At 52.2% G+C, this 98,708-nt stretch carries 93 protein-coding genes and 9 pseudogenes (1 of these 102 only partly in view); 29 read left to right on the forward strand and 73 right to left on the reverse strand.

What is annotated here, in order from left to right:
* Together D3H35_RS26525 and D3H35_RS26530 are read left to right on the forward strand one after the other, a co-directional pair.
* Window positions 1-238, forward strand: a pseudogene (locus D3H35_RS26525) (DUF1385 domain-containing protein) (it extends 706 nt beyond the left edge of the window).
* A gap of 17 nt (window positions 239-255) precedes the next feature.
* Window positions 256-570 (forward strand): hypothetical protein, encoded by a 315-nt coding sequence (locus tag D3H35_RS26530; protein WP_119152141.1) that lies wholly within the window; start codon window positions 256-258, stop codon window positions 568-570.
* A 46-nt stretch (window positions 571-616) separates the two neighbouring features.
* On the opposite strand, the gene D3H35_RS26535 is transcribed toward D3H35_RS26530, so the two are convergent.
* From D3H35_RS26535 to D3H35_RS26580, 10 genes are all read right to left on the reverse strand, one after another.
* On the reverse strand, window positions 617-1,576 hold the full coding sequence (locus D3H35_RS26535; RefSeq protein ID WP_119152142.1) for a patatin-like phospholipase family protein: 960 nt from the start codon (window positions 1,574-1,576) through the stop codon (window positions 617-619).
* A 158-nt stretch (window positions 1,577-1,734) separates the two neighbouring features.
* Window positions 1,735-2,157 (reverse strand): transcriptional regulator MntR, encoded by a 423-nt coding sequence (mntR, locus tag D3H35_RS26540; protein WP_119152232.1) that lies wholly within the window; start codon window positions 2,155-2,157, stop codon window positions 1,735-1,737.
* A 406-nt stretch (window positions 2,158-2,563) separates the two neighbouring features.
* Entirely contained in the window at window positions 2,564-3,274 is a 711-nt protein-coding gene (locus tag D3H35_RS26545) for a cytochrome c biogenesis CcdA family protein (RefSeq protein ID WP_119152143.1), read from the reverse strand.
* A 31-nt stretch (window positions 3,275-3,305) separates the two neighbouring features.
* Window positions 3,306-4,106: a metal ABC transporter permease gene (locus tag D3H35_RS26550; RefSeq protein WP_119152144.1), complete on the reverse strand. Its 801-nt coding sequence runs from the start codon at window positions 4,104-4,106 to the stop codon at window positions 3,306-3,308.
* A 2-nt stretch (window positions 4,107-4,108) separates the two neighbouring features.
* Entirely contained in the window at window positions 4,109-4,891 is a 783-nt protein-coding gene (locus D3H35_RS26555; protein ID WP_119152145.1) for a metal ABC transporter ATP-binding protein, read from the reverse strand.
* Between the two features lie 53 nt (window positions 4,892-4,944).
* Complete coding sequence (locus D3H35_RS26560; RefSeq protein WP_233568178.1) at window positions 4,945-5,907, reverse strand: metal ABC transporter solute-binding protein, Zn/Mn family; 963 nt, start codon at window positions 5,905-5,907, stop codon at window positions 4,945-4,947.
* Between the two features lie 533 nt (window positions 5,908-6,440).
* Window positions 6,441-8,450 carry a methionine--tRNA ligase gene (gene metG / locus D3H35_RS26565; protein ID WP_119152147.1) on the reverse strand — a complete coding sequence of 670 codons (2,010 nt, stop codon included), beginning with the start codon at window positions 8,448-8,450 and terminating at the stop codon, window positions 6,441-6,443.
* Between the two features lie 343 nt (window positions 8,451-8,793).
* Window positions 8,794-9,045: a membrane protein insertion efficiency factor YidD gene (gene yidD, locus D3H35_RS26570; RefSeq protein ID WP_119152148.1), complete on the reverse strand. Its 252-nt coding sequence runs from the start codon at window positions 9,043-9,045 to the stop codon at window positions 8,794-8,796.
* Window positions 9,046-9,194: 149 nt separating this feature from the next.
* Window positions 9,195-9,398, reverse strand: a complete 204-nt coding sequence (locus D3H35_RS26575; RefSeq protein ID WP_119152149.1) for a hypothetical protein — start codon at window positions 9,396-9,398, stop codon at window positions 9,195-9,197.
* A gap of 54 nt (window positions 9,399-9,452) precedes the next feature.
* Complete coding sequence (locus D3H35_RS26580; protein WP_119152150.1) at window positions 9,453-9,911, reverse strand: hypothetical protein; 459 nt, start codon at window positions 9,909-9,911, stop codon at window positions 9,453-9,455.
* 164 nt (window positions 9,912-10,075) lie between these two features.
* Between D3H35_RS26580 and D3H35_RS26585 the strand changes: the two genes are divergently transcribed.
* From D3H35_RS26585 to yjcZ, 6 genes are all read left to right on the forward strand, one after another.
* Entirely contained in the window at window positions 10,076-10,306 is a 231-nt protein-coding gene (locus D3H35_RS26585) for a spore germination protein (RefSeq protein ID WP_119152233.1), read from the forward strand.
* A 2-nt stretch (window positions 10,307-10,308) separates the two neighbouring features.
* A complete protein-coding gene (locus tag D3H35_RS26590) occupies window positions 10,309-10,524 on the forward strand; it encodes a spore germination protein GerPB (protein WP_119152151.1) in 216 nt (71 codons plus the stop codon).
* Between the two features lie 33 nt (window positions 10,525-10,557).
* A complete protein-coding gene (gerPC, locus tag D3H35_RS26595) occupies window positions 10,558-11,199 on the forward strand; it encodes a spore germination protein GerPC (protein ID WP_119152152.1) in 642 nt (213 codons plus the stop codon).
* Window positions 11,196-11,450: a spore gernimation protein GerPD gene (locus D3H35_RS26600; protein WP_119152153.1), complete on the forward strand. Its 255-nt coding sequence runs from the start codon at window positions 11,196-11,198 to the stop codon at window positions 11,448-11,450. Before gerPC ends, D3H35_RS26600 begins: the two co-directional genes overlap by 4 nt.
* A complete protein-coding gene (locus tag D3H35_RS26605) occupies window positions 11,447-11,833 on the forward strand; it encodes a spore germination protein GerPE (protein WP_119152154.1) in 387 nt (128 codons plus the stop codon). Before D3H35_RS26600 ends, D3H35_RS26605 begins: the two co-directional genes overlap by 4 nt.
* Before the next feature lie 112 nt (window positions 11,834-11,945).
* Window positions 11,946-12,062: a sporulation protein YjcZ gene (gene yjcZ / locus D3H35_RS26610; RefSeq protein WP_119152155.1), complete on the forward strand. Its 117-nt coding sequence runs from the start codon at window positions 11,946-11,948 to the stop codon at window positions 12,060-12,062.
* Window positions 12,063-12,288: 226 nt separating this feature from the next.
* Here yjcZ and D3H35_RS26615 read toward each other — a convergent pair whose 3' ends face one another.
* The 3 genes from D3H35_RS26615 to D3H35_RS26625 all read right to left on the reverse strand — a co-directional run bounded on the left by D3H35_RS26615 (window position 12,289) and on the right by D3H35_RS26625 (window position 15,804).
* Window positions 12,289-13,974, reverse strand: a complete 1,686-nt coding sequence (locus D3H35_RS26615; protein ID WP_119152156.1) for a PucR family transcriptional regulator — start codon at window positions 13,972-13,974, stop codon at window positions 12,289-12,291.
* 312 nt (window positions 13,975-14,286) lie between these two features.
* A complete protein-coding gene (locus D3H35_RS26620) occupies window positions 14,287-14,838 on the reverse strand; it encodes a double zinc ribbon domain-containing protein (protein WP_119152157.1) in 552 nt (183 codons plus the stop codon).
* Window positions 14,839-14,961: 123 nt separating this feature from the next.
* Window positions 14,962-15,804 (reverse strand): AraC family transcriptional regulator, encoded by an 843-nt coding sequence (locus D3H35_RS26625; protein WP_119152158.1) that lies wholly within the window; start codon window positions 15,802-15,804, stop codon window positions 14,962-14,964.
* 136 nt (window positions 15,805-15,940) lie between these two features.
* On the opposite strand from D3H35_RS26625, the gene melA reads away from it, so the two are divergent.
* The gene (gene melA / locus D3H35_RS26630; protein ID WP_119152159.1) at window positions 15,941-17,239 is read left to right on the forward strand and encodes an alpha-glucosidase/alpha-galactosidase; all 1,299 of its coding nucleotides are present in this window, start codon (window positions 15,941-15,943) and stop codon (window positions 17,237-17,239) included.
* Window positions 17,240-17,326: 87 nt separating this feature from the next.
* Here melA and D3H35_RS26635 read toward each other — a convergent pair whose 3' ends face one another.
* Entirely contained in the window at window positions 17,327-19,372 is a 2,046-nt protein-coding gene (locus tag D3H35_RS26635; RefSeq protein WP_119152160.1) for a beta-galactosidase, read from the reverse strand.
* A gap of 116 nt (window positions 19,373-19,488) precedes the next feature.
* Between D3H35_RS26635 and D3H35_RS26640 the strand changes: the two genes are divergently transcribed.
* Window positions 19,489-20,343 (forward strand): AraC family transcriptional regulator, encoded by an 855-nt coding sequence (locus tag D3H35_RS26640; RefSeq protein ID WP_119152161.1) that lies wholly within the window; start codon window positions 19,489-19,491, stop codon window positions 20,341-20,343.
* Here the strand turns inward: D3H35_RS26640 and D3H35_RS26645 are convergent.
* From D3H35_RS26645 to D3H35_RS26655, 3 genes are read right to left on the reverse strand one after another with little or no spacing between them, the layout of a single operon-like run.
* A complete protein-coding gene (locus tag D3H35_RS26645; RefSeq protein WP_119152162.1) occupies window positions 20,340-21,044 on the reverse strand; it encodes a DUF1361 domain-containing protein in 705 nt (234 codons plus the stop codon). The two genes, D3H35_RS26640 and D3H35_RS26645, sit on opposite strands and share 4 nt — an antisense overlap.
* Window positions 21,045-21,084: 40 nt before the next feature.
* A complete protein-coding gene (locus tag D3H35_RS26650; protein WP_119152163.1) occupies window positions 21,085-22,044 on the reverse strand; it encodes a hypothetical protein in 960 nt (319 codons plus the stop codon).
* 15 nt (window positions 22,045-22,059) lie between these two features.
* Entirely contained in the window at window positions 22,060-22,431 is a 372-nt protein-coding gene (locus D3H35_RS26655) for a hypothetical protein (RefSeq protein ID WP_119152164.1), read from the reverse strand.
* Between the two features lie 503 nt (window positions 22,432-22,934).
* Between D3H35_RS26655 and D3H35_RS26660 the strand changes: the two genes are divergently transcribed.
* Window positions 22,935-23,300: a hypothetical protein gene (locus tag D3H35_RS26660; RefSeq protein WP_119152165.1), complete on the forward strand. Its 366-nt coding sequence runs from the start codon at window positions 22,935-22,937 to the stop codon at window positions 23,298-23,300.
* Between the two features lie 126 nt (window positions 23,301-23,426).
* Here the strand turns inward: D3H35_RS26660 and D3H35_RS26665 are convergent, their stop codons facing one another.
* On the reverse strand, window positions 23,427-23,642 hold the full coding sequence (locus D3H35_RS26665) for a hypothetical protein (RefSeq protein WP_119152166.1): 216 nt from the start codon (window positions 23,640-23,642) through the stop codon (window positions 23,427-23,429).
* Between the two features lie 451 nt (window positions 23,643-24,093).
* Between D3H35_RS26665 and D3H35_RS26670 the strand changes: the two genes are divergently transcribed.
* Window positions 24,094-25,452: a hypothetical protein gene (locus D3H35_RS26670; RefSeq protein ID WP_119152167.1), complete on the forward strand. Its 1,359-nt coding sequence runs from the start codon at window positions 24,094-24,096 to the stop codon at window positions 25,450-25,452.
* A gap of 112 nt (window positions 25,453-25,564) precedes the next feature.
* Here the strand turns inward: D3H35_RS26670 and D3H35_RS26675 are convergent, their stop codons facing one another.
* A complete protein-coding gene (locus tag D3H35_RS26675) occupies window positions 25,565-25,897 on the reverse strand; it encodes a MerR family transcriptional regulator (RefSeq protein ID WP_119152168.1) in 333 nt (110 codons plus the stop codon).
* 162 nt (window positions 25,898-26,059) lie between these two features.
* Here D3H35_RS26675 and D3H35_RS26680 point away from each other — a divergent pair, with 162 nt between their 5' ends.
* Window positions 26,060-26,290, forward strand: a complete 231-nt coding sequence (locus tag D3H35_RS26680) for a tautomerase family protein (protein ID WP_158594291.1) — start codon at window positions 26,060-26,062, stop codon at window positions 26,288-26,290.
* Between the two features lie 82 nt (window positions 26,291-26,372).
* On the opposite strand, the gene D3H35_RS26685 is transcribed toward D3H35_RS26680, so the two are convergent.
* The 6 genes and pseudogenes from D3H35_RS26685 to glgB all read right to left on the reverse strand — a co-directional run bounded on the left by D3H35_RS26685 (window position 26,373) and on the right by glgB (window position 34,867).
* On the reverse strand, window positions 26,373-27,107 hold the full coding sequence (locus D3H35_RS26685; protein ID WP_119152170.1) for a peptide arginase family protein: 735 nt from the start codon (window positions 27,105-27,107) through the stop codon (window positions 26,373-26,375).
* A 99-nt stretch (window positions 27,108-27,206) separates the two neighbouring features.
* Window positions 27,207-29,210: a glycoside hydrolase family 15 protein gene (locus tag D3H35_RS26690; protein WP_119152171.1), complete on the reverse strand. Its 2,004-nt coding sequence runs from the start codon at window positions 29,208-29,210 to the stop codon at window positions 27,207-27,209.
* A gap of 16 nt (window positions 29,211-29,226) precedes the next feature.
* Window positions 29,227-30,653: pseudogene (gene glgA, locus D3H35_RS26695) on the reverse strand (glycogen synthase GlgA).
* Between the two features lie 26 nt (window positions 30,654-30,679).
* Window positions 30,680-31,792, reverse strand: a complete 1,113-nt coding sequence (gene glgD / locus D3H35_RS26700) for a glucose-1-phosphate adenylyltransferase subunit GlgD (RefSeq protein ID WP_119152172.1) — start codon at window positions 31,790-31,792, stop codon at window positions 30,680-30,682.
* On the reverse strand, window positions 31,789-32,955 hold the full coding sequence (locus D3H35_RS26705; protein ID WP_119152173.1) for a glucose-1-phosphate adenylyltransferase: 1,167 nt from the start codon (window positions 32,953-32,955) through the stop codon (window positions 31,789-31,791). Before D3H35_RS26705 ends, glgD begins: the two co-directional genes overlap by 4 nt.
* A gap of 13 nt (window positions 32,956-32,968) precedes the next feature.
* Window positions 32,969-34,867, reverse strand: a complete 1,899-nt coding sequence (gene glgB, locus D3H35_RS26710) for a 1,4-alpha-glucan branching protein GlgB (RefSeq protein ID WP_119152174.1) — start codon at window positions 34,865-34,867, stop codon at window positions 32,969-32,971.
* Between the two features lie 620 nt (window positions 34,868-35,487).
* Between glgB and D3H35_RS26715 the strand changes: the two genes are divergently transcribed.
* Window positions 35,488-36,078: a transposase gene (locus D3H35_RS26715; protein WP_119152175.1), complete on the forward strand. Its 591-nt coding sequence runs from the start codon at window positions 35,488-35,490 to the stop codon at window positions 36,076-36,078.
* 83 nt (window positions 36,079-36,161) lie between these two features.
* Here D3H35_RS26715 and D3H35_RS26720 read toward each other — a convergent pair whose 3' ends face one another.
* The 3 genes from D3H35_RS26720 to D3H35_RS26730 all read right to left on the reverse strand — a co-directional run bounded on the left by D3H35_RS26720 (window position 36,162) and on the right by D3H35_RS26730 (window position 37,814).
* The gene (locus tag D3H35_RS26720) at window positions 36,162-36,404 is read right to left on the reverse strand and encodes a DUF3892 domain-containing protein (protein ID WP_119152176.1); all 243 of its coding nucleotides are present in this window, start codon (window positions 36,402-36,404) and stop codon (window positions 36,162-36,164) included.
* Window positions 36,405-36,476: 72 nt separating this feature from the next.
* Window positions 36,477-37,421, reverse strand: a complete 945-nt coding sequence (locus D3H35_RS26725; protein ID WP_147355956.1) for an RluA family pseudouridine synthase — start codon at window positions 37,419-37,421, stop codon at window positions 36,477-36,479.
* A 90-nt stretch (window positions 37,422-37,511) separates the two neighbouring features.
* Entirely contained in the window at window positions 37,512-37,814 is a 303-nt protein-coding gene (locus D3H35_RS26730) for an ArsR/SmtB family transcription factor (RefSeq protein WP_119152234.1), read from the reverse strand.
* A 220-nt stretch (window positions 37,815-38,034) separates the two neighbouring features.
* On the opposite strand from D3H35_RS26730, the gene D3H35_RS26735 reads away from it, so the two are divergent.
* A complete protein-coding gene (locus D3H35_RS26735) occupies window positions 38,035-38,370 on the forward strand; it encodes a LytTR family DNA-binding domain-containing protein (protein ID WP_119152178.1) in 336 nt (111 codons plus the stop codon).
* 65 nt (window positions 38,371-38,435) lie between these two features.
* On the opposite strand, the gene D3H35_RS26740 is transcribed toward D3H35_RS26735, so the two are convergent.
* The gene (locus D3H35_RS26740; RefSeq protein ID WP_119152179.1) at window positions 38,436-39,230 is read right to left on the reverse strand and encodes a pyruvate, water dikinase regulatory protein; all 795 of its coding nucleotides are present in this window, start codon (window positions 39,228-39,230) and stop codon (window positions 38,436-38,438) included.
* Between the two features lie 40 nt (window positions 39,231-39,270).
* The gene (locus D3H35_RS26745) at window positions 39,271-39,918 is read right to left on the reverse strand and encodes a helix-turn-helix transcriptional regulator (protein WP_119152180.1); all 648 of its coding nucleotides are present in this window, start codon (window positions 39,916-39,918) and stop codon (window positions 39,271-39,273) included.
* Window positions 39,919-40,443: 525 nt separating this feature from the next.
* Between D3H35_RS26745 and add the strand changes: the two genes are divergently transcribed.
* Window positions 40,444-41,466: an adenosine deaminase gene (gene add, locus D3H35_RS26750; RefSeq protein WP_119152181.1), complete on the forward strand. Its 1,023-nt coding sequence runs from the start codon at window positions 40,444-40,446 to the stop codon at window positions 41,464-41,466.
* A 61-nt stretch (window positions 41,467-41,527) separates the two neighbouring features.
* Here add and D3H35_RS26755 read toward each other — a convergent pair whose 3' ends face one another.
* From D3H35_RS26755 to D3H35_RS26820, 15 genes and pseudogenes are all read right to left on the reverse strand, one after another.
* Window positions 41,528-42,175 carry a bifunctional 4-hydroxy-2-oxoglutarate aldolase/2-dehydro-3-deoxy-phosphogluconate aldolase gene (locus tag D3H35_RS26755; RefSeq protein ID WP_119152182.1) on the reverse strand — a complete coding sequence of 216 codons (648 nt, stop codon included), beginning with the start codon at window positions 42,173-42,175 and terminating at the stop codon, window positions 41,528-41,530.
* A gap of 67 nt (window positions 42,176-42,242) precedes the next feature.
* On the reverse strand, window positions 42,243-43,208 hold the full coding sequence (glpX, locus tag D3H35_RS26760) for a class II fructose-bisphosphatase (RefSeq protein WP_119152183.1): 966 nt from the start codon (window positions 43,206-43,208) through the stop codon (window positions 42,243-42,245).
* Between the two features lie 169 nt (window positions 43,209-43,377).
* Window positions 43,378-44,997, reverse strand: a complete 1,620-nt coding sequence (locus D3H35_RS26765; RefSeq protein WP_119152184.1) for a DUF2339 domain-containing protein — start codon at window positions 44,995-44,997, stop codon at window positions 43,378-43,380.
* On the reverse strand, window positions 44,994-45,710 hold the full coding sequence (locus D3H35_RS26770) for a YwaF family protein (protein ID WP_119152185.1): 717 nt from the start codon (window positions 45,708-45,710) through the stop codon (window positions 44,994-44,996). Before D3H35_RS26770 ends, D3H35_RS26765 begins: the two co-directional genes overlap by 4 nt.
* 204 nt (window positions 45,711-45,914) lie before the next feature.
* The gene (locus D3H35_RS26775) at window positions 45,915-46,619 is read right to left on the reverse strand and encodes a response regulator transcription factor (RefSeq protein ID WP_119152186.1); all 705 of its coding nucleotides are present in this window, start codon (window positions 46,617-46,619) and stop codon (window positions 45,915-45,917) included.
* Window positions 46,612-46,860: an ATP-binding protein gene (locus D3H35_RS26780; protein WP_233568180.1), complete on the reverse strand. Its 249-nt coding sequence runs from the start codon at window positions 46,858-46,860 to the stop codon at window positions 46,612-46,614. The genes D3H35_RS26775 and D3H35_RS26780 overlap by 8 nt, the downstream gene beginning before the upstream one ends.
* Window positions 46,861-46,868: 8 nt before the next feature.
* Window positions 46,869-48,002, reverse strand: coding sequence for an ATP-binding protein (locus D3H35_RS33055; protein ID WP_233568181.1), 1,134 nt, complete (start codon window positions 48,000-48,002; stop codon window positions 46,869-46,871).
* 121 nt (window positions 48,003-48,123) lie between these two features.
* Window positions 48,124-48,831, reverse strand: coding sequence for a FadR/GntR family transcriptional regulator (locus D3H35_RS26785; protein WP_119152188.1), 708 nt, complete (start codon window positions 48,829-48,831; stop codon window positions 48,124-48,126).
* Between the two features lie 477 nt (window positions 48,832-49,308).
* A complete protein-coding gene (locus D3H35_RS26790; RefSeq protein WP_119152189.1) occupies window positions 49,309-50,043 on the reverse strand; it encodes a LutC/YkgG family protein in 735 nt (244 codons plus the stop codon).
* Window positions 50,033-51,556, reverse strand: coding sequence for a LutB/LldF family L-lactate oxidation iron-sulfur protein (locus D3H35_RS26795; RefSeq protein WP_119152190.1), 1,524 nt, complete (start codon window positions 51,554-51,556; stop codon window positions 50,033-50,035). Before D3H35_RS26795 ends, D3H35_RS26790 begins: the two co-directional genes overlap by 11 nt.
* The gene (locus D3H35_RS26800; RefSeq protein ID WP_119147767.1) at window positions 51,553-52,281 is read right to left on the reverse strand and encodes a (Fe-S)-binding protein; all 729 of its coding nucleotides are present in this window, start codon (window positions 52,279-52,281) and stop codon (window positions 51,553-51,555) included. Before D3H35_RS26800 ends, D3H35_RS26795 begins: the two co-directional genes overlap by 4 nt.
* A 436-nt stretch (window positions 52,282-52,717) precedes the next feature.
* Entirely contained in the window at window positions 52,718-53,482 is a 765-nt protein-coding gene (locus D3H35_RS26805) for a DeoR/GlpR family DNA-binding transcription regulator (RefSeq protein WP_119147768.1), read from the reverse strand.
* Window positions 53,483-53,516: 34 nt separating this feature from the next.
* A pseudogene (locus D3H35_RS26810) lies at window positions 53,517-55,055 on the reverse strand (rhamnulokinase).
* A 27-nt stretch (window positions 55,056-55,082) separates the two neighbouring features.
* The gene (rhaA, locus tag D3H35_RS26815; protein ID WP_119152191.1) at window positions 55,083-56,348 is read right to left on the reverse strand and encodes an L-rhamnose isomerase; all 1,266 of its coding nucleotides are present in this window, start codon (window positions 56,346-56,348) and stop codon (window positions 55,083-55,085) included.
* Window positions 56,349-56,395: 47 nt separating this feature from the next.
* Entirely contained in the window at window positions 56,396-58,465 is a 2,070-nt protein-coding gene (locus D3H35_RS26820) for a bifunctional aldolase/short-chain dehydrogenase (RefSeq protein WP_119152192.1), read from the reverse strand.
* A 190-nt stretch (window positions 58,466-58,655) separates the two neighbouring features.
* Here D3H35_RS26820 and D3H35_RS26825 point away from each other — a divergent pair, with 190 nt between their 5' ends.
* The 3 genes from D3H35_RS26825 to D3H35_RS26835 all read left to right on the forward strand — a co-directional run bounded on the left by D3H35_RS26825 (window position 58,656) and on the right by D3H35_RS26835 (window position 60,281).
* A complete protein-coding gene (locus tag D3H35_RS26825; RefSeq protein ID WP_119152193.1) occupies window positions 58,656-59,648 on the forward strand; it encodes a lipoate--protein ligase in 993 nt (330 codons plus the stop codon).
* 280 nt (window positions 59,649-59,928) lie between these two features.
* Window positions 59,929-60,024, forward strand: coding sequence for a LacI family DNA-binding transcriptional regulator (locus tag D3H35_RS26830; protein WP_119152194.1), 96 nt, complete (start codon window positions 59,929-59,931; stop codon window positions 60,022-60,024).
* Window positions 60,025-60,026: 2 nt separating this feature from the next.
* Window positions 60,027-60,281 carry a YkgJ family cysteine cluster protein gene (locus tag D3H35_RS26835; protein WP_119152195.1) on the forward strand — a complete coding sequence of 85 codons (255 nt, stop codon included), beginning with the start codon at window positions 60,027-60,029 and terminating at the stop codon, window positions 60,279-60,281.
* 6 nt (window positions 60,282-60,287) lie between these two features.
* On the opposite strand, the gene D3H35_RS26840 is transcribed toward D3H35_RS26835, so the two are convergent.
* Window positions 60,288-61,214: an AEC family transporter gene (locus D3H35_RS26840; RefSeq protein WP_119152196.1), complete on the reverse strand. Its 927-nt coding sequence runs from the start codon at window positions 61,212-61,214 to the stop codon at window positions 60,288-60,290.
* A gap of 73 nt (window positions 61,215-61,287) precedes the next feature.
* Here D3H35_RS26840 and D3H35_RS26845 point away from each other — a divergent pair, with 73 nt between their 5' ends.
* Both D3H35_RS26845 and D3H35_RS26850 read left to right on the forward strand, forming a co-directional pair.
* Entirely contained in the window at window positions 61,288-61,989 is a 702-nt protein-coding gene (locus D3H35_RS26845) for a GDSL-type esterase/lipase family protein (protein WP_233568182.1), read from the forward strand.
* A 16-nt stretch (window positions 61,990-62,005) separates the two neighbouring features.
* Window positions 62,006-63,013 (forward strand): alpha/beta hydrolase, encoded by a 1,008-nt coding sequence (locus D3H35_RS26850; protein WP_119152197.1) that lies wholly within the window; start codon window positions 62,006-62,008, stop codon window positions 63,011-63,013.
* Between the two features lie 590 nt (window positions 63,014-63,603).
* Here the strand turns inward: D3H35_RS26850 and D3H35_RS26855 are convergent.
* The 6 genes and pseudogenes from D3H35_RS26855 to D3H35_RS26880 all read right to left on the reverse strand — a co-directional run bounded on the left by D3H35_RS26855 (window position 63,604) and on the right by D3H35_RS26880 (window position 71,268).
* Window positions 63,604-65,510: pseudogene (locus D3H35_RS26855) on the reverse strand (ABC transporter ATP-binding protein).
* The gene (locus D3H35_RS26860) at window positions 65,507-67,240 is read right to left on the reverse strand and encodes an ABC transporter ATP-binding protein (RefSeq protein WP_119152198.1); all 1,734 of its coding nucleotides are present in this window, start codon (window positions 67,238-67,240) and stop codon (window positions 65,507-65,509) included. The pseudogene D3H35_RS26855 and the gene D3H35_RS26860 overlap by 4 nt, the downstream one beginning before the upstream one ends.
* A gap of 232 nt (window positions 67,241-67,472) precedes the next feature.
* Window positions 67,473-68,252, reverse strand: coding sequence for an ATP-binding cassette domain-containing protein (locus D3H35_RS26865; RefSeq protein ID WP_119152199.1), 780 nt, complete (start codon window positions 68,250-68,252; stop codon window positions 67,473-67,475).
* An 8-nt stretch (window positions 68,253-68,260) separates the two neighbouring features.
* Window positions 68,261-69,040 (reverse strand): aliphatic sulfonate ABC transporter permease SsuC, encoded by a 780-nt coding sequence (ssuC, locus tag D3H35_RS26870; RefSeq protein ID WP_119152200.1) that lies wholly within the window; start codon window positions 69,038-69,040, stop codon window positions 68,261-68,263.
* Window positions 69,012-70,202: an FMNH2-dependent alkanesulfonate monooxygenase gene (gene ssuD, locus D3H35_RS26875; RefSeq protein WP_119152201.1), complete on the reverse strand. Its 1,191-nt coding sequence runs from the start codon at window positions 70,200-70,202 to the stop codon at window positions 69,012-69,014. The genes ssuC and ssuD overlap by 29 nt, the downstream gene beginning before the upstream one ends.
* Window positions 70,203-70,248: 46 nt before the next feature.
* Window positions 70,249-71,268: a sulfonate ABC transporter substrate-binding protein gene (locus tag D3H35_RS26880; RefSeq protein WP_119152202.1), complete on the reverse strand. Its 1,020-nt coding sequence runs from the start codon at window positions 71,266-71,268 to the stop codon at window positions 70,249-70,251.
* A 301-nt stretch (window positions 71,269-71,569) separates the two neighbouring features.
* Between D3H35_RS26880 and D3H35_RS26885 the strand changes: the two genes are divergently transcribed.
* Window positions 71,570-72,775 (forward strand): helix-turn-helix domain-containing protein, encoded by a 1,206-nt coding sequence (locus D3H35_RS26885; RefSeq protein ID WP_158594293.1) that lies wholly within the window; start codon window positions 71,570-71,572, stop codon window positions 72,773-72,775.
* Between the two features lie 65 nt (window positions 72,776-72,840).
* Here the strand turns inward: D3H35_RS26885 and D3H35_RS26890 are convergent, their stop codons facing one another.
* Window positions 72,841-73,434, reverse strand: a complete 594-nt coding sequence (locus tag D3H35_RS26890) for a thymidine kinase (protein WP_119152204.1) — start codon at window positions 73,432-73,434, stop codon at window positions 72,841-72,843.
* 319 nt (window positions 73,435-73,753) lie between these two features.
* Between D3H35_RS26890 and D3H35_RS26895 the strand changes: the two genes are divergently transcribed.
* Window positions 73,754-74,638, forward strand: coding sequence for a DMT family transporter (locus tag D3H35_RS26895; protein ID WP_119152205.1), 885 nt, complete (start codon window positions 73,754-73,756; stop codon window positions 74,636-74,638).
* Window positions 74,639-74,814: 176 nt separating this feature from the next.
* Here the strand turns inward: D3H35_RS26895 and D3H35_RS26900 are convergent.
* Window positions 74,815-75,782: pseudogene (locus tag D3H35_RS26900) on the reverse strand (aldo/keto reductase).
* 148 nt (window positions 75,783-75,930) lie between these two features.
* Here D3H35_RS26900 and D3H35_RS26905 point away from each other — a divergent pair.
* Entirely contained in the window at window positions 75,931-76,611 is a 681-nt protein-coding gene (locus D3H35_RS26905) for a TetR/AcrR family transcriptional regulator (protein ID WP_233568184.1), read from the forward strand.
* Window positions 76,612-76,977: 366 nt separating this feature from the next.
* Here D3H35_RS26905 and D3H35_RS26910 read toward each other — a convergent pair whose 3' ends face one another.
* The 3 genes from D3H35_RS26910 to D3H35_RS26920 form a co-directional block, all read right to left on the reverse strand.
* Entirely contained in the window at window positions 76,978-77,778 is an 801-nt protein-coding gene (locus D3H35_RS26910; protein WP_158594294.1) for an aminoacyl--tRNA ligase-related protein, read from the reverse strand.
* A gap of 361 nt (window positions 77,779-78,139) precedes the next feature.
* Window positions 78,140-79,081, reverse strand: a complete 942-nt coding sequence (locus tag D3H35_RS26915) for a DUF6005 family protein (protein WP_119152207.1) — start codon at window positions 79,079-79,081, stop codon at window positions 78,140-78,142.
* 3 nt (window positions 79,082-79,084) lie between these two features.
* A complete protein-coding gene (locus tag D3H35_RS26920; protein WP_119152208.1) occupies window positions 79,085-79,366 on the reverse strand; it encodes an acyl carrier protein in 282 nt (93 codons plus the stop codon).
* Between the two features lie 140 nt (window positions 79,367-79,506).
* On the opposite strand from D3H35_RS26920, the gene D3H35_RS26925 reads away from it, so the two are divergent.
* On the forward strand, window positions 79,507-79,911 hold the full coding sequence (locus tag D3H35_RS26925; RefSeq protein ID WP_119152209.1) for a helix-turn-helix domain-containing protein: 405 nt from the start codon (window positions 79,507-79,509) through the stop codon (window positions 79,909-79,911).
* Here D3H35_RS26925 and D3H35_RS26930 read toward each other — a convergent pair.
* The 16 genes and pseudogenes from D3H35_RS26930 to D3H35_RS31010 all read right to left on the reverse strand — a co-directional run bounded on the left by D3H35_RS26930 (window position 79,908) and on the right by D3H35_RS31010 (window position 93,675).
* Window positions 79,908-80,606, reverse strand: a complete 699-nt coding sequence (locus tag D3H35_RS26930) for a thioesterase II family protein (RefSeq protein ID WP_119152210.1) — start codon at window positions 80,604-80,606, stop codon at window positions 79,908-79,910. The genes D3H35_RS26925 and D3H35_RS26930 overlap by 4 nt on opposite strands.
* Complete coding sequence (gene ilvE, locus D3H35_RS26935; protein WP_267901459.1) at window positions 80,603-81,484, reverse strand: branched-chain-amino-acid transaminase; 882 nt, start codon at window positions 81,482-81,484, stop codon at window positions 80,603-80,605. The genes D3H35_RS26930 and ilvE overlap by 4 nt, the downstream gene beginning before the upstream one ends.
* Window positions 81,485-81,507: 23 nt before the next feature.
* Window positions 81,508-82,625, reverse strand: a pseudogene (gene hppD, locus D3H35_RS26940) (4-hydroxyphenylpyruvate dioxygenase).
* Window positions 82,626-82,642: 17 nt separating this feature from the next.
* A complete protein-coding gene (locus D3H35_RS34330; RefSeq protein ID WP_325050167.1) occupies window positions 82,643-83,245 on the reverse strand; it encodes an FAD-binding oxidoreductase in 603 nt (200 codons plus the stop codon).
* Window positions 83,158-84,014, reverse strand: a pseudogene (locus D3H35_RS35145) (FAD-binding oxidoreductase). Before D3H35_RS35145 ends, D3H35_RS34330 begins: the two are co-directional and overlap by 88 nt.
* Entirely contained in the window at window positions 84,011-85,240 is a 1,230-nt protein-coding gene (locus D3H35_RS26950) for a macrolide family glycosyltransferase (RefSeq protein WP_119152211.1), read from the reverse strand. Before D3H35_RS26950 ends, D3H35_RS35145 begins: the two are co-directional and overlap by 4 nt.
* A 3-nt stretch (window positions 85,241-85,243) precedes the next feature.
* The gene (locus D3H35_RS26955; RefSeq protein ID WP_147355958.1) at window positions 85,244-86,212 is read right to left on the reverse strand and encodes a hypothetical protein; all 969 of its coding nucleotides are present in this window, start codon (window positions 86,210-86,212) and stop codon (window positions 85,244-85,246) included.
* Between the two features lie 33 nt (window positions 86,213-86,245).
* A complete protein-coding gene (locus tag D3H35_RS26960; RefSeq protein WP_158594295.1) occupies window positions 86,246-87,367 on the reverse strand; it encodes a DegT/DnrJ/EryC1/StrS family aminotransferase in 1,122 nt (373 codons plus the stop codon).
* Window positions 87,330-88,364 (reverse strand): Gfo/Idh/MocA family protein, encoded by a 1,035-nt coding sequence (locus tag D3H35_RS26965; RefSeq protein WP_119152214.1) that lies wholly within the window; start codon window positions 88,362-88,364, stop codon window positions 87,330-87,332. The genes D3H35_RS26960 and D3H35_RS26965 overlap by 38 nt, the downstream gene beginning before the upstream one ends.
* A gap of 1 nt (window position 88,365) precedes the next feature.
* Entirely contained in the window at window positions 88,366-88,638 is a 273-nt protein-coding gene (locus D3H35_RS26970; RefSeq protein ID WP_119152215.1) for a phosphopantetheine-binding protein, read from the reverse strand.
* Between the two features lie 48 nt (window positions 88,639-88,686).
* Window positions 88,687-89,400 carry a carbamoyltransferase C-terminal domain-containing protein gene (locus D3H35_RS34345; RefSeq protein ID WP_325050170.1) on the reverse strand — a complete coding sequence of 238 codons (714 nt, stop codon included), beginning with the start codon at window positions 89,398-89,400 and terminating at the stop codon, window positions 88,687-88,689.
* A 39-nt stretch (window positions 89,401-89,439) separates the two neighbouring features.
* A pseudogene (locus tag D3H35_RS34350) lies at window positions 89,440-90,205 on the reverse strand (carbamoyltransferase N-terminal domain-containing protein); the annotation flags it as partial.
* Window positions 90,206-90,357: 152 nt separating this feature from the next.
* A complete protein-coding gene (locus D3H35_RS26980; protein WP_119152216.1) occupies window positions 90,358-91,596 on the reverse strand; it encodes an AMP-binding protein in 1,239 nt (412 codons plus the stop codon).
* A 25-nt stretch (window positions 91,597-91,621) separates the two neighbouring features.
* Window positions 91,622-93,176: pseudogene (locus D3H35_RS35150) on the reverse strand (condensation domain-containing protein).
* On the reverse strand, window positions 93,155-93,559 hold the full coding sequence (locus D3H35_RS27000) for an AMP-binding enzyme (protein ID WP_158594299.1): 405 nt from the start codon (window positions 93,557-93,559) through the stop codon (window positions 93,155-93,157). The pseudogene D3H35_RS35150 and the gene D3H35_RS27000 overlap by 22 nt, the downstream one beginning before the upstream one ends.
* Complete coding sequence (locus D3H35_RS31010) at window positions 93,535-93,675, reverse strand: hypothetical protein (protein ID WP_158594300.1); 141 nt, start codon at window positions 93,673-93,675, stop codon at window positions 93,535-93,537. The genes D3H35_RS27000 and D3H35_RS31010 overlap by 25 nt, the downstream gene beginning before the upstream one ends.
* A gap of 647 nt (window positions 93,676-94,322) precedes the next feature.
* Between D3H35_RS31010 and D3H35_RS27015 the strand changes: the two genes are divergently transcribed.
* The 4 genes from D3H35_RS27015 (at window position 94,323) to D3H35_RS27035 (ending at window position 98,222) form a co-directional block, all read left to right on the forward strand.
* Window positions 94,323-95,012 (forward strand): AMP-binding enzyme, encoded by a 690-nt coding sequence (locus D3H35_RS27015; RefSeq protein WP_119152222.1) that lies wholly within the window; start codon window positions 94,323-94,325, stop codon window positions 95,010-95,012.
* The gene (locus tag D3H35_RS27020; protein WP_158594301.1) at window positions 94,991-96,322 is read left to right on the forward strand and encodes a condensation domain-containing protein; all 1,332 of its coding nucleotides are present in this window, start codon (window positions 94,991-94,993) and stop codon (window positions 96,320-96,322) included. Before D3H35_RS27015 ends, D3H35_RS27020 begins: the two co-directional genes overlap by 22 nt.
* Window positions 96,323-96,842: 520 nt before the next feature.
* Window positions 96,843-97,808: an AMP-binding protein gene (locus tag D3H35_RS27030; protein ID WP_233568187.1), complete on the forward strand. Its 966-nt coding sequence runs from the start codon at window positions 96,843-96,845 to the stop codon at window positions 97,806-97,808.
* Window positions 97,809-97,829: 21 nt separating this feature from the next.
* A complete protein-coding gene (locus D3H35_RS27035) occupies window positions 97,830-98,222 on the forward strand; it encodes a hypothetical protein (protein WP_119152226.1) in 393 nt (130 codons plus the stop codon).
* Window positions 98,223-98,708: the final 486 nt, after the last annotated feature.

The raw sequence follows: 98,708 nt of genomic DNA on the forward strand, positions 1-98,708 counted from the left end.
CATGGGAGAGCGAATTCTGCAGCGCATCGTTCTTCTTCCTTTCGTTCTCGGCATCTCGTACGAGGTGCTCCGTTGGACCAACGCGCTTCGGGACATTCCAGTGCTGCGTTGGCTCGGCTATCCGGGGCTGTGGCTGCAATTGCTCACGACCAAAGAGCCGACCGACGATCAAGTTGCCGTATCCATCGCTTCCTTCAATCGAATGAGGGAGCTGGATCGGGAGGTTCAACCGACCTAACAAGGAGGAATCGCCGTATGCAAAGCCGTTTCCATCCGATGTTTTACGTTCTGATTCCGTTGGCGGCGCTGGGAATCGCCCAATCCTTCGAATCGCTCTTGAGCGCCATGTTTATTCCGATTGCCATTCTGCTTGTGCTTTACGTCGTCTATCTGCTTTCTCCGCAAGGACGCGCGCGCAAGCCGAGATACCGCGGACCTTCGTACCCGTCCGGACCGTCGCGTTTCCGGCAGCCGGATCGAGCGAAGCCGAAGCAAAAGCGCTCGCCTTCCCCTTTTCGGGTAATCGAAGGAAAAAAAGACAAAGACGACGATACGCCGCGCTATCATTGACCGAACGGCAAAACGCCTCCCGCACAGCAATGCGGGAGGCGTTTTTTTATTCGATTTTCCCCGTATCGCGATTCCACTGCTTGAAAAACTTTTCCCCCGCCGCCAGTCCCGACAGATAGAGCTGTTCGCTCTTTTCCTTGGACAATCCAAAATCGGTCGTCGATACTCCTAGCGTCGGTATTTTTATCGCCCGCGCTCGATTGTGATCCTCGATATATCGCTCGTCGTGGGCGCTGAGCATCGTTTCGAACATCGCCTTAAGCATCGTAACGGGACCTCGGATGGCGTTCGGATGGCTGTCGTTTTTACCGACCATCTGAAAGCCGATTACCGGAATCCGCCGCTCGGCCAAGTCGGTATCGTCGTCATCGTCGAACACCCATAACGGAAAATTGCTCAGCAGCCCTCCATCGACAACGTAAGTCAAATTGAGCTTGGGCTTGATTTTTTCATGAGCTTTAGCCGCAGCGATAGGCGTGCGCAAGATGACCGGATCGAAAAAGAAAGGAATGCTCGCGCTCATTCGAATCGCTCTGGCGACGGAAAACCGCTCGGGATCTATTCCGTACAGAGCGATGTCGTCAGGCAGAACGAGCAGCTTGCCGTTCGTAATGTCCGAAGCGACTATTCTGAGCGCGCCTTTCGGCAAGTCTCCGAATCGAACGACGCCCTTGGCGGCTAGAAGCTTCCCGATCCACAGCTCGAGCGCGTCCCCGGAGTACAAGCCATTGCGCAAAAAAAGCCGGATAGCCGGACCGATCACCTTGAGTCGAAAAATCGGCGATTGCTTCAAAAAGGAGCGGAAAGGAGTCGACTCGATTATGCTCTTCATCTCCGAGGCGCTGTGACCGGTCGCAAGCAGAGAAGCTACGATGCTGCCGGAAGAAGTTCCGGCAACGCGATGAAAGCATATGCCGGCTTGCTCCGCCGCCTTGACGGCTCCCGTAAGCGAAATCCCTTTTACGCCCCCGCCCTCGAATACCGCGTTAACTCGCGTCGCCGCCATGAGTCATCCCCCGCTCTTCGCAACGGAACTCTAACGGTGAATTGTATGCGGCGCCAGGCCTCGTTTATGACCGAAAATCTGCGTGTACAGGCTTGCGAAGCAAAAAAAGCCTTCCGGAGCAAGCGATTGCAGAATCGCTGCCGAAAGGCTTTTCCCGGTTATTCGGTTTCCAATTCCGTCCTTACATTGCGAAGCTCTTCGACACGGGAAGGATCTCGCTCGAAATATTCGATCAGCGTCTCGATGCAAGTGATCGAATCCCAGCTCAGATGATGCTCGATGCCTTCGACGTCGCGATAAATATTTTCTTCCTGCACTCCGATCAACTTAAGGAACGATTCGAGAAGATGATGACGGTCGACGAGTCGCTTACCCACCTTTTTCCCTTTGTTCGTAAGCACGAGCCCTCTATATTTCTCGTATATCAAGTAGTTGTCCTTGTCCAGCTTTTGGATCATCTTGGTCACCGAGGAAGGATGAACCTCGAGCCCTTCGGCAATGTCGGAGACGCGGGCGTACCCTTTCTCGTCGATCAGCCGGTAAATCCGTTCCAAATAATCTTCCATGCTCGGGGTCGGCACGGCGAATTCCCCTTTCACATCGCTCGGATTGCTCATCTTAATATCATACACCGCTTCAAGGGGCAGGGGCAAGCCCGGAGCCGTCGGAAGCATAAAAACGAACGTCGTCGCATACCTGCGAACAACGTTTGTCGGCCTGCCTAAGCCGTGTGAATTGGTTCTACTACGGAATCGCTCACAAGCCGAATCGGCGATAAAACGATTTTTCGTCTTATTTGCCCCGCGCGAAGCTAGCTTGAAGGAAATAAGACGATTTTTTCACTTTATTTCTTCGAAAACAACCGTATCTAAGGTATTTGGCACGCGGTAAGACGATTCTTTCGTCTTATTCGCCCCCGCAGAGGTAGCGTCAAAAAATATAAAACGATTTTTTCACTTTATTCCTACACCAGCGAGCCTCGCCATCCTAAAATTTCAACCATTCCGGCGTTATGCTTTGCAAATAAATCGTAATGTCGATCATCCGGTCGGTGAACAGCAGAATGCCCATGACGATCATGAGCGCGCCGCCGATTTTCATCATCAGATTGGAATATTTCAAAATCCAACGGGTGGAGCTAAGAAAAAACGCGAGCACGAAAAAAGGAATGGCGAACCCGACCGAATAGGCGGTCGTCAGCCCTGCCCATGTCCCGGGATTGCTGGCGGCGAGCCCGATAATGGCCGATAGAATCGGCCCGACGCAAGGCGACCAGCCAGCGGAGAAGCCAACCCCGAAAATGAACGAATTCACGTAGCCCGCCGGCCGGATTTTCATTTTCATTTTCCGTTCCTTCATAAGCGTCTGCGGTTGAAAAATGCCCATCAGAAACAATCCCATCAGCATGATGAGTATCGCCGAAACCATTCGGATCGTGTCCTGATAATCCCGGAACCACTCCGCGAACGCATTGGCCGCATACGCAAGAGAAAAGAACACGCTCGAAAATCCGAGAATGAAAAAAAACGTATGGCTCATCGTCTTGAGCCGCACTTGCGCGCTCGTATCCGTCTTGATCTGGCTTACCGATATGCCGGTTATGTACGAAAGATACGAAGGATACAGCGGCAAGCAGCAGGGTGATATGAACGATGCGAAACCGGCTGCGAATGCGATGCCTACGTTCAAGTCGGCCATTGGAGCACCTTCCTTCCTCGCGAGGATTGAATTACACTCGGGTTCTCCGCATCGTGAGCGAGAGGATGAGAATGCCGATCAGGAGAAGCACAATCGTACCGCCCGGCGCCAAATTCCAAATTCCGGCGATCCAGAGGCCGCTGAGAACGGCGATTTCCCCGACGATCACGACGATAATAATCGATTGCTTAAAGCTGCGCGACAGCGCGAGGCTGATGGCGGCCGGAAGCGTGAGCAGCGCAGACACGAGCAGCGCCCCGACGATTTTGATTGCGGCGCTAATAACGAGCGCGGTCAGAATGCTGATCATGATGTTGAAGTAACGCACGGGCAGCCCGCTTACGGCAGCGGCGTCTTCATCGAACGTGAGCAGGAACATCTCTTTTTTATGGATGAGTACTACGGCGAGCACGACGACCGTCACGGCGGCGATGACGAGCAAATCCGTCCCGTCGAGCGTATAGATGCTTCCGAACAAATACGAATTGACGTTCAGGTTAAAGCCCATGCCCAGCGTAAAAAACACAGATGCCAGCGCGATGCCGCCCGACATAATAATCGCGATGGACAGCTCCGCATACGTCTTGTACGATTTGCGCAGCCATTCGATTCCGAACGATGCGACGACGGCGAATACGAGGCCCATAGCCACCGGATAAACGCCGAGCAAAAAACCGAGCGCCACGCCCGCAATGCTGACGTGAGCCAGCGTGTCCCCTATCATGGCGAGACGTCTTAGCACAAGAAACAGCCCCATGAGAGGAGCTGTTACCGCGATCAAAGCACCGCCGATAAGCGCGCGCTGAAAAAATTCGGCCGACAAAATATCCAAAGCTACCTCTGACCTTCTTTCCTCAGGGTGTGAAGCAGGTCCGTCTCCACGCAATCCTCAAGATCGTGGGAATGACGAACGTAGAACCCCAGCTTCCCATACCTCATCTTCGGCTCTTCGCCTAAATACGAGCGAACCATGTCCATGTCGTGGGAGACCATCAGAAACGTGATGTTGTGCTTTTGATGCATATGCCGGATCAGATGAAAAAAGTTTTGCTGCGTTTCCGTATCGATGCCGGTCAGCGGCTCGTCCAGAATGAGCAGCTTCGGATTATTGATCAGCGCTCTTGCCAAAAACACCCGCTGCTGCTGGCCTCCGGACAATGCGCCGATTCGCTTGTCCGCCAGATCCTCGATATGCAGCGTGCGAAGCGCATCCTCGGATCGGGTAATGTCCGAACGGCTTATCCGCTTGAACAGCTTGCGCCGGCCGTACAGGCCGGACAGCACCACTTCCCGGACGGTAGCCGGGAACAACGGGTTGAAGTGGTTCCGCTGCGGGACATAGCCGATCCACTGCCAGTCCTTGAACCGTTCCGCAGCCGTTCCGAACAACGATACCTTGCCGGACGTAGGCTTAAGCAGCCCTACGATCGTCCGAAGCAACGTCGTCTTGCCAGCGCCGTTAGAGCCGATCAAACCGACGAAGTCCCGCTCCCGAATCGTGAACGACAAGTCGCTGAGAACCTGCTGCGGTCCGAACGCGAACGACAGCTGGTCGAGGCAGATGATTTCGCGGTGACAGACAGCCTGCTCCGCGGCGGCGTTAGATAAGAGGGTCACGGCTTGTATCTCCTTTGCGCGGTAGTCGCTCTCTTCGATTGTTGCTTGCTTCCTTATTGTAATGCCTGCCGGAGGTTTTGCAAATTCCGTTCCATAATCGTAATAAAATCGTCACCGGCTTTTTCCTGCTGCGGCGTCAGCCCTTCGAGAGGATTAAGCACCATCGTCTCCACTTTCGCTTCCGACGCTAACGTCTTCGCAAGCCGGTCGGACACCAGCTCCTCGAAGAAAATGACCTTCACCTTGTGCTCCTTGACGAATTCCACCACTTTCAGCAAATCCTGCGAGCGCGGCTCCGCTTCCGGCGAAAGTCCCATGATCGCCACTTGGTTTAATCCGTAATCCCGTGCCAAATAGCCGAAAGCTTGATGCGAGACGACAATGTTCTTGTTCGGCAGCGCCGAAAGCCCCGTCTCGAATTGATCATCGAGCTTGGCGAGCTTGGCTTCGAGAGAAGCGTACCGTTCTTCATAACCCGATCGGTGAACGGCATCCGCTTGAATGAAGGCATCCAGAACGTTTTTGGCCATCACAAGCGCCGATTTCGGGCTTACCCATGTATGGGGGTCGACGTCCGAGTCACCGTGAGCCTCGTGCTCTTCCTCGTGATTCTCTTCTTCTGGATTTCCTTGGATAAGAGCAATGCCTTTGCTGGCTTCGACCGTCAGCGTCTTGCCAGAGGAATCGAGACCGTGCAGGAAATCATCCAACCAGCCTTCAAGACCCGCTCCGTTATAGAGAAATAGCTGGGCGTCGCCGACGGTAATCAGATCGCGGCTTTTGGGCGTCCAATCGTGTGGCTCCACGCCGGCGGGAATAAGATTGACAACGTGAGCGTCCTCGCCGCCGATTTCGTTCGCCAAAAAGTAGAGCGGGTAAAAGGACGTAACGACGTTCACTTTTCCTGTGACGGCGCCGTTGGACGATTTGCCGCAAGCGGACAGAAGCGAAATTGCCGCCGCCAACATGGCGATCATGAAAGCGCGAACGATTGCGCCGGATGTTTTCGTATTCATTTTCATACATGCTCCTCGCTAATAATCGTAATTTTTATTATTAACACGGTTCATTATAGTTAGCGGATCGGACGCTGTCAACAACGAACGGCCGATCGTCGTCCCCGAACTCGCTTCGATCTGCATTTTTACTCTCTTCCGCTACTGTCTGCTCGGCAGTCAATTAACTGTAATAGATACAACTATCCACCCTGTAGAGCCGCACCGTTGGGATTGAACTGCAAAAGGTACCGCTATTTTTTGTCGTTTCGGAGCTTGCCGCTAAAAGCGCCCTAAATACATGTGCCTTTTGCAGATAATAGCGTTAGAGTACCGATCTTTCATAAAATAAAGGTAGGTTCTACAGTTGAACGTCGGGCTAGGCTGGGCGCGTATAGTCAGACAGTCTGCGTTAATCCGGTTCGGTGCGGGTGCGTTTAGACGCCATCTCCCCGCGTTGGTCACTGCTCGAGAATCGAGCCAAGCGCAAAAAAAAGCCCGCCCGTTCGACCGGGCAGGCCTCTTCATTTGCGTTGCAAGGAGATCGCATTCCTTTATTTCACGATAGCTCCGTTCGGCATGCTGTCCGGAACGGTAGCGAGCGTCAGGCTGTCGCCCTCCGAAGCGGCGAGAATCATCCCTTGCGACGTTTCGCCGCGCAGCTTGACCGGCTTCAGGTTCGTCACGCAAATCACTTTGCGTCCCACGAGCTCCTCCGGCTTGTAATGCTTCGCGATTCCGGATACGACCTGGCGCTGCTCGAAGCCGAGATCGAGCTGCAGCTTGAGCAGCTTGTCGGCTTTTGGAACCGGCTCGCAAGCGACAACCTGCGCTACGCGAAGCTCGACCTTGGCGAAATCGTCGATGTTGATTTCGTCTTTACGCTCGATTTCCTCCGCTTGGCCGGAAGCACCCTCTGGAGCGGCTGCTTTCTCGGACGGCTCTTGCGCCTTCGCCTGCGGCTCGGAAGCGGCCGTCCCTCCTGTCATAGCCTGCGCAATCCAGGCGACCTCCTCGGCCATATCGAGGCGCGGGAATATCGGATCGCCCTTGCTCACCTTCGTGCGAGCCGGGAACCCTCCGAACGCGCCGATGCTTTCCCAGGAAGTCGCCTCTCCTTCGGCAATTCCGAGCTGCGCCCAAATTCGGGCCGGCGTCTGCGTGAGGAACGGCCGAATCAGCACGGAGACAATGCGGAGCGATTCGGCCAAGTGGCCCATAACCGACCCAAGCGTATTTATATTCGCTTCGGAGCGGGCGAGCGCCCAAGGCTGCGTCTCGTCGATATATTTGTTCGTTCTCGATACGAGCGTCCAGATGGCGGTCAGGGCGACGGAGAACTCCATATTTTCCAGCGCCGTCTCCACTTTGTCGACCGCCTGGGCCGCCGTCTCCGCCAGCGCATCGTCGAACGCCGTCGAGCCCGGAACGATTGCCGGCACCTCGCCGCCGAAATATTTGTCGATCATCGCCACGGTCCGATTCAGCAGGTTGCCGAGGTCGTTGGCCAAATCGTAGTTGATCCGCTCGACGAAGCTGTCCGGCGTGAACGTTCCGTCCGCTCCGAACGGCACTTCCCTCATCAAATAGTATCGGAGAGCATCCAAGCCGTATCGGTCGATCAGCGTCACCGGGTCGACGACGTTTCCTTTCGACTTGGACATTTTGCCGTCCTTCATGAGCAGCCAGCCGTGCGCGAACACTTTTTTCGGCAGCGGCAATTCGAGCGCCATCAGCATGATCGGCCAATAGATCGTATGAAAACGTACGATTTCCTTGCTCATCAGATGCACGTCGGCCGGCCAATATTGTCGGAACAGCGAATCGTCATCCGATGCGTAGCCCAGAGCGGTAATATAGTTGGACAGCGCGTCGATCCACACATAGATGACGTGCTTCGGATCGCCGGGAACCGGTATGCCCCAATCGAAGGTCGTCCGCGACACGGCCAAATCCTCAAGCCCCGGCTTGATGAAATTGTTGATCATTTCCGTCTTGCGGGATTCCGGTTGAATGAAATCCGGATGCTCCTCGTAATAAGCGAGGAGACGATCCGCATACTTGCTCATGCGGAAGAAATAGCTTTCCTCCTGAACCCATTCCACTGAAGCGCCGCAATCGGGACATTTGCCGTCAACGAGCTGCCGCTCGAGGAAGAACGATTCGTCCGACGTGCAATACCAGCCTTCGTACGAGCCTTTATAAATATCGTCCTGCTGGACGAGCCGAGTGAATATTTTTTCTACCGATTGCTTATGCCGCGCTTCCGTCGTACGGATGAAATCGTCGTTCGAAATGTCGAGCTTTTTCCATAAATCCTTGATGCCTACTACGATGTCGTCCACGAACTGCTGCGGCGTCTTGCCCGCTTCCAACGCTTTTCGCTCGATTTTCTGCCCATGCTCGTCCGTTCCGGTCAAATAACGCACATCGTATCCCCGAAGCCGCTTATAGCGGGCCATTGCGTCGCCGGCCACCGTCGAATAAGCGTGACCGATGTGCAGCTTGGCGCTTGGGTAGTAAATGGGGGTCGTCAAATAAAACGATTTTTTCGATTCGCTCATGGATAACCATCCTTTTTTCGCCCTATTTTTAAACAAAAAGCTCCCGTCCGTATGGGACGAGAGCTGTCGCTCGCGCGGTACCACCCAAATTCCTGGCTTCCCGGCGGGAAGCAGGCACCTCGTGTAAGACGTCCCTTAACGCGGACGAAGCGTGTCCCCCTTACCGTTCGCAAACGGCTCGAAGGGCAATTCCTCCCGGACCATGTTCCGAAGCTATCCTATGCCGGTTCGCAGCTGCCCCGGCTCTCTGGTATAGGCCTCATCTTCGTACTTATCCGTTCATGGGAATAAAATGTCTTATGAATCCTGTTGGGCAAAATATACCTCAGTGCCGCAGCCGCTGTCAAGCCAGACGGCCGCCCCGGTCCTTTCCGCTCTTCGGAGGCACGTGATCGACTCCGCCGGGATGAAACGGGTGGCACTTGCAAATTCGAACGGCCGCCAAGTAGGAGCCCTTCAACGCTCCGTGAACCTCCAACGCTTCCATGGCGTACTCCGAGCAAGTCGGATAAAAACGGCAAGTCGGCGGCTTTAGCGGAGAGACGAACCTGCGGTAGAATCGGACGGGGATCTGCAAAGCTCTCCGGACCTTCATTCGCTTGCGGCGCCTCCCCGATCTTGAATAGTTGCGGTACCCCTATTGTATTACTTAGGAACAACCAAATCAAAAAACCGTTCCTTCGGCGCCTGCAAAGGCATATCCGAAAAAACGGCATTGCGGAAAGCCGCGCTCAATCCGGCAGCTTACTCGATAAACCAAGTATCGATAACCCCTACGAATACGGCGAAAGAGACGATCGCCAGGACGAACATAACGATGCCGGGCTTCTTCTTCTGCTGGAACATGCGCAGCACTCCCAAGCTCAGCAAACTTCCAATCAACATGATGAACAGCGCGCCCGTCACGAACAAGGCAGGCGAAACGTTCGATACGTCTACCAAATCCACTGAAACAATTCCCCTTTTTTCCGCTTTTGAAGCTCTCTCTAGCATTATAACGATTTACTCGAGGATAAACAATTCCACTTCGTTCTTCTCGGCAGGCTTTCGGCGGAATTTAACGACGAGCCGATTTCCCTTCAGCGTCGCTTTTCCCGTACGGGCATGCACCATGCACGGAAGTCTGAGCAGCTGCCTGCGCTCTCCCGGGAGGCCCGAAATTTTTAATCGGTCGGCAGAAGCGTGCAGACGAAGGTCCCGGCTCATGGCGCCCGGAGGCAGATCCAGCGTTACCGTAACGCGCTTCGCGTCCTTGGTCACCTTTGAAGCCAATGCCTTATGGCTCTCGACCGAATGCTGCTGGCTTGCGCGGCTTACCATTTCTTTGACGAACTGATCCAGCCAGCCGGCATTATCCGCCTTGTCGTACTGCTCCACCAGCTTCCATGGCATATCCTTGCCCAGCAAATCCCGAAGCTCCTTCCAAGCCGGCAAAGGGCCGCTATCGAAAAAACCTGCCATTTTCCATCCCTCCGGTATCGTTCGCTTACCGTCAGCATATGCCTAACGAGATCGGCGGTGAGGAATTAGCCTTCGCGACGTCCGCGATTCGGCGGGAAAAAGAACCTCTGGGCGTTCGCCTTCATACAATGCAACATGATCTCTGAAAAGGAGTCGGTATGCCTATGCCGTGCATTATCGGCGCCGTCAAAATATTGAGCGTAGCCGGCATCGTCCAATTCGGGGATGCTATCCAGATTTCACCCTCCAGCACTTCCAAAACATACGCGGGCGCAGGCTCATTCATTACGGGCGATTTGTCGCGCAGCAATAACGCGGTAAGCTCGACCAACACGAACGATCCGGACGTCGTCGATTCGAGCGAGTCAACGGTAGGCAACGGCGGGGTGGCTTGACGATGATATGGAATGTTTATCAGACGATAACGATCGGACAGCTGAAGGTAAACGGAGTAACGAATTCATCCGTCCTTCAAATCGGCAGCGCCGGAAATATTCAATCGCTGTCCCAGCTCTATAACACCGGAGGGTTCACCGGACCGGCTCCGCAAATAGGAGAAGTGGCGGAAACGAGCCAAGAGCTGTCATTCGTTCCGCTGCCGAATCCTTCGTAATTTTCTATTCCATAACGACGGGAGGCATTTCCTTTGTCGAACGCATGGAATTGGTCCCCTTATACGCAGGAGTGGGCCGACCTGCTCCTTCGTTTGCAGCAAAGCGAACAGCTCGTGCAGCAGCTCGGCGACCAGTTGAAGCAGCTTCAGAAAGAGCTCTCCGACCTGAAAGCCAAGCCTCCCCTTCATATCGAATACCATTTTGACCAATTAAAAGTAAACAGGCTGGAAGGAACGTTAAACGTCGGGCTGTCGCCGCAAGGGATCGGAGGCATTGATTCGTTCGACACTCCGGCGACAGGCTGCTGGAACGTCGTCCAGGAAAGCAAGCCCGCTTCCGATGACGCTCAAATCGAGGCCATCCAGGGAGAAATGGCGCGATACATGGACGAAACAGCCTTCGGCGCGCTGCAAGGCTTGGAGCAATCGCTAGGAATACCGCTCGACGCCGCTCATCGGCAAAAAGTCGTCGAAGACGTCAAAGGACAGTTGAACGATCGAGTTCGCTATTATGCAAAAACCGCGGCCTACCCCGCGGAAGGAACGGACGAAGCGCGGCAAAAATGGAGAAGCGATATCGAGCAAAAAACGTACCGCGATATCCAGTCCGCCTTTTCCGCTTATTTGACGAAACTAAAACAGACCCGTTCGCAAAGGAGCGATTCAGCAAGATGAGCCTATGTTCGGTAGTATTGAACGTCAATAACGGCCCCCTCAACGTGGGTGATATTCGCATCATCGGCATATCCAGCTCCTCCGCCCTGCTGGTCGGGGATACCGATTCGTTCGCGCTGTATTCCTTCTTCGATACGCCGCCGGAATCGCTCGTCGTCGGCCCTCTCGCCCCACTTCCCGGCATCCCCGGCACGGATGTTAGCATCGAAGGGGAAGTGGAGGCCGCCGAAGGGGAATCGGGCGAAGGATGAGCGTAGAATCGAGGTGCTCCCGAGCCGATTGCATACTTATCAACTCCGTCTCGCTTGCATCGGTCGTCCAATTCGGCGACAACTGCAAAACCGAGCTTAGGTCGCGGGCGTTGGCGGTTCAAAGAGCGGTAACCGACTTTGAGCAGGACGAGGCGCGGTTCGCTTCCTACGGGGTATTCTTTCGGCCCGAGCTGCGGCTCTCCGGCTGCACGGATGTCCGGTTCCACAGCCGCTCGGACGGATCGAGCATTTGCGTCCGTTCGCTCTACACGCTGGCCGTATCCGCTTCATCGCTAATCCGGTTCGGCTCCGGGGAGTCGCATCGAGCGGTCGCCCGAATCAAACATATTCGCCAATTCAACGACAACCGGGACATTCGCTGATTTCGCCGAGCGAGCTTCGGAACTGTGGCATTAGCACAGGAAACCCCTCGCCCCCGCCATATGCTGACATTGTGATACGCCATCACAAACCATGATTTGGGAGGAATTCGATATGGGTTATCCGGTTGCTGGAGCAGGTTGCGGTCCGGCTTATGGCGGCATGAATGCGGCTGCTTTCGTTCTCGTACTTTTCATTCTGCTTGTAATCATTCTCAAATCCTTCTATTAATTCATGCTCGGCGGACGAATGAGAGCCGTCCCAAAGCGAGCAGCTTCGCCTGTGTGAGGGCTCTTTTTCAAAAATGAAAAATGGCGGTCGGGAGAGAAGCTCCCGCACCGCCATTTTTGTTTGCTTACTCTCTTCTCCCTGCAAAGCACAGGGAGGAGAACCAACACTTTCGACGATTGCGCCGGTTAGTTCCGCTTCGGTAGGAGGAGTCCCCCCTCTGTAGCGGTCAGCCGATAGAATGAGGGGTAATTTGCCCCAGCTTAAGAGCCAAATGAAGCTGCAGCCGATCCTCCGGATCGTCGAGCGTTACGCCCAGAATCGACTCTATCTTCTCCAATCGATAGACAATCGTATTGTAGTGGGCATACAGCCTCTCGCTTGTCAGCTTGATGTTCCCGTTGCATCGGAAAAACATTTCAAGAGTCTCGACAAGCCGTCCGCCTCCTTTGCGGTCGGCTTGCTGCAGAGGAAAAGCGAAGCGCCGAAGAAATTGCTCCCTCTCCTCTCCCATCGGGATGAGGTAGAGCAGCGAATAAACCCCAAGCCGGTCGTAAGTGACCGTGTCGCCGGACAAGCCGCATACTTCAGCCACCTGGCGCGTCCTCTTCGCTTGCATCCAGCTCATATGGAGCCCCTCGGAGCGATTGGTCGTTCGTCCCGCGAACAGTCGAAGCTCCCTGTCGCCGAGCAAATGACGAAGCTCGCTGAGCAGCCGTCCGAGCAGGCTGTCGGAGGACGACCCGGCATCCGCTGCGAAATCCGTTCCCGGAGCGAGCGGAAGAACGAGCGCCAGGTCGTCGCCGATCGGAGCAGCCAGAATGCCGTCAATGCTGCGGAGTCTTTCCGAACGGAGCCTCCGCGCCATTTCGCGTCGTTTGTCCGGCGTCGAGTCCGGTTGATTCCATCCGACCAGCACGGCGCACAGAGGGGTTCCTTCCGGGATGGCGCAGCCGCACACGTCGGCGCGAAGCTTCCAATCCGCATCGGATACGATTTTGCCGGTCAACCAATCCTGCAGAAATTGATCCAAGTATTTCCCTTCCACCTCTCGAACCGCCTCAACGTTAGCCAGCTCTAACCCTGCGAGAGCGGCGAGCCTGTCGACGCTGAGAGCGTCCAAGGGAGATATGTCGCGATTCTTCTCTACGAGAACGAGGCAAGCCTGCTTCATTCGTCGGGTCGGAATCGTGCTTACGTAAGTACGGTACGTATTCTGCAGCACCATGAAGCCGTTGTTGGCGCCGCGCCCGATTTGCCGGAAAGACAGAGACTGCAGCAGCGGCCACACCTCCGTCGGCTCGGCGCTGCGCAGACTTTGCGACAGCCACGGCTTATCCTGCTCGCGAATGACGGCGACGGGATTGTCAAGCATCTCTTCCATCGCATCCAAAAACGCATAAAGACCGCTTCCGTCCAGCAGCAAGCGGGTCATGCTCTGGATTCGGTTTTGCAGATCGGCCAACTGAGACGATTCTTGCGACAGAACTCTCTCCATAACGATCCGGACGACATCGGAAAATACGGTGTCCGGCGCCATCTCGATCAGAGGCAGCCCGTGCTTCTCCGCTTCTTCCGCCACTTCCGCAGGCACTTCCTCGACGAACCGTTTCGTCTTGATGCCCAGAGCGGCGACCCCCCTCTTCGCGAGCTCCGGCACGAGCTGTCGAAACCGCTGAGGCTCTTCCTTCAAAGCATAGCCCGTCGTCAGAAGAAATTCGCCGGGTCTCACCCACGGGATAATGTCGGGCACCTCCATGACATTAACTCGGGTCACAACTCGGCCCGTCCCCGTATCTCCCGCGATTAACCGGGCATCCGACAGAAGCGGAAGCCCTAACAGCTCTTTGACCGAAAAAGACGCTTCCTTAACCGACGAAACCGGAATCGGTTCCTTACGCGGAATCATTGCCATGACGCAACCTCCTTTGTCCGCTCAAGCTATTCGCCTACTCGAAGGCGTAATTTATTCTCACAGAAATAACAAACGGAATTTTATATTTATTGTTCATGTTATATTTTATAACACATTAAGACGAATGTCTTTAGGGAGTCTTACCAAAAATGTTTAAATTACAACGTTGTTTTTTGATAACAACGATTATTGGCACTCCGTGAGCGTTAGTTTATATTACACATAAAAAAGCGCTATTTCCCAAAAACGGCATTTGCCGCTTCCAGAAATAGCGCTTTTCGCTCTTCAATTCTTATCAACTATTCGTTACGATTACGAGAATCGATCGGCCGGATGGCCGCAAGCGGGACAGAACCTCGCATCCGCCTCCACGCTTAAGCCGCAGCTGAAGCAGATGACCGGCTCAGCCTCTTCCTTCGCTTCTTCGGCAGCGACGACGGCAGGCAATTCCTCGCCTTCCTCCGCTTCGGGCTCGCTAGCCGCGACGGGCGGCGCAGGCGGCTCGGGAAAGCGATGACCGCACGACGGGCAAAACTTGGTATCGTACGGCACGCGGCGCGCGCAGACGCAATCCTTCTCGTTGCGAAGCTCCTTCATTCGATCGTCCAATGCGTCAATCTCTCCTCGGAGAGCGGCGATATCTTTGCAAATCGAATCCACTCTCGCATCGGACGAAGCTCCGCCATCCTCTTCGTAAGCCTCGTACACCAGCTCTCCGATTGCTGCGTACAATTTGTCGATTTCTTTTCGTTTGCCGGATATTTGCGTGTATAGGCGGGTGATCTCGACCGTCTGCTGCGCTTTTTCGGTCGCGGAAGACACCCCTTTGCTGACGCTTTCCGTTATCTTCTTGAACAGGCTCATGTCTACCGACTCCTTCCATCCTTATTATCTCATACGACAGCCATAAAGTCCGGGTTCCAAAAGTCTCGGTTGCAAATTTCAATAAGTCCCGGTTTTTGAGGTTCTTCGGTCTCGGAGTCCCCGTCAGCGCTGGCTTTGCCGATACTCCGTCGGGGTGCAGCCGACCCATCTCTTGAACGACTTGGAAAAATAAAGCGGGTCTCCGTAGCCGGTAGCGGCAGCGACCTCCTCGACCGTAAGAGGCTCTTTCAGCAGCAGCTTCGCCCTCCCCATTCGCTGCTGCTGCAAATAGCGAACCGGCGACATCCCTCGTTCCCGGCTGAACAGCTTCGTCAAATATGTGCGATGATAACCGAGCTCCTTGGCCATCTGGGCAATGGATACCGGGTTGGCGAGCTGCGCTTGAAGCCAGCGGGCCGCACGGTCCGCTTCGATGGAAGCGACGCTGCGGCCGCTCTCCGACGGCGGGGGTCCTTTCGGCCGATTCGTCCGGGCCCACGCCGCGAACGCGAGCCGCAGCCACCCCTCCGCCTCCCAATCCGCCGTCCAATCTCCGATCCGAAACAGCTTCTCGATCGCCGATGCCGCCCGAAGCGGCACATCTTCTCCGCCTCTTACGAGGGGACGATCCGGCGTAATGCCCGCCATAAGAAGCCAGCGATCGGCTTCCGGCCCCCGAAAGGCAATCCAGCGATACCTCCATGGCTGCTCCCCGTCAGCTTGATATGTGTGCAGCTCGCCCGGAAAAATAAAGAACGAATCGCCCGCTCCAAGCTCATAGTCGCTATCGCGGCAACGATAAGTCCCTTTGCCGTCGATGACCGTATGAACGAGAATGGAGTCCAGCTTTTGCGGACCCATCCTGTGGAGCGGCTCCGTCTGCGAGTGGCCGGCAAACAAGACGGCCAGCGGCTGACCCTCCCGCGGGCGGGGGTGAACGGACGTCGTGGATACCGGCTTGCGCATCGCTCATCTCCTTCGCTTGAATAAACTACAAATATCCATATGCAGCTTAAATTATTCCATGGCGATTACAGCGCTTTTTTTCTATTCTAAGACGCATGGAGCCTTTATTCAACTATCCTTAAGGAGGAATTTTCAAATGTCCAAAATAACGTTCCTCGGAGCCGGAAGCACCGTCTTTGCTAAAAATGTACTAGGCGATAGCATGCAGGTCCCTTCGCTGCAAGGCTTCGAAATCGCTCTGTTCGACATCAACGCCGAACGACTGCGCGATTCGGAGAACATGCTGAACAACATTCGCACAACAAGCGGCAGCAAATGCCGGATCAAAGCGTACACCGATCGCAAGGAAGCGCTGCGCGGAGCCAAGTACGTCGTGAACGCCATTCAGGTTGGCGGGTACGACCCGTGCACAATCACCGACTTCGAAATACCGAAAAAATACGGCCTGCGCCAAACGATCGCCGACACTCTCGGCATAGGCGGCATTTTCCGCAACCTTCGCACGATTCCCGTCATGCTGGACTTCGCCAGCGACATCCGGGAGGTTTGTCCGGACGCCTGGTTCCTGAACTACACGAATCCGATGGCCGTCCTTACCAACGTCATGAACGCGTACGGCGGCGTAAAGACAGTCGGACTGTGCCATAGCGTCCAAGTGTGTATGCCGCATTTATTCGAGCACCTCGGCATGGACAAGGAAGGCGTCCAGACGAAAATCGCGGGAATCAACCATATGGCCTGGCTTCTCGAAGCGAAGAAGGACGGCGTCGATCTTTACCCGGAAATTAGACGGCGCGCGGCGGAGAAACAGAAGGAGAAGCACCACGACATGGTCCGTTTCGAGCTGCTGCACCGATTCGGCTACTACGTGACGGAATCCTCCGAGCACAATGCGGAATATCATCCTTACTTCATTAAACGCAGCTATCCCGAACTAATCGAGAGGTTCAACATTCCGCTGGACGAATATCCTCGCCGCTGCGTGAACCAGATCGCGGACTGGACGAAAATGAGGGATTCGCTGGTCGGCAACGCCAATTTGACGCATGAGCGCTCGCACGAATACGCCTCTTACATTTTCGATGCCATGGAGACGAACGTTCCGTTCAAAATCGGCGGCAACGTCATGAACAACGGCCTTATTACGAATCTCCCGCGCGAAGCGTGCGTCGAGGTGCCTTGTATGGTCGACTCGTTCGGCGTCACGCCGACCTATGTCGGCGACCTGCCGCCCCAGCTTGCGGCGCTGAACCGAACGAACATCAATACGCAATTGCTGACGATCGAAGCGGCGATGACAGGCAAGAAGGATCATATTTACCACGCCGCCCTTCTCGATCCGCACACCTCCGCCGAGCTGTCGATCGACGATATCGTCTCGCTATGCGACGACCTGATCGAAGCTCACGGCGATTGGCTTCCCGAGTATCGCTAGGCATCAGCTATAAATAAAGAGGGCGACCCCTAAGGATCATTGCCGATCCCGGGAAACGCCCTCTCTTTCATGTTGCTTGGATGAAGCTTATTTCAACCGAACGATCAGCACGTCCCGGCCGGCAAGCTCCGCCATACCGCCCGGAAGCTCGCGGCCCGTCAGCAAATCGGCGCCGACGCGGTTGCCCAGATCGAACGAAGCCGCTTGCGCATTATGGTTAAGAACGAACAGGTACTCCTTGCCGTCCTTGACCCGGAGCGTCGTCTCTACCCCTTCCGAAGCGGAAGCGACGAGAGGCTCGATGCCGCGCTCTGCACACAGCTTCGGCAGCCACTCCTGCAAGAACGAAGGTTCCGGGCTCGTCGCCACGTACCAAGCTTCGCCGTCGCCGAACTTATTCACCGTAAGCGCGGGCATCCCGGCATAGAAATCGTCGCCGTAGACGGCTTTCACTTCCGCTCCTTCGGTATGGATCAGATCGCAAATCATCGAGCATTCGTATTCCGGCTTCAAGCCGAAAGCGCCGTCCTTGACGACAATACGGTTGCGCTGCTCCGGGAGCAGCGCATCGATCTCCTCCGCCCAAATGCCGAGCAAGCTGCGAAGCTCGCCCGGATAGCCGCCGAGCGTGACGAGATCGTTCTCGTCGACGATGCCGCTGAAGTAAGTAGTAACGAACGTTCCGCCTGCTCTTGTATATTGCTCAAGCTTGGCTGCCACTCCTCGCTTCGTCATATACATGACCGGAGCGATGACCAGATCGTAGGCGTCAAGATCGGCTTCCGCGCTTACGACGTCCGCCGCAATACCGGCGCGGTACAGCGCATCGTAAAACTTGTGAGCCTCGTCCACGTAACGGAGAGCGATCGTCGGACCGCTGGACATTTCGAGCGCCCACCAGTTCTCCCAATCGAACAGGATAGCGACCTTCGCCTTCACGGCCGAATCGATCAGAGCGTCGCCGAGCTTTCCAAGCTCCTCCCCTAACGCAGCGCATTCGCGGAACACACGCGTATTCTCGTGGCCGACATGCTCGATAACGGCGCCATGGTACTTCTCGCAAGCGCCGACCGAACGGCGAAGCTGGAAGAACATGACCGTATCCGCGCCTCGGGCGACCGCCTGATAGCTCCACAGACGCATGACGCCGGGGCGCTTGAGCGAGTTGTAAGGCTGCCAGTTTTGCTGGCTCGGCGTTTGCTCCATCAGCATGAACGGCTGGCCGCCCTTCAATCCGCGCATCAGATCGTGCATCATGGCCGTGTAGCTGGGAGGAGTGTCGAGAGCGGGGTAGTTATCCCACGATACGACGTCCATGTGCTTCGCCCATTTGTAATAATCGAGATCCTTGAACGCGCCCATCAAATTCGTCGTTACCGGCAAATCGGGCGTATAGGTTTTGACCGCATCGCATTCCAGCTTGTAGCATTCGAGCAGGCTGTCCGACTGGAAGCGGCGGTAGTCGAGCGATATGCCCTGAAACGTCGTCTCCGTTCGGCCGTTCGCCCCGTACCATTCCTCGCTCAGCGAGCTTGGAGAGACGATATCTTCCCAATCGTGGAACGTGTGGCCCCAGAACGCAGCGTTCCAGACGCGGTTTACTTCGTCCAGCGTGCCGTAGCGCGCCTTCACCCAATCGCGGAAAGCCGCTTCGCAATTGTCGCAGTAGCAGTAGCCGCCGTATTCGTTCGAGATGTGCCAGACGAGCAGCGCGGGATGATCCTTGTATCTCTCCGCCAGCTTTTCGGCCATCCGAGTCGAATATTTGCGATATGCCGGGCTGTTCGGGCACGAATTGTGGCGTCCGCCGAATTTCCGTTTGCGGCCGTTGAAGTCAACGCGCAGAACGTCCGGGTATTTGCGAGCCATCCACGCCGGATGAGCCGCCGTGCTCGTCGCCAGGCAGACGCCGACGCCTTCCGCGTGAAGCTTGTCCATCATTTCGTCCAACCAACCGAAATCGTACGTTTCTTCGTCGGGTTGATTTTTCGCCCAAGCGAACACGTTCAGCGTCGCGACGTCGATTCCCGCCAGCTTGAACATTCGCATATCTTCATCCCATACCGGCTTTTCCCACTGATCGGGGTTATAATCGCCGCCGTACCAAATTTTAGGTTTGCTTGCGTTAATCATGCCTCGCACCTCGATGCATATGATAAAATCGCAGTTTCACCTTTATTTTATGACTTATCAATTCTTTATCCTATATAATATTACTGATCACACATATAAAAATACGGAGGTTCTATATGATACGCCGCGTCGTTCCCGCCACACCTGCGGAACCGTTGCCATTGCAGTTGGAAACGATCGGGCTGAATCCCGATCAGGAAAATCTCGAACGACCCAAAGGATATCCATGCTTCCATTGGCTTCAGACGCTTGAGGGCGAAGGCGAGCTTAGAGCCAAAGGGCAAGTCTGGAAAATGACGGAGCGCTCCGGCGTTCTTCTCGCGCCCGGAACTCCGCATCGCTATGAAGCGAAGAGCGCCCGGTGGCGTACCGGTTATGTAACGTTCCAAGGAACGCTTGCCCCCGCGCTCGTGCAAGCTCTCGGATGGAGCGATGCCGACCGACTTCAATGGACGTCCGGCCACGATCGCGTCGCCGAAAGGCTGGAACGGATGCTGGAGCTTGCCGAAGCCGGAAACGATCCTTCCGGGTGGCAAGCGTCTGCCGAATTGTACCGGTTTCTGACGCTGCTCCGAACCGATGCCCGGACGGACAACCGCCCGTCCATGTCGAATCGGCTTGAGAGGATGCAGACGCTGCTCGAATGGCTGGACAAACAATTCGCCAACCCGGGGCTTGGGTTGGCGGAGATGGCCGCGAAGCTCGGTATCGGCGAAAGGCAGCTCAACGAAAGATTTCGCGAGCTGTTCGGCCAGACGGCTTACGCTTATTTGATTCAATTGCGCCTTCGCAAAGCGAAGGAATGGCTGCCCGCGCGTCCGGATTGGACCGTCCGCCGCATCGGCGAGGCTGTCGGCTTCCGAGATTCGAGCCACTTCGTCGCCACTTTCCGCCAGAAGGAAGGCATGACGCCGGATGCGTATCGCAAGCTATACGGCTCCGGATCGATGGCGGACCGACCGGAGATTTAGCTGCCGGACCTGTCGCGCTGCAAGGCATACAGCGAGACATAGATACCGAATATGAAAAAGCCGAACATAAACGTGAAGACAGCCGCATCGGGAGTAAGGCCTTCAATGACTCCTTCGATCAACCGGAACGGACTGAATACCGCGTCCCAGCTATTGAGTCGAACGACCCTTCCGAGATAGACGCCGAATCCGCCCAGGAAGGACGCTGCAATGACGAACGCCCAACCGACCGCAAGACTCGAATAACGCTGCACGATCGCTTGAAAATGCCGCATCGACAAATAGCCGAGAAGCAAGCCGCACCATGCAAACAAAAAATAAACGATCAAATCGAACCAGAACAGCAGCCCGATGGAATTGAAGCTGGTGAACAACCGGCCGCCAAACAGCAGATGAATGAAATCCGTCGTCAAGTAAGGCGCGTTCGGAAACAAGAGCAGCCAGGCTATGCCCAGAATGACGAGCCCCGGCGTCAACAAACGTTTCGGAGCCAATCGCGAATAAAGGATCGCCGCTATCGATACGACAAGCGGCAGCCATGCCAAAAACAAATTCCAAAGCAAAAAACCGTATTCGTCCCGCTCAACCCGGAACGCTCTCAAGACAACCAAACAAAAGCATACGGCGGTTAACGCCAGAAGCACCGTCACCATAGGCGTCACGACCGGATTGTACTTATGCGCGCTGCGAGAATCTGTCAACGATAATTCCCCTTTCTTATGCAAGCAAGCTGCGGCGCCGCTATTTGCCGCGGACGTAGTTTTCCACTGTTTCCCGATGGCGCTCCTCCAGCTCGACCGACTCGGCTCCCAACCGCCGCTCTTCCTGCTTCAAACGATCCAGAAGCCGTTCCACATCCCCGAGCTGGGAGTCGACCGATTCAAGCGAATTTTTAATTTTCCCTTGCACCATCCAGTCGACAAGTAGGCCGTCAAAGAAAAAATCCGCGAACGTAAGCAGACCGTCCATACGTGCCGTATCCGAGTCCAGATTCCAGTTCAAATCGGCCAGCTCCTTCCGGAAAATCCGGAGGTCGTTCTGAGCGGCATGGATATACTTGCGGGCATCGTCGATTTTGCCATGCTTAACGGCGCTAGCAATGACGCCGCCGCCGACCATATCGTAAGTTCCCCAGCTTTTGGCCGACGAAAGCATTTTGCGGGCTCCTTCCAGCGAACCCAACACCTTGCTTCCCGCGCGTACCGCCTCGGCCAGCTCGACCAGCATCGCTTTCATTTTGCCGGATTTCTCCGACAGCCGCTCCAGCGACTCGGCGGTTTGCGTGTCGTGCGCTTGAATCCACCGCTCTTTTTCCGCGATCAGAGTCCGATAGTCCGCCTCAGCTTCTCCCACCTCGGCGAGCTGCCGGAGCAGCTCCGTCCGCTCCCGCTCCATTCCTTGAAGAGCCTCGTGCGAGGCGTCGTACTTCAGCTTTGCTTCCGCGGCTTCCTTCTCCTCCTTGGACAGCTTCTCTTCCAGCCGGCCAAACAGTCCGAGAAAAAACTGCGAAAAGCTCGAACTCGTCAGTCGCTCCACGTCCTCTTGCTCTTCGGCCAACCGCCTGAGATTTGCATCTACCGCCCGTTGCTGCCGCGCAATCTCCGCATTCAAATTTTCCAGCCTGCGGTTCCACTTCGCGCCGAGCTCCATATCTCTGCGAGCCGCCTGCAATCGTTCGTTCCAAGTTTCAATCGAATTCACGGGCGTCCCCCTCGTTTAGATCAAATTTTCATCTTTATAATAGCCGTACCCCTTGGCTGTCAGCGCCTTAAGCTCCAGCAGCAGCTCCTCGTCAACCTTCGTGAAGTTGAAGCACGATTTGCCCTGCATCCTCTTCTTCAATGGAGCCGAAATCTCATCCAATAGTTTCGGGCACGCATACACAGGCATAAAATAGTAGCTGACATAGTTTTTTCGGATCGAAACGCAAGCGAAAAATACAGCCTTTTTGTTGATCGGGTTGATTTTGAACGAGTCCAAATAATATTCTCGCTCCGTATCGTTCTTAACGTCCAACTGCGCTTCATATTCCGTCAATATCTCTTTAAGCCTGCTGAAAACAGTGTTGAAATCGGCCTTTTCCGGCATTATCATCGATCTCCTCTCGTCGGTAAGGGGGCATGCTCTTGCCGAATCCGCAATAGGTTATACGTATCCGCGCAAGCTTTGGATCCAATTCATGACATTCTACGATTCATTCGCCGCAAATGTTGCCCATTACGGACAATTCGCTATTATTCGACTTCTCATCATTGGATTTAAGAATTATATAAATGTATTACTTACAGGTAAGTTATCTTTGAAGCCGTTAACGATAGATACTAACAGTATAACCTGCAGCTAATTTTTGCTAATGCGCCTAGTGCGGGATGTAGGCAGCCCACATAACTGTACGAAGTGCATATATTAGTCAACATACAGAAGCTTAAGCAAAAATAACGGTATGTTGTGCAGTTATCCTATTCCGCAATGCTTTTTCGGCGGTCGTTGAAAATTGTAATGAGAATTTTCTTGTCGGCACTTGCTATTCTTATAATTCCGAGTATAATACTCGGTAAAGCCATTTCGAAATAGGTCAGGAGTTGTTGAGGATGTCACTTACAGCTAAACAAATCGCCGGCAATTGGGTTAACGATCAACTGGATCTGTACAATTTTGCCGTTCAATTGGGCGATGCCGAATGGCAGCGGCAAATCCTCGACCGTCTGCAGGATAGAGAGCGCCTAATCCGTCTGGAAGCCGAGCATCTGGCTCGCTTGCAGCTATGGCAGCGGTTCGACGAGATCAATCGCAAAATATTGCATATCTACGATGAGCTTCGCATGAACGCCAGCGCCGAAGTCCAACAGAAGCTGCGCGAAAAAGCGTGGGAGTTAAAAATGGAGCGGACTCTGATCGGCAAGAAAATCCAGGTCAGCAGCTCGCCGCTTGGAGAAATGCGGGGAATTTCTTTTTAAAATAAAAAAAGACTCCGTTTGTGCGGTAGTCTTCATTCTTCTATCCTATTGTAAAAGAGTGAAGATGCGGCATGCAGCGGTCCGCTCTGCCAGCCATCGGAATGGTCCAGATTCCTTTTGGCGGTATTACATCGACATTTGTTTCATATCGCGCATCATGCTCATCATCATCGTTGTCATTTCGTCGCATTCTTGCATTTTAGCCATCATCATGTCCATATCCATGCTGTCCATCATTTTCATTTCCATCATTTGATCCATCATCATCTTCATGCATTTCATCTTGCACATCATTTCTTCCATGCACATGCTCATCATCATGTTCATAGCCATCTTTTCCATCGCGTTTTCACCTCCGTTTCACTATCTCCTTATTCAAAATACTATAACTCCCAACTATAATCAAGAACTTTTTGTTGATTCGCCCAAAAATATATGATATAAATTAAGATTACCCTTTTTATCCTGACAAATCCGGTTGGAATTAGTTTGTTGGTAGGAATTGAAAATATATAAAATAAGTGTTGTCATTCTTATAATTCCGAGTATAATAGTAAACATAAGAACCGCAACGAAAGCAATATCCCGCTCATGGAATGGCCAGATTCCGGATCGGATGAACATCGACATTTGTTTCATGTTTCGCATATTCTCATAAAAAGAGCTGCCGAGGGTAACCTCGGCAGCTCTTTTTATGTTGCGGATTGACAGAACGATATGGGGATGCTACTATTTCCTTCATATTCCGATATATCCACTTTGATTAATTGGTATTATACGAGGAGGAATTCGCATGACAACAAAAACAACTATTTACGGTAAATGGCTGTTGGCCGGAGTCTTGACCGCGCTTCCTTTCACCATTGCCGCTAACGTCTATGCCGCACCGCCGCAAGCCGTATCGAAGGAAGCTCCCACCAAGGAATATGAGCTGTTTCTGAAAGAAAAGCTTGGAATCACATTGCCTCCCGCTCCCAAGAAGGGCGATTTCCTCTCCGCCCTGGCTGACGCGCTTAAGCTCGAACCGACAGCCGATTCTGTTATTTTCAAGGATCTGGCTTTATCCAGCCCTTACTATGCCGATGCTAAAGCTCTTTATCAGCAGGGATTCATTACGGCCGACAGCGTACATGCTGCCGATCGCCTCAGCGCCTTGAACGCCGTGCAAATCGCCGTAAAGGCAGCAGGTCTGCAGGAACTGGCCGATACGTATCCGAAAGCAAAGGTGGAGAAGGCTTTCGCCAAGCTCAAGCTGAATACGGCCGATTTCGCGGCTCGATCCGCGCAAGTCGTAGCGGCCGCCGTCGACACCGGCCTGCTTCCCGAAGCTTTCTACCCGGAATTGAAACCGAAGGCGGCAGCTTCCGAGCCTCTCTCTGCGACATTGATAGGCAAAGTTCTGACTGTCCGCGGACAATATAAGCACTACATAGGCTACGTCGGCGATCCGGATATTTTCGGCAAGCTTTCCGATGCGTACCGTTCGTCGGACATCATTCAATCCGACGAGCTGCAAAAAATCGTGGACACCGCGTTGGAGCAAAATATCGTAACCGGCTATAACTTGAAAGACGCAAGGTATGATGCCAATTTCGTCAATTCCCTCTCGCTCACGTACGGGCATTCCGATTTGAAGCACGCGCTGCAGCTCATCGGACTGCTGCGGAGCGAAGGAATCGACGCCAAGGTCCAATTCGAACCGAAGACGTCCGCTTTCGTTTACTTGAAGGAATGGGGAGACCCCGGCGAATCCGACCTGTACGAAGTGAAGCAAATTGCTAACGGCAATTACATCGAATACGCCAAAGAATACGACATCGCTTTCGAATTCGATACGGCGGCCGATAAGGAACGCTTTGATCAAATCGTCCTCGCTTACGCGAAGAAGAACGCCGACGAACAAGCCGGCTTGATCGCCGGCTCCTGGTGGCAGCCGCTTTACTACTCCTTAACCGAGCTGAAAGGCTATAAGAAAATAACTAACAACAAGATAACGGCAGGCCATTATTACGCCCAGTCGTTCTCCCTCAAAGAACAATCGGCTTCCGTAACCGCAGGGTTCAAAAAAGCGGACCCGTCCGTAAAGGTCGAAAACTACGATTTTTGGACCGACGTCCCCTTCTTCAACTATTTGAACGGCGAAAGCAAATAACCAAGCAAAACGCCTTCGGCGTCCCCTTGATGTACATTCTAATATTCGAAAAAGAGGCGTTGCGCGAGGGAGTTCAACTCCATTCGCGCAACGCCTTTTTCCATCCTCCCGACTATTCGGTGCTGCCCTTTCGATCGGCGAGCTTCTTAAAGGCTTCGTCGACAAGCTTCAATCGATCCTCGATTTTTCTCGCGGCCGCATCAAGCGTGTACCCGTCGTCAAGCAGCTCCTTGACAAGCAATATTTTTTTGATGTTCATATAATCGTATTTTCTTGTCGTGCCTTCCCCATCCTTGATTGTCCGGATAATCCCCTTGTCTTCCCAATATCGGATTTGCCTCTGCGGAACTCCCGTAATGTCGGACACTTCCCCGATCCCGACGACTAATTTGCTTAGCAAATCGAAATCCAGCAAGGCATGTACCGTCGACTCGTCGAACTCCATTCGCCCACCGCCTCTTTCCATTCTCTTGCAACCAGTTTACGTTACAGGTTTTCTAATTACAATAGTTAGTTGTTTATTGACATCAATTGTAGATATGTTACAATTAAGGCGCAAATACTTCAATTCATGGTTTTCCAATCTTAAGTATGGGAGATGTTAGAAATGCCAATCATTCAAGTCGATTGCTGGGAAGGCTTCACCGAAGATCAGAAGAAAGCGTGGGCGCAAGAGCTGACGGCCGTAACGGTTAATCGGTTCTCCATCCCTGCCGACAAGGTGCTGGTCATCCTGCGCGAGTCGCCGCTCGCGAATTGGACTCAGGGCGGGGTCGTGGCGAACGATCCGGATTTTCTGGATAAAAGCCGCAGCGCAACCCTTCAGTCGGCGACCTAAAGCTCCAATACAAAAAAAAAAGCTCGGATCCTCATTGGACCCGAGCTTTTTTTGCCCAAACATCCGAAGCGCCCGAACCCCTTCACCAGGTCTCGGCCTCCGACAGCTCCAGTCCGAACGTCTCAAGAAACATCCTAAGCAGAAATTCGCCGTTCGTATCGCCTCCGCAAAACGAAGGCGAAATCGCAACGGTCACCATGTCGTATTCATGGGAATCTCTCAGAAATCGAAGCTCTTCCTTGATTTGATGCACGGGCGTTAATTCCCCATCTTCCGGCAGCTCGGGACGAAGCTTGAATACGTCGAGATCCAAATCCAAAATAACGGGTCTCTCAAGATCGGACGACAGCGGGATACCGCCTATTTTCTCGCATTCCCCTTTGAAAGCTGCGATGGATTCGAACCGTCGACCCCGATATTCCTTGCGAGCCAGAAGCTCCTTTACGGGCTTAAGCTGCTCACCTTCGAGATTCCAGGACGACAAATCAAAAGGATCGGAATCGTCAATTCCTTTGGGGCACACGTATACGATATGATCGATAGTTCCCGCGGCGAAGCCCGCCCAGATGAAATTGTCGATCTCCAGCCTGCCGGCTACCTTCATAATGTCATCCGAATCCTTCATCTCGTGCAAACCTTCCGCGATAACTCCATCCCAAGTATCGTCGAGATGGGCGTCTACGTGCAGCAGCGTCGCACCGCCGTTTAGAGCGCCGGATCGAGCGCCCAATTGCCACGCAGCGAATGCCCACTGGTGATTTCTGGATATGAAGATGTTGCGTTTCGGAAAACAAATCCTGTAATCGTTGTCGAACATCGACTTTCTTCCCTTCGTTCTTTCAATCCAGCTTAGTGCGGGGAAAGAAAAAAACGGCCGCCAGAAAGCGGCCGTTCCGGTCTCTCTCGATCATGAAGATCAAGGAACGCTTTTCTCCAAATTGGAGGAGGCGGCAGAGGAAGCCTCAAGCAATTGCTTCTTCTTGTGAGAGTATTTGCATACCGTCTGAACGTAAGTCGCGTGCGACCAGGTAAGCGGCGCGACGGACAACGGCGAGCCGTCAAGAGGATGCAGCTGCTCCGGCAAATTGCCGCCCGGCAATGCGGCCGCAGCCACCTTCTCGAGCGTGCGCCGCGGCTCGTCCAAATCTTCAACCCTTTTGGCTGTCTCGATCTGGAAGTTCGCTATCCACAGCGTACAGATAATCCAAGGGTTGCCCGGAACCTTATCGATCTCATCCGATATCCGGAAGTAGTAATCGTTCGTGTAGCGGGCGATTCCGCCGATATCGGTCTTGATTAAGAGCCCTTGCGCGATTGCGTTCATGGTGCGCGAGACGCGGTCGTCTTCCGCCGGAAGGACGCCGAACTCGAACAAGCCGAACACGCTGCTCTCAAGCGTCATATCCTTGACCCATTGCCCTTCTTGCCATACGAGTCCCCGTGCGAAGCGGCCTGTCTGCTCATCCCACAGATGCGTCAGAATGCCTTGCTTGATTCTTTCGGCCGTTAGCCGGTACTGGTCGCCGCGATCGTAGTCGCCGAACAAATCGGCGAAGTAAGCCGACGCCATCAGTCCGCCGTAAACGGAAGCCGACGTGTACGTCCATATGCCGTAGCGCTCTTCCCACAAATCGTAGCTCGGGCGCGGAAGACCGAGCGTCGGCTCCATATAATCGCACAAGAACGATGCCGCTTTGCGGACGAGGGTGCTGTAGAGCGACTGCGGCAGCTCGATCTCTCCGTGACGGGCGTAATCCTTCCACAGCGCGTAGAGAACGAGCGCCGTTTCGTCTTCTTGAATCGGAAGACGGGGTACGCCGTTCACGACATAAGGATGCCAGCTTGAGCCTACCGTGCCGTCCGGATTGTATTTGTGATACAAATACCCTTCCGGCGACAGGTTGCGCGCGCAAAAATGGAAGAACGACGCAACCGTACCGTGAAAGCCGGCCAGCGACATCGCGTCGGCGATCAAGGCGCCGTCCCGAGGCCACATGTAGCTGTAATGATCCCGGTTGTATTGAAGAATTTCGGAATCGTTGGCGGCAAGAATCGCTCCGCGCTCGTCGATCTGAGTCCGAACGATCAGCAGGCTGTGCTTGAATTGGCGAACGACCTCGGGAGGCAAATCTCCTTGCCGCCCTCCGGCCCGGGACAGCCAATGGTTCCAGTAGATGACGATGCGGCTAAGCAGCTTTTCCGGATGGCTCTCGTGAACGTACTGATCGAGCCTCTTCACTTCCTCCAAATCCGAACCTACGGACATCCAATAGTAGATTGTCTTTTCGTTGCCCGGAGAAACGATCGTGCGAAAGCTGATCGTGCTGTCGACCGACCCTTGCGCGATCGCATTCCCCGCCAGCTCGCCGTCCTCGGCGTCGCGCCACGTTCCTTCGGCGGAGTGAAATCTTTTGATCCCCGTCGAAAACTGATAGATGCCGCCCAAATCCGAACGGCCGTTGAACATGAAATACGAAGACTTTTTGTAGTGAAACACAGTACGGTTCGCTGGATAAAATGCGGCGGTATCCCCGACTTCGTTACCATCGATCATCAGATCCTGGTGAAAAAAGAGACGTACGTCCTTCGGCGTATCGCCGAGATTGCGAACGACGACCCGCTTCATGTAGATGCAATCTCGCTGATGGATGCCGTCGTTAAGGAACAGCTCCACTCCCAGCCTCTCATTGCGCGCCGTTACGTTCGTGACGAGGGAGTCCTCGATATACCCGAGATGAAATTGCCATTCGGGGTCGTCGAGCCAAGCGAATTTCCCTTCGGCCCAGACTCCCAGTCTGCATTTGTGCCCTCCGACATGGTTGTCCTGCCCCACGTACGGATAGTAAACGTCGCGAATGCTAGCGGTGTTGTCCAAGTTGATAAGCATCTTCCCATTGCCGATAACCAAATGTCGGGCCATGATACCGTCTCCTCTCCTACCTGACGAGCTTTCTATATAGTTGGTGATATTCCTTGGCGGAGGCTCCCCAGCCGTAATCCTTGCGGGACGCGTTGTTCAGGATCGCCTTCCAGGCGTCCGGGACATGGTAGAAATGGAGAGCGCGCCTGATTGTGTACATCATATCGTGGGCGTTGGCCGGGCCGAACGTAAATCCGGTGCCCGTCCCCGTAAATTCGTTGTACGGCTCGACGGTATCGCGCAATCCGCCCGTCTCCCGCACAATCGGTACGGTGCGATAGCGGAGCGCGATCAATTGACTGAGGCCGCAAGGCTCGAATCTCGATGGCATTAAGTACATATCGGAAGCGGCATAAATCCGTCTGGCCAGCCCTTCGTTAAAGCCGAACCAGATAGCTATCTTGTCCGGGTATTTCCTTTGCGCATCTCTAAGCGACGCTTCGACGGCCGATTCCCCGGCTCCGAGAATGACGAGTTGAACGTCCTCCTTCATTAGCTCGGACATCGATTCGCCGATCAGATCGAACCCTTTTTGCCCGACGAGCCGGGATACGATTCCTATCACCGGAACATCCTCGTTCACCGGCAAACCGAGCTCCTGCTGCAAAGCCGTTTTGTTGCGCTTCTTCTTCGCAATGGAATTGCGGTACGGCGAAACCAGATGAGTATCGGTCATCGGATCGTACACTTCCGTGTCGATTCCGTTTACGATCCCGAGCAAGTCGCCCGCCCTTTGCTGCAGAACGCCGTCCAGCCTTTCTCCGTACGCCTTGGTCTGAATTTCTTGCGCGTAAGTCGGACTGACCGTCGTCAGCTTGTCCGCAAACCGAAGGCCCGCCTTCATACAACTGGCCGCTCCGAAAAATTCGAGACCGTCCTGCGAGAACAAATCGTCTCCGGCGGAGAGCAGATCCTGAAGCAGCTCCCGAGAAAACACACCCTGATACTGCAAGTTGTGAATCGTGAATACGGTGCGGATATCCCGGTAGCCGGGCCGATTCGAGTAACGGGTTTTGAGCAGAAAAGGAATGAGACCCGTCTGCCAATCGTGGCAATGAATAAGGTCAGGCAGCCAGTCCAGCTTGCTTATCGCTTCCAGGACGGCAAAGCAAAAAAAGACATATCTCTCCGCTTCGTCTCCGTATCCGTACAAGTAGCCGCGATTAAAATAATATTCGTTGTCGACGAGCAGGAACGTAATCCCGTCGACGACGATACGATGAAGCCCGCAATATTGGCTGCGCCAGCCGAGCTGCACCTGCATAACCGCGACCGACTCCGCATTCTCGGTATACCTCGCCGGAATTTCCCCGTATTTGGGGAGAATGACCGTGACGTCGTCCCCCGCTTCGCGAGCTCCTTCGGAAGGGCGCCGACGACGTCGGCGAGCCCTCCGGTCTTCACGAGCGGCATCGCTTCGGACGCAGCGAACAACACTTTCAATTCGATAACGCCCCCTTTCCGTAAATTTAGATCACCTTGCGTTTGACCGCCATGAATGGCATGTCTTCCGCCCCCCGCAATTGCTGCAAAGGCCGGATTTCCACTTCTTTATCGAGAATGCAGTTTTCAAGCGAACCGTTTTCGCCGATCACGCCGTTCTGCATAACGATGCTGTTACGAACAACCGCACCTTTGTGTACTTTTACCCCGCGGAACAAAATGCTGTTATGGACGGTTCCTTCGATTTCGCAGCCGTTGGCGATAAGGGAGTGCGTCACATCCGACCCGCTGCGGTAGCGCGTAGGCGGTTCGTCCTTCACCTTCGTGAAGATCGGACCCGGACGGAAGAAGAGCTCGTTCCAAATATCCGGCTTCAGCAAATCCATCGTATGCCGGTAATAGGCGGCAATGTTGTTGACGACGCCCAGTACGCCTTCATGCATATAAGCGTGAATTTTCAGCTCGTTCAGCCGGGATAGAATCGCGTGCCGGACGAAATGATCGCGTCCTTGCGCCAACGACGTCTCTACCAGATCGAGAAGCAGATCCTTCGAAAGCAAGTACATTTCCATCGAGACGATGTCGCTGTTTAGCCGTCCGAAATGATCTTGCATTTCGACAATGCGGCCCGTTTCGTCTACGCGCGCTTTACGGGCCAGCCCCGGCGTCCCGCCCAAGCCGTCCTTGCAGACGACCGTAATATCCGCCCCGGTCAAACGATGCTGCAGCAGCACGGGACCGAAGTCGATGTTGCAAACCATATGGCTTCGCGAAATGACGACATATTCAAGCGGACTCCGAGCGAAATAATCGCGGTTCCGATAGAAGTGATAAAGGTCCCCTTTGCCGAAATCGGTCTGGTCTTCCATGGAAGGCGGCAGAACGAACAAGCCGCTTCCTTTGCGATGCAAATCCCAGTTGCTGCCCGAACCGAGATGGTCCATGAGCGAGCGGAATTTCGTATGGGCGAACACCGCAACCTTCGGAATGCCGGAATTCACCATGGATGAGAGAACAAAATCGATCAGCCGGTAACGGCCGCCGAACGGAACGGTTGCGAGACAGCGATTGGCCGTCAAGCTCCCCATTTCGTCCGCTTCGTGTATCAAGTTGATTACGCCCATAATCGGCAGCGTCATACCGGCTCCACCTCCTGTAGTTCAGCCTCGTTCGAAATCGTCTCGCCGCTTCCGACGACTGCGATTTCATCGGAATCGATGCTTCCGACCTGACAGCCTTCACCGACGACGGCGTTCTCGCCGACGATGGCCCGGATGATGCGGGCGCCCTTGCCGATTACCGCCCCGGGCATCAGCACCGAGTCCTCGACGAAGCTGCCTTCACCGATCCGAACCCCTTGGAACAATACGGATCGATTCACGTCCCCTTCGACGAAGCAGCCTTCGTTGACTAGCGAGCTGCGAACCTTCGCTTGCGGCGATACATACTGAGCGGGTCTATTCGGACCGGCCGCGTAAATACGCCAAGCGCGATCGTTCAATTGCAGCGCGGGTTCGTCTTCCAGCAGATCCATGTTTGCTTCCCATAAGCTTTCAATCGTTCCGACATCCTTCCAATAGCCGTCGAAGCGGTGCGAGTACAATTTCTTGCCTTCGGCGAGAAGAGTCGGAATGATGTCTTTGCCGAAATCGTTTGTTGAGCCGCGCTCGGCTTCATCGCGCAAGAGAGCGTCGCGGAGGACAGGCCACGAGAACATGTAGACGCCCATCGAAGCGAGATTGCTGTTCGGCTTTTTGGGCTTTTCCGCGAATTCGACGATTCTGTCTTCCTCGTCCACGCTCAATATGCCGAACCGGCTCGCATCCGCCCACGGCACGGAAATAACCGCGATCGTCGCGTCCGCCTCCGTCTTCTTGTGCGCGTCGAGAAGCTTGTCGTAATCCATTTTATAAATGTGATCGCCGGAAATAATGAGAACGTATTCCGGTTCGTAACGTTCGATAAATCCGATATTCTGATAAATGGCGTTCGCCGTCCCTTTGTACCAGACGCCGCCTTTTTGGCGGACGTATGGGGGAAGCACGTGCATGCCGCCTTCCCGACGGTCGAGACCCCATGCGCTTCCGATGCCGAGGTATTGATTCAGCACTAGAGGTTGGTATTGCGTAAGCACGCCGACGGTTTCGATGCCGGAATGCACGCAGTTGCTGAGAGTGAAATCGATAATCCGATATTTCCCGCCGAAATGCACGGCCGGTTTAGCCAAATCTTTAGTTAGAACGCCTAGTCTGCGGCCTTCTCCGCCTGCGAGAAGCATGGCAATGCACTCATTACGGCGCATGGACTTCACTCCTTCATCCTATTTTCTCCCATAGACCGAACGACAGTGCGGGCACGGGAACATCGATGCTGCACGGTTGGCCGTGCATGGGAACCGATTCGGCACTCACCTCCTTTGGGATGGAAATGCCGGAGCCGCCGTAATCGGCTTCGTCGCTGTTCAAAAGATGGCGATAACGGCCCGGTGACGGCACGCCGATCCGGTACCTGGGGTAAGATTGATTCGAAAAATTGCAGACCGACAACGCGAAGGACTGTTCTTTTTTTCCGATTCGCAGAAACGACAAGATGCACTGCGCCGCGTTATTGACATCGATCCACTGAAATCCCTCCGGGTTATGATCCAGCTCCCACAGGGAAGGAGTATCGAGGTAAACGCGATTCAGATGGCGGACATAGCGGTGCATGCTGTCATGAAGCGGGTATTGGAGCAGCTCCCAGTCGAGACCGGCGAAATCCTTCCATTCGTCGTACTGACCGAATTCGCCGCCCATGAACAGCAGCTTTTTGCCCGGATGCGTCATCCAATAACCGTAGAACAAACGAAGATTAGCGAACTTCTCCTCGTAGGAGCCAGGCATCTTGTGAAGCATCGAGCGCTTGCCGTGCACGACTTCGTCGTGAGACAAGGGCAGAACGTAATTTTCGGAAAAGGCATACATAAGCGAAAACGTGATGAGAGAGTGGTGAGACGAACGCTGGTCGGGGTGTGTTTCCATGTAGCGTAGCATGTCGTTCATCCAGCCCATATTCCATTTATAATTGAATCCAAGGCCCCCTAGATAAGTAGGGGACGTAACAGCCGGATACGATGATGAATCCTCCGCTATCATTAAGGCTTCTGGAAAATGGCGAAAAACGGTCTCGTTCAGCTTGCGTAGAAAATCGAGTGCTTCGAGGTGTTCGGAAGTACCGTATTTATTATTCGTCTTGAGCTCATCCGGCTTGTCGAAATGCAAATCGATCATGCTGGCGATCGCATCGACCCTCAAGCCGTCAAAATGGTAAATATCCAGCCAGAAGACCGCATCGGATATGAGAAAACTTTGCACTTCGGGCTTGCCGAAGTCGAAGGCGAGCGTTCCCCAGAGCGGCTTTTCCGCGCGTCTGTAATCCTCGTCCTCGTAAAGCGCCGTGCCGTCGAACAGCCTAAGCCCGTGATCGTCTTTGCAAAAATGACCCGGTACCCAGTCCAGCAGTACGCCGATGCCTCCTTGATGGCACTTGTCAATGAGTACCTTCAAGCCATCGGGAGGCCCGTAACGGCTTGTAGCGGAATAATAGCCCGTTGTCTGATACCCCCATGAGCGATCCAGCGGATGCTCCATAATGGGCAGCAATTCGATGTGAGTGTATCCCATCGTCTGCGCATACTCCACGAGTTCGATCGACAGCTGTTCGTACGTGCGGAAATGCTCGGGAGCGTCCATCCTCCACGAAGCGAGATGAACTTCATAGATGAGCATCGGACCGTCGTACGGCGGATTTCGCTTCTTCCGCTCCATCCAGTCGCGGTCATGCCATTCGTAGCCGTCGATCCGGTTGACGATTGACGCCGTATTCGGCCTCAGCTCGCTTTGAAGAGCGAAGGGATCGGCCTTCAAGCGGTTGGCGCCCGACGAATCGACGATTGCGTATTTGTACCGACTCCCAACGTCCGCTTCGGCGATGAACCCGGTCCATACGCCTGTCGTCCCGAATCGGACCAGCGAATGACCGACCTCGCTCCAACCGTTAAAATCGCCTGTAACACCTACGCTTTGAGCGTGCGGCGCCCACACGGCGAACCGGACTCCCTTCTGCCCGTCGAGTTCGATCGGATGAGCGCCCAACGTGCGGTAAGCTTGGAATAGCTGGCCCACGTTGAACAAATAAAGTTCGTCCTTGGATAAGAGTGCATCCTGCGACTGCACGTGGCTTCACCTCCGTCTCAAGAAGAATAGGAGCATGATGGGGACAAGCCGTTAATATTGCGTTAATTATTTGTGAATAATCCTAACAAATAACACGAAACTTACACTCATTATAGCGAAATTATTGAAAAAATTCACCCCATTTTCAGAAAACTCAGCAAAAAATTTGTCGCCCCCATTAACTAACAAAACCCGTAGCTCCCAGCCTCATTCCGGCCGAGATACATCCTTCATTCTACCTCCTTTTACTTATGAGAATATTGTCGAAAAAAAGAGCACCCGGGCTGCTGACAGCCGGCGCTCCGTCTTCTATTAGATGATACATGGTATTAGCGATGCTGCAAGCCGTTTGGTTCCAACGCAGCTTGTTTCGGAATTCGACAGGCATACCACGAGCAAGTGAGAACCGCGCACTAGCTCATTGCCCCTGTAACCCCAAGCCGTATGTCTTCACCACAAACACATCCCATTATCCCATTCGATCAGAAAAAGCTGTATTTTTTAAATCCGAAACAAAATCCAAAACAGCTGCAATTCATCCAAAAAAAATCTTGAAAATAGAACATACGTTCGATATAATTAAAACAGAAATTATGAACGTTTAGTCGGGAGGATCGCCGATGATGACGGAATTACCCGCTTTCGAGTCTTTTTGTCACCAGTACAGCTCCGAACAAGCTTGCGCCGAAGCGTTGTTTCATGCCCGATGGCCGGACGGCTTTCGGTGCCCGACTTGCCGTCACTCTCACTACTATTTGACCCGCACACGCAGGATGCCTCTCTACGAGTGCCGCTCTTGTCGCGTGCAGACATCCGTTATCGCCGGTACGATTATGGAAGGCAGCTCGACTCCTTTAACCCGTTGGTTTCAGGCTCTTTTTCTCATTGCCAGCCCTTCCGGCATCAGCTCGTCCAAATTATCGAAAATCATTCAAGTTACCTATAAAACCGCCTGGCTAATCGCAAGAAAAATCCGTCATGTCATGCAAAGGGCCGATCAGTACGATCCTTTGTCCGGTCTTGTGAGAGTCAATCATATGAAATACGGCTACAGCTATTACCAGGATGCCCAGCAGCCTCTTCTAATAGGCGGCGCTTTCACGGCATCGGCGCAAAACATACCTTCCACCGATTTAATAGGATCGATGAGCAGTACCAAAACAGAAGAATCACGGCCTCAACTAAATAATCGCATACCTACTCAGGCTTGAGCCGCGGAGACTCAACGCAAAAAGCTCCGCGACCGTTCGTTCGGATCGCGGAGTTGTTATCGCAGGCTTATCGTAATTATCGGTCAAAAAGTCGGCATGTTATCCAAGTTATTATCCTCCCGGCCATCGGGATCCGATCTCAGATGCTCGTCTCCGTCTCTGCCGCGAAACACGTTCAATCCGGCGATCTGCTCGGCTTTGACCATTTGCTGGGCTGTTTTGTAGTCCACCGCGCGGCCGGAAGACAGCTTCAGCTCGACGATATCTCCGTCACCGTTTTTACGTACGGCGACGACCTGCTCCTTGCCGCTCGAGTTCAATTCCATCCTCGCACCCCCTCTCTACACCTAGGATGGTTAAAAGAGGGACTTCCTATGCAAGGGAACGGGATGGCGGCTTTACGGAAGCGACACTCCCAGCTTGTCCATCATATCGCGGAAAAGCTGAGGGAGCGGCGCCTTAAACTCCTTGCCGTCAGGCAACGTTATCCTCCATGCATGCAGCAGTTGATGATTGACGCCGGCAAAAGGCTTTCCTCCATATTTGACATCCCCGAGCAGAGAGTGGCCGATGCTCTGAAAATGGGTGCGGATTTGATGAGTTCGGCCGCTAATAAGCTCGACCTCGACCAACGTGTAGCCTCCTCCGCTCGCTAGTGCCCGGTACCTCGTCGTTGCTTCCTTTTCCTGTCCCGACGCCTTCTCGCCAGACTTCTCTCCGACGACTAGAGTTCGATTGCTTCCCTCTTCGCGAACGAGTGCACCAGCTATTTCTCCTTCGCCGGAAAGCCGCCCTTGAACGAGCGTTACGTAAAACTTCTCCATTTCTCTTTTTTGAATCGATTGGTTCAATCGATGAAGCGATCCGGCGGTCTTGCCGACCAACACAAGCCCGCTCGTGTTTCGGTCAAGCCTGTTCGCAGAAGCGGGCATGAAGAGTCCGCTGTCCAGAAGTCCTTTGCGGTATAAATAAGCATGTACCCGGTTAATGAGAGTGTCCTTCTGATCGGTTTGATCCGGATGGGTGAGCATGCCGGCCGGCTTATTCACGACGAGCAATTCGTCGTCTTCGTATACGACATCGATATTCGCGTTTACGCCGATATACTTCGTCTTTTTTTGGCCGACGCTCGCTTCTTCATACTTCGCTTCTTCCATGTAGATCGACAGCTCGTCCCCGGCTGCGAGCTCGTAGTTTTGATTTTTCCGTTTTCCGTTCACTTTTACTTTCCCTTGATCGATCATTTTATAAATTTGTCCCAACGGCAGATTGGGCATTAACCCTCGCAGCAATCTATGAAGCTTCTTGCCGCTCTCCGAAGCGGTAATTTTACGATTCATCATTCGCTTAAGCACTCCCTGTTTTTCTATCGGAATAATCTTTCTCAACCGCAAACCTAAGCATCCAACCCATCGCTCGTTCGTGCCGGCGCCTCAGATGATATTTCCATCGGAAGAACCCGGGCTTGGCAACTGAATTTCGACGGCACTTTCCTTCAGCATGCACATCTTGTGAGTGCCGCCTTCCTTGCGAACCATTTTCGTCTCGATCAATTCCGCAGCCTCGAGCTTGCGAATATGCATTGTTAAAATCGCCGCACTTAAGTTCAAGCGCTGGGCCAGCACCTTCACATTCATCGGCTTCTCCGCCAGCAATTCCAGCACGCTCAAGCGTACCCCGCTGGCAAGCGCTTCGTATAACGGCAGCCATTTGCGATCGGTATTCGCTCTAATCACGGGCGACTCCGCCTTCCAATGCATTATCCATTTCTTTTGATTAATATAAATGTAAATCCTAAATTAATCAAACCTATTGCAGATGGAAGATGCGATCAACGGATGGTCGGTTTTTGTAAGAAGTCCTAATTTTTTTTAGAATTGCCTCTTCCCAATAAGGTGAAATGTGATATAATGAAAGCGCTACCAAGCACATCACTCTAAAGGGGGACGTTTTGGAATGATGAATGTAGCGCTGGAGGAGAAGAACGTCTACGAAGACTTCGAGCCGCGCTCCGATACGTTGTTTTTCAAGGTCGGTTCACACGGCCTTATCAGCTTCCACGGACGGAACTACAATATCAAGAAGAAATTGTCCGCCGAGGAACGGAATCGTTTGCTTTCTGACTCCAATTTCTATCGCGTCGCCTCTGACTGCTACGTCAACGTCGGGAAAATATCGCATATCGAAGAGGACGGCCTTCACTTTGGCAATTGTACGAAGTCGGTTTCCTGCTCCAAGCGGGTGCAGCACTACGTTATGCAAATGATGCAAGGCTCGCCTCGCGTCGGTTAACGAACGGACGCCAAAAGACCGAAAGCTTCGGCTATACGCCAAATCTTCCGGTCTTTTTCTTTTCTCTATAAATAGGACATAATAATGCCCGCCGTCTCCTCGATCGCACGCTCCGTCACGTCGATAACCGGACAGCTCAACCGTCCCATGATTTCGTCCGCGAAGCGAATTTCCTTCTCGATTCTCTCTAGCGATGCGTAATGGGCCTGGCTTGGAAGCCCCAGCGCCTTCAACCGCTCCAGTCGAATTTTCAGCAGCCTTTCCGGCTGCATAGTCAGTCCGATGACGAGCCGATCCTTCAGCTTGAAAAGCTCCTCAGGCGGCTTCACTTCGATCGTAATCGGGTAATTGGCGGTTTTGATGCCTTTATGCGCGAGAAACACGCTTAACGGAGTTTTCGAAGTCCGCGATACTCCGACGAGAACGACCTGCGCCTGCAGCAAGCCTCGGGCGTCTTTTCCGTCGTCGTATTTAACGGCGAACTCAATCGCCTCGATTTTGCGAAAATACGACTCATCCATTTCGTGAAGCAAGCCCGGCTTGTATTTCGGGGAGTCGTTGAACGTATCGATAAAAGCTTGCATCATCGGCCCCATCACATCGACCGCTCGAACGCCAAGCCGGACCGTCTCTTCGCGCATCGTATCCCGGAGCTCCGGCTGCACGAGCGTGTAGGCGATAAATCCGCCGTTGTCAGACGCTTCCCTTACGATCGCTTTCACTTCATCCTCATGCTTAATATTGCCGTACCGCTTGACTTTCACCTGCTCGGTGGCGAATTGGCGCAGCGTTGCTTTGGCGACCGCTTCCGCCGTCTCGCCGATTGCATCCGAGCAAACAAAAATCGTTTTGTCTCTCATTTCCGGCATCCCTTCTCCCCCTGCCCGCTCCGCCATGCCGCTACAAGTCCGACGTCAATTCGACCAGAGCCTGCGTCATGGTCGTCTTGGATATCCGTCCAACGACTTCCAGCCGACTCCGTCTATCCGTTCCGCCGTTTCCGCTGCTTTTGACGACCGGCATACCGCCTATTTGATGGTCGAGCAGCTTTTTGGCCGCTTCCCATACCGTATCTTCCGGTGTAACCGTCATAACGCGCGGAAGCCTCGTCATCACCATGCTGATCGGGATCGATGCCGCGTTCGGATTTCCCAGCGTCACTTTCAGCAAGTCCTTGAGCGATACCAGTCCGGCCAGCCCTCCGTCCGAATCCGTTACGGCAAGAATGCCGGTATTTTCCACAAAAAGGCTAATGACGGCATCGTTCACGGTCGCTTGCTCGGGAATAACGACAGGTCTTCCCATTACATCCTTCACCTTAAGGCGCATCAGCTTTTCTTTAACCTTGCCGTCCGTGGACAACTGCTTGCCCAGAAAATAGCCTACCTTCGGCTTCGCGTCAATATAACCGAGCATGACGAGAACGGACAAGTCGGACCGGATGGTCGGACGGCTGATCCCGAGCGATTCCGCGATTTGCTCTCCGGTTATCGGAGCATGCCCTTTCACTCGTTCGATAATTTCCAGTTGCCTTGGAGTAAGTTCGATGCTCGCTCCCTCCTTTGGTTACGGCTTCGGTACTTTCTCCCAGTCCTTCAAAAACCGTTCGATTCCGGAAAACTTCATACGAGTATCGTCCCTTCATTAGAGAAGTTGTCCGTAAAAGTTAACGGATGCTTGTTTTATTATTGTATATCATAAACATAATTATGACACAATATATAACAGCTCACGTTTAAATACGATGTATATTTATTTTTTGTGCCATTATCCCCTTCGATCAGTTTGCGCAGTCAACAATTTGCTCTGAACTTCGTCTAGTTTCGTTTCACAGGCAATGTTGAGGCTTAACGCTTTTTCTGATCCGAAGGGATAATGGGACGGTTTGCCAAATGACGCGACGGGATAGCGGCACGATATTCGCATGCGCCGATCGGCATCGAAATCTTCCCGAAAATTATTGCCTTTTCCACTATGTTACCATATCCATCAGGCTTTCTTTTATGTTATGTTATATGACATATATTCTGCCAACCCTAAATGAAAAGCCATTTTTTTAAGGAGGAACTTGACATGGTGCGTGATGATTCTCTTCGTTTTTTACCGAAAGTCGATCTTCACCTTCATCTTGACGGCTGCGTAAGCCCGGATACACTCGCGGAGCTGGCCGCTCAAGAAAATGTCCCTCTCCCGGCGAAAGATCGCGCGGGACTACTCCCCTATATGCAGGTGAAAGACGATTGCGTAAGCTTGAAGGATTATTTGACCAAGTTCGACTTCGTCCTGCCGCTTCTCCAGACGGGGGAAGCGTTGGAGCGTGTTGCCTATGAAACGGTCGAGCAGGCGGCGCGCCAACGAACGATGTATCTCGAAGTCAGATTTGCGCCTCAGCTTCACCGTCTGCGCGGAATGTCAGCCGAAGAGACAATCGGGCACGTTATCGGCGGGCTTCGGCGAGGCGAGAAGGATTTCGGCGTCAAATCGCGCGTCATTGCCATCTGTATGAGACATCATCCCGAACGGTTGAACCTGGAAGTTATCGAAGCGGCTTCCGCCTATCTGGGCAAAGGGCTCGGCGCCGTCGATCTGGCCGGAGACGAAGCGTCGTTTCCGGCGCACCGCTTTCGCAGCGTATTCACCCTTGCGAATCGCAAAAGCATCCCCGTTACGATTCACGCCGGCGAAGCGGCCGGTCCCGCCAACATTCGCGAAGCGGTGAATCGGCTTGGAGCGGCGCGAATTGGCCACGGAGTCAGACTGCGCGAGGACCCCGATCTCCGCAGTGCGATTAGAAACAGCCGCATTCCGCTAGAGCTTTGTCCGACGAGCAACCTTCAGACGAAAGCCGTCTCTCGTTGGGACGATTATCCGATCAGGGATTATTTCGAGGACGGCATTCTCGTCACCGTCAATACGGACAATCCGACCGTATCGGGCACCGATATGACGACGGAGTACCGAATATTGCGCGAACGGTTCGGTTTTACGCTTCGGGAGCTAGGCCAGCTTACACTGAACGGTGTTGAGGCCGCTTTTTTGGAGCCAAATGAAAAGAAATTATTGAAAAAGGAAATAGAGCAGGCTTTGCCGCTATGAAATCAAAAAACCCTCTTGCCGATGAAGCAAGAGGGTTTTTTGATTCTATTGGAACGTTTCGTTAGTGCGTCCCATTTGTCGCTTTTGCCGCCGCTACAAAAGAGCGCGCATGCTTCGTTAACGCTTCGTAGTCGCCCGATCGGATCATCCCTCTGTCGAGCAGGCCGTTGCCCAAGCCGACGGCGACCGCTCCCGCATCGAGTACCGACCGAATGTTTTGCGGGTTAACGCCTCCCGTAGCGATAATCGGGATTTGATCGAGCGGGGCGCGGATTTCCTTCAAGTAGCCAATGCCGAGCGAAGCGAACGGAAACAGCTTCACGGCCGATGCGCCGGCTTGGTACGCCCGGACAATTTCCGTAGGCGTCATCGCTCCCGGCCAGACGTCTACCCCTTGCTCAACTCCATACGCGACGATACTTTCATCCAAATGGGGAGAAATTAAATATTGCGCCCCGGCGGCGATCGCTTCCTTGGCCTGGCCCAAATCGAGAACCGTGCCCGCCCCGATGTGCAGCCGATCTCCCGTATTCGCTCTCAACAGGGAGATCATCTCCAAAGCGCCATCCGTATTAAGCGTCACCTCCAGCAGACGAATCCCTCCGTCTGCCAAGGCGTTCGCAACCGGCTCGATCCGATCGGCGCCGATTCCTCTGGCGATAGCCACCATTTGATGTTCGATCAGTTGTTGCAGCAATAAGCTTGGCATGTTCGGCTCCTTTGACGCGGCTTTTCCAACCAGTGTACACCCTTGGAATGGAAAAGGAAACCGCCGCTCAGCTCTCTAGCAGCGTCTTGCTCGGCAAATAATGAAGCGAACGGATGAAGCGGATCGTCCGCGTCTTGGCGCGCATAACGATGGAATGGGTTTCCGCCCTCTGGTCCGGCAAATACCGCACTCCTCCCAAAAACTCCCCTGGCGTCACGCCCGTCGCGGCGAAAATAACGTCCCCATCGCCGATCATATCTTCCATCGTCAACACCTTATAAGGATCCTCGATGCCCATTTGAATGCAGCGATCGTACTCTTTGCCGTCGGATGGCATTAGCCTTCCCTGCAGCTCTCCGCCCAAGCATTTGAGCGCAGCGGCGGCGAGAACGCCTTCCGGGGCGCCTCCGGAGCCTACGTACAGGTCGATTCCCGCTTCGGGAAAAGCGGGAGCCATCGCTCCGGCCACATCCCCGTCGGATAGAAATTTAATCCTTACTCCCACTTTGCGAAGCGTCTTGATGAGCGAATCGTGGCGGGCACGATCCAATATCATAACCGTCAGCTCGCGCACCGGCTTTTGCAGCGCCTCGGCCGCTTTTCGCAGCGTCACTTCGATCGGATCCGTAATGCTCACTTTGCCGACGAGCTGCGGACCTACGGCCAGCTTCTCCATATACATATCCGGCGCATGCAGCAGGTTGCCTTTATCCGCAACGGCGATAACGGACATCGCGTTGTTCAACCCTTTGGCGACGATCTCCGTTCCCTCCAGCGGATCGACCGCGACGTCAACCTCAGGTCCGTTCAGGCTTCCAACTCGCTCGCCGATATAAAGCATCGGGGCCTCGTCCATTTCCCCTTCGCCGATGACGACCGTGCCTTTGACCGAAATGGAATCGAACATCGCCCGCATAGCCGAAGTAGCCGCTCCGTCCGCATGGTGCTTATTTCCTCTGCCCATCCACGGCGCGGATGCCAACGCCGCAAGCTCCGTCACGCGCACGATTTCCAATGCTAGCTCTCTTTCCATTCCTTACTCCCCCGTCCCCTTTTCGAATCACATTTATTATATATCATATAAATATATATGACACAATATATAAAGAGTTTTCTCATTAATATGACGTATTTAAAAGCCCATATGATTTTTACGACAAATAAGACGCCCTCGAAAGGGCGCCTGTCGGCAGACGGCTCATTTATGGAGAAACTCCCGTATCCGAATCGTTGGAGCTCAAGGGCGTTTCGCTTGCCGTCTGTTTACCGCCCCATTTTCCGTTGACCCAAGAGATCAGGAACGAAAGCAGACCAAGCAGCAGCATTGCGAGAACCTTGTACAGCGTCTCTTCTCCGCTTAGGTCGAAGAAAATCGCTTTGACGGCTACGATAACGAGGACGACGGATCCAAACCAGACGAAAAGCTTCTGCTTATTATACGATCCCCACAGGAATAGCAGGACGGCGTACACTCCCCATGCGACCGAGAGTGAAATCTGTAGCAGCGAAGCGCCGGACGGGTTGATGACATATTCTTCGAATACATTCTCGATCTGAACGGTCAGCAAACCGCCGATGATAATGTGCGAGAGCAGCGCATACAGGTTGGCCAGCACTTTCTCGTCCTGAACGCTTGCAAATTTGCCAACCGGATTTTTTGCCAAATAAAAACCGATCGCAGCGAGAACAATCCAGGAGATCGCGCCCCAGTTCAGGAATGGAATATAGACGCCGAACCATTCGCCCCGAGGCGTATCCCATGTCACCGCGAACCAATAGCAGCATACGACGACCCAAATCGGAATAGCGATCCATTGCAAAATCGGCAGTCGTCTGTTCCGGCCGATACCGATCAGCGCTACGACGACCGCGCTCCACAAATACACGTTGATCAGCGGCTTCGACTCAAGGCCCGCCCCCGTCTGAGCAGCGGCTATCAGCAGCAGAAGCGCTCCTCCAAAGCCGTGGCTAAGCGAATACAGGGCGGCTTTTCCGGTCATTTTGTATACGAATGCTCCGGCAATCAAGTAGATCGCGCCGATCATGGCAACCGTTGCTGCCGCCGGTACGTCTCCATTCCAGATGTACAGCGCCCAACAGCCGAACAGCACCCCGTTCGTCAGACTCAAATACAAATTCCAGCCGTCGAAGCAGCGATTGTTCCCCCATGAGGCATAGAGGAAGCCGGCGATGTATAAAACGAATGCGGCAAAAGCGTAGCGGATCGGCATGCTCCAGAGCCCTTCCATAAGAGGCTGGAACTTCACGAAATAGATCGCGTAAAGCACCCATGTTCCCCCAAAGGCGGCGATTCGAAGCTCGCTCCATCTTTTGGCGACGCTTAGAAAGAAGTAAGCCGCGTTAAGCACGAGCAGGAACAGGAACAACGTGAACACCTGATCCGTCTCCGGCTGCATGAGCATTGGGGATACGAGTCCGCCGGCCAAAGCGATGTTCATGAGCAGCCTCGAATCGAAGCGAAACGCGTAAGCCGAGACGAGCGCCGTAACCGTGCCCATCGCGATCAGAACGGTAATCGACGGCCACATGTCGTAGAAAATGCCTGCGAACGAGAACGTCGCGAACAATATGCATGCCCCCGTTCCGATGACGATTTCAGAGACGACCGATTGTCTGGAGCGAACGGTCGCCGACAAGCCGCCGAGTGCGAGGCCTACCCCGACGACGAGTCCGGCTCCGATTTTCATCGCGTCCGACACCCAGCCTTGATCGATCGAGTAGCGAAAAAACGTCACGAACGCGGCGACGACGAACAACACTCCTACCAAAGACGTCCAATGCTTCCGAATGTTCGAATTCAAGTTCGTTCAACCTCCTTGGAATGAGCCTTTGCCTTCATGACGCGGTCCGTCAGCCGGACGATTGCTAGCAAGAGCAGGCAAAGAGCGATAGCGACCAGTTCCAGTTCGAGCAAATACCACGGCCATGGAGCGAGCAGATCCAGCAGCGAAGCGGTGGACGGCTTGCGCGCCAGAAACATGAAGTTGGTGCCGACCGCCGCATTCGTTATTGCCGCAGGTATGGCTAGCAGATGCAGCCAGCCGAGCGCCCGCAGCGCCGAACGGAAATTCGGCCTGTAGCCGTCGACAGCGGTCAGCAGCACCGGTACGGCGACGATAGCGATATGCCCGGCAAAAAAATGAAAGTAACGAAATTGAGGAAACGTCTCGTCGAGATTCGGAGTAAGCAGCGCCTGCAGAGCGCCCAGAATCCCGAGAAAAAATACAATTTCGTATAGAACCCGGTTTCTCCAAAAGCACAAAACGGCGGAAAGCCAAACCATGATGCTGCATAGCTGGAACGGAAGCGCCTCGTACCCCCATTCGCCCGCCATTGCGTACGAGGCTTGCAAGGCGGCTTCGCAGCCGGCCAGCGTAGCCGCAAGCCCGATGCGAACGGCTCGATTCGCCCGCGGGCTTCGCAGCCTGTTCCGTCCAAGGACAATCGCCGCCACGACAACCGCAGCGACGGCCAGGGCGGCCCAATGAGCCGGCGAGAATGCCTCGAATCCCATCTTGCTTCCTCCTTCAATCGTTTGCGCTGTCGTTATCAAGCTTCCACATCTCCATCATAAAAAAACGGCATAAAAAGAATAGTACCAACTTTACTTGGTACCTACTCTTTTATGCCGTTGCGAATTGCCTTATACTTCTTGCTGCGTGCCGCGTGTTTCTTACCGCTTTCCGCTTGTCGCACGCCTCTCCTTACCTAATTGCCGCTAGCCCTTCTTCTCGCCGTTCCCGCTGCCGAACAGTCCCATTTCCTTCGCCTGCCGAGCCGCATCCTTGGAGCCGCCGAGCCGCAGCTTCTTCAAAATGCTGTTGATGTGGTTTTTGACCGTTCGGATCGACACGACCAGCCTGTCTGCGATTTGGGATTGAGAGTAGCCCTGATCAATCAGCTCCAGCAATTGCAGCTCGGACGGCGTAATTAGCTCGCGCATTTTGTGCGCTTCGAACTCCCTCTCGAGCCGTCTCAGCCTGCGGAATTCCTCCCGCATTCGCTCGGCCGCCGCTGCGCTGATCGGCGCCTCCCGTCTGGCGGCTTGCCGGATCGCTTCCGGCAGTGTTTCGTAATTCGATTTGATCTGATAGTCGATCGCACCGGCCTGAAACGAACGGAAAATAAACTCCTTCTCCTCCATCGACGTCAGCATGATAACCCGCGCTCCCGTTGCCGAAGCCGTTTCCTCCGCCAGTGCGATACCTTCCGGAACGTCGTTCAGCATAATATCCATCAGCACGACGTCGGGAGCGCTGCGACCGTCCTCCGATTCGAGTCTGTGACGTACCTCCTCGGGACTGTCGGAAGCAAATTCGACGGAGATTCCGTTCTGGCCGCCAAGATAAGCTTTCAATCCGCGAAGCCAATCGGGATCGTCCTCCACGATCCATATCCGAACGGAACTGTCCGTATCAGCCATTCCGATTTCCCCCTTCCATCCAGACCGCCTTAACGCTGCGCTTAGGAAACGTCATGTACACGCTCGTGCCGACTCCCGGCTTGCTGCGAAGGTGAAGCGATCCGCCGTGCTTTCTCATCACTTGATAAGCGTAAGGCAGCCCTAATCCGAAGCTTAATCCGGCGCCGCCCTTCGTCGTGTAGAAAGGCTCCAGCGCTTTCGCCGCCTGCGCCTTATCCATGCCCGGCCCCGTATCGCGCACTTCGACCGTCAGCTCTCTTTTTCCGGCGATAAGCGCGACCGACAGCTCCCCCGGCCCTTCATCGCTTCGATTGCGTTGGCTGCGACGTTTGCGAGCGCCTCGCCCGCTTGCGCCGAATCGAGTCGGCACCGCCACCCTTCGGCTAGAGTCAGATTCAACTTAATGTCCTCTAGCCTCGGCTCGAATGAAGCCAACGTCGATCGAATCAGCTCGGCGGGATCAAGCTCCCGCACCTCAAGGCGCAAATCTTCGGTCCTGCGATGCACCTTCGCCAGCATCTCCTGCATATGCAGCGATGCGGACAGCACGGTTTCGGCGTCCGCGAGCAATTCCGCTTGATTTGTTTGCGCGGCGTAGGCTTTCATTTTCTCCGCGAACAGTCTCATTTTTCCGGCATCGTTCTTGATAGCGTGGTTCAAAATCGCGGTGCCGGACGTAACGGCGCGAAACGTGGAATCGAGCCTTCGGCGATCGATCAGCACTCGCACTCCCATGAAGCCGTAAGTGAACAGCCCGATGACAAAAACCGCGACGCCGACTCCGACGAACCACGTGTTGTACACCCACATGCGCAAATGCCCGAAGCTCGGAAGCACGTAATTCATCACCATGGATAAAAGAACAGGCGTCAATACCGCAATGCAGACCACCCAATATGTCGGCGAAAACGCGAGATTGCGAGGTCTGCGAACGAGTATATGGACGGTTCCATAGACGATATAGGGAACGGCCCACCAGACGACGACTTTGAACGTAACCGGGTACGTTTCGTTGTACGCTGGCGTGAACAGCAAGCATCCAACGATAGGAAGCAGGAGTATGACCGGAAGAGCTTTGCGCCAATTGCGAGACAAAGCAGCGGGTCGAAAAGAGAGCGCAAACAGCAAGAAGGCGTACGGAACGCCGTAATAGGACAGCAGCGAGCCGCACGCTTTTACCGAATCCAGAGCGCGAATAAGACCGACGCCCTCTTCGTAGTTTGTTTGCAAGTAGGGGATGAACTGAAAGTCAAGCACGGCGGCAAATGCCCCCGCCCCGCCGCAAAAAGCGACTCTGCTCAACCGGCGAACGGTCTGGGCCTTCGGATCGGACGCCAGCAAGAAAAAAGCGATCGCCCATAACGCTATCCATACGAAAAGCATGAAGATACCTCGAGGCAGTTTAGGATTCCACTTATTTCGACATTTGGAACCGTTAACCCTTTTTATCCGTCAAAAGCCCCGAAAAACAGAAAAAGATCTGCTCTCCGGGGCTAACATTACGCTAAATATACTTTTTCAGGATGTCGCCGACATGGAGCAAATGCCGTCTCATGCAATCGCTAGCCGCCTCTGGATTGCCTTCAGAGACAGCGTGAAAAATCGCCGAGTGTTCTTCGTACAGTTTTTCCGCTACCGTATGATTGGCGTACAGCTCCACCCGGCGAACCTCGCGGATCGCCGTCTCCATCTGGCCGACTATCGATTCGAACAGTCTGACCATAATCGAATTGTGCGTCATACGGGCTAACGTCAAGTGAAAGAGAAGATCGGTTCGCTCGCCTTCCGCGTCGTCTCCGACCGCCCTCTCCATCTCGGCGATAATTTGGCTCATCGCTGCCAAATCCTCGTCCGTCCGCTTGACGGCGGCAATAGCGGCATTCGATACTTCGAGCGCTTCGCGGGCTTCCAGCAGCTCAAGCACCGTCGCTCGGTTAAGCCGCAGCGACTGAAGCTCGGGAAGAGACACTTCGGCGGGCGCAGTCGCGATAACGGTACAGCCTCCGCCCTGGCGGATGTCGATCAGTCCCATCGCCTTCAAGGCGCTGAGCGCTTCCCTCGTCGTCGATCGCCCCACTCCGAACCGCTCGGACAAATCCTTGGTCGGCGGCAGCTTATCGCCGGGCTTGAGCGAGCCGTCTTCGATAAGACGACGGAGCCGCTCCGTAATTTCCTCATAGTGATTGCGCTTCGTCAACTTCGTCCATTCCACCCGCCGAATGCCCCTTTCCGCTTTCTCTGCAACTATCGCTTGTCCGCATCTCGCTCAATCGCCGAGCATACACACCGAACATATCGATTGTTTGTCATTCGGTGCAACCGCGGCTCACACACGCATGCAAGCCGAACGCGTTCCTACGCATTGGTACCACTCACCGCCAACAATCCGGATACTTTGGCGCAACAGCCGCACACACGCACGCAAACCGAATGCCCCTACTCAACCACCGCAAACATTTCGAATGCTTCGAAGCAGCGGCCCCGCACACAGCCGAATAGCACGATAAAATCGTCCTATCCCGGTTTGAGCTGCCTATGCGGAATCCATAAGACGATTATTTCACCTTATATTTGCCGAACGCTCGGCAAAACCGGTATACGGCACGCTATAGCGCGAAAAAATCGTCCTATTCCACCCGCCACCGCCCCTATCCAACCCAATAGAACGAAAAAATCGCTCTATCGTCGCTCACCCTACAATCAGACAGTAGACAACGCCGGGGCCGTGAACGCCGATCGTCAAATCGTTCTCGATATCGGCCGAGCGGCTCGGACCGGAGATGAAGTGAATGCCCGCCGGCAAGCTTTCCCGCCCCATGGCATCGAAGTCGGGCAATATTTCCCCGAGCCTCGTCTTCAGACGCTCGACGGGAATGATCGCGAAAAGCACCGTCGGCAGCAGGCTGACCGAGCGGCCTTTATTTTTCGCGGAAAGCACGGTGATCGAGCCCGTATAGGCGGCTGCATAATCGGCAATTACGACACCGAAATCGGCTTCCGCCGCGCGCGCTTTCCAATGCTCCTCGGCGTCGGTATTCCATACCGACAGGCTGCTGCCCTGCGGAAGCTCGGCTTCCAGACCGAGCGCGGCCAGCTCCGGCTGATCCTGGCGGACGACGTACTTCGCGCCGAGCTCCTTCGCTTTTTCCGCTATAAAGCCGGTTACCGCCTTCATATCCGGGAGTTTGGCCACATGGCCGCCCGCCGCCCGGAAGTTTGCCGAGAAACGCTCGATTTTCTCGTCCGTAGACCAGTCGAATTGCTTCCAAAATTCCGGAGCGCCCCGAAAAGGATGAGCGGGAGCAGTTGCGACGCGAGGCCGCTTCAGCTTGGCCGATATTCCGTCGATGAACGTTTTTTGCTTCGTCTTGGAGCGCTCCTCCATCTGAGCCAGCCAATCGCGGTGCTCTTGATCAATGGCCATGGCCGTGACCTCCTTTGCCTTCGCGGGCGGCTTTCGCGATTGCTTCCATTCGTTCGCGAACCGAAGGATCGATTTCCTTCAAGCCTCCGCGAATTTCTTGCTCAAGCGTGCCCCAGCGGTCGCGGAAAGACTCCTTCGGCAGCGTCGGCGCTACGCGATAGCTGTTCCAGCCTTTAAGCGGGCCGACCTTCAAACGGATAGCTCCGTCGCGGGCTACCAGCTTTTGACCGAGCTTGCCTAGCCGCAGCGCGGCGCGGAACCGGCCCGATTTGCCCATGACGGTCGCGAACCCTTTCATTCCGATCGATTCGAGCTTGTTGCCCCTTCCGGCTTCCACCTTGCGGCGGCGCAAATAAATGAGCATCTCGTGGAGCGGGATTTTCACCGGGCACGCTTCATAGCAGGCTCCGCACAAGCTCGATGCGTTCGCGATGTCGTCCCATTCCGCGACGTTCTTCTTAAGGGCAGGCGTAAGAACCGCGCCGATCGGCCCGCTGTAAGTTCCGCCGTAGGCGTGTCCGCCGATGTGGCGGTAGACGGGACAAGCATTTAGGCAAGCGCCGCAGCGAATGCAATTCAGAAGCTCCTGAAACTCGGGATCTCCGAGCTGCAGAGACCGTCCGTTATCGACGATGATGATGTGCATTTCTTCCGGACCGTCGGCGTCTTCTTGTCGGCGAGGGCCGGTTATGCCCGACATGTAGACGGTCAGCTTTTGACCGGTCGCGGAACGGGGCAGCAGCGTAGCCATCACTTCGAGATCCGTCCAGGACGGAATGATGCGCTCCATGCCCATCAGCGTAATTTGCGTTTTGGGCACCGTCGTCACCATGCGCGCGTTGCCTTCATTCTCGAACAGCACCATCGAGCCGGTCTCCGCGATCGCGAAATTGCAGCCGGTCATGCCGATATCCGCTTCAAGGAACTTCTCGCGAAGCTTCTTGCGCACGAAGCCGGCCAAAATTTGCGTATCCGGAGCAAGCGTCTCGCCCGCTTCCTTGGACAGCAGGTCGGCGATCTGGTAACGGTTCTTATGAATGGCCGGAATGATAATGTGCGACGGCGTCTCGCCCGCCAGCTGTATAATGTACTCTCCGAGGTCAGTCTCGATCGCTTCCACGCCGATCTCCTCAAGCGCATGATTGAGATGCAGCTCCTCGGTAACCATCGATTTTGATTTTACGACCGTTTTGCCCTCTTTGCGCTTCGCTATTTCGAGTGCGATGGCGACAGCTTCCGCAGACGTATCGGCAAAATGAACGTGAACGCCGTTCGCCCGCGCGTTATCGGCAAAAAGATTCAAATAATAGTCGAGGTGGGCAATCGTATGAAGCCGAATTTGACGTCCGCGCTCCCGCCATTCGTCCCAGTTGCCGTGCTCCTCGCTGGCGTTCTTTTTCCCGTTGCGCAATCTTTCCGTCGTGAATTTGACCGCCTTGCGCAAAAATTCGTCGTTCAGCGCCAGCTCCGACCGTTCCTTGACCGTTCCCGGCACGGTTCCCGTTCCGCTCATGCTCGCGACACCCCTTCCTCCAGCAGCTCGGCGAGATGCATGACCCGCACCGGCGCGTTGCGGTAACGCAAATTGCCCGCGATGTTCATTAGGCACGCCATATCGAGACCGACGAGCACCTCCGCCTCCGTCTCCAGCACATGATCGCCTTTTTCCGTTACCATCGCCCCGGAAATATCGGCCATCTTGACTGCGAACGTGCCGCCGAATCCGCAGCAATCCTCGGCAAAAGGCAGCGGAACGAGCTCAAGGCCGCGCACGCTTCCCATCAATTGCATCGGTTCGTCCTTCACTCCCAGCAGTCGGCTGCCGTGGCAGGACGGGTGGTACGTTACTTTATGCGGAAAAACGGCGCCAACGTCGGTTAAGCCGAGAACTTGCACGAGAAATTGAGTAAACTCGAACGATTTGCGTTGAAGCGCTTCCGCTTTGGGCAGCCACACCGGATCGTTCTCGAACAGCTTCGGATAGTGGTGAATCATCCCCGTGCACGATCCCGACGGCGAAATGACAAAATCGCTGTCCTCAAACGCTTCCAAAATCGTGCGGGCAGTCGCGCGAGCTTCTTCCCAATACCCGCTGTTGAAAGCGGGCTGGCCGCAGCAGGTCTGTACGGTCGGGAATTCCAGACGAATACCGTGCCGGGCTAACAGCCGCACCATCGACTCTCCCACTCTAGGGTAAATCGCGTCGCTTAAGCAAGTAATAAACAGCGAAACTTTCATCGGTTCGCTCTCCTTCTCATGGCTTCGACAATCTCGGACGGCGACTCAATTGATGTAACAAGTTTTCTCACACAGCTAATTATCAGGTTGTCAGACAAATTTGGCAAGAAAAATTCCACTTCCGTGTCCATCTCCCGCGTCCCGCTGGGAAAGTATTATTACTGCAAAAGGTACAGCTAATCGAACTGCGGAGTTTCGCCATATAGATCCAACTGCAGAAAGTACAGTTAGTTTTAGTCAATTCCGGGCTTGACGCCAAAATCGACCCAAATAACTGTACCTTTTGCAGGTAACATCTAAAATTGCCGACTTTTCAAGAAAATAAATGTATGTTTTACAGTTGACCCTTGGGCTCGGCGCATTGAGACGCCCCGTTGGGCGATGGGCTCGACTTGAGAGCCGGGCTCGGCGCGCTCAATTACGGAACGATGCTCGCTCAGACGACCGTAACGGGCAAGCCCCGTTCCGTCAGTCGAGCCAGCGCCGCGTCCGGGAGCCGCTTATCGGTGATGATCGCGTCGATATCGCCGATCTCGGCGACGTGCGTGAACGCCTGAACGCCGAATTTGCTCGAATCGGCGAGGAGCACGACTTCGTCGGCCATGCCGATCATCCGATGCTTGATCCGCGCCTGCAGCTCGTTCGACTCGCTGACGCCCCGATCCAGATGGACGCCCTTGCAGGAGAAGAACAGCTTGTCGACGTGGTATGCATCCAGCGACCTCTCCGCGAGCGGGCCGACGAAAGAGAGCGAGCGCTGGGCGAGAATGCCTCCTGTCGAGATGACCTCGATTTTTTCCTTGGAGGCAAGCTCCGTCGCCACCTTGATCGAGTTCGTCAGCACCGTCAGCGGAATGTCGGGAACGATGCGAGCCATGTACCAGGCGGTCGTACTCGCATCGAGCAAAATCCGATCCTTCGGCCGGATCCGCTTGACCGCTTCCTCGGCGATCCGCTGCTTCTCTTCGGCGTAAGCGATTTCCCGCTGCGCGTAAGGGATTTCGGACTGAAGCTGCTGGTCCTTCACGCTGACCGCTCCGCCGTGGGACCTGCGAAGCCGTCCGTCCGCTTCGAGCCGGTCCAAATCCCGGCGGATCGTCTCCTCCGTCACGTCGCACAGCTCGCTTAGCTCCGACACCCGGATGCTGCCCCGTTCGTTCACGAGCCGAACTATTTTCTCGTACCGTTCCGCAACCAGCATAGCCGTCCTCTTTTCCGATCGTCCGATTTATTGGTTAAAAAGCCGCTTCGAGCCTAGTCGCCCGCAAAAAACGTCCGTAAGCGTCTTCCCACATTTCCGAAGCTTCGGGCTCATAGACCGTCACCGGGAACGAATCGCGAATCGTTCGGCGCGCTTCCCAAATGTCGGAAAACTCCCTTGTGCGATCCATTGCACGATCAGATTGCCGATCGCGCTTCCTTCGTCCGGCCCTGCCCATACGGGCTTCCGATCGCGTTCGCCGTCCACCGGCAAAGCAGCGTATTGTGAATGCCGCCGCCTACCATGTGCAGTCCGTCGAAACGCTGTCCCGACAACGTCTCGGTCAAGCCGAGCGCATAACGGTATTTTAACGCAAGACTTTCCAAAATGCACCGCACGATCGCACCCGGACCGTCCGGCGCCCGCTGTCCGGTTCTGTCGCAATACTGCCGGATTCGCGAAGGCATGTCGCCCGGAGGCAGGAACAGGTCGTCGTCGGGATCGATGAACGCCGCGAACGGAGCCGCTTCTCCCGCCATCTTCACAAGCTCGGGGAACGAGTACAACAGTCCCGCGCGCTCCCATTCCCGCCGGCATTCGTTCAAAATCCACAGTCCCATGATGTTCTTGAGCAGTCGGTAAGTGCCGTACGCGCCGCCTTCGTTCGTGAAGTTGAACCGCTGCGTCCGTTCGTCGATGACGGGACTATCGACTTCCGTTCCGATCAAAGACCACGTGCCGCAGCTGAGATACGCGAACGATCGGTTAAGCGCGGGAACCGCGGCTACCGCGGATCCCGTATCGTGCTCGGCGACAGCCAATACCGGGATAGCGTCAACTCCCAGCTCCTCCATGACGGAGGCGCTCAGCGTTCCGACCACCGAGCCTGGCTGTGCGACATGGCCGAACCATGAAGGCTTCGCCCCAATACGGCGAATAAGCTCTGCATCCCAGCCTCCCGCGGCCCGGTTGCCCTTGTCCCAACCGCCCGCTGCCCCATTGTCCTTATGCCGACCGCCCGATATCGGGTTGTACAGCTGCGTCGTCGTCGCGTTCGTGAACTCGTTGTGCTTCTCGCCCGTCAAGAAATACCGCAGCAGGTCGGGGATCATCAAAAAATGCTCGGCCTGCTCAAGAATGGGGTTGCCTGCCTTGGCCATCGCATACAGCTGGAAAATCGAATTAAACTGCAAAAACTGAATGCCTGTTCGCCCGAACACTTCGGATGCCGGAATTTCCGCGAACAGCTTATTCATCACGCCGTCGGTGTGAGCGTCCCGGTAATGATACGGATTGCCCAGAAGCTCGCCGCCCCGGCCCAAAAAACCGAAATCGACGGCCCAGCTATCGATCGCCAGGCTGCGAAGCTTCTCGCCCTTATGCTTCGCTTTGAGCAGCCCTTGCTTAAGCTCGTGCAGCAGCCTTAGGATGTCCCAGTGCAGACGGCCCGCCGCCCGCACGGGATCGTTGGAAAACCGGTGCAGCTCTTCCGTCGCGATCCGGTTGTCCGTCAATCGCCGAGCATCGCCCTGCCGCTGCTTGCGCCCAAATCGTAAGCGAGAATAGTCGTCATCGGCTGGCCTCCCTCCGTCTTTGCGGCTTATGCGCCGCTGCGCTTCAGCAGCACGTCTTGCTCGTATTTTTTAACCTCGGCCAGCCATTCCTCGCGAACCGGAACGCCCAGCTTCTCGCAATAATAATCCCAAACCGCTCCGAAAGGATAAGACTTGAACTCCTCGGAAAGCGCAAGCCGAGTCGTGTAGTCGCCCTCCAGCTCGGCTTTCTTGAGCGTCTCGACCGGCTCAAGCATCGCGCGCAGCAGCGCTTTGATCGTGTTGCGGGTGCCGATAACCCACGCCGCGACGCGGTTAATGCTGGCATCGAAAAAATCGAGGCCGATATGCGTCGTGCCCAGCAGATCGTGACGGATCAATTCGCGGCCGATGTCGAGAAGCTCGTCGTCGAGAATAACGACGTGATCGCTGTCCCAGCGCATCGGGCGGCTGACGTGGAGCAGAATGCCGTCCGTGAACAGCGCAAGCGCCGACAGCTTATTGGAAATAACCTCGGTCGGATGGAAATGACCCGCATCGAGACAGATCAGCTTGTTATTCGAAATGCCGTAGCCCATGTAGAACTCGTGAGAGCCGACGACGTAAGCTTCGGAGCCGAGGCCGAACACCTTGCTCTCGACCGCGTCGAGATGATGCGCCGGATTGAGCTCTTCGACAAAAATCTCGTCCAAAGAGTCCTTCAGCCGTTGGCGAGGCGCCATGCGGTCGACTGGAATGTCCTTATAGCCGTCCGGCACCCAGACGTTCGTAACGCACGTTTGGCCGAGCTGCTCGCCGAAATAAGCGCCGATTTTGCGCGAGGCTTTGCAATGGTCGATCCAGAACCGACGGATTTCAGGGTTCGGGTGACTGAGCGTAAAGCCTTCGCTCGCTTTATCGTGAGAGAAGCAGGTCGGGTTGAAATCGAGACCGAGCCCTTGGCTTTTCGCCCAATCGACCCACGTCTGAAAATGTCTCGGAGCAAGCTGGTCCCACTCCACCTTCTCGTCCGTATCGGCATATATGGCGTGCAGGTTCACCTTGTGCTTGCCCGGGATCAAAGAGAACGCTTTCTCCAAATCCGCTCGCAATTCCGCAGGCGTGCGGGCCGCGCCGGGATAGTTGCCCGTAACCGCGATTCCTCCGGAAAGCTCCTGGTCGCGGTTCAAAAAACCGCGAACATCGTCTCCTTGCCAGCAGTGCATCGATATTTTGATCGTTGCCAGCTTCTCGAGCGCCTTGTCGACGTCGATTCCGTGCCGGGCGTATTGTTGTTTGGCCGCTTCATAGTTGCGTTCGATATTGGGTTGCACGCGAGTCCCTCCTTTATGGAAAAAAATAGCTTAACTCTCCCTCTATATTAGCGCGTGAACGCGGCAGGTACGCCGCCGTCGACCGTCAGCATGCAGCCCGTCGTTTTGTCCGCTTTGGATGATGCGAAGAACGCGATTCCTTCGGCGATGTCGCGCGGGAAAATGTTCACGAGCAGCGTCGTCCGCTTGCGGTAATATTCCTCCAATTGATCCGGCTCGATGCCGTAAGCGGCCGCCCTCTCGTTGCGCCAGTTCGAGTTCCAGATCGCGGACCCTTGAAGGATCGCGTCCGGAAGCACCGTGTTGACGCGGATGCCGAATTCGCCGCCCTCCGCCGCGATGCAGCGCGCCAGATGCGCTTCAAGCGCCTTTGCCGCGCTATACGCGGATGCGTTCTTGCCGGCATATACCGAGTTTTTGGAGCCGATGAACACCATGTTGCCGCCGATCGCTTGCTGTTTCATCAGCTTGAACGCCTCGCGGGCGACGAGGAAGTAGCCGGTGCCGAGCACGCTCATATTCAAATTCCATTCCTTGAGCGACGTTTCGTCGAACGGGCTGGAGGTCGCAAGCCCGGCATTGTTGACGATGATGTCGACGCCGCCGTATGCGAGCGCGGTCTCCGCGTATGCCGCCTGCACCATGTCTTCGTTCGTTACGTCCATTTTAACGGCGATTGCGCGGTTTTCGCCATATTTGGCGTTCACTTCGTCCGCTACTTTTTGCGCTCCTTCAAGGTTCAGGTCGGCCAGCACGACGTGTGCGCCTTCCGAGACGAGACGGCGGGCCGTTTCGCTGCCAATGCCGCCGGCGCCGCCCGTAATGAACGCGATTTTGCGGGAAAATTCCGCTTCGGCCGGAGCAAGGGACAGCTTGTAAAGCTCAAGTGGCCAGTATTCGACATTGTACGATTCGTTCTCACTGAGGGAGACGAATTGCCCGAGCGCCGTGGAGCCGCGCATAACCGCAATCGCACGGTGGTAGAGCGCTCCGCTCACTTGCGAGTTCGACCAGCTTTTGCCGGTATTGATCATGCCTACGCCCGGAATGAGAATTACGCGTGGCGCGGCTTCGAACATGACGTCGCCTTCGTTTTTGTTGCGCTCGAAGTAGGCTTTGTATTGCTCTTTGTAGGAAGCGATGCCTTCCTTCAGCTTCGCTTTGAGCCCTTCGACATCGTCAGTGCTCGGCGTCCAATCGATGTAGAGAGGAACGACCTTCGTGTGAACGAGGTGATCCGGGCAAGCAGCGCCCACTTGGGACAGCACGGACGCATCTTGACCGCCGACAAATGCGAGAACGTCTTCTTGATCGTCGAACGACAGAATCATTTTCTTCGCGTCGCTGACGGCTCCGCGAATGGCGGGCATCACTTGAGCCGCGACGCTGCGGCGGGCTTCCTGCGGAAGCGCCGCGTGCTTCACGCCCCCGAACAGCTTATCCGGCTGTACGCGAGCTTCGATGTAGGCTTCGGCTTCGCTGATGATTTTGACCGTTTGGGCGTAAGCGGCTTCGGACGTTTCGCCCCACGTCACAAGACCGTGCTTCTCCATAAGGACGAGCTCGGCTTTCGGGTTGGCGAGCACGCCTTCCGCGATCATTTTGGACAATTTGAAGCCCGGACGAATATAAGGAACCCATACGAAACGGTCGCCGAAAATTTCTTTCGCCACCGCTTTGCCGTTGTCGGCGCAGCACAGGCTAATGATGGAATCGGGATGCGTATGGTCGACGTGCTTGAATGGGAGAAAAGCGTGCAGCAGCGTCTCGATGGAAGCGCGCGGGTGCTTGGCGTCGATCATGCAATTAGCCAGGTAGGCGACCATGTCTTCGTCGGACATGTCGTCTTTTTCGAATAACGGACGAATATCGTCCATGCGCAGACCGGTAAAATTGCCGGCTTTCATCGTCGCGAGGTCGGAGCCGCTGCCTTTGACGTACATGACTTCGACTTCGCGGCCGCGAAAATCGGTGACGGTCGTTTTGCTCGACGTATTGCCGCCGCCCCAGTTGCAGACGCGGCGATCGGTGCCGATCAGGTTGGAACGGTAAACGAGCTGTTCGAGACCGCTCAGCTGCTGCGATGCTTTCTCGGATTCCCACAAGCTTTGTACCATGGTATGACCTCCGAATGATTGTGTTTTCTTTTGTTTGTACCCAGTATATCATCTTTGTTTATGTTTGAATATATTTAAATTCGGGCACAAATAAAGATTTCATCGTCGCCGCATTGCTGCCTTGTGATCCTTCAACCAATATGTTTAACTGTTTTCATACCGAAAATGAAAGACCGAAGGAGGACTTTCCTTGCTTTTCGTCGATAACGGCAATTGCCACGATCCTTCCTTGAACCTGGCGCTTGAGGAATACATATTGCGCAATCTGCCCGCCGAGGAAGACTATCTGCTGTTCTACATTAATGAGCCTTCGATCATTATCGGCAAAAACCAAAATACCGCCGAAGAAGTCAACGCGGGCTACGTAAGCGGCCAAGGAATTCATGTCGTCCGCAGACTTTCCGGAGGAGGCGCCGTCTACCACGATTTGGGCAATCTCAATTTCAGCTTCCTTACACGTGACGACGGAAAATCGTTTCACAACTTCCGCAAGTTCACCGAGCCGGTCGTCGAAGCTCTGCGCAAGCTTGGCGTGAATGCTGAACTGAGCGGCCGCAACGATCTTCAGGTCGGCGAGCGGAAAATATCGGGCAACGCACAGTTCGCCTCCAGAGGCAGAATGTTCAGTCACGGCACTCTATTGTTCAATTCCGAGGTCGATGCCATCGTGTCTGCGCTTAACGTGAATCCCGCCAAATTCGCCTCGAAAGCGACCAAATCGGTGCGCAGCCGCGTTGCCAACATCGCCGAATTTCTGTCCGAGCCTCTAACGATGGAGCAGTTCCGCCGATCGCTCCTCGAATCTATATTCGGAGGCGCATCGGATATCCCGGAATACAAGCTGACCGATTCCGATTGGGAAGCCGTACGCAAGCTGGCCGACGAGCGTTACCGGAGCTGGGAGTGGAATTACGGACGGTCTCCCGCGTTCAACGTGCGGCAGGTGAAAAGAATCGAAGGAGCAGGCACCTACGATGTTCGGCTTAACATCGTTGACGGAGTCGTCGCCGAAGCGGCGGTATACGGCGACTTCTTCGGTACCGGAGAAGTGTCCGACGTAACCTCCAAGCTGGTCGGGGTACGCTATGAACCGTCAGCGGTAGCCGACGCCCTGTCCGGCGTCGATCTCCAACCGTATTTTGGACCGGTGGATCGCGAGGAATGGCTGGCTCTTCTTTTTTGATCTATGAAATTCGCGTTTCCGTCGGCGTACGACCGCAGCCTGTTTTGTCCAGACGTGCCACTATCCCCTTCGCTCAGATTAGCCCGATAAGGTGCTTTTTCTGATCAAAGGGGATAGTGGCACGTTTTTCTGATCCCGTACACGCTCGCCGTAAATGCCGAAAACCGGACAGGACGGCGCAACGGTTATCGATAACATTTTAGCAGCTACGATAGCGCTTGTTGGCCATTCCTTTCTTCGGTAAGATGAAGGCAGGAATAGACATGAAGGAGCTTTATTAATGGTTACAATCTATGACACTGCGGCGAAAGCAAGCGTCTCTGCGATGACCGTATCGAGAGTTATCATTTACACCGGAAGCTGGGAAGCGCTATGAAGATGGAATGCCGAATCGGCTGCGCCGCCTGCTGCATCGCCCCTTCCATTTCGTCGCCGATTCCCGGCATGCCGAATGGCAAGCCCGCGGGAGTCCGCTGCGTTCAGCTCGCGGAAGACAACAAGTGCAAGCTGTTCGGCAAACCCGAACGCCCCGCCGTATGCGGCGATCTCCATGCGGAAATTTTCATGTGCGGAAGCTCCAACGAGGAAGCTTACGCGATCTTGGAGAAGCTGGAACGGGACACCCGTCCCTAGTGCCAATCAGAGGTGCAGTAGATAGATAACCGTCGTAACGCTGACGATGCTGACGACAGTGGAGACGAACACCGTCTGCGAGGCGAACTCCGATTCGTTATCGAACTCGACGGCCAGCAACACGCTGCTGAGAGAAGTAGGCACCGCCGAAGAGACGATCAGAGCGGCGGCCATCATCCCATGGATGCCGAGCGCCCAGACAACAAGCGCAGCCAACGCCGGACCGATAACGAGGCGCAGGAAGACCGAAATGCCGACATCGGCAGCCATCGAACGGCTTACCCGCCATTTCATCCCTCCGAGCTGCACTCCAAGCGTCAGCAGCGCCGTCCCGATGAAAGCGTCGGCCAAATAGCCGATAGGCGTCTCGATCGGCCCCGGAACGCTCACCTCGAAATACCGCAATGCCAACGCCACGGGAATGACGTAAATAACGGGCATCGACAGGATGACTTTGCGGATGTCCTTCCATTTTGCCTTGTGGGCATTCACGTTGTACACGCCGTACGTGTTCGGGATGAGCGACTGCGTCATCATGACGAGAATTTGAACCGACAGCGTATAAGGATTTCCGGCAAAAGCGAGCTGGTTGAGAGGAATGCCGTAATTCGCGCTATTGTAGAACAGCACGCTGTTGCGCATTGCGCTCCGCATGCCTCCGTCATACTGGCGAATTCGGACAACCGCTTCCAAAACCGCATATTGAGCGGCCAAAAAGCAAAGAACGAACAGCATAACTTGTCCGAACAGCTTCAGCGGTATGTCGGTCCGATAGAGCAGGTTGAACATGATGGCCGGAGAAAACACGTAGAAATTCAGCTTGGACAACGTTTTGATATCCATCTTAAACGCTTTTTCCATCGCCATGCCGACGGCAATCATAACCGTAAGCGGGAGTACGTTGTTCATTAATATATGCAGGAGAATATTCATAGTCCCATCATACTCGACTTTGGAAAAGACGACTAATAGAATAGACTTATTACCGAACAAAGGATGCGTGATCATGACCGAAAGAATCGCAATGATCAAACCTGGAAAATTCGGTTCCGCCGCTGCGGCCGACGGACGACGCGACGAATTCGACTACGGCAACGAAGTGATTCTGACGCATGGGGTTTCCGTCGATTTCGTCTTTATCGGGGACTCCATTACGCATATGTGGGAGCTGAACGCCTATTTCGCGCGCGGCGGCAAATTCGTTGTGAATCGCGGTATCGGCGGAGATATAACGAGCCATGCGCTGCGGCGATTCGACGCCGATGTCGTGCAATTGAAGCCGAAGCACGTCGTCATCAAAATCGGAATTAACAACTTTTGGGAGCTTGAAGCTTGGATAGCGGCGGATCGCAAGCCAGCGGACGCGATCGCCGACGGGGCTGCGGCGGACATCGGCGCCATGATTCGCAAGGCAAAAGACGCGGGCATAACGCCCGTCGTATGCTCCGTCCTGCCAACGAATATGCCGTTCACCGGCCACGATGCCGAACGCAACCGCGGCGTCAACCGCTTGAACGCGGTTCTTCGGAAAATTGCGGGCGTCGAGGGCGCGATCTATGTCGATTACCATTCCCGCATGCTAAGCGAGGACGGCACGAAGCTGCGCGACGGTCTCGCCGACGACGGCATTCACCCCCACGTCGCAGGCTACGATATTATGGCCGACGCATTGCGCGAGGAGCTCTCCAAGCACGGAATCTCGTTCTAAGCCGAAGGAGTCTCCGATGAACCTTTTTCGAAATCAAGCGCGGTGTACCCGTCTCTTCTTCATCGCTATTTTATGCGCAGCGGCTACCGGGTGCAGTCTCGCCTCAGCGAACGGCACAAGCTCGTCGCCGGCAACGTCTCTCCCGTCTTCTTCTCTGTCGTCTCCAACTGCTTCCGCTTCGATCCCTGCTTCAATTGAGCCGGAAGCGCCCAAGCCGACCGTTCCATCGCAAGTTATCAAGACCGAATTTTACAGCAAGCATCTGGAAAAAAACATGCGCATCCAAATCTATCTGCCGCCAGGTTACGACGAGAGCGCCGATTACCCGGTTCTCTACATGCTCCATGGCTACAACGGAACCGAGAAAGCATGGCTGTCGGAGATGGGACTGAATAAAGCCGCCGACCGTTTGATCGCCGACGGACTCATCGAACCGCTCATTATCGTATCGCCGGAGATGGATAACAGCTACGGTCTGAACTCCGAGACAAAATACCGGATAGCGACGCCGGAAGACCCGGTGCATTCCCGCTATTACGGCCCCTACGAGGATTACTTGGTCGAAGACGTTATCGCATATGCGGACGAGACATACCGTACGATCGCTTCGAAGGAAGGACGGTCCATAGGAGGCTTCTCCATGGGCGGATTCATTGCGCTTCACGTCGCTTTCCGCCATCCGGAGCTATTCTCCAAAGCGGGCGGTCATAGCCCTGCGCTTTGGACGGACGATTGGTCGCGCGTGCCGCGCATGAAATCGTGGCTATACCCGACGAAAGCCGAACGGAAAAAACGGGATCCGATCGAGCTGGCGTTGACGCAGGATTTGAACGGCTTGGAAGTCTACTTGGATTGCGGCGAACAGGACGACTTCAAGCTGTATGACGGGACGAAAAAGCTTTACGACAATCTGCAAAGCCGGGGAGTCCGATCCGAGTACCATCTGAACCCCGGCAAGCATGACCGGACGTATTGGCGGAGTCAGCTCGACGAATATTTGCTTTTTTACGGTACTAAAGCATAGCAACGGGAACGCACTCATCGACTCCCTCGTCGGCTCTTTTAACAAAATAGATGTAAAAGGCGCAGCTAAGTGGGGGCGAGTCCCTTTCATTCAAAATCATTGCTGTATATCATACAGCTAATGGGAGTCAGAAGGGCAAATGGAGAGAAAATCGCGCGATATACATGCGCATTATGCAGTTAATCTTTCATTCGACCCTATATTGAATCGATTTAAATGTATGAAATGCAGCTAGTTTTTGTTGAACAGCTTTTTCTCAAGCTCTTCTGGTGTTGCTCTGTTTTATCGGGGCATTGCTCTCTTTTACCGGGGCATTGCTTTGATTTACCGGGGTGTTGCTCTGTCTTCCTAGCGCATTATTCCGTTTAATCCTGGCTGCGCACCGTTTAATCCCGGCTTGGCTCCCATTTCTCCGGTCGACGCTCTTGGCAAATTTGGCGCGCGACCGATTTCTGAGGGAACGGGATAATGGGACAGCGCAGCAAAATAAACAGCCCGTCTCCCCTGCCGTTGCCGGCGTAATGGAGGCGGGCTGTTTGAATTTCATACTACTTGTAATCGACACTCAGCTACTAGGGCAGTCCTTCCGACTAAACTGCGCTTTTTTCCATGTCGTCCGAAAATTGGCTGTTGTACAAGTCGGCGTAAAAACCGCCCTTGGAGAGCAATTCCTCGTGCGTCCCTTGTTCGATGACGCTGCCCTTGTTCATGACCAGAATAAGGTCTGCATCGCGGATCGTGGACAGGCGGTGCGCGATAACGAAGCTTGTGCGCCCCTCCATAAGCACGTTCATCGCTTTCTGGATTTGAACCTCCGTCCGCGTATCTACGCTGCTCGTCGCTTCGTCGAGAATTAGAATCGCCGGATCGGCCAATATAGCTCGCGCTATCGTCAGAAGCTGCTTCTGCCCTTGCGACAGGTTGGACGCTTCTTCGTTCAGCACGGTGTCGTACCCTTCCGGCAGCGTCCGGATGAAGTGATCGGCGTGGGCCGCCTTCGCGGCTTCGACGATTTCGGCTTCCGTCGCCCCGGCTCGGCCGTAAGCGATATTGTCCATGATCGTGCCGTTAAACAGCCATGTATCCTGAAGCACCATGCCGAACAAGCTGCGAAGCGAGCCCCGCTTCATCTGAGCGATGTCCACTCCGTCCACGGTAATGCTGCCCCGTTCACCTCGTAGAAGCGCATCAGCAAATTCACGAGCGTCGTCTTGCCCGCACCGGTAGGTCCGACGATCGCGACCGTCTGTCCCGGCTTCACGTCGATGTTCATCCCCTCGATCAGCGGAGTGTCCGCATTGTAGCCGAAATGAACGTCGCGCAGAGCGACGTGGCCTTTCGGCTCGCGAACATCGCGGCTGTCGGCAGCTTCCGGCACTTCCTCCGGCTCGTCGAGCACCTCGAACACCCGCTCCGCGGAGGCGATAGTCGACTGAATGATGTTGGCGATATTGGCCGTCTGCGTAAGCGGCATCGTGAACTGGCGAGCATACTGGATGAACGCCTGAATGTCCCCGATCTTGATGGCGTTCCGCGTGACGAGAATGCCGCCGACGACGCTGATGGCAACGTACCCGATATTGCCGATCAGGTTCATGAGCGGCATGATGATGCCCGACACAAACTGCGCCTTCCAGCCCGACTCGTATAGACGGTCGTTCACCTCGTCGAACTTCGCGACGGCTTCGTCTTCTCGGCCGAACGCCTTCACAATTTTATGTCCCGTATACATTTCTTCGACGTGACCGTTCAGCTCGCCCAGTTCTTTTTGCTGCCCCTTGAAATACACCTGAGACTTTTTCGCGATTCCGCTAATCGTAAGAAAGCTAAGCGGCAGCGTCAAAATGAGAATGACGGTCAGCAGCGGGCTGATCGTGAGCATCATGACGATAACGCCAATAATCGTAATCACGGAAGTAATAAGCTGCGTCAAGCTTTGCTGAAGCGTGTTGCTGATGTTATCGACGTCGTTGACGACCCGGCTCAAAATTTCGCCGTGCGTGCGGGAGTCGTAGTATTTGAGCGGCAGGCGATTGAGCTTGTCGTTCACTTCGTTGCGCAAGCCGTATACCGTTCTCTGGGCGACTCCCGCCATTAAATATTGCTGGATGAAAGCGAACAAGGAGCTGACGATGTATAAGCCGCCAAGCAGCATGGCGATCCGCCAGATCGCTGCAAAATCGATTCCGCCTCCCATGAACCCTTCGAACAACTCTGTCGTGGCATGGCCCAATAATTTCGGGCTGTAAATGCTGAATGCCGTACTGACGATAGCAGTGACGAATACGGCGGTCAAATTCCAACGAAACGGCTTCAAATACCCCATCAGCCTTCGGAAAGAGCCTTTGAAGTTTTTAGCTTTTTGCCCGGGCATCATCATGCCGGGGCCAGGACCCATTCCCATCGGGTTCCGGCCTGGGCCGCCTCCGAATCCGGGACCTCCGCCGCCCTGCGCGCCCGAACGCGGAGCGCCTTGGCGCTGATCATGCCCGCTCATGCGATCTCCTCCTCCGAAAGCTGGGATTCCACGATTTCGCGATAGACGGCACATTGCTCCAACAGCTCGCGATGTTTGCCGATGCCGGCGATGCGGCCTTCCTCAAGTACGATGATCCGGTCGGCGTCCATCACGGTACTAACTCGCTGCGCAACGATGAGTACGGTCGAGCCGGATACGGCCGTCTCCTTCTTGAGCGCCGCGCGCAGCTTCGCGTCGGTCTTGAAATCCAGCGCGGAGAAGCTATCGTCGAACAAGTAGATATCTGGCTGCCGAACGAGCGCCCGCGCAATGGATAGCCGCTGCTTCTGGCCTCCGGACACGTTCGTTCCGCCCTGCGCAATGACGGAATTAAGGCCGTCCTGCATACCGGAAATGAATTCCGTCGCCTGCGCGATTTCGGCGGCGCGATTCACTTCGTCGTCGGACGCTTCCTCCTTGCCGTAACGGATGTTATCGGCGATCGAGCCTGTGAACAGCACCGCTTTTTGCGGCACGAGACCGATGCTTGAACGAAGCTGCTGCTGCGGAAGCTCCTTCACATCGGTGCCGCCAACCCGAATGCGGCCGCCTTGAATGTCGTAAAACCGCGGGATCAAATGAAGCAAAGTCGATTTTCCAGCACCTGTCCCTCCGATAATGGCGGTTATTTCCCCCGGCTTGGCCGCGAACGTGATACCGCTGACCGCCGGTTTTTCCGCTCCCGGATAGCTGAAAGTCACATCTTCGAATTCGACTAGTCCGCGTTCGCCCATTTTACGGCTTGGATTCGGAGCGTCGTGGATTACCGGCACCGTATCCAGCACTTCATTGATACGAACGGCGGAGGCGGCGGCTCGCGGCACCATAACGAACATCATCGATACCATCATAAGAGAAAACATAATTTGCATCGCATATTGGAGGAACGCCATCAAATCGCCGACTTCCATGCTTCCGGTCGAGATGCGCAAGCCCCCGAACCAAATGATGGACAATGACGAGAAGTTCATAATTAGCATCATCATCGGCATCATATACGCCATGATCCGGTTGACTTTGACGGCTGTCTCGGTCAAATCGCGGTTCGCTTCGTCGAATCTCCTCTTCTCGTCGTCGATCCGGTTGAACGAACGTATGACGCGGATGCCGGTAAGCGCCTCTCGCAGAACCAGATTCAGCTTATCCAGCTTTTTTTGCATTACCTTGAAATAAGGGATGCCGCGGCTGGCAATCAGAAAAATAGTTAATGCGAGAATCGGAATGACGGCGACGAGCACGAGCGACAGCGTCGCATCCTTGGATACGGCCATAATAATGCCGCCAATGCACATCATCGGCGCCATGACCATTAGACGCATCATCATCATGAGCACTTGTTGAACTTGGGTAATATCGTTCGTCGTCCGCGTGATGAGCGAAGCGGTTCCGATCTTATCGAACTCCTGCAGCGAAAATTTTTCGACATGGGAAAACACTCTGCTTCGGACGATCTTGCCGAATACCGAAGCTAACTTGGCAGACAAATAGCTGGCCATGACAGCAACGAAAGTTCCAACGACCGTCACAAGGAGCATGAATCCGCCGATTTTCCAAATATAGGGGATGTCCTTTTTGATGATGCCGTCGTTAACGATGTCGGCCATCAGCGTCGGCAAATACAGCTCTGCCAACGATTGCAGCAGTACGAGAACAAGCACGGCTGTTACTTGAAGACGATAAGGCTTCAAATAACGAAACAAGCGAAACATGGAATCAACTCGCTTTCTTTACGCATTCGAATTCAAGCATTGTAAGTCAGAATTATGAACCGAATATGAACGAATCGTGTTCGCGCGGCGGCCCCCAAATCTGGTTAAGTCTATTATATCCGGGCTTGGCTGCATAAAAAATAGCGGCTGTCCCCTAAAGTCGTCTCGACCTTAGGGGACAGCCGCTAAATAAACGGCAAATCCGTATTTTTTTATTCTCTAGCCTGCCATTCTAGATGGAGTAGCTAAGCTCCTTCTTCGAACGAAGCTCATGCTCGTCGCGCTCCAGAATCCGATCCAAAATCAGCTTCTCGAAATAAGCGAAGTCGGCGTCGCGTTCCCTCGGCCGATCCAGCGTGATAGCGATATCCAGCTTGATCTGGCCCCGCTCGATCAGAATGACCCGATCCGCCAGCGCGACCGCCTCGCTGACATCGTGAGTGACGAGAATAGTCGTGAACTTGCGCTCGTCCCACAGCCGCTCGATCAAATCCTGCATGTCGATCCGCGTCAAAGCGTCCAGCGCTCCGAGCGGCTCGTCGAGCAGCAGCAGACCGGGCTCGCTCACAAGGGCGCGAGCCAGCGCGATCCGCTGCCGTTGCCCACCCGACAAGACGCCGGGCCATTCCCCGGCCTTCTCCTCCAAGCCAACCTGGCGCAGAACGTTCAATACCCGCTCCCGGTCGCTGCCCGCCTTGACGCCGATTTTTACGTTCGCCTCCACCCTTTTCCACGGCAGCAGCCTCGCATCCTGGAACAGCATGCGGGTGTTGTCGCGAATACCGGTTACTTCCGTATCATCGGACCGGATCGAACCTTCCGAAGGAGCGTCCAGACCGGCGATGAGCCGGAGCAGCGTGCTCTTGCCGCAGCCGCTGCGTCCGACGACGGCTACGAACTGACCGGCCGGGATATCGAGATCGACACCTTGCAGAACGCGCTGATTGCCGAAAGTTTTGTTCAACCCTTCGATGCGCAGATGAACGCCTTGTGCCGTTTCGCTCACCTTCATCCCCTCCTTCATCGGTTTGCATAGTTCGGATGCCATTGCAGCAGCAGCCTTTCCAGCCCTTTGGCGGCCAAATCCGACAGCTTGCCGAGCACCGCGTACATAATGATGGCGAGTACGACGACTTCCATCTGCATGAATTCTCTGGCGTTCATCGCCATGTAGCCGATGCCTGAATCGGCCGATATCGTCTCCGACACGATCAAGGTCAACCACATGAAGCCCAGAGCGAAGCGAACGCCGACGAGAATCGACGAGACCGAGCCCGGAAGGATGACATGGCGGTAGAGCGACGGCCCTCTGAGCCCGTATACCTTCGCCATCTCTATCAAGCCTCGATCAACCGATCGGATGCCGTGAAGGGTGTTCAAATAGATGGGAAAAAACACGCCCAGCGCCACAAGAAATATTTTCGCAGGCTCCCCAATGCCGAACCAGATAATGACGATCGGAATAAGCGCCAAATGAGGAATGTTTCGGACCATCTGGAGCGTGCTGTCGAGCACGTTGTTCGCGATGCGGAACACCCCGTTCAGCAATCCGAGAGCAAATCCGATTCCACCGCCAATCGCAAACCCGGTAAACGCGCGCTTCGTGCTGCTCCAGATATATTCAAGCAGCACGCCGCTCCGCGATAACGATATGAAGGCTTCAGCTACCTTCAGCGGCGTCGGAATCAAGCGCGTCGAGATGTAACCGTATTGGCCCAGAAGCTGCCATGCGGCAACGACCAGGATGGGGACGAACCAAGGCGTCCATCCGCTAAGAAGAATTTTTTTGAACCGCGACATGTTGCTGTCCCTCCGCTTGTCGGTCAGCGCCCGCTGCCGGACGCAAATTATAGGCGACTAATTCACCGACCTGGCGATTGTCTTGGGCCGGCGCTCCCGCTAATCGGTTTCTGACGAAGGGCAGCCGGGGAAACAGCAGCTCGGCGGCGCGATACGCTTCTTCCAAATGCGGGTATCCTGACAAAATGAAGGACTCGACCCCGAGCGCCGCGTATTCCTTGATGCGCTCGGCCACGGAATCCGCGTCTCCGACGAGTGCCGTCCCCGCTCCTCCCCTGACGAGACCGATGCCCGCCCATAAGTTCGGAGAGATGACCAGCGCCGAGCGATCTCCTCCGTGCAGCTCCGCCATCCGCCGCTGACCTTCGGAATCGTAACGGGAAAAGATGCTCTGAGCTGCCGCAATCGTCTCGTCGTCCACATGGGAAATTAACCGTTCCGCCGCTTCCCAAGCTTCCTGCTCCGTTTCGCGCACGATGACGTGCAGCCGGATGCCGAACCGGACCGTTCTGCCGCGTTCGGCGGCGCGAGCCCGAACTTCCTCGATCTTGCGGGCGACTTGTCCGGGCGGCTCGCCCCAAGTCAAATAGACGTCGACGTGGTTCGCAGCGATTTCGTGCGCGGCCGCTGACGAGCCTCCGAAGTAAAGCGGAGGATGCGGCCGTTGCAAGGACGGGAACAACAGCTCCGCGCCCTCCGTCTTCAAGTAATTTCCTTCGAAGTCGACTCGCTCGCCGCTCAATACCGCTCGCCATATCGACAAAAACTCGTCGGTCTGGTCATAACGCTCGTCATGCCCAATGAACATCCCGTCTCCCGCCAGCTCTACCGGATCTCCTCCGGTTACGACGTTCACAAGAAGCCGCCCCTCCGAGAGCCGGTCGAACGTAGCCGCCATTCTCGCCGCCAGCGTCGGCGACATTAAGCCGGGCCTGACAGCGACAAGAAATTTCAGGCTGCGGGTAACGGGAATGAGAGCGGACGCGGCGACCCATGCGTCCTCGCACGCTTTGCCGGTAGGCACCAGCACCCCGGTATAGCCGAGCTGGTCGGCCGCCTGGGCGATTTGGCGCATATAGCCGTAATCGACGGCTCTGCCGCCTTCCGACGTTCCCAGATAACGTCCGTCGCCGTGAGTAGGTATGAACCAGAACAATTCCATCGGAGCTTCTCCCCAATCCTTGTGTAAGGTGTTCGGATAACCGTCGTTATTTAAGAACGGCGTCGCTTACTTTAATTTCCTTCTGAATAAGACCGAGCTTGAAGAATGTATCGGCGATTTGCTGCTGACCGGCTATAATGTCGTCGGTAATCTTCGCGATGCCGAATCCGCGGTGCGACAACGCTTGCTCCAGCGAAGGAACGTCAATGCCCAATGCCGGGGAAAGCAAATTCGCCACATCCGACAAGTGATCCTTGGCCCATGCGTCCGATTGCGTCAATTGCTCGAGGAACGCATCCACCGCTTTCGGGTTTGCTTCCGCGAACGAACGCGAGGCCAGATAATACTCATAGTTGTTGACGACGCCTTCGCCGTCAGCCAGAACGCGCGCCTTCGTCGCCAATTGCGCTGCGGAGTAGAACGGCTCCCAGATAACCCACGCGTCGACGCTGCCGCTCTCGAACGCCGGTCTGGCATCGGCCGGAGGCAGGAACGTCACCTGAACGTCCTTGTAATCGACCCCGGCTTTCTCCAGCAGCTTGACCAGCAAGTAGTGAACATTGGAGCCTTTGTTAAGCGCAACCTTCTTCCCTTTCAAATCGGCGATCGTCTTGATCGGAGAGTCGGCTAGCACGAGTATGCTCTCCGCTTTCGGACTTGCCGGGGAATTGGCCAAATACACGAGAGGAGTTCCCGCCGCTTGCGCAAAAATAGGAGGAGCCTCGCCCGTATTGCCCAGATCGATGCTGCCTACGTTGAGAGCCTCCAGCAACTGCGGGCCGCCCGGGAACTGCGTCCATTCCACCTTGTAGCCGATTTTTTCCAAGCTTTCCTCCAAGCCGCCATGCTCCTTCAAAATGTTGATCGAAGCATATTTCTGATAGCCGATGCGCACAACTTTGGATGCCTTGGATGCCTCGCCTGCCGCCGCTTTGGACGGGGAGGACGATTCTCCCTTGTTCTCCTTCGAAGAGCCGCAAGCCGACAGAGCCAACATGACGACCATCGTTAATGCTAACGCCGTAACAACTCCAAATTTGCTTCGAACCGCTTTTCCTCTTTTCATTCTCTCCACTGCCCCTTTGGTTGGAATAATTAATAACTCACAATTCCTATTAATTTACTGAGTATTATCACGATAGAAAGTACCATCTAACGGTGGATGAAGTCAACGCTTTGAGGAAAATCCATGCGCAATGAGGACGAATGAGGAAAATAGCCCGCTGCAGACGCCCTCTTCCCATGTCGCTCTATCTCACTTTTCGGTTGAATTCGGCAGGATGTTTCATTACAATAGAAACATAATTTACAATTCCAATGAGTTTAGTATGATATATACATAAAGAGACGTGGAACGGAGGATGACGATGCCGAACCGGCAGTTCGATTTGCTGACGTTGCAGCAGGCGATGGACATACTTGGCGTCAGCCGAGCGACGATCGACCGATGGCGGAAAGACAAACGGCTTCCCTACGTGAAGATCGGCAAGGAAATATTCGTGGAGGAGAAGAAGCTTCATTCGTGGATGCAGACTTTTTCCCAAGGCAACGCGGAGCCCCTTGCCAAGGAAACGCCCTCCGCCTCGCCCCGTCTCGTCACGATCGGCTATCAGAGCGGAGCCGCGCTTCTATGGAGCCCTCTTATCATTAGAAAGCTCGGATTGTTCGAGGAACAATTGCAGCGACTATGCCCCGACGAAAACATCCGGATCGAGTGGGTGCATGCGCCGAACGGTATCGAGCTTGTCGAGGAGTTGATCGCTGGCCGGGTAAGGATCGCGTCCGTCGGGGATTTTCCTATGATGATGAGCATGGCGCTGAGCCGGGTATTGACCAAGTTCAAGCCCGTCTTGCTCGCATTCGACGGCAAGACTCCCGTAGGAGAAGGCATTTCGCTCGTCGTTCCTTCCAGCCGCTCAAGCCGCAAGCCGTTGTCCGCAGCATCGATCGCGACCGTCGGGCATTCGAGCGCCTCGTTCCGGCTGGACGAATGGACGAACGCTCTCGATCTGAGAACCCCGCCCATTATACATAGGGGGATGAGCGATTGCCTCGACGGAATCGTCGGCGGCAGCCTCGATGCCAGCGTCTTGTGGGAGCCGTACCTCAGTTGGGCGAAAATGGCGGGAGCGGGGGTCACGGTATCCGGGGAAGGAACCGGCAACGATTATTTGACGGGGCTGCTTGCGGACGATCGGTGGGCTCAAGACAACGAAGCGGTCACCGTCGCTTATTTGGCGGCGCATCTGCAAGCTCACCAATTCATTCGGAATTCTCCGGATATGGCGGCCCGGCTCATACACGGAGCGACCGGCTATCCGGTCGAAGTCGTCGCTAAAGCAATTAGCAAAATCCGGTGGGATGCTTCGCTTTACAATCGCGATTTGCAAACGCTCGAATCGTTGGACAAAGAAGATCCGGTCCGGTTCCCCGAAAGCCAGCCGAAACCGGGCGTATCGCGCCACTTGCCCATTCGCAAGCCTTACTTGCACTATGCAGCCGACTCCTTGAAGCTTCCTGCGCTGCCGGATGCGCCGCTTCCCGGCGACTGGTCCGAGCAGCCGATCTATTAATGAGCAAAAAAAGAAGACCGCCCGCGAAGCTCCTCGGAGAAGGAGAAAACGCGGGCGGTCTTCGATTAGGCGCGGGGCTTGAAAGCTTCGTTGTAGCACCGGCGGCATACCGGCTTGTAATCCTCGTTGCCGCCAATAAAAATCTGGTCGCCCTCGTTGACCGGAACGCCGTCGCGATAGCGGATTACCATCGTCGCCTTCCTGTCGCAATGCCAGCAAATCGTCTTGATTTCCTCGATCTTGTCCGCGTAGATGAGCAGATTATAGCTGCCTTCGAACAGTTGATTTTGGAAATCGTTCTTCAGCCCGAAAGCCATAACCGGAACGTCCAGCTCGTCGACGACGCGGGTCAGCTCCAGAACGTGATGCTTTTTCAAAAATTGCGCTTCATCGATGAGGACGCAATAAACCCGCTTTGGAGACGGCGACGGCTGATGCTCCTTCACGCTAGCGTACAAATCCGTATGATCGTCGACGGGAATCGCTTCCCTTGTCATGCCCGTCCGCGAGCCGACCAGATTTTCGCCCGCGCGCGTGTCGATCGCCGGGGAAAAAATGAGCACCCTCTTGCCCTGCTCCTCGTAATTGTGAGCCACCTTAATAATTTCGAACGATTTGCCGCTGTTCATCGTTCCGTATTTGTAATATAACTGTGCCAACTGACGTTCCTCCATGCGCGATAATCAATTCGATTTCCTATTTCGTTCAACCTATCGTATCATCGCGCCGAACCGAAAGCTAGATGGCAGATGACAGCAAGTAAAAGCGCCTTCAGCGTCCTTTGGACGTCGAAGGCGCTTCGCGTAGGTTCAAGTAGGTGTTTTGCAGTAGAACGTCTAGCTAGGCGCGTCGTCCATTCGGCTATACTTTCTGATATTGCGAGCTTCTGTCAATTGCGAGCTTCTTGCCGCCCAACTGTGAACATGTTACAATGCGTTCATTTGCGAATCCAATAAGAAGGACGGAACCATTTACGCCATGAAACCCGCATCGTCGCCCATTGCCCCTTGGATTCCATTGCTAGCCGGCATGATCGCCATCTCGTTCGCGCCGATTCTCGTTCGTTCCTCCGATGCTCCCGTATCGGTTCAAGGCATGTACCGTATGCTGTTCACCCTTGTCCTTATGCTGCCGTTCGGAGCCAAGAGCATCCGCGAAGCACGCGCCGTTTCGCGCAAGGATTGGTTATTGCTTATTGCAGCCGGTTTTTTTCTGGCGCTTCATTTTCTGCTATGGATGGCATCGCTCAATTACACGTCCATAGCGAGCTCGACGATTATTTTGGCGTTGGAGCCCGTCTTCGTCATGATCGGAGCATACTTTGCCTTTCGCGAAAAAACGAACCTTCTCGCCGTAATCGGCATGGGGATCGCCTTGTCCGGCGTCATAGTCGTCAGCTCCGGCGATACAGGTATTTCCCGCGACGCATTGTTCGGTGACTTCCTCTCGTTCGCCGGAATGCTCGCCGTCGTAGCGAATATGCTGATCGCCAAACGGCTGCTCACCCGTATTTCCTCATACCTGTACAGCCTCGTCGTATTCGGCGTAGCTTCCCTCTTCTTCGCGTTGTACAATGTTGCCGAAGGTATTGCGATGGTCGGCTACCCGGCCAAGGAGTGGGGAGTCTTCCTGCTGCTCGCCATCGTCCCGACCGTCTTCGGCCATCTGATTTTCAACTGGCTGCTCCAATATGTCAAAGCGACGACAATTTCAATCGCCGTACTGGCCGAACCTGTCGGCGCGAGCCTTCTCGGAATGATGCTGTTCAGCGAGATGGTGACCCTTTTCCAGTATGTCGGAGGCGCACTAGTCATTGCTGGACTTATCTTCTATTTGCGGTATGAAAGGAGATCCCATGAATAGAGAAGAGCTTGCTTTGCGGGTAGAAGGAGCAGAGCGGTCCATAACATACATTTTAGACTGATCTTATAAATTGGAACAGCGACAGCCAAGGACGAGAAAACAAAGTCCTAGACTGTCGCTATTTCATTGAACTAACGTTCTCCGTTAGTTGAAGATCTGCCTATTGATTATTACCTTCAAATATTCAAACCTTTCATGCTGCTATCATCGTACCTACCGCCTTGAACAGCTGCTTCAGGACTGACAGCTTCAATTCGAGCTAAGTCGTCTGGGGTTAATACAATGTCTGCAGAGCCTGCATTTTCTTCTAAATAGCTAATTCGTTTTGTTCCTGGAATTGGAAGTGCGCCTTTTGCCATTGTCCATGCCAAAGCCAGTTGTGACGGTGTGCATTGTTTTTCTTTAGCGATATTTGTAATTTCATTGACAATATCCACGTTTTTCTGGAAATTCTCTTTTTGGAAACGTGGCAAATATCTACGGACATCATCCGCTGCAAGATCCTCAAATTTGCGTAATTCCCAGAAATGAACCCGCGACTTAGAGGACTATAAGCTACGAATGTGATCCCCAACTCGTTAACAACGGGGAGTATATCAGCTTCTACTTCTCTGCTCCAAAGGGAATACTCCGTTTGGAGGGCAGAAATTGGATGTACTGCATGTGCGCGTCTTATCGTTTGTGCAGACGCTTCGGAAAGACCGAGATAGCGCACTTTTCCTTCCTTAACCAGGTCCGCCATCGCTCCTACCGTTTCTTCGATCGGAACATTTGGATCCACTCGATGTTGATAATAAAGATCAATGTAATCAATGGCTAACCGGCGAAGGCTATCTTCTACCGCTTTTTTAACATAGTCCGGATGGCCGTTAACACCTTGGAAATTGGGTCCGAATGCGAATTTGGTAGCGACAATCGCCTGATCCCGGCGACCTTTCAAAGCTCGTCCGAGTAATTCTTCATTATGTCCATTTCCATAAACGTCGGCAGAGTCCAAGAAATTAACACCAAGGTCTAATGCTTTGTGAATCGTTTGAATCGACTGTTCGTCGTTGCTTTGACCATAAACACCTGACATCCCCATAAGTCCTAAACCGATGGACGATACTGTAATATCGCTATTGCCCAGTTTTCTAGTTTGCATTTCAGTCTCTCCTTTGTTATTGGAATTGGGTTTAGCATATCACAACAAAAACATACTTAACAAGTTTTATAATTTGTGTAAACCTTGTACTGTTTATAAAATGTGATATTTCGTATATATTAAGTAAGTAAGTAAGGGGGATGTTATTTTGAAGGATGAACAAAAAAATATTGCTAAATTTCGCGACACCCAGAACAAATTACTTTTCAAATTGTTACCGTGTATAAGAAAAAGCGGATTTCATTCTTTGCGTATGGATGAGATTGCTAAAATAATGGATATTAGTAGAGTTACGCTGTATAAATACTTCTCAACAAAAGAGGAGATCATTCAGATTGTTACAACATCATTTATCGAATACTTCAAAGAAATGATAATTCTTGATCCGCCAAATGAAGAACGATTATATGCGGCTCGTTTTCAGCAGCTTTTCGAGCAATCCGTTTCGCTTTCCACATTCATTACAGAGGAATACAAAAAAGACCTTGCCAGTGTGTATCCCGAAATACATGAACAATTGTACGGAGCAATACAAGAGCGCGAAAAACAATTGCTTAACTTCTACAATGCAGGAATTAGATATGGAATTTTCAACGAAATCAATGGACAGGTTTTGATTTTGCAAGATCAGTTATTAAATACCATGTTAGATACAAGATGTCTGTTAATGAATCATTTGACGATTGAACAGGTTCTTTATGATTTTTACAAGTTGAAAAAGATCCAGTTATTTAAGCCCGAAAAGCTCTCTTTGGTGGACGACAGCCTTATTGTGCCCAAAATTGATTACTTAACATTAAAGATATCAAAAGCTTTATATTCAACCTAAAGCAAAGACATCCACAAATATGGATGTCTTTGCTTTAGATATTCTTTTCGTCTAACTATATCTCCATGAATGATCATGACCCTTGGGGGCTTCTCTTTATGATTGACGATCTACGACAGTGAGGAGCCCATGAAAATAGCCTGCAATTTCCTGATCTCCTGTGGCGTTAGCTTCATGGTCTCACTCCTCGTCGACTCACTTAACTCTCTTTGCTACTTCAACACTTAGCAATAAAAATCCTTTAAAATCCAAAAAATCTCCCCAATTTTCAGGGAAACCTAAGCAGTAACGGAAATTTCACTTGAAAATTCCTCTCCTCTATCTTTGAGTCACTAAAAAATTCATTCTTCTTCCGATTTATCTCCTTTAGGAAAACCTCATCATCTCGGCGATATGAGGCTGCCATTTTCCCGGGTCTTCACCATACTTTTTTAATAGACTAAAAACCCATCTATCGATGCCAAACGCAATACATCCCGAATGTAATGGTTTATCGGCTGCATCGGTGATTCGGAACGGTTTGCATAAGGCTTCCCGAATGTTGTTGAATGACGCGATCGAGAAGGTCTGAGTCCCGCCGTCGACCTCGACTACGAGCTCGTACTTCATGTTAGCCATTTGCTGGTGCTGGGCTTTGGCAGCGTCGTCTGAGAAATAAAACGGATCGTTCGCGGTTTCGATTCTCCCCGTCAGACCAAGATCGCCGAACAGTTTCCAGATGCAATCCACCCACCAGTTTCTCTCCGATTCTACGAAATCTGGCGTTCCGATCAACACAACTTCCCTCATACTAAATTCATTTAATCGCTGGTTGCCCAATCTCCAAGTTGCTTCGTGTCGGTAACAGGTACCTAGAGCCGTCAATATAACGGGGTGCTCTAACGTTTGGCCCGCTAATTCTTCATAGCAGTGAAAACATACGGCAGGCGACAGAGCATACTGGCTTTGCCTTAAATTCGATTCGACGTCTCCTGTTTTTTTTATTTTTTGTAGAATATCACTTTGATGCGGAATTTCCGAAACCAAGTATATATTTTGCGGAAAAGTGGTGACATAGCCGCACTTATCCAACGTCTTGAGCGGGATCATAGACGGGTATTTGCGGTATTTCGCATGACGCTCCATTGCAAGATTGCTGAGTATGCCGTCTATCGATTGGTAGAGCATGACCGCAAAATCCCTTCTGACGCTGCCATCGGACGCGAATGACCAATCCGGATGATAGGACGCTCCGGGAAAAGGAGACTTGTAATTATCATCATTAGTAGAAACGTTTCGGATCACCCTGCTCTTTAACGTTCTGATCGTCCGTTCTTGTTCCATCAGAAGAAGTACGGTGTCTTCGATCTGCGATCGATTGGAATCGTCGTTCGCATGAATCACAATATCCTGGTTCTCGCCGTCCAAGTAACAGGCACTGATCCCTTCAAGGCTATAAGTCAACTTGGATACGAGAGACTGTGCTTGCAAGTTCGTAAGTTTGTCCGAGGTATGATAACGAAAAGTCAACGTTCGGCCCCCCTTCAATTCAATTGATTATTCGCATTTCCTCTTTCCAATCGAGATACAATCGCCAAATTTCCTTCTTAATGAATAATTCAAGCTCGTCTAATTCGCCGATCTTGACAAAGAGGCGTTCCAAATCGGATTGCTTCTGGGTGATTCCAATACGTATGGCCAACAAGCCGACCTTAGTCCATTCGTTTATCAACCGGGCTATGGCTTCGTTCAATTCGTTCACCGGAAAGTTCAGATGTTCAGCCAAGAATGAAGACACATACGTATATCCGTTCTTCCGGTAGGAAAAGACGCCGATTTGATTCAGATTCGAGGATAGAAGACGGATTGAAAGTTTATTTTCTTTGACCAGTTGGATCCGGTTGCGGACGTAGGAAGGCAAATCATTGGATTCAAGATTCATCTTCGATTCCAATTGATCGACAATACTCTCAAGAGAAGGGAAAGACAATCGGTCTGCCGCTACCATAATACCGCTGAAGTTACTTTCGAAACCAAGAGCTTGATCCATCACTTCCTGCGGAATGCGGCCCTCCCAATCAAAAAAGGGGTCGACGATTTGCCACTCCCCGTCCTCACAAAGGTTAAGTAGGATAAAATGGGGTCTATGCCGTTGTCGGTAGGATTGATTCGGATACGGTAGGAAAAACAAGTCAACAAGCGCCACAAAATAGTGATCAACTTGGCTGCGGGCGGCGGCTCCGATTTCCGTAAGAAAGCTCTCGATAGCTTCCTTACCCCCAATCCACAACCTTCCGGCATCGCCGTACAGTTTACCGGCATTATCGAAACTTTCTAAAGAAATACCATCAGTATAATATTTCAAGCCGCCTTCCTCGTCTAACTCAAAAGCCTGATCCCAAATTCCAATGTACAGGGGACGGAAGTCCAAAGCTCGCGATTCGCGTAAAATATAGGAAAAACAATCAAGAATACAATAAACTCTGAGCATGGATCACGTTCCCTGTCCTAATTTTCTCAGAATATTGCTTGCGATTTGATGCAAGGTTATAAAGTTTTCCTCCAGCATTTCTTCGTCCTCGAAAACGACTTCAAAATGCTGCTCGATATCCACGATTAATCTGACCATCATTATTGAATTCATTCCTGCATCAATCAGATTGGCCTCGGAAGTGATTTTCTCACGAAACATCGGATCTTCCAGCAATTCCGATAATCTTTCGATCAGCATTTGTTCTACTTGCTCTATTTGTTCCTGGTTTTGTTGTGCTTTCATGCGCACTCTCCCGAATTTACTTTTTATGGTTTCTCATGCCTTCGTCGGGAATTCACTATATTCCTTCTCAGATGATTGTGATTTCCTCGTAATCGACTTATAATGAATCCGAATATAGCGATCTAAAGGTGTGACGAGATATGCCACGATTGTTCATGAAAAGACTGAAAGAGCTGAGAAACCGAAAAAAAATGTCGCAAGAAGAACTGGCCGGAGCTTTGAACATTCCCCGGACTACCATTGCCGGATATGAGTCCGGGATCAGGTCTCTTCCTCGAGAACGCAGGTTGAAGCACATCGCCAGCTACTTCGGCGTGTCCATCGACTACTTAATCGGATTTACGGATGAAGAGAATGAACCGGAAGATTTGCAAAATCAGATTGTCAAGCTGATCCGTTCGGCTAATGTACACTACGACTATAAGTACACGTACTCGGATAAGGAAAAAGAGCAGATCATCGAGATATTGCTGAATATCGCCTCAATGGATCAAGCCGAGCGAAAACATGCGTTGGACTTGATCGGTAAAATGGCTAAAACCTAGTTGATATGGTTTCTGACGATGTTCAAAATCGACTCCTCCTGTTCGCGAATAAAGAAATGGTCGCCGTCAAGTTCGTAGAAGGCGGTTTTTCCACGCGTATGCTTTTCCCACTCCCGTAAGTCTCCTTGAATGCCATCATCCCGAGCACCCGACAACACCGTGATATCGCAATCCAGCGGCGCACTTTTTTCCATAAAGCGATACGTTTCGACGATTTTAAAATCCGCCCTCAAAACCGGAAGAAACAGCTCCTGCAAATCCGGTTCTTCGAAAAATTGCGGGGGCGTGCCGCCGATCTCGGTCACTTCCGCCATAAACTCGTCCCGCGGAAGCGCATGGATCATTTTTTTACATTCTTTTCGGTGTGGTGGCGACTGCCCGGAAGCAAACAGGTGAGTGGGCAACATTCCGAATGATTCTCTCAACCGATAAGCCAGTTCGTAGGCTAGCAAGCTTCCCATGCTATGTCCGAATAACGCAAATGGCGATCCGTCCATTCGAATGCTGATCTGCTTCACAAGGTCGCTCAGCATTTCCTCGATATTCTCGCATAGAGGTTCCGAAAATCTGCTGCCCCGCCCTGCATATTCGACGGGAACGACTTCTAAGTGGTCGGATAACCGTTTTTTCCAACCTAGAAAAATTGAAGCCGATCCTCCTGCGTATGCGAAACAGAATAATTTCGTACCGTTCATAGGCTGAACTTCACTCCGTCCGTTACCGCCAATTGTTGGAATGCATCGATCAATAACCGGGTTTTCTCACCGGGCTTCCCGTCTGCGACGACGCGTCCGTCGACTTTCACCACCGGAATCACCTCGGAAGCCGTACCCGTAAGAAATACTTCATCCGCCGTATGAATATCATGTCTCGTGAGAGGTGACTCGTTGACCGCAACTTGGAATTTGTTCAAGATTTCAATAATGGAACTCCGGGTGATTCCCTCCAAAGCTCCTTGATAGATGGCCGGCGTAACCACTTTACCGTTCTTGACAATGAAGATGTTATTGGTCGTGCCTTCCGCGACGTATCCGTCCGTATTCATGATTAATCCGTCCTTGGCACCGGCTTGAATGGCTTCGATCTTGACCAATATATTGTTCAAATAATTTAAGGATTTCACTTGCGGGCTTAGCACGTCGGAACGGTTTCTCCTCGTCGCCACGGTGACGATATCGATTCCCGTCTCGTATAAGTGTCTAGGAAATGCTTCGAAACCCTCGGTCATAACGAACAGCTGCGGCCGGTTGCATACGAACGGGTCCAGATTATACCCTTGCCCGACTCCTCTAGAAACGATGATCCGAATATAAGCGGTATGGAGTTGATTTTTCTTAAGCGTCTTGACTACAGCTTGCTCGATTTCCTCATGGGACAATGGGATATTCAACATGATGGCTTTTGCCGAATCGAACAATCGGACCAGATGTTCCTTCAACTTGAATACGTTGCCGTTATAAGCCCGTATTCCTTCGAACACTCCGTCTCCGAACAAGAACCCTCTGTCATATACGGATACGACCGCCTCATCCCTTTTTACCAATTCCCCGTTCATGAAAATCCATTGACTCACCGGAATCTCTCCTATCACTGATTTTACAAATTGCCTCTTTTGGCTTGTTCCCGCTCCACGGCCTCGAATAATGCCCGAATATTACCGTTTCCGAATCCTTTGGAGCCTTTCCGCTGAATAACCTCGAAGAATAAAGTGGGCCGGTCATTCACCGGGTGACCGAATATTTGCAGCAAATAGCCTTCGTCGTCCCGATCGGCAAGAATCCGTAGCTTCCTCAGCTCCTCGACCGGTTCATCCAAGGCGCCACCCGATCGTGCAGCATTTCGTAATAGGTTTCCGGAGTATCCAGGAAGTTCAGACCATTGCGCTGCAGGGTTTTTACGGAATTGAGAATATTGTCGGTTTGAAAAGCGATATGCTGCACTCCGGCGCCATTATTGTAATCCAAATATTCCCTTATTTGCGACTTCTTCTTTCCGACTGCGGGTTCGATGATCGAAAACTTAATTCGCTCCGTTCCGTTTTGCAAAATCTTGGTCATTAGGGCCGAACGCTTTGAACTGATGTCTTCCTTCTTGAATACCTTTAGCAAACCGAATCCAAAGATGTCTGCATAGTACTGGAGCCATTCGTTCATATCTTCGACGCATATTGCCAAATGATCGAAACGGGTCAATCCTGTATTCCTTGCTCTCGAATTTTGTTTAATTGGATGAAAACCGGGTGCGAATATCCCTTTGTATTCCTCGCGTTCCACAAAAGTATGGACCGTTGCTCCAAAGGTGCCGATCACGGCCTTCTTCAAACATCCGAACTCATCCTCCTCCGAATAGGGCTCTCGGATGGGGATGCCCCCGTTTTGGACCACTTTCCGATACGTTGCTTCGATATCCTGAACCTGGAAGGCAATGTCTCTGACCCCGTCGCCATGTTTTTTGACAAAGTCGGAGATCGGGTGGTCCGTGCTATAAGCCCCGCTAATCAGAATACGAATGCCGCCTTGCTCCAGAACATAGGAGATTTTGTCGCGATCTCCCGTTTCCAACCCGCTAAACCCCACAATGCGGAAACCTAACAACTTCGAGTAATAATATGCGGCTTGCTTTGCGTTTCCCGTATAAATTTCAAGATAGTCAATGTCTTGAATGGGCAACGACTCTCTGCTTGTTTCCCCGATTTGACTCTTCGTACCTAACATTGGTTCTACTCCTTCCACTAGAAAATTTTACCTGGATTCAAAATGTTTTTCGGATCGAACAAAGCTTTAATCGCTCGCATCATGGAAACGGACTCTCCGTGTTCCGCCGCCAAATGCTTCTTTTTCCCAAGTCCGATTCCATGTTCCCCGCTGCAGGTACCGCCTCGTCGAAGCGCGTATTCGACAATCGCGTCGCATACTCTCCGGGCTCGTTCCATCTCTTCTTCGTCCGATGGATCTACGGCCATGACGGCATGATAGTTCCCGTCTCCGACGTGTCCCAGTAAAGAACCGAATACCCCGTACTGATCCATCATTTTTCGTGTGGCGGAAATCGCCTCGGGCAGTACGGAAATCGGTACGCACACATCGGTTGTCATCAGTTTTTTGTCTGGCGACAAATCAGCGATCACATGAGCCACATGGAACCTTATCGCCCACAATCGATTTCTGTCTTCTTCAGACTCATATAGCGTGGTCTCATGAGCACCTAAATGTTTCAGGATCGAGATCGATTGATCGGCTACATCCCTCAGCGTTGAAGTCGATCCCGCGATATCAAGAAGCAACGTTGGAAATTCGGCAAGCTCCGTTCGGTAATATTGATTGATGCAACCCATCGTTCGATCGTCCAACAACTCCAGCCGCCAAACTCCGTTCCCGTCCGAATCAACGAGGTTACCGCATTGCTGGCTGACGCCAGATCAGGAAATACCGCTTTCAGCGATATAATCGATGGAGGAATAGGATGTACGCGCAGCGTCAATTCCGATAGAACCGCGAGAGTCCCTTCGGAGCCGACTATTAAATCTTTTAAGTTATAGCCGGACGAAGATTTTCTCGCCATCCCACCTGCCCTCATGATCGTACCGTCCGCCAATACGACCTCCAACCCTAAAATCTGATCTTTCATCGTCCCGTAGCGAACGGCGTTCGCCCCGCTTGCGTTCGTAGCAGCCATACCACCGACAGTAGCATCGGCTCCGAGATTGACGGCGAAGAACAATCCATGCTCTTTGAGCGCTTCATTGAGCTGGTTTTTCGTAAACCCGGTTGAACGATGACCAGAAAATCCTGAGGGCGTATTTTGATAATCTCATTCATTCGCGTAAGACTTAGAGAAATTCCTTGGCATACGGGAACAACTTGTCCCTCAACGCTCGTTAATGCACCGCAAGGAACGACGGGAATGGAACGTTCATTTGCATGTACAAGAATATCGCTGATTTCTTTGGTGCATATCGGATACACGACTACGTCAGGACAAGAGGTTCGATGGTAAGAAGTGATGTCATTACCATGTCGTCGGATCACCTCTTGGTCTATCGAAACTCTTGCGGGGTCCTCGATGATCCGATGAAGTTCTTGAACAAGTGTCACCGGTGTCACCTCCCTTTTCTTAAAGACAATTCGACGTTCATTTTCTCTTTAAATCGGAGAATTGCCCGCAGGGCGCTATTGTTTGCCGCTGCCGTGATCAGGCTTTCCCCCAATTCAGCGCTTCTTTTCGAATAAGAGGGATTCAACATAACCTGCTCTGCTGTTGTCCTTAGAAGATCGGGCGTCAAATCATCGCGGTTTAATAAAATGCCTGCGCCTAAATCCTGAATTCGCCTAGCGACGATAGGTTGGTCAGCGGCCATCGGAACAATAATCAACGGCACGCCCAGGCTTAACGCCTCGTTGGTGCTTCCCATGCCGCCGTGAGTGATAAACATGCAGGCATGCTTCAAGATTTCCAATTGCGGGACATGGTTTCTCACAATGAAATTTCCCGGGATGCAGGGAAACGCCCCTGCTTCCACCCTATTTCCTAAGGAGAGAACGACTTTTCCGCGAAACGATGCAAACGCCGCAAAACAAATTTCATAGAAATCCTTGTCGTTGTTGTACATGGTTCCAAGCGAGATATAAATGACGCTTTGATCGGTCAGCCGTTCGAACGGAAATTCTAACTCCCCAGCGCGGCGCGATGGGGAAAATCCGACGAATTCGTAACTGTCATCCAACGAATGGGAACCCGGCTGCAGATCGCTAGAGGTGAAGACCAAATTGAGCTGTCCTTTGTTAAAGAAAACTTCATCGATATTCGGTCGCTTAATTCCGAACTTCTGGCTCACTTCGTAAGATAATCGGGCAAACGCCTTCATATGGGATACATTCTCCACTATTGATACAGTCGGTCCGGAAGGCTGATCCTGCCGTTGTTGCGTTGACGACATTCGTTCGGCATTGATGAAGGAAGTGCAAGTACTAATATGGGGTAATTTCAATATATTGGAGATCGTTGTCCCACACCCGTACATGGAATCGTGGATAACATAATCGAACGTCTCTCCCTTGATTTGTTCCATAACGCCTGGTATCACGATCGAATAGGACGAGAGCAGTTTCAGAATCAAGCCCATAAACTGTTTCGTTTCGAGGGGATCATCGCTTTTCAAGAAATTGCCGTACGCGCGAAAGCTGGCGCCCATTCCCTCGATTTTCCAGCGAAATTCTTCGCTTGAAAAATAAACGACTTCTTCTCCTGCCTCTATCAATTGTTCCACCAAAGGGAACGTCGGGTTGATATGTCCTGCAGAGGGTCCGTTAATGAAGAGAATTTTTGACATGGCTTAACGGAACCCGTTCAGATATTCAAGCATTCTGATTTCGGCATTTTTGATATCATCCGTTTTTCGAATAATTGAATCGATTAGTGCAGCATTTTGAAAGTTTCTTTTGTATTTCAACATTAAAAAGATAAGCGAGTTCCACTGCCGAATCACTTCGTTGACCAGCAGATCTCCTCTTTCAATAAAATCCGGAGACATGACTCCTAAAGACTGAAAACTATTCCATACATATTTGCGCATGCGAATAATCGAAGTCATAGTGACCTTGTTCATATCCACCCACTTGTCTAGTGAGTATTGATCCCAATTGATCGAACTGGACGTTTCTTTTTGAAACATCATAAGCGCACCTACGCCGCGATTACCTTTCCCTTTCGAATAAACAGAAAGATTTCTCTCAGTGGCATCTGTAAAAATCTCATAGAGATTCGGGCTTGACGATTTAGAATTCTCCGAAAAACACTGCGTAAAGTAAATCAGTTTATCGTCCAGAAGGGATGCAGATTGCAAATCCTTAGCATGTATCTCATCGATATAATCAACAAGGGAGTCGATCAGCAATATGCTGTTTTTCTTCTTGTTATATCGTGATAACAATACGGAGTGGGCAAGTCCGGTCGCTTCATAGCTCAAAAAAGCTTTTGGGAAGTATGACAGTCTCGAAGCAAAACAGAGGAAATAGGCAACTCCGCCTGAGTCGAAAATTTCTTCCAAATGCTCGACGCTGCCATTTTCGAAAAAATCGGATCGGGTCCCGTAAATCCTATCGATTTTCTCATAATCTTCAATTTCTCTACATGACATCAAATAATTAGAATGAAATTGAACATCCCAGCAATTCACAAGAAACAAATGATGGTTCAAACCTGCCAGTTTCAGCCCTGTAAGAACGGATGAACACAAGCATTCCAAAGGGGCTAAATTAACCAAGTCATCGGGTTTAATTTGCTCTTTATCAAGTAGCAACAAGAGTACACCTCATTTCAATAGCGATGCCTCAGATCAAATGGATACACCGCCAAGTAAATTCCGAATTTCTTTCGCCACGGTTTCCACATCCTGTTCGGAAACGGTTATATTCATGGGAAGCGATAAAATCTCCTTGGAAGCTTTCTCACTTGTCTGGAAATCACCGGGCCCATACCCAAGATAAGAAAAAGCAGGGGTCAGATGAACAGGGGTAGGGTAGTGTATGCCTGTCAAAATTCCTTTCTTTTGCAAGTGTTTCATGAGAGAACTGCGCGCAAGGTCAGGCACCCTTATGACAAATAGATGAAATACATGGCTTTGATCGTTTCGATGGCACGGTAAGACTACATTGGAAATCCCGTTAAGCTCGTGTTCATACCATTTTGCAATTTGTATTCTTTTGGCCGTCCATTGTTCTATATATTTTAATTTGATGTCCAAAGCGATAGCCTGAATAGGGTCTAAACGGCTGTTAAAACCCGGGAGTTCATGCTGGTAGCGCATCTCCCCACCATGATTACGAAGTTTTCGCAATGTGGACAAAAGTTCTGGAGATGATCCGGTTATACCGCCCGCATCTCCAAATGCTCCGAGATTTTTATCTGGATAAAAGCTGAAACATGCGAGTTGGCCCCAATTTCCCACTGCCCGATTATATAGCCTTGCCCCAACAGCCTGCGCTCCATCTTCGATTACCGCAATTCCACGTTCTTCCGCCCATGGAAGAAGCTCGTGAAGGTCAACCATTTGTCCATAGAGATGCACCGCTATGATAGCCTTTGTTCTTGCCGTAACGGCTTGCGTAACTTTGCCGATGTCCATTAAATATGTTCTTTCATCGCAATCTACCAAAACAGCCCGCGCCCCGACATGATGTATCGCTGCCACCGTCGCCACGAACGTATTGGCAACGGTGATCACCTCGTCGCCGGGGCCGATTCCGAGTGATTTTAATGCTAGAATTAGGGCATCCGTACCGTTGCCCACACCGACCATTCCCTGTGCGCCAATATATTCTGCGAAGGCCTTTTCAAATCGAGCCACCGAAGCACCACCGATAAACTCCCCCCTTTTGGCGATTTGTTTAACGGCATCTCTCCATTCTTCTTCAATAATTTCAAACTCCGTCTGCGGTGCCGACAGCAAAATCCCCATATTCGACCCTCCTATTACACAACTTCGAATAACGAATGGCATCCAATAGAGTCATGGTTTCGACTGCTTGCTCGAGCGGAACGGCAAGATCCCCAAGGTTCTGTATATGATTAACAAGAGACATGTATATCTCTTTACCTGCATGTCGTTTCGTATCCGGAACCTGAATCAACTCGGGCGCGGCTCCTTTCCGATACAAGTATGCTTCTTTATCGGAGACGACTTGCAAGGTTGACTTGTCTCCTCCCACAACCCAAGAATTCGCTCGTGCAGCCGAACCGAAGTTTACGCACATTGACATCAGTATACCGTTGGTCAGTTTCATATTGGCGTGAACATATTCTTCGGCTTCGCTCTTGCCCCAGCGTAAGTTTTCGGAAGTGGAAGTAAGTTCCTGAATCTGCCCAAGCTCTAGTTGAAGCAATTGATCGGCAAGATGCACACCCCAATCCATCAATGCACCTCCTCCAAAATGGAATTCGTTTCGCCAGGAGGGGTGAAAAGATTTGACTCCGAAGAAGTCACCCGTGCCGAACATGTCGTAGCGCCTTTCCACAAACAAGATTTCGCCCAGCATTCCTTCCGAAATCACTTTCTTAACGAGAAGAAAATCTCCATCATACCTGCGGTTTTGAAAGACGGTGACGGTTTTGCCAACTTTGCGGGCAAGCTGTAGCAGTTTCGTCGCTTCCCTGGCATTTACCGTAACGGGCTTCTCGACAATAAGGTGTTTTCCCGCTTCTAGCGCTTGAACGGCTAACGAAAAGTGCGAATTCGGCGGCGTGGCGATCAGTACGGCATCGATCGGACTGCGCAGCATTTCTTCCAACGATGCATAGACCGAAAACCCTCGTTTTTCCGCAAGTACCCGTCGTTCGAGGGTGATGTCGAAAACCCCATGAACTTCGATTTCCTCTATTGATTTAATAATAGGCAGATGTACGAGCTCCACGATTCTGCCGAATCCGACAATTCCAAGTCTCAATTTATTGCACATATTAATTCGTCGACCTACCACTACCAGCTTGAAGCTGCTGAATAAACGTAACGAGCGAACCTAAGGTGAAGAACACTGACGGATCGAGGTCCTCTTCAGGTACGGTAACATTGAATTCCTCTTCTATATACACAATCAGTTGAAGCACCATGATGGAGTCGATGGATAAGTCATCGAATAGACGGCTCTCTTCCGTTACCGTTTCTGGAATCTCCACTTCTAAATACTGATGGATAATAGTGGTGAGTTGATTTAATACTGCTTCTCTTGTCATTTTTACTCTCCTTTAATACGTAAATTGTTTCTAAAAGAAACTACATACTCAAGAAACGGAAGCTTTTCGTTTTGAAACGATAAAGTCATGAATCACCAAGTAATCCAAATCGATGTTCAAGAAACATCGGATCGCGTCTGAGGGCGATTCTATAATGGGCTCCCCGTTATCATTAAACGATGTGTTTAACAAGACGGGGACGCCGGTTCGATCGTAGAAGGCCGTCAAGAGATTATGCAGCTTTGGATTCAACTGCTTACTAACGGTTTGTAACCTTCCCGTACCGTCCACATGGGTTACTGCCGGAATCTGTTTGCGTTTATCTGGTTCAATATATGGCACGAACATCATATAATACGAAGGATGCCGCATGAAAAAGTATTGTTCTTGTTGCTCCTCTAGTACAATGGGTGCGAATGGACGGAATGCTTCTCGATGTTTAATTCTGGAATTGATGATGTCCTTCATCTCCGCCCTTCGAGGATCCGCTAGAATGCTCCGATTCCCCAAAGCACGCGGTCCGATTTCGGATCTTCCTTGAAACCAACCGATAATATTCCCTTCGGAAATCAGCCGCGCTGTCGTTTCGACCACATTTTCCAATTTCTCCACATGCAATCTATCGCAATACTTATTTAATTCTGCTTCTATTGAATCTTCCGAGTATTCCTTTCCCAAATAGGGACTAAAGATTTGTCCTTTAGCTGCTCTAGGTTGATTTAAGATGTTGTGGTAACCGAACAACGCACTGCCAATTGCCATGCCTGCGTCCCCCGCGGACGGTTGGACGAACACGTTTTCAAATTGCGTTTCTTCTAGGATCTTATAGTTCATGACGCTGTTTAAGCCGACCCCTCCCGCAATACAGAGGTTTTTGGATCCAGTTACGCGATGAAGATAATGGCATGCATTAAGCACAATGCGCTCAAGATGATGCTGAAGTGCATACGCAATATCCGCTTTTGCTTGCTCGATTTTATCCGCATTTTGACTTGGTGATAAAGCCCGAAACAAAAACCGAGCAACAAGCGGAAAGTGTTTCTTGTTTTGTACGAATCCCCCTTCCTCGTTCAATTCATAAAATCTGTAGAATTCCTCGACAAATCGATTGGTGCCGTAGGGGGCTAGCCCCATTGTTTTTTTCTTCTTCATACATTTGGAATCCGATCATTTCAGTAATTGCGGTATAGAGACCACCGATCGTATTTTCCGTTTTTAATACAGGAAAATAGTCAACAACACGACCTAGCGTTTTTTTGATCTCTATTAATTGAGATCCTTTTCCGTGATAGAAAGATGTGGTTTCATGCAACTGGTTTTCCGAGTCGATCCGGCTACCGGAACCGTCTATAACGAGTACTGCCGCGTCTTCAAATCCGGACGGATAAAACGCGCTGGAAGCATGAGCCAGATGATGGTTGATTAGGCGCGTTTTATTGAATAATTCCTGAATTTCCACGTAAATCCTGGGTGTAGAGTGTCGTTCCCCATGATCAAATCGATATCCTTTAATTGCAACCCTGCCGCTTCCAAAACAGTACATTGCCGCATTGCAATTCAAGATCATTTCATCGCTTAAACCGACAGAGTGTTTTAGTCGGCTTAACCGTTCATCTTCAATGGCGTATTTAATCTCCCCATCCACTATGAGACAGGCCGAAAAATCATGCCAAGACCACCGAGGCTCAAAATATTCATCGAATTATCTCCCTTAAAAAATCAAACATTTCCACGCTCACTTAGGTATTTTCGGCTGATTTTACCAGATGGTGGCCGAGGAATCTCCTTTACAAACTCGACTACTCCGGGAACTTTATACGGAGGCAAATGCCATTTGCACCAATCTCTGACTTCCTCTGCCGACATCAAGCCGGAACGCACAATTATTGCTTTTACCGCTTCGCCCCAAACCGGGTGTTTGGTTCGGTGCACGACGGCCTCGGCAATACCGGGCATGCTTGTGATAACACGTTCAACCTCCAATGGTGCGACCTTTAATCCAGATACGCAGATTAAGTCGTCCAATCTTCCATAAATCTGAAGAGAACCATCAGGTGATAAGAATCCTATATCGCCGGTACAAATCGTATTGTTTCCAAATGAAACAACAACTTCATGAAAATCACTCTCTCTTTCCGCTACAGCCACCTCTAGATGAGGCAAGGGCTTGCCGACATCCGATGCAGAAGCAGGGTCGTCCGCAATCGAAATGCACCCTATCTCCGAACACCCATACTGCTGATAAACTTGCTGCGAATTCTTTTTTATTGTTTGTAGCAAATCGTCTGTTAGCGGCGAACCAGAACTGATTATTTTATAAAAATGCAAAGGTTCCTTTTGAAACGAAGCAGCGAGATGAAACAAAAAGGGGACTCCATAGACAACCGCGTTCCTCGTCGATCTTACCATCTTCGCTATGTGTTTTGGGTTTTTGTCGACTACAATAATAGGTTTAACCCTTCTGGCAAGAGCGGCAAGCATTCCGACCAACCCAAAAGAATGATACACGGGAACCAGGATCAATGGTATGTCGCTATCCGCCCATGCGATCGCTTTATTATAGGAATCAATTTCAACATCGACGTCTTTCCATAATCGACGAATTAGCTTTGGCGTCCCACTCGTTCCTGAACTGCACTGGAATAAGGAAGGCTCCTCACGAGAAGCCTTCCTACCAAGAGGAATTATTTCCCGGCATGTCTCATGCAGTAAAAAAGAACTTCCCGCCCTCTTAGCAATTTCTTTAGCCGTCTGAAGAGGAGTCTCTCCATTCAGCAGCAAAACCGAACCCCCTCTCTCTTTCAAGTATAAAACGGCGCTTAATATTGCCAAAGGGGATTTCAAACAAACGGCGAACATGAAATCAGCTGGGGAATGCAAGTCGTTCATTTTTGCAAATTGAGGAAACCAATTTTGCACTTCCTGCTTTCCGTGATGACTTTGATCGACGGAAATCATATGTTTCACTTCCTTTAGGCGTTCTTCAGAAATAAAAATCAACCATTTCCATTGATGAATGTCTCTTTGGTATCTTGAACGGGTCTCCTATTCCAATATCCTTTATTTTTATGCTTCTATCCCCAATTATTTGTAACAATATTTTTTGATAATCTTCGACTAATCTGATGATCGTTTCTCTTTTAAATAGTTTTATTGAATACTCCATAGTTAATTGAATTTCGTTTTGCGCTTCATTACCTTGTAGATTTAAATTATACTTGGCCGTACCATTGCCTACAGCAGATGGAATAAATTCAATATTTGAAGTGTCGTGCTCGCTATTCGAATATAAATTCGAGTTCAATCCGAACATCGCGTCAAACAGTACACTTCGGCTAGGTTCCGCTGTTACACCCAATTTCTCCACCAACATTTCGAATGGAAAAGTCTGGTTATCGTATGCCTCAATTGTATTTTGCCTTATTTCTTTCAAAAATTCCATAAATATTTTATCTTTATCGACTAAATTCCTCATACAAATATTGTTGATCATAATCCCCATAATGTTGGCTAAATCGACATGTGTCCTTCCAGCGACTGGCGTTCCTACAACAATGTCTTCCTGTCCCGAAATTTTGGAAAGTAAAATGGTAAATGCGGAGAGCAATACCATATAAAGCGTCGTTTCCGTTTCCAGAGACAGCTGTTTTAAACTCATCGTCGTTTTTTCGTCTAGAATGAACCCGACTTGATCTCCTTCATAACTCTTGTAAGACGGCCGAGGGTAATCCGTTGGCAACGCCAGTTTTGGAATTTCGCTCGAAAATCGATTCAGCCAAAATCGCTCTTGCTTTGCAACCTGTTCATTAAGAAATACATTGCGCTGCCATTCCGAAAAATCTTTGTATTGCAAGCGTAACGGTTCAATACTTTCCCGTGATAAATTTCAATGAATTCCCGCTCTAGAATTTCCATCGACAACCCATCTGCAATAATGTGGTGTAAATCGTATAGCATCATGTGGCGTTGTTCCGAAAGTCGGATCAATCCTACCCTTAGCAACGGAGCTTGATCGAGTGAAAACGGTCGCACGAATTCACTGACAATAGAGCCTACTCCATCCAGATCAGCTTGCCAATAATCAATCTCAAATTCTACGTCTTGATGAATTCTCTGTACCGGTTCTCCGTCATCCAATGAAAAGAAGTCCTCAATGATTCATGTCTACTTATTAATGATTTAAATGCGAGCTCAAACCGATTTCTATCCAATTCCCCATTGATAAAATAGCCTTTCGGCATATTATAGGTTTTATCTTGCGGGTTCATTTGATTTTGGATAAATAACAGTTTTTGAGCCGAGGACTGCGGATAATACTCCCTTTCATCCGCTGGTGTTATGAGTTTGTAAGAGCTAATTTCTTTATTTTGAATCAAATTTGACAATGCTTTAATGGTGGACGTCCGGAAAATATCGCCAATTCGAACATCGACGTTTAATTCCTTGCTCACGGCAGAAGCCATCGCGGAAGCCCGCAAGGAATGGCCGCCAATTTCAAAGAAATTTTCACCGATCCCTATTTGTTCGCGGCCGAGCACTTGTCTCCATATGGAAACAATTTTTTGTCAAGTTCATTTCTCGGCGCCTCGTTGGCGACTCCAAAATCATAATTACCTTCTGGCGACGGCAATGCTTTCCGGTCCAGCTTCCCGTTGGGCGTCAGCGGCATCTGCTCTACCTGCACGAAGAACGACGGGATCATGTATTGGGGCAACATTTCCGACAAACGCTTCCTCAGTTCCGCTGTGCCAAGATTGCCGTTCGCGACGAAATAGGCGCATAAATACGCGCTTCCTTCTTCATCCTTACGCGCGATGACCGTTGCTTCCTTGACCGATTCGTGTGACCGAAGCGCCGATTCCACTTCGCCCAATTCAATGCGGTGGCCGCGGACTTTCACTTGCTCGTCGATCCGTCCCAAGTATTCGATGTTCCCGTCGGCAGCCAGCGCGCCAGGTCTCCCGTCCGGTACATCCGCTCGCCAGGCGCGAACGGGTTGGCTACGAATTTCTCCACTGTGAGCTCCGGTTGATTCAAGTAACCTCTTGAGACACCGTCGCCCGAAATATACATTTCCCGGCAACACCGATCGGAACCTCCTGCATGTAGGAGTTCAATATATATATTTGTACGTTGGATGCAGGAACCCCAATCGGTACCGATGTATACCCTTGCTCCCGGCATCGAACAAATACACTGTACAACCAACGACGGTCTCCGTCGGTCCATACTCGTTATAGATCTCTACCTTGCCTTCATATTTTTCGTAAATGCTTTGTGCTAATGCATGGCTGAAATCTTCTCCGCCCACGATCAACCTCTTCATGCTGGTGGAAGAAGATAGATGCACATCCGTTTCGAGCAGCTTTAAGTGGCTCGGCGTTAATTGAGTAGTCCACCTTGTCTTCCTCTATAATTCGCTTAATAACGGATGCTTGGTTCTCCCATGGTATACCAACTTATTTTCCGGTAATCAGCGGCAGGTACAAGGATGTAACGTCAAATCAACGCCGAGCCACTTAAGCTGCTCGAAACGGATGTGCATCTATCTTCTTCCACCAGCATGAAGAGGTTGATCGTGGGCGGAGAAGATTTCAGCCATGCATTAGCACAAAGCATTTACGAAAAATTGAAGGCAAGGTAGAGATCTATAACGAGTATGGACCGACGGAGACCGTCGTTGGTTGTACAGTGTATTTGTTCGATGCCGGAGCAAGGGGTATACATCGGTACCGATTGGGGTTCCTGCATCCAACGTACAAATATATATATTGAACTCCTACATGCAGGAGGTTCCGATCGGTGTTGCCGGGGAAATGTATATTTCGGGCGACGGTGTCTCAAGAGGTTACTTGAATCAACCGGAGCTCACAGTGGAGAAATTCGTAGCCAACCCGTTCGCGCCTGGCGAGCGGATGTACCGGACGGGAGACCTGGCGCGCTGGCTGCCGGACGGGAACATCGAATACTTGGGACGGATCGACGAGCAAGTGAAAGTCCGCGGCCACCGCATTGAATTGGGCGAAGTGGAATCGGCGCTTCGGTCACACGAATCGGTCAAGGAAGCAACGGTCATCGCGCGTAAGGATGAAGAAGGAAGCGCGTATTTATGCGCCTATTTCGTCGCGAACGGCAATCTTGGCACAGCGGAACTGAGGAAGCGTTTGTCGGAAATGTTGCCCCAATACATGATCCCGTCGTTCTTCGTGCAGGTAGAGCAGATGCCGCTGACGCCCAACGGGAAGCTGGACCGGAAAGCATTGCCGTCGCCAGAAGGTAATTATGATTTTGGAGTCGCCAACGAGGCGCCGAGAAATGAACTTGACAAAAAATGGTTTCCATATGGAGACAAGTGCTCGGCCGCGAACAAATAGGGATCGGTGAAAATTTCTTTGAAATTGGCGGCCATTCCTTGCGGGCTTCCGCGATGGCTTCTGCCGTGAGCAAGGAATTAAACGTCGATGTTCGAATTGGCGATATTTTCCGGACGTCCACCATTAAAGCATTGTCAAATTTGATTCAAAATAAAGAAATTAGCTCTTACAAACTCATAACACCAGCGGATGAAAGGGAGTATTATCCGCAGTCCTCGGCTCAAAAACTGTTATTTATCCAAAATCAAATGAACCCGCAAGATAAAACCTATAATATGCCGAAAGGCTATTTTATCAATGGGGAATTGGATAGAAATCGGTTTGAGCTCGCATTTAAATCATTAATAAGTAGACATGAATCATTGAGGACTTCTTTTCATTGGATGACGGGAGAACCGGTACAGAGAATTCATCAAGACGTAGAATTTGAGATTGATTATTGGCAAGCTGATCTGGATGGAGTAGGCTCTATTGTCAGTGAATTCGTGCGACCGTTTTCACTCGATCAAGCTCCGTTGCTAAGGGTAGGATTGATCCGACTTTCGGAACAACGCCACATGATGCTATACGATTTACACCACATTATTGCAGATGGGTTGTCGATGGAAATTCTAGAGCGGGAATTCATTGAAATTTATCACGGGAAAGTATTGGAACCGTTACGCTTGCAATACAAAGATTTTTCGGAATGGCAGCGCAATGTATTTCTTAATGAACAGGTTGCAAAGCAAGAGCGATTTTGGCTGAATCGATTTTCGAGCGAAATTCCAAAACTGGCGTTGCCAACGGATTACCCTCGGCCGTCTTACAAGAGTTATGAAGGAGATCAAGTCGGGTTCATTCTAGACGAAAAAACGACGATGAGTTTAAAACAGCTGTCTCTGGAAACGGAAACGACGCTTTATATGGTATTGCTCTCCGCATTTACCATTTTACTTTCCAAAATTTCGGGACAGGAAGACATTGTTGTAGGAACGCCAGTCGCTGGAAGGACACATGTCGATTTAGCCAACATTATGGGGATTATGATCAACAATATTTGTATGAGGAATTTAGTCGATAAAGATAAAATATTTATGGAATTTTTGAAAGAAATAAGGCAAAATACAATTGAGGCATACGATAACCAGACTTTTCCATTCGAAATGTTGGTGGAGAAATTGGGTGTAACAGCGGAACCTAGCCGAAGTGTACTGTTTGACGCGATGTTCGGATTGAACTCGAATTTATATTCGAATAGCGAGCACGACACTTCAAATATTGAATTTATTCCATCTGCTGTAGGCAATGGTACGCCAAGTATAATTTAAATCTACAAGGTAATGAAGCGCAAAACGAAATTCAATTAACTATGGAGTATTCAATAAAACTATTTAAAAGAGAAACGATCATCAGATTAGTCGAAGATTATCAAAAATATATTGTTACAAATAATTGGGGATAGAAGCATAAAAATAAAGGATATTGGAATAGGAGACCCGTTCAAGATACCAAAGAGACATTCATCAATGGAAATGGTTGATTTTTATTTCTGAAGAACGCCTAAAGGGAAGTGAAACATATGATTTCCGTCGATCAAAGTCATCACGGAAAGCAGGAAGTGCAAAATTGGTTTCCTCAATTTGCAAAAATGAACGACTTGCATTCCCAGCTGATTTCATGTTCGCCGTTTGTTTGAAATCCCCTTTGGCAATATTAAGCGCCGTTTTATACTTGAAAGAGAGGGGGTTCGGTTTTGCTGCTGAATGGAGAGACTCCTCTTCAGACGGCTAAAGAAATTGCTAAGAGGGCGGGAAGTTCTTTTTACTGCATGAGACATGCCGGGAAATAATTCCTCTTGGTAGGAAGGCTTCTCGTGAGGAGCCTTCCTTATTCCAGTGCAGTTCAGGAACGAGTGGGACGCCAAAGCTAATTCGTCGATTATGGAAAGACGTCGATGTTGAAATTGATTCCTATAATAAAGCGATCGCATGGGCGGATAGCGACATACCATTGATCCTGGTTCCCGTGTATCATTCTTTTGGGTTGGTCGGAATGCTTGCCGCTCTTGCCAGAAGGGTTAAACCTATTATTGTAGTCGACAAAAACCCAAAACACATAGCGAAGATGGTAAGATCGACGAGGAACGCGGTTGTCTATGGAGTCCCCTTTTTGTTTCATCTCGCTGCTTCGTTTCAAAAGGAACCTTTGCATTTTTATAAAATAATCAGTTCTGGTTCGCCGCTAACAGACGATTTGCTACAAACAATAAAAAAGAATTCGCAGCAAGTTTATCAGCAGTATGGGTGTTCGGAGATAGGGTGCATTTCGATTGCGGACGACCCTGCTTCTGCATCGGATGTCGGCAAGCCCTTGCCTCATCTAGAGGTGGCTGTAGCGGAAAGAGAGAGTGATTTTCATGAAGTTGTTGTTTCATTTGGAAACAATACGATTTGTACCGGCGATATAGGATTCTTATCACCTGATGGTTCTCTTCAGATTTATGGAAGATTGGACGACTTAATCTGCGTATCTGGATTAAAGGTCGCACCATTGGAGGTTGAACGTGTTATCACAAGCATGCCCGGTATTGCCGAGGCCGTCGTGCACCGAACCAAACACCCGGTTTGGGGCGAAGCGGTAAAAGCAATAATTGTGCGTTCCGGCTTGATGTCGGCAGAGGAAGTCAGAGATTGGTGCAAATGGCATTTGCCTCCGTATAAAGTTCCCGGAGTAGTCGAGTTTGTAAAGGAGATTCCTCGGCCACCATCTGGTAAAATCAGCCGAAAATACCTAAGTGAGCGTGGAAATGTTTGATTTTTTAAGGGAGATAATTCGATGAATATTTTGAGCCTCGGTGGTTCTTGGCATGATTTTTTCGGCTGTCTCATAGTGGATGGGGAGATTAAATACGCCATTGAAGATGAACGGTTAAGCCGACTAAAACACTCTGTCGGTTTAAGCGATGAAATGATCTTGAATTGCAATGCGGCAATGTACTGTTTGGAAGCGGCAGGGTTGCAATTAAAGGATATCGATTTGATCATGGGGAACGACACTCTACACCCAGGATTTACGTGGAAATTCAGGGAATTATTCAATAAAACGCGCCTAATCAACCATCATCTGGCTCATGCTTCCAGCGCGTTTTATCCGTCCGGATTTGAAGACGCGGCAGTACTCGTTATAGACGGTTCCGGTAGCCGATCGACTCGGAAACCAGTTGCATGAAACACATCTTTCTATCACGGAAAGGATCTCAATTAATAGAGATCAAAAAAACGCTAGGTCGTGTTGTTGACTATTTTCCTGTATTAAAAACGGAAAATACGATCGGTGGTCTCTATACCGCAATTACTGAAATGATCGGATTCAAATGTATGAAGAAGGAAAAACAATGGGCTAGCCCCTACGGCACCAATCGATTTGTCGAGGAATTCTACAGATTTTATGAATTGAACGAGGAAGGGGGATTCGTACAAAACAAGAAACACTTTCCGCTTGTTGCTCGTTTTTGTTTCGGGCTTTATCACCAAGTCAAAATGCGGATAAAATCGAGCAAGCAAAAGCGATATTGCGTATTGCACTTCAGCATCATCTTGAGCGCATTGTGCTTAATGCATGCCATTATCTTCATCGCGTAACTGGATCCAAAAACCTCTGTATTGCGGAGGTCGGCTTAAACAGCGTCATGAACTATAAGATCCTAGAAGAAAC

The sequence above is a fragment of the Cohnella faecalis genome, assembly GCF_003570905.1.
Lineage (GTDB): Bacteria > Bacillota > Bacilli > Paenibacillales > Paenibacillaceae > Cohnella > Cohnella faecalis.

Bases quoted from the DNA above. Each gene is read 5' to 3' on its own strand.
- D3H35_RS26820 (WP_119152192.1), bottom strand. From the start codon at position 58,465: ATGGTACAAAGCTTGTGGGAATCCGAGAAAGCATCGCAGCAGCTGAGC.
- D3H35_RS26970 (WP_119152215.1), bottom strand. From the start codon at position 88,638: ATGACAAGAGAAGCAGTATTAAATCAACTCACCACTATTATCCATCAG.
- ssuC (WP_119152200.1), bottom strand. From the start codon at position 69,040: ATGTCGCGGTTCAAAAAAATTCTTCTTAGCGGATGGACGCCTTGGTTC.
- D3H35_RS26720 (WP_119152176.1), bottom strand. From the start codon at position 36,404: ATGGAATTGAACTCGAGCGGCAAGGAGCAGGTCGTCGCCGTACGTAAA.
- D3H35_RS26925 (WP_119152209.1), top strand. From the start codon at position 79,507: ATGCCACGATTGTTCATGAAAAGACTGAAAGAGCTGAGAAACCGAAAA.
- D3H35_RS26930 (WP_119152210.1), bottom strand. From the start codon at position 80,606: ATGAACGGTACGAAATTATTCTGTTTCGCATACGCAGGAGGATCGGCT.
- D3H35_RS26885 (WP_158594293.1), top strand. From the start codon at position 71,570: ATGCCGAACCGGCAGTTCGATTTGCTGACGTTGCAGCAGGCGATGGAC.
- D3H35_RS26960 (WP_158594295.1), bottom strand. From the start codon at position 87,367: ATGGGGATTTTGCTGTCGGCACCGCAGACGGAGTTTGAAATTATTGAA.
- D3H35_RS26675 (WP_119152168.1), bottom strand. From the start codon at position 25,897: ATGGAGTTCGACGAGTCGACGGTACATGCCTTGCTGGATTTCGATTTG.
- D3H35_RS26805 (WP_119147768.1), bottom strand. From the start codon at position 53,482: ATGCTGGTTGCGGAACGGTACGAGAAAATAGTTCGGCTCGTGAACGAA.
- D3H35_RS26850 (WP_119152197.1), top strand. From the start codon at position 62,006: ATGAACCTTTTTCGAAATCAAGCGCGGTGTACCCGTCTCTTCTTCATC.
- D3H35_RS26640 (WP_119152161.1), top strand. From the start codon at position 19,489: ATGATACGCCGCGTCGTTCCCGCCACACCTGCGGAACCGTTGCCATTG.
- D3H35_RS26860 (WP_119152198.1), bottom strand. From the start codon at position 67,240: ATGTTTCGCTTGTTTCGTTATTTGAAGCCTTATCGTCTTCAAGTAACA.
- D3H35_RS26560 (WP_233568178.1), bottom strand. From the start codon at position 5,907: ATGAATACGAAAACATCCGGCGCAATCGTTCGCGCTTTCATGATCGCC.
- D3H35_RS26795 (WP_119152190.1), bottom strand. From the start codon at position 51,556: ATGAGCGGAACGGGAACCGTGCCGGGAACGGTCAAGGAACGGTCGGAG.
- D3H35_RS26800 (WP_119147767.1), bottom strand. From the start codon at position 52,281: ATGAAAGTTTCGCTGTTTATTACTTGCTTAAGCGACGCGATTTACCCT.
- D3H35_RS26660 (WP_119152165.1), top strand. From the start codon at position 22,935: ATGTCACTTACAGCTAAACAAATCGCCGGCAATTGGGTTAACGATCAA.
- D3H35_RS26670 (WP_119152167.1), top strand. From the start codon at position 24,094: ATGACAACAAAAACAACTATTTACGGTAAATGGCTGTTGGCCGGAGTC.
- D3H35_RS26530 (WP_119152141.1), top strand. From the start codon at position 256: ATGCAAAGCCGTTTCCATCCGATGTTTTACGTTCTGATTCCGTTGGCG.
- D3H35_RS26605 (WP_119152154.1), top strand. From the start codon at position 11,447: ATGAGCGTAGAATCGAGGTGCTCCCGAGCCGATTGCATACTTATCAAC.
- D3H35_RS26625 (WP_119152158.1), bottom strand. From the start codon at position 15,804: ATGCGCAAGCCGGTATCCACGACGTCCGTTCACCCCCGCCCGCGGGAG.
- ssuD (WP_119152201.1), bottom strand. From the start codon at position 70,202: ATGGAATTGTTCTGGTTCATACCTACTCACGGCGACGGACGTTATCTG.
- D3H35_RS34345 (WP_325050170.1), bottom strand. From the start codon at position 89,400: ATGGCAATTGGCAGTGCGTTGTTCGGTTACCACAACATCTTAAATCAA.
- D3H35_RS26585 (WP_119152233.1), top strand. From the start codon at position 10,076: ATGCCGTGCATTATCGGCGCCGTCAAAATATTGAGCGTAGCCGGCATC.
- D3H35_RS26715 (WP_119152175.1), top strand. From the start codon at position 35,488: ATGATGACGGAATTACCCGCTTTCGAGTCTTTTTGTCACCAGTACAGC.
- D3H35_RS26830 (WP_119152194.1), top strand. From the start codon at position 59,929: ATGGTTACAATCTATGACACTGCGGCGAAAGCAAGCGTCTCTGCGATG.
- D3H35_RS33055 (WP_233568181.1), bottom strand. From the start codon at position 48,002: ATGCTTTTCGTATGGATAGCGTTATGGGCGATCGCTTTTTTCTTGCTG.
- D3H35_RS26755 (WP_119152182.1), bottom strand. From the start codon at position 42,175: ATGCCAAGCTTATTGCTGCAACAACTGATCGAACATCAAATGGTGGCT.
- yidD (WP_119152148.1), bottom strand. From the start codon at position 9,045: ATGAAGGTCCGGAGAGCTTTGCAGATCCCCGTCCGATTCTACCGCAGG.
- D3H35_RS26740 (WP_119152179.1), bottom strand. From the start codon at position 39,230: ATGAGAGACAAAACGATTTTTGTTTGCTCGGATGCAATCGGCGAGACG.
- D3H35_RS26770 (WP_119152185.1), bottom strand. From the start codon at position 45,710: ATGGGATTCGAGGCATTCTCGCCGGCTCATTGGGCCGCCCTGGCCGTC.
- glpX (WP_119152183.1), bottom strand. From the start codon at position 43,208: ATGGAAAGAGAGCTAGCATTGGAAATCGTGCGCGTGACGGAGCTTGCG.
- D3H35_RS26865 (WP_119152199.1), bottom strand. From the start codon at position 68,252: ATGAAGGTGAGCGAAACGGCACAAGGCGTTCATCTGCGCATCGAAGGG.
- D3H35_RS26600 (WP_119152153.1), top strand. From the start codon at position 11,196: ATGAGCCTATGTTCGGTAGTATTGAACGTCAATAACGGCCCCCTCAAC.
- D3H35_RS26735 (WP_119152178.1), top strand. From the start codon at position 38,035: ATGATGAATGTAGCGCTGGAGGAGAAGAACGTCTACGAAGACTTCGAG.
- D3H35_RS26845 (WP_233568182.1), top strand. From the start codon at position 61,288: ATGACCGAAAGAATCGCAATGATCAAACCTGGAAAATTCGGTTCCGCC.
- D3H35_RS26835 (WP_119152195.1), top strand. From the start codon at position 60,027: ATGGAATGCCGAATCGGCTGCGCCGCCTGCTGCATCGCCCCTTCCATT.
- D3H35_RS26980 (WP_119152216.1), bottom strand. From the start codon at position 91,596: ATGATTTCCGTCGATCAAAGTCATCACGGAAAGCAGGAAGTGCAAAAT.
- D3H35_RS27035 (WP_119152226.1), top strand. From the start codon at position 97,830: ATGAATATTTTGAGCCTCGGTGGTTCTTGGCATGATTTTTTCGGCTGT.
- add (WP_119152181.1), top strand. From the start codon at position 40,444: ATGGTGCGTGATGATTCTCTTCGTTTTTTACCGAAAGTCGATCTTCAC.
- D3H35_RS26840 (WP_119152196.1), bottom strand. From the start codon at position 61,214: ATGAATATTCTCCTGCATATATTAATGAACAACGTACTCCCGCTTACG.
- D3H35_RS26590 (WP_119152151.1), top strand. From the start codon at position 10,309: ATGATATGGAATGTTTATCAGACGATAACGATCGGACAGCTGAAGGTA.
- glgD (WP_119152172.1), bottom strand. From the start codon at position 31,792: ATGACGCTGCCGATTATGGGCGTAATCAACTTGATACACGAAGCGGAC.
- D3H35_RS26965 (WP_119152214.1), bottom strand. From the start codon at position 88,364: ATGTGCAATAAATTGAGACTTGGAATTGTCGGATTCGGCAGAATCGTG.
- D3H35_RS26665 (WP_119152166.1), bottom strand. From the start codon at position 23,642: ATGGAAAAGATGGCTATGAACATGATGATGAGCATGTGCATGGAAGAA.
- D3H35_RS26950 (WP_119152211.1), bottom strand. From the start codon at position 85,240: ATGTCAAAAATTCTCTTCATTAACGGACCCTCTGCAGGACATATCAAC.
- D3H35_RS26655 (WP_119152164.1), bottom strand. From the start codon at position 22,431: ATGCCGGAAAAGGCCGATTTCAACACTGTTTTCAGCAGGCTTAAAGAG.
- yjcZ (WP_119152155.1), top strand. From the start codon at position 11,946: ATGGGTTATCCGGTTGCTGGAGCAGGTTGCGGTCCGGCTTATGGCGGC.
- D3H35_RS26895 (WP_119152205.1), top strand. From the start codon at position 73,754: ATGAAACCCGCATCGTCGCCCATTGCCCCTTGGATTCCATTGCTAGCC.
- D3H35_RS26690 (WP_119152171.1), bottom strand. From the start codon at position 29,210: ATGGCCCGACATTTGGTTATCGGCAATGGGAAGATGCTTATCAACTTG.
- D3H35_RS34330 (WP_325050167.1), bottom strand. From the start codon at position 83,245: ATGGGTTGCATCAATCAATATTACCGAACGGAGCTTGCCGAATTTCCA.
- melA (WP_119152159.1), top strand. From the start codon at position 15,941: ATGTCCAAAATAACGTTCCTCGGAGCCGGAAGCACCGTCTTTGCTAAA.
- D3H35_RS26725 (WP_147355956.1), bottom strand. From the start codon at position 37,421: ATGATGAATCGTAAAATTACCGCTTCGGAGAGCGGCAAGAAGCTTCAT.
- D3H35_RS26680 (WP_158594291.1), top strand. From the start codon at position 26,060: ATGCCAATCATTCAAGTCGATTGCTGGGAAGGCTTCACCGAAGATCAG.
- D3H35_RS26705 (WP_119152173.1), bottom strand. From the start codon at position 32,955: ATGCGCCGTAATGAGTGCATTGCCATGCTTCTCGCAGGCGGAGAAGGC.
- D3H35_RS26915 (WP_119152207.1), bottom strand. From the start codon at position 79,081: ATGCTCAGAGTTTATTGTATTCTTGATTGTTTTTCCTATATTTTACGC.
- D3H35_RS26775 (WP_119152186.1), bottom strand. From the start codon at position 46,619: ATGGCTGATACGGACAGTTCCGTTCGGATATGGATCGTGGAGGACGAT.
- D3H35_RS26880 (WP_119152202.1), bottom strand. From the start codon at position 71,268: ATGAAAAGAGGAAAAGCGGTTCGAAGCAAATTTGGAGTTGTTACGGCG.
- D3H35_RS26620 (WP_119152157.1), bottom strand. From the start codon at position 14,838: ATGAGCCTGTTCAAGAAGATAACGGAAAGCGTCAGCAAAGGGGTGTCT.
- D3H35_RS26910 (WP_158594294.1), bottom strand. From the start codon at position 77,778: ATGCTCTACCAATCGATAGACGGCATACTCAGCAATCTTGCAATGGAG.
- D3H35_RS26580 (WP_119152150.1), bottom strand. From the start codon at position 9,911: ATGGCAGGTTTTTTCGATAGCGGCCCTTTGCCGGCTTGGAAGGAGCTT.
- D3H35_RS26635 (WP_119152160.1), bottom strand. From the start codon at position 19,372: ATGATTAACGCAAGCAAACCTAAAATTTGGTACGGCGGCGATTATAAC.
- D3H35_RS26535 (WP_119152142.1), bottom strand. From the start codon at position 1,576: ATGGCGGCGACGCGAGTTAACGCGGTATTCGAGGGCGGGGGCGTAAAA.
- D3H35_RS26790 (WP_119152189.1), bottom strand. From the start codon at position 50,043: ATGGCCATTGATCAAGAGCACCGCGATTGGCTGGCTCAGATGGAGGAG.
- metG (WP_119152147.1), bottom strand. From the start codon at position 8,450: ATGAGCGAATCGAAAAAATCGTTTTATTTGACGACCCCCATTTACTAC.
- D3H35_RS26615 (WP_119152156.1), bottom strand. From the start codon at position 13,974: ATGGCAATGATTCCGCGTAAGGAACCGATTCCGGTTTCGTCGGTTAAG.
- D3H35_RS26920 (WP_119152208.1), bottom strand. From the start codon at position 79,366: ATGAAAGCACAACAAAACCAGGAACAAATAGAGCAAGTAGAACAAATG.
- D3H35_RS26545 (WP_119152143.1), bottom strand. From the start codon at position 3,274: ATGGCCGACTTGAACGTAGGCATCGCATTCGCAGCCGGTTTCGCATCG.
- D3H35_RS26685 (WP_119152170.1), bottom strand. From the start codon at position 27,107: ATGTTCGACAACGATTACAGGATTTGTTTTCCGAAACGCAACATCTTC.